This is a genomic window from Nocardioides plantarum, assembly GCF_006346395.1.
Taxonomy (GTDB): Bacteria; Actinomycetota; Actinomycetes; order Propionibacteriales; family Nocardioidaceae; genus Nocardioides; species Nocardioides plantarum.
The window spans coordinates 2,433,420-2,547,009 of sequence record NZ_VDMS01000001.1; the positions used below are offsets into that span (position 1 = coordinate 2,433,420).

Below are 113,590 nucleotides of genomic sequence, written 5' to 3' on the forward strand. Positions count from 1 at the left end.
ATCGCGACCCGACGGGCGCCGAGCCGGTCGATGACCGGGCCGCCGAGCACCTTGAAGACGACCAGGGGCAGCATCTCGGCCAGCGCGACCAGACCGGTCTGCGTGGCGCTGCCGGTCTGCTCGAGGACGAACAGCGGGATCGCCAGCATCGAGACCCGGGTGCCGGTCACGGACAGGCCGTCGGCGGCGAGCCAGCCGTAGAGCGGGCGCCTCACGGCTGCTCGCCCCCCACCCGGCCCGGCTGCACGAAGGCGTTGAGGTTGACCATGAACGTCTCGGCCGCGGGATCGTCCTCGTCGACGACCCCGTCGACGAGGGAGTCGAGCCGGTCGACGAGCCGCCGGGCCGAGGTCGGCGTGAGCCGCTTGTGCCAGTCGCTGAACGTCCCCGCGTCGCGCCACGCGTCGGGCAGCAGCGGTCGCTCCTCGACGGCCCGCTGCAGCCACTCGGCGTAGATCGTCACGACCGCCTGCAGGTAGGCGTCCATCGTCTCCCCGGCGGCCGGCTCGTCCGGCGTGCGCAGCTCGCTCTCGTCGGTGCGCGTCGACGCGTGCGCCGCCTGCCACCACCGCTCGCGACCGTTGCCGCGCTCGGTGTCGTCGACCACGAAGCCGTGCTGGGCCAGCTGGCGCAGGTGGTAGGACGTCGCGCCGCTGTTGAGGCCCAGCCGCGTCGCCAGGGAGGTGGCGGTGGCCGGCCCGTCGATCCGCAGCATCCCGAGCATCCGCAGCCGCACCGGGTGGGCGAGCGCGCGCAGCTGCTGGGTGGTGGGGGTGACCTCGGACGCCATGACCGCAGCCTAGACCGCAAAGACTTGTTTGCAAATGGTTCTTTGCGGTGCGGGCCGTGCGCTTGTTACTGACCGTTCGGACTTCTGGGCAGCGCTTTGAAGCGCAGGTCAGCAGTCCGAACGGTCAGTAACATCCCCGCCCACCGGACCCGCGTTACCGCCCCGACATCGAGGACCGGCAGGGTGGGGGACATGTCCATCAAGGTCGCGCTGGAGCACCGCACCACCTACGACTTCGCGCACCCGGTCAACGTCGCGCCCCACGTCGTCCGGCTGCGGCCCGCGCCGCACACGCGCACGCCCATCGAGGCCTACTCGCTGACGGTCGAGCCGGCCGACCACTTCGTCAACTGGCAGCAGGACCCCTTCGGCAACTGGATGGCCCGGCTGGTCTTCCCCGAGAAGGTGAAGACCCTCGACATCACGGTCGGCCTGGTCGCCGACCTGATGGTGATCAACCCCTTCGACTTCTTCGTCGAGGAGTACGCCGAGAGCTACCCGTTCGTCTACGAGAACAGCCTCCACGCCGACCTGTTCCCCTACCTGCGGTCGGTCGACGACGCCGAGGCCGCCGACACGTTCCGGCGCGACCTGCCCCAGCCGGCTCCCGGCGAGAAGACGCCGATCATCACGTTCCTCGCGGGCCTCAACGCCGCGGTCAACCGCCAGGTCGCCTACTCCGTGCGGATGGAGGCCGGCGTCCAGACGCCCGACGAGACCCTCGCCCGCGGCATCGGCTCCTGCCGCGACAGCGCCTGGCTGCTGGTCGCGCTGCTGCGCCAGCACGGCCTGGCCGCGCGCTTCGTCTCCGGCTACCTCGTCCAGCTCGCCACCGACCCCGATGCGATGGTCGGGCTCGACGGCCCGAGCGGGCCCGAGCAGGACTTCACCGACCTGCACGCCTGGGCCGAGGTCTACCTCCCCGGCGCCGGCTGGGTCGGGATGGACCCGACCTCGAGCCTGTTCGCCGGTGAGGGCCACATCCCGCTCAGCGCGACCCCGCACCCCAGCTCAGCCGCCCCGATCGAGGGAGCGACCGACCCGGTCGAGGTGACGTTCTCCTTCCACAACGAGGTACGCCGGGTGCACGAGGACCCGCGCGTCACCCGGCCCTACACCGACGAGCAGTGGGCCCGGATCGACGCCGTCGGCGAGGCGGTCGACCTGCGCCTGCGCGAGGGCGACGTCCGGCTGACCATGGGTGGGGAGCCGACGTTCGTCTCCCGTGCCGACGCGACGAGCCCGCAGTGGAGCACCGACGCCGACGGCCCCGAGAAGCGCGCGCTCGCCACCACGGTCGCCGAGCGGCTCCGCGAGACCTACGCCCAGGGCGGCGTCGTCCACCGCGGCCAGGGCAAGTGGTACCCCGGCGAGCCCCTCCCGCGCTGGAACATCGCCCTGCAGTGGCGCACCGACGGCGAGCCGCTGTGGCGCGACCCGGCTCTGCTCGCCGACCCCTGGGCCGAGGCCGACGGCACCCGCGACGCGACCGCCGACGCCGAGGCGCTGGCCCGTCGGGTCACCAAGGTGCTCGCCCTCCCCGACGACCAGCTGCAGCCCGCGTTCGAGGATCCCCTTGCTGCGCTGGCCTCCGAGGTCCGCCAGCCGGCCGGCGACAAGCCCGACGGGGCCGCCGACAAGCTCGACGCCCACGGCCTCGGCGTCCTCGACGCAGAGGTCGACGTGCCCACCGGCTGGGTGCTCCCCATCGTCGCCGGCGACGAGTGGGTCAGCCCCGCCTGGACCTTCCGGCGCGGCCGGCTCGTGCTGCTCCCCGGCACCTCCGCGGTCGGCCTGCGGCTCCCGCTCGACTCCGTGGCGTGGCGCGACCCCGCGTTCGCCGGCGAGGCGTCGTACGTCGAGGCCGGCGCGCCGCTCGAGCCGCAGGTCCCGGTCGTCACCGTCGTCGACCCCGAGGGGGCGGGCACCACGGCCCTGGCCTTCGAGGCGCGCGACGGCCACGTCCACGTGTTCCTGCCGCCGACCGACCGGCTCGACGACTACGCCGACCTGCTGCGCCTGGTCGAGGTCGCCGCGCGCAAGGTCGGCTGCCCGGTCGTGCTCGAGGGCTACGGGCCGCCGCCGGACTCCCGGCTGACCCAGCTCGTGGTCACGCCCGACCCCGGCGTCATCGAGATCAACGTGCAGCCCACCTCGAGCTGGGCCGAGCAGCGCGAGCTCACCACCACGCTCTACGACGAGGCCCGCAAGGCCGGCCTCACCACCGAGAAGTTCGACCACGACGGGCTCCACACCGGCACCGGCGGCGGCAACCACATCACCCTCGGCGGCCAGGTGCCGGCCGAGAGCCCGCTGCTGCGGCGACCCGACCTGCTGGTCAGCCTGATCACCTACTGGCAGCGGCACCCCTCGCTGTCCTACCTCTTCAGCGGTCGCTTCATCGGCCCGACCAGCCAGGCGCCGCGCTTCGACGAGGGCCGGCCCGAGGCGACGTACGAGATGGAGATCGCGTTCGCCGAGATCGACCGCCTCGTCGCCGAGCAGGAGGCGCACGACCTCGAGCCCCGACCGTGGCTGATCGACCGCGCCGTGCGGCACCTGCTGACCGACCTCACCGGCAACACCCACCGCTCCGAGTTCTGCATCGACAAGCTCTACAGCCCCGACTCCTCGCGCGGTCGGCTCGGGCTGCTCGAGCTGCGCGGCTTCGAGATGCCGCCGCACGCCCAGATGGGCCTGGTGCAGGCGCTGCTCGTGCGCAGCCTCGTCGCGATGTTCTGGGAGCAGCCGTTGCGCGCACCGCTCAAGCGCTGGGGGACCCGCCTCCACGAGGACGCCCTGCTCCCGCAGGGTGCCGCCGCCGACATCGCCGAGGTCGTCGCCGACCTCCGCGCCGCCGGCATCGGGTTCGAGGAGGCCTGGCTCGCGCCCTTCGTCGAGTTCCGCTTCCCCCGCATCGGCTTCGCCTCCGCCGGGCCCGTCGAGCTCGAGCTGCGCCAGGCGATCGAGCCGTGGCACGTCCTCGGCGAGGAGGCCACCGGCACCGGCACGGCGAGGTACGTCGACAGCTCGGTCGAGCGCGTCCAGGTCGCCGTGCGCGGCCTCGACCCGGCGCGTCACCTGGTGACCTGCCAGGGCGTCCCGGTGCCGCTCACGCCGACGGCCGACGGCGCGGGCCACTACGCCGGCGTCCGCTACCAGGCGTGGCAGCCGTGGTCGGCGCTGCACCCGAGCATCGAGGTGCAGGCGCCGTTGCGCTTCGACGTCGTCGACGTCGGGTCGGCCGTGAGCCTGGGCGGGGCGACGTACCACGTCGTCCACCCGGGCGGCCGCTCGTACGACGCCCCGCCGGTCAACGCCCACGAGGCCGAGGCCCGCCGTGCCGCGCGCTTCGAGCAGCACGGGCACACCCCCGGCGCCCTCGACGTCGAGGCGCTGCGCGAGGCCGGTCGACGGGCCGCGACCGACGAGTACCCCCACACCCTCGACCTGCGTCGGGTGCCGCCCGCCGCCTCGGACAGCCGGGGCTGAGCCCACCCTCACGACGCCGAGTCGGCGTCTCTGTGCGCCGCCTCGGCGTGGGGGCGCGTCTCACCCGACGGACGTCGGTGGAGGTCCGCCGACCCGCGAGTCGGAGCACGTGTCAGGGTTGGCGCCGTGACGGTCCTGCGCGAGTACGCCGCCGGGGTCACGCAACCCACGTTGGACGGCGCGGGCGGCGGGCCCGTCCGGTACGACGAGGTGGTCGGCCCCGACGGTGCGCTGCGCGCGCCGTGGAAGGGTCTGGCCGAGCTCGCGGTCGCGCTCACCCCGGCCGACCTGCGCCGGGTCGACGACGACATCGCGCGCTTCCTCGCCGACGACGGGGTCACCTACTCGCGCCCCGGCGAGCGCGTCGACGCCTGGCACCTCGACCCGCTCCCGGTCGTCATCGACGCCGCGCAGTGGGCGCCGCTCGAGATCGGGCTGGCCCAGCGTGCCGAGCTGCTCAACGCGATGCTGGTCGATCTCTACGGTCCCCAGAAGCTCCTGTCCGAGGGCGTCCTGCCCTCGGCGGTCGTGCACAGCCACCCGGGGTTCGTCCGCGTCGTCGCGCGCAGCTCGGCGTTCGAGCCGCGGCCCCTGGTGCTCTCGGCCACCGACCTGGGTCGCGACGACCGCGGCGAGTGGCGGGTGCTGGCCGACCGGGCCCAGGCGCCGTCCGGGCTGGGCTACGCGATGGAGAACCGCCGGGTCCTGTCGCGGGTGCTGCCCGAGCTCTACCGCGAGGCCGGGCTGCACCGGATGGAGCCCTTCTTCAGCGCCCTGCGCTCGGCGCTGCTGCAGAGCGCGCCCGGCGACCTGGCCGACCCGCGCGTCGTGGTGCTCAGCCCCGGCAGCCAGTCGGAGACGGCGTACGACCAGTCGTTCATCGCCTCGGCGCTCGGCTTCCCGCTGGTGCAGGGCAACGACCTGGTCGTGCGCGACGGCTGGGTGCAGATGCGGGTCTTCGGCCGGCTCGAGCGCGTCGACGTCATCCTGCGCCGCGTCGACGCCGCCTGGAGCGACCCCCTCGAGCTGCGCGGCGACTCGCAGCTGGGTGTGGCCGGGCTCGTCGAGGCCGTACGCCGGGGACGCGTGCGTGTCGTCAACGGCCTCGGCGCCGGCATCCTGGAGAACCCCGCGCTGCTGCCCTACCTGCCGGCGGTGTGCGAGCGGCTCCTGGGCGAGGAGCTGCGGCTGCCCTCGGTCCCCACCTGGTGGTGCGGCGAGCCCGACGGCCTCGAGCGGGTCCTCGACCACCTCGACACCCTGCAGGTTCGCCGGATCGACGGCCCGGCCGTCGACCTGAGCGGGCTGCGCCGCGACACCCTCACCGCGATGCTGCTCGCCGAGCCGCACCGCTTCGTGGGCCAGCAGCGGCTGCCGCTGTCGCAGTCGCCGACGTGGGAGCGCGGGCACGTGGTCTCGCGGCCGCTGACGCTGCGGGCCTTCACGCTGCGCTACGGGTCGGCGTACCGCCCGTTGGTGGGGGGCCTGGCCAGTGTCGTCGAGGACGGCATCAGCATCGGCAGCAAGGACGTGTGGGTCCTCAAGGCCGACGCGATGGCGGCCGACCAGGGCCTGGCCGAGGTGCTGCCGATGACCAACACCCGGGCCTCGACCGGCATCGTGCCGCGCATCCTCGAGGACATGTTCTGGTTCGGCCGCTACGCCGAGCGGGCCGAGGACCTGATCCGGCTCGTGCTCGCCGTGCACGCCCAGGCCGACGACTACCGCAGCCGTCCGCGCTCGACCGGCGCGGCGGGTCTCGACGTGATGCTGGGCGCGCTCACCCGGCTCGCCGGACCCGGCCTGCGCGCGTCCGGCGACCTCGACGCCGAGTTCCGCTCGGTGCTGCTCGACGCCCGGCGCGTCGGGTCGGTGACCCACGCCCTCGGCGGCCTGCGCGCCGCACTGTCCGGGGTGCGCGACCAGCTCTCGCTCGACGTATGGCGTGCGTTCGGGTCGACCGACCGGGCGGCGTCCGTGCTCGAGAGCAGCACCCACAGCCACCAGGTCGCCGAATCGGCCGGCCGGATGCTCACCGGCATCCTCAGCCTGCAGGGCGCCACCGCGAGCATGATCCGCGACCCCGGCTGGCACATGATCGCCGTCGGCCGCTACCTCGAGCGCGGGCTCCAGGTCGTCCACCTGCTCGCCGCGACGACCACCGTGCGCCGCGGGCTCGACGTCGACCGCGAGGTGCTCAACGCCGTCCTCGCCGCAGCCGAGAGCTCGGTGACCCACCGTCGGCGCTACCGCGGGTCGGTGCGCCCGGGCGGCGTGCTCGAGCTGCTGCTCACCGACCGCGACAACCCGCGCTCGCTCGCCTTCGCCCTCGACCAGGTCGCCCTCCACCTCGACCAGCTCCCCGCCTCCACCGGCTCCAGCCGCCCCGAGCGGCTCGTCGCCGACCTCGTCGCCGAGCTCGCCGAGACCGACATCGCCACCCTGGTCGCCATCGGCGGTGAGTCGCGGCCCAACCTCGAGGCGTTCCTGGCCCGCTACGTGGTCCAGCTGGCCCGGGTGGCCGAGGCGGTCACCGAGGTCCACCTCACGACCGGCCCGGCGCCCCGCCCGCTGGCCGCCCTGCCGCTCGTCGAGTCGCTCGAGGCGGTCGTCTCGTGAGGTACGCCGTGCGCCACACCACGACCTACACCTACGACGCCCCGGTCAGCGACAGCCTGGGCGTCGCCCACCTCGTCCCCCGCAGCCTGCCGTGGCAGCAGGTCACGGCGTACGACGTCGCGGTCACGCCCACCGCCGGCGACCAGGCGTCCGACCGCGACTACTACGGCAACCACGTCACCTACTACCAGGTCACCGAGCCCCACGAGAGCCTGGAGGTCGAGGGCTCCGGCGAGATCGACGTCGTCGCGCGCACCATCGCCCCCGCGGCGCTGGCCACGCCCTGGGAGACGCTGCGCCCGGTGGTCGCGCCGACGACGCGGGGCGCCTGGGCGGTGGCCGACCTGGCGCTGCCGTCGGCGCTGGCCGCCCACGCCCCGGGCGTGGCCGACTACGCGGCTCCCTCGCTCACCGCGCGCCGTCCGGTCGGCGAGGCCGTCGCCGACCTGATGCACCGCGTCCACGCCGACTTCGACTACGACAAGACGGCCACGACGGTGACCTCCCAGGTGGCCGACACCCTCGAGCGCCGCGCCGGGGTCTGCCAGGACTTCGCCCACCTCATGCTGGCCTGCCTGCGCTCGCACGGCCTGGCCGCCCGCTACGTCTCCGGCTACCTGGCCACCCAGCCCCCGCCGGGCAAGGAGCGGATCGTCGGCGCCGACGCCAGCCACGCGTGGGTCGAGGTGTGGCTCGGCCACCACGACGGCGCCGACCAGTGGATCGCCCTGGACCCCACCAACGACCAGGAGGTCGCCGACCGGCACGTCACGGTCGCGTGGGGCCGCGACTACGGCGACGTGCCACCGGTCAAGGGCGTCATCTTCACCGAGGCCAAGCGCTCGACGATGCGGGTCAGCGTCGACGTGGCCCCGCTGCCCCCGACCGCACCCTCGGGCCCGACCACCGGCCCGACCACCGGCCCGTCATGATGGCCCCCATGCGCCTGCCCGTCGTCGCCGTCGTCCTCGCCCTCGCGTGGGGCGCGACCGGCTGCAGCGACGAGCCGCCGCCCTACGAGGACGGCGCCCAGGGGGTGCCGCTGGCCGGTCTCGGCCCCGAGCTCGACGCCGCCGGGGTCGACGTGGTGGTCGCCGACCGGCCGCAGGACGCCACGTCCGACCAGGTCGTGGCCGCGGTCGAGGACGCCGGTGTGGCCGACGTCAGCGCGGCCGCCCCCGACGACGACCTCCCTGCGCTCGCGGTCGACGGTGGCGGTACGGCCGGTCTGCTGGCCCTCGTCGGTCCCGACCCGGGCGCGGAGAAGGTCACCACGGTCGTCCTGGTTTTCGCCAGTCCCGAGGCGGCGGCGGTCTACGCCGCCGGCGACCCCGAGGTCTTCGGCGACGCCGCGCTCGAGACCAGGCGCACCGACCTCCTCAGCGGCAACCTCGCGGCGTACGCCGTCGGCACCGGCAGCACCACCCGCGTGCGGCAGGCCCTCGAGGCCCTCGCGTCCTAGGTGTGTCGACGGTCGGTCGTGCGGACGCACGGCCACGCTGGAGGTTTCAGACCACCCCCGCGGTGGTGAAGACTGTCCCCGCTGGCGCCCGCCCACGACGGGCCCCCGATCCCCCAGGAGACACGATGAGCAACACCACCCCGCCCGGCTGGTACGACGACGGTCAGGGTGGACGTCGCTGGTGGGACGGCTCCCAGTGGGCGGCACCGGGCCAGGGTCCCTCCGACCAGCCCCAGCCGACGCAGCAGCTCCCGCAGCAGGACCCCGGCCAGTCCTACGGTCAGCCCTACGGTCAGTCCTACGGCCAGCAGCCGGGGCAGCCGCCCAGCCAGCCGCCGTACGGCGCCCCGGGCCAGCCGGCCTACGGCGCCGGTCAGCAGCCCTACGGTCAGCAGCCCCAGTACGCCCAGCCCTACGGCCAGGCCCCCTACGGCGGCACCCCGCCGAAGAAGAAGACCGGGCTCATCATCGGCATCGTCGTGGGCGTGCTCGTGCTCATCGGCGGCGGTGTGCTCGCCGCGGTCCTCCTGAGCGGTGACGGCGGCGACGGCAAGGGCGACAAGGAGGCCTCCGGCGACGACCCGGCCGAGACGGTGCAGGCCTACTTCGACGCCGCCAAGGACGGTGACTGCGACAAGGCCATCGCCACGCTGACCGAGGGCCTCAAGAAGGAGCTCGGCGCCAACTGCGACGAGGAGCTCAACCCCGACGGCAGGCTGGACGACGTCAAGTACGACGTCGGTGACGCCGACGAGAACGGCGACAAGGCCACCGTGCCCGTCACGATCTCCGGGATCGAGGGGGCGGGAGAGATCAAGAGCGACTACGAGCTGACGAAGGTGGACGGCACGTGGCTGATCTCCAGCTTCGGCAACCTCGACCTCGGCAGCAGCAGCGCCCCCTCCGCGGAGGCCCCCACCATGCCGTCCGACATCCCCACCGATCTCCCCACCGACATCCCGACGGACTTCCCGACCGACGTCCCGACCGAGCTCGACATCCCGACGGACTTCCCGACCGACCCCGACGACCTGCAGAGCTACCTCGAGGAGCTCGAGTCGGCCTTCCCGTCCGACTTCCCGTCCTGACCCGGGCTGACCCAGACCCCGGCCCCGTCCACTCACCCCGACCGGTGAGCGGGCGGGGTCGTGCCGGCCGGGATGATGGTGGCTCGTGAAGGCCTTCCGCTGTCGCGTGTGCGACAACCCGCTGCATTTCGACAACTCCGTCTGCGTCTCCTGCGGGACCGCCCTGGGCTACTCCCGCAGCGAGCGGGCGATCGTACCCGTCGACGAGCACGGTCAGTACGTCGACGCGACCGGCCTGGTCTGGCACGTGTGCCGCAACCTCGGCCTATCCGGGTGCACCTGGCTCTCGCGCGTGCCCGGCGGACAGTGCTCGGTCTGCGACCTGACCCGCACCCGCCCGGCCGACGACGACCCGATCGGGCTCGAGCAGTTCCCCCTGGCCGAGCAGGCCAAGCGGCACCTGATCGCCGAGCTCGACACCCTGGGCTACCCGGTGCGTAGCAAGGAGGACGACCCCGAGCAGGGTCTCGCCTTCGACCTGCTCTCGAGCGTCGACGAGAACGTCGTCATCGGCCACGCCGACGGCATCATCACCATCGACCTCGCCGAGAGCGACGACGCCCACCGCGAGAAGGTCCGCGCCAACCTCGCCGAGCCCTACCGCACGATGCTGGGTCACTTCCGCCACGAGTTCGGCCACTACGCCGAGTGGCAGCTGGTGCGCGGCGACGAGCTGATGAGCCGGTGCCGCGAGCTGTTCGGCGACGAGTCCAAGGACTACCAGGCCGAGATCGAGCGCCACTACGACCAGGGCCCGCCGGCCGACTGGGCCAGCTCGTTCATCTCGACCTACGCCACCATGCACCCCTTCGAGGACTTCGCCGAGACCTGGGCGCACTTCCTGCACATCGCCGACACCATCGAGACGGCCCGCGACTACGGGCTCCTCACGGTCGGTGCGATCTCCGACTTCTCGCAGTTCCGCGACGTCGTCACCGGCGTCTGGATCCCGCTGTCCATCGCGCTCAACCAGATGAACCGCAGCATGGGCAAGGACGACGTCTACCCGTTCGTCATCCCGCCCCCGGTCCTCGACAAGCTCGACTTCGTCGCCGCGCTGCTGCCGGTCGACGCCGCGTCCGCCTGACCCGACCCCGCCTGACCCGACCCGATCCGACCGCGATCCGAGCTGCCGGTGCGTGACATGATGCGCCGACCCGCGGCGACCCAGGAGCACCCATGACCCAAGGCAACATCCCTCCCGGCTGGTACGACGACGGCCAGGGCACCCAGCGCTGGTGGGACGGCAACGGCTGGACCGAGCGGACCCAGCCGGCCGGGTCGGAGACCTCGGCCCCGGAGCCCGCTCCTGCGGACCCCGCCGCCAACCCGTTCGACGAGGCGACCCGCATCGCCCGCCCGGGCTCGACCCCCGGCATCGACCTCGACAAGGGCGCCGGCACCCCGCCCCAGCCCCCCGCAGCCCCCGCCCACCCGGCGTCGGACGACACGATGATGGCGCCCGGTGCCGCCGGCGGCTATCCCCAGCCGGGCCAGCCGGCGTACGGCCAGCAGCCGGGCCAGCCGGCGTACGGCCAGCCGGCGGGCCAGCCCGGCCAGCCGCCGTACGGGCAGCAGCCGGGCCATCCCGCGCAGGGCGCGTACGCCGCCCCGGGCCAGGCCCCCTGGCAGACGCCCTACGGCGCGGGCCCCGGCGGCGGCTCGTCGAGCGGTGGCAAGGGCACGATGCTCGCCATCATCGCCGGGGTCGTGGCGCTGGTGCTGATCGTCGGCGTCGTGCTCGTCGTGGTCCTGACCTCGGGCGACGACGACAAGGACGACAACGGGGGCAGCGACGCCAGCACCAGTGACGGCGGCGCCACCCAGGGCGGCGACGGTGGCGACGGTGGCGGCGACACGAACGCAGCCGACAGCCCTTCGGGCCGGGTCGAGGCGTTCTTCGACGGGACCGTCGACGGCAACTGCGAGATCGTCAACTTCTTCAGCAACAAGTACCTCTCCACCGACGCCGCCGGCCGTGCCGCGGACGTCGAGATCGTCAAGGCCTCGTGCGAGAAGGCCGGCGAGGACGCATTCGGCACCGGCGACGTCGCCGGGTGCGACATCGACGTCAAGAACGAGCAGATCACCGGCGACGCGGCGACCGTCGACTACGCCATCACCGGCTGCACCGACGACAGCAACAACGAGGACGGCTCCATCGACCTCGTCCTGGAGGACGAGGAGTGGCGGATCGACAAGATCGGCTGAGGCTCGCCCTGCCCGTAGCCTGATCCGGTGAGCGACGACGAGAAGTCATCAGGCCAGTCCTACGTCGAGGCCGACGGCTTCGACCGCGACATGACCTACGTCCCCGACCGGATCACCCGCGAGTCCCGCCGACCCGAGCACGGGCCGGTCGAGGGCGAGCTGTGGCCGGTCGAGCCCGGCCGCTACCGGCTGGTGGCGGCGCTGGCCTGCCCGTGGGCCAACCGCGCCATCATCGTGCGCAACCTGCTCGGGCTCGAGGACGTGATCTCGCTCGGGCTGTGCGGGCCCACCCACGACGAGCGGTCGTGGACCTTCGACCTCGACCCCGGCGGGCGCGACCCGGTGCTCGGCATGGAGCGGCTGCAGGAGGCCTACTTCCGGCGCTTCCCCGACTACCCGCGCGGCATCACCGTGCCGGCCGTCGTCGAGGAGTCGACCGGGCGCCTGGTCACCAACGACTTCCCCTGGATCACCCACGACTTCTTCCACGAGTGGCGCGAGCACCACCGCGCCGACGCCCCCGACCTGTGGCCGGTCGCGCTGCGCGACGAGATGGACCGGGTGATGAAGCGGGTCTTCACCGAGGTCAACAACGGCGTCTACCGGTGCGGCTTCGCCGGCACGCAGTCGGCGTACGACGACGCCTACGCGCGGCTCTGGGTCGCCCTCGACTGGCTCGAGGAGCGGCTCTCGACCCGCCGCTACCTGATGGGCGAGGCCATCACCGAGGCCGACGTGCGGTTGTTCACGACGCTGGCGCGGTTCGACGCCGTCTACCACGGCCACTTCAAGACCAACCGGCAGAAGCTCGTCGAGCTGCCCCACCTGTGGGGCTATGCCCGCGACCTGTTCCAGACCCCGGGCTTCGGCGAGACGATCGACTTCGAGCAGATCAAGAAGCACTACTACGTCGTCCACCGCGACATCAACCCCACCGGCATCGTGCCGGCCGGCCCCGATCCCGCCGTGTGGCTCGAGCCGCACGGGCGCGGTTGACACCGACCGCCGGCCGGTCCGGCTGAGCCGGCCGAGCCGGTTCGGTCAGCGGCGTCGCCCGCGCAGCCGGGCACGCCATCCCAGTTGCTCGCTGACGACGTCGGGAGCCTCGTAGACCGGCCAATCGGCGGGCCGCTCGGGTCCGCCGGCGGTCCTGGCGAGGTCGCGCAGGAAGTCGTCGACCTCCTGCCTGTCGTAGCCCATCCGCAGCCGGGCCGTCGCGAACGCCGTCGGGTCGCAGAGCGCGCTGACGGCCTCGCCGTCCGCCCCGGCCTCCAGCGCCTCCACCAGCCGGTCGAGCGCCTGGTCGACCGGGGTCATGGCGTAGCCGCCCAGTCGCGGCATGAAGCGGACGTCACGCACGAGAGCAGGGAGGTCGTCCACACCCCATCCCTACCACCGTGCCAGGCTGGGCGCATGGGGCACGGACATGGGCACGGTCACGGGGAGTCGGGCCACGGCGCGTCCCGGGCCGCCGACCGGCGCCGGCTGCGCTGGGTGCTGGGCGTCACCGCCTCGGTGATGGTGGTCGAGGTCGTCGGCGCCGTGGTCACGGGCTCGCTGGCGCTGCTGGCCGACGCCGGTCACATGGCGACCGACGCGGGGGCGGTCGTGCTCGCCCTCGGGGCGTCGTACGTCGCCTCGCTGAAGGCCGGCCGCCGCTCCACCTTCGGCTACCACCGGGCCGAGGTGCTGGCCGCGCTGGTCAACGCCCTGGTGCTGCTCGCGGTCTGCGGCTACCTGGCCTGGGCGGGACTGTCGCGACTCGGCGACCCCGCGCGGATCGACGTCGATGCCGGACCGATGATCGCGTTCGCGGCCTTCGGCCTGGTCGCCAACGGCGTGTCGATGGCGATCCTCAACCGCAGCGACAAGGGCTCCCTCAACCTGCGCGGGGCGGCCAACGAGGTGTTCGCCGACCTGCTCGGCTCGGTGCTCGCGATCGCCGCTGGCGTGGTCATCCTGGTCACCGGGTGGGACCGCGCCGACCCGCTCGCCTCCCTCGTGATCGCCGTGATGATCCTGCCGCGGGCGGTGCTGCTGCTGCGTGACGCCGGCGTCGTGCTGCTCGAGATCGCCCCGCAGGGCCTCGAGCTCGACGACGTCGAGCACCACCTGCGCCACGTCGACGGCGTGGTCGACGTCCACGACCTGCACGCCTGGACGATCACCAGCGGCATGCCCAGCCTCTCGGCCCATGTCACCGTGACCGACGAGGCGCTCGCCGCCCGCGGGGTCGGCGCCATCCTCGACCAACTGTGCTCCTGCGTCGCCGAGCACTTCGACGTGCGTCACGCGACGTTCCAGGTCGAGCCGGAGTCGCACGAGGCCCACGAGGATCTCGGCGAGCTGCACTAGCTGGTCTGGTCGACTCCGGCCGGCCCGGGGCTCGCTGGCCGCGGTCGTCTGGTCTTGCTGCCGCTGGTGTGGGTGGCGGCCGCCGAGCCCCGGGGCCGGCCTCCGTCTCCGTGCGCTCTGTGGTCGGTCTGGGTGGGGCTGGGGGCGCCGTTGTGCTTGTGGGGTGGTCGACTCCGGCCGGCCCGGGGCTCGCTGGCCGCGGTCGTCTGGTCTTGCTGCCGCTGGTGTGGGTGGCGGCCGCCGAGCCCCGGGGCCGGCCTCCGTCTCCGTGCGCTCTGTGGTCGGCCTGGGCGGGGCTGGGGGCGCCGTTGTGCTTGTGGGGTGGTCGACTCCGGCCGGCCCGGGGTTGCGGGTGCGCCGACATGCCCACCGGAGCAGCGCGGTCACGGCCCGGTGCGGGGACGCCGTGAGCCCACGGCGACAGCCGATGCGGTTTGCCCTGCCCACGGCCGGGTAGTTCGAGATGACGCCATCCGTTCGGCCAGCCACTGAGGGACTACTAATGGACACCGACGCGCTCAAGCAAGCAGCTATCGACGCCTACATGCGCAGCGACGGGTGGAACGTCTATCCCGACAGGGATGAGATCAGGTACGGGCAGTCGAACCTCTTCGGTGTCAACGGGAACGTGAACAAGTCCGGGAAGGGCGCGGCGTACTATCCCGACTCCACCGAAGACCTGGACTTCACCGCACAGTTCGCGGAGGTGCGCGCCCGCGTGGACACCGCGTTGACGGACTGGCAAGAGTCGAGGCTGCCCGAGCCGGGTGCCCTCAACGACGGGGCCGTGAAGGCGCGGGAGCCGATCACCGCGCTCAACGTCGGCGACGCCACGTCGTTCGGCGGCACCCTCGGCGGCTACCTCAAGACGGTGTCGGACAACGCTCCGCTGTTCCGCGGGGCTGCTCTCAACGCGTTCAACAACAGCTTCGTCAACCAGCTTCCGGCGGTGATCGCCAACCACGGCTGCCTTGCCACGGTCGTCGCGGAGGCCTGGTCGGCCGAGGAGGAGATCTGGACCAGGGCCCGCTCGGATCGCGACACCCACATCGAGAAGACCACCGCGGCACTGAGCGCGTACGCCGAGACCGAGGCACCCTCCGACATCACGTTCGTGCTGGCCCTGAGCGGAGCGGTCATCGCCGGTGCCAGCGCCGTCGCCACTGGGGGAGCCACGCTCCCGTTCGCCCTCGCCACCGCGGGGATCACCGCGATCTCAGCCACCAACGACCATGTCGGAGAGCTGAGGCTCGAGCGCAACGGCGCCAACTACCAGGAGCTGATGACCGCGTTCGAGGAAGGCCTCGCCGACATCGACGACGGCATCAGCCAGCAGGAGGGCTTGATCAAGGAGGCCCTCCACAATGCCTGGACCGTCTTCGAGGGCCACCGGTCACTGTTCGACCTGACGCCTCGGGTGAGCGACGACGGTGACGGTGACTGGGGCGACGAGACCAGCGTCTTCGATGTCGCGGACGCCTCTGCCTACGAGATCGTGCTGCCCGGACAAGACGTGGTCGACTCGCTCTGCAGCGGACTGAACAACCTGGCCCACGGGGTCGAGCAGGCTGAGCCGAAGGTCGTCACCGGCGCGGACGACGGCAACCTGCTGGCGCCGTCCGCGCGCGAGGTCGGCCTGCGCTACAACGGTGCGTCGTTCTGGATGTGGAACGTCGGCGACAACAACGCATCGTCGCTTCGCAACCTGACGTGGGACATCAAGCAGGGCACCGCCATGCTCCAGGCCATCATCCAGGACTTCCGGGATCGTGACGCCGACAGCCAGGCCGCCCTCGACAACCTCCGCAACCAGGTCGGCGCCGGGAGCGGCGAGAACCCCTGGGCCTGAGCGAGGGGTCGGTCGGGACCACGCGGCGCGAGGGTGAGCTCGTGAACGCCGAGCTCCGTGCACTCGTGCGGGCCGACCAGGCCGACCGCGTGCCTCACCCTGTGGCCGGCACGCCTGAGTACCTCGCGCTGCGTGAGCGCGACGCTTCCCGTCGACGACGCCTCGGCGAGCTCCTGGACGCTGGCCGCGTCGTGGCCCCCGCCGACCTGTACGACGCCGCATGGCTGCTCAACCACGGCGACGAGGTCGGCGAGCTCGGGCTAGCCCACGAGCTGGCTGCTCGGGCCGCCGCAGCCGGGCACGGACCCGCCCGCTGGCTCGCTGCGGCCACCCTGGACCGCTGGCTGATGTACCAGGGCAGGCCCCAGCGGTTCGGCACCCAGTTCGTGCCCGACGGTCAGCGGCACCGGCTCTGGGACGTCGACCCTGCCACGACCGATGCCGATCGTGCCGCCCACGACGTACCGTCGTTGGCCGAGCAGGAGGAACGCGCCGCCCAGCTCACCCGCGAGCAGCCGATGCCGCCGATGGCGGACGCACCCTGGTGGCTGCAGGAGGCCATGGCCCGCTGGAGTGCGCCCTAGCCTCTCGACGGCGTCACTGCCGGCACCGAACTGGTGCCAGCTCGACCGAGGGTCGCCTGCTCCACCCTGACGTCGACCTCGAGGAGGGGAAGATCGCTACGCCGCGAAGCTCGGCGGGTCGAACCAGTTGCGGGCCGCGCGGGAGTCGGTGAATTCGGGTAAACCGAACAGGGTGACTCGGACAGAAAGGCGAAGGCGCAACGCACCGGGAAAGACATGCAGTAACTTCCGAGGTCTGAATCGTCCTCTACATATCGGAGCCGAGATGGCAAAGATTGGGAAGATTGCTTCCAGATTCCCCTCTGGTGTTCTGGTCATCAGTGACTCCAAGTCCCATGAGGAGATACCGGATTGGCAGTCGCCGGACCAACTGGTCACGGTCGCAGTCTCCGGGATGATGATGCGCGTGCAGCACGAGCAGGACGGCAAGGCGCGAGTCAGGATCTGGAATTCCGAAGAGGATGTTCCGAAAGACGTCGTCTTCTCAGGGGAGATCGAGGTCGCGTCGGGCACTTTGTGCTTGTTCAATGCTTACAACGACGCCTTGACGAGTTGTGAGCTCAAGCCCGGAAGGCACGCGGTTCGTATTGCAGTAGATCGGCAACTTGCGCCGTCCAAGGTGGATGTGTTCATCATCTCCTCAGCGTAGGAGACCTACCGATGATCGGGTTTCCCACTTCTGCTCAGCTGCGCGGCGGCCCGACATCACACCTGACCCCGCGTTTCACTCTGGACACACGGGGGAACATGGCGGGACCCGACCCAGAGGAGAACACCTGATGCACCTGCGTTCCTGCCGTCCGTCCCTCACCCTCGGCTCGCTCGCCGTCCTGGCGGCGGTGAGCCTGAGCGCCTGTGGCGACGACTCCGACGGGTCCGACGCCGGGGCCGAGGAGTCGAGCGAGCCGACCAGCGCGGCGGCCGAGCCCGAGACCACGCAGGCACCCGAGACCTCGGAACCGACGGAGGAGCCGAGCGAGGAGCCGTCCGAGGAGCCCGCGGCGCCGGGCTCGGGCACCAACCCCGCGTGGGCGCTGCCGCCGGTGATCAAGGGCGACCTGGTCACGACGATCAACGCCGGCGACGTGAAGGTCGACGTCTACCAGGTCGGCACCGCGAAGGCCGAGGACACCGGCAACTTCACCGACCCCGACACCAACAAGCCGCTGATCGAGGTCGGCGACACGCTCGTCTTCCTCAACTACGTGATCACCAACAACGGTGACCCGATCGACCTCGGCTCGAGCCTGGTCAACGTCACCGCGCGCTACGACGACTGGCCCTACATGCAGGGCATGGACGGGCTGACCGGCGACGACCTCTACGAGGCGCAGGGCATCCACGACAGCGACCTGGCGCCCGACGGGTTCAACGAGGCCGGCATCTACACGCTCGGCACCGGCGAGAGCTTCTCCTACGGCGACAACTTCGAGTACCAGAAGAGCTCGCCGATCGACTTCAAGGTCGAGTACGTCCCGGTCGACGACGAGGGCGAGCTCCTCTTCGACGAGCGGGTCGACAAGGAGGGGTCCGGCAAGATCGCCTGACCACCCGGCGCCGCCGGCCGTCAGGCCGGCGGCGGGTCGGCTTCAGTCGGACCCGACGACGACGGCGTACGAGCCCACACCGAGCAGCCGCTCGCCGACGACGGTGCGCTCGTCGAGGAGCAGCTCGCGCAGCGCACCCGTCTCGGGGTCGAGGTCGAGGTCGGTGACCTTGCCGAGGGCTCGGCCGCCGTCGTCGAGGACGAGCTTCTTCAGGACCGCCCCGCGCTTGCCGGACAGGGCCTCGAGGGCCTCGTCGGGCTCGACGACCACCGCGGCGTCGGCCACCGTCACCGCGTCGCTCCCGACGGCCACCAGGTCGCTCCACCGCACGATGCTGCCGGTGTCGGTCTTCTTGAGCTCCAGGGCGACGACGCAGCGGGTCTCGGGGTCCAGCACGAATCCGCTGACCTTGCCGACCCGGTCGGCGGTGGCGGTGCTGACGACCTTGCGGCCCTTGAGCTGTGACCACTGCACGTCAGATCCCGCCTTCGGGGGTAGCGGTGTGGGTGCCGGTCGGCGTGCCGCCCAGCTGGGCGCGGAAGGCGGCGACGGCAGCACCGAAGCCGGCCAGGTCGCCGGAGACGAAGCCCTCGGCGCTGGCCGGCACCATCAGGTGCTCGCCGGACACCGCGAGCGTGTCGGGCAGCGGCACCAGCAGGCGGGTGCCGTTGCTGGCGTTGGAGGCCTTGGCCGCCAGGTGCTCCGAGGCCTCGATCTCGTAGCCGACGACGTCGCACGCGCTGGCGCCGTCGTCGTACTGGACGACCACGTCGACGACCCGGCCCAGGTCGGTGCCGCCGTCGGTGAGCACCTGGTCGCCGAGCACGTTGCCGCCCGCCGAGCCGGCCGACTCGGCCGCCCGGCGTACGTCGTCGACCGGGCCCAGGGCCGACTCGTCACGGACGATCACCGCGTCGGGGCCCAGCCCGAGGACGTTGGTCCAGGTCAGCCCGGTCTTGAGCGGTCCGGCGAACAGGCCGCGGCCGGCGAGGGTGAAGCCGGCCACCGCGCCGCCGTCGCCGGAGAACTCGATGTCCTTGACCTGGGCGACGTCGTCACCGGCCAGGGTCACGATCGGCAGCCCGGTGATCTCGGAGGTGCGCATCAGCCGGGTCACGACGAGCGCCTGCCGCGACTCGCCGAGCCGCCGACGATCACGCCACCGCGTCGGCGGCGGGCCTGCAGGGCGACGACGCCCCCGACCACCACCGCCACGATCACCAGCACCAGCACCAACCACATCCACCAGTCCATGGCGGTCTCCCGTCTCGTCGGCCCGGGTCGGGCCCGCCCAGGGTATGCCGCGCGCGCCGCGCGTCGGTGCGCCCGCGGGGGTGACCTCCGACCGGCTCGGCGCCGGCCGGCTCAGGACCGTGCGGCGTCGGCCTCGGCGGCGGCCTTGAGCTTGACCAGCGTCGCCTCGACGGCCTGCTGGGTGGCGGTGCCGAACAGCGCGCTCAGGGCGAGGCGGCCGGGTGCCGGGTAGTGCGACAGGTCCCAGGTCTCGGTGACCTCGGTGCCGCCGTCGGCGGTCGGGGCGAGCTCGTAGCGCCAGCGGTGCAGGCCGACGTGGCGCCACGCGATGAGCCGATCGGCGTCGTACTCGACGACGGTGTTCTTCGTCTGGTAGCTGGCGCCCTTCTTCATGCCCATCGCGAACCGCGAGCCGAGCACGAGCCGCTCGGGGCCGTCGACGGCGTCGCGGACGTTGCCCGAGCCGTCGATCCGGGCGTGCTGGCGCGGGTCGGCGAGGATCGCGAAGACCACGGCGGCCGGGGCGGCGATCGTCGTGGTCGCAGAGCGGTTCTTGGACGTCCTGCTGCCGGACGGTGCGGTGGCCATGCGGTCAGGGTAGGGCTGGTTCGTCACGACAAGGTGGACGGCGGTAAGTTGGCCGACATCCCGATGTGTCCCGGGTCACAGCCGCGCCACCCTTGCGGAGACCCGTGGCACTCAGACCTCAGCGATGGGGCCGAGCCACCCGGTGCGGAGACCCCGCAGCCCGGGCGACGACAAGGAGCCGACGATGAACGCACCGCCCCCTGCCGGACCCACGGACGGTGCCTTCGGCCCCGACCTGGTCGACGTGTTCGGACCGAGCCAGAGCCATGGCGGTCCCGACCTCGTCCAGCTGCTCACGCCCGAGGGTGAGCGGGTGCACCACCCCGAGTTCGACCTCGACTTCTCCGCCGAGCAGCTGCGCGGCTTCTACCGCGACATGGTGCTGACCCGGCGCATCGACACCGAGGCCACCGCCCTCCAGCGTCACGGCGAGCTCGGCATCTGGGCCCAGCTCCTCGGTCAGGAGGCCGCCCAGATCGGCTGTGGACGCGCGCTGCGCAAGCAGGACTTCGTCTTCCCGACCTACCGCGAGCACGGCGTCGCCTACTGCCGCGGCGTCGACCCGCTCAAGCAGCTCGGGCTGTTCCGCGGCGTCGACCACGGCGACTGGGACCCCCACGAGTTCAACTTCGCGCTCTACACGATCGTGATCGGCGCGCAGTGCCTGCACGCGACCGGCTACGCGATGGGCGTGCAGCGCGACGGCGACGTCGGCACCGGCGACCCCGACCGCGACACCGCGGTCGTCGCCCACTTCGGCGACGGTGCGAGCAGCCAGGGCGACGTCAACGAGGCGTTCATCTTCGCCGCGTCCTACAACGCGCCGGTCGTGTTCTTCTGCCAGAACAACCAGTGGGCGATCTCCGAGCCCATCGAGCGCCAGTCCCGGATCCCGCTCTACCAGCGCGCCCTGGGCTTCGGCTTCCCCGGCATCCGCGTCGACGGCAACGACGTCCTGGCGACGTACGCCGTCACGCAGGCCGCGCTGCAGCGGGCGCGCGACGGCCAGGGCCCGACGTTCGTGGAGGCCTACACCTACCGGATGGGCGCCCACACGACGACCGACGACCCCACGCGCTACCGCCTCTCCGACGACGTCGAGAGCTGGAAGCTGCGCGACCCGATCGCCCGGGTCGAGGTCTACCTGCGCCGCAACGGCCTGGTCGACGACGCGTTCCTGGCCGACATCGCCGCCGAGGCCGCCGACCTCGGTCACACCCTGCGCGAGGGCTGCAAGGCCCTGCCCGACCCGGTGCCCGGCGCGATGTTCGAGCACGTCTACGCCGAGGAGACCGAGGAGCTGCGCGCCCAGCGCGACGGCTTCGCGGCCTACCACGCCTCCTTTGAGGGGAGCCACTGATGACGCAGAAGATCACCCTCGCCAAGGGCCTCAACATGGGGCTGCGCAAGGCGATGGAGGACGACGACAAGGTCCTGCTCATGGGCGAGGACGTCGGCAAGCTCGGCGGCGTCTTCCGGATCACCGACGGCCTGCAGAAGGACTTCGGCGAGGACCGCGTCATCGACAGCCCGCTCGCCGAGTCCGGCATCGTCGGCACCGCCGTCGGCATGGCCATGCGGGGCTACCGGCCCGTCGTGGAGATCCAGTTCGACGGCTTCGTCTACCCGGCCTACGACCAGATCGTCTGCCAGGTCGCCAAGATCCACTACCGGTCCAAGGGCCGGGTCAAGATGCCGATCGTCATCCGGATCCCGTTCGGCGGCGGCATCGGCGCGGTCGAGCACCACAGCGAGTCGCCCGAGGCGCAGTTCGCGCACACGCCCGGGCTCAAGGTCGTCGCCTGCTCCAACCCCGTCGACGGCTACTGGATGATCCAGCAGGCCATCGCCTGCGACGACCCGGTGATCTTCCTGGAGCCCAAGCGGCAGTACCACGCCGACAAGGCCGAGCTCGACGACACCGAGACGCCCGAGCCGTTGTTCGGCTCGCGCGTCGTACGCCGTGGCACCGACGCGACGCTGCTGGCCTACGGCCCGACGGTCAAGACCGCGCTCAAGGCTGCCGAGGCCGCCGCGACCGAGGGACGCTCGCTCGAGGTCATCGACCTGCGCACCCTCTCGCCGCTCGACATGGGCCCGGTGCTCGAGTCCGTACGCCGTACCGGTCGCGCGATCGTCGTCCACGAGGCCCACGTCAACCTCGGCATGGGGGCCGAGCTGTCGGCGCGGATCACCGAGGAGTGCTTCTACTCCCTCGAGGCCCCGGTGCTGCGCATCGGCGGCTACGACACGCCCTACCCGGCGTCGCGGATCGAGGAGGAGTACCTCCCCGACCTCGACCGGGTGCTCGACGCCCTCGACCGCAGCCTGGAGTTCTGAGATGCCCGACTACCTCCTGCCCGACGTGGGCGAGGGCCTCATCGAGGCCGAGATCGTGTCCTGGAAGGTCAAGGTCGGCGACACCATCGAGGTCAACGACGTCGTCGTCGAGATCGAGACCGCCAAGTCGCTGGTCGAGCTGCCGTCGCCGTACGCCGGTGAGGTCACCGCGCTGCTCGTCGCCGAGGGCGAGACCGTCGCCGTCGGCACCCCGATCATCCGGATCGGCGCCGATAGCCCCTCGGTGGTCGAGCCTGTCGAGACCCCTGCTGCTCCCGTCGAGGACATGGTCATCGACCTGTCCAACCCCGCCGCCAGCGGCGGCGGCGAGGGCGAGAGCCTCGTCGGGCGCAACAAGGCCGACCGCGGACCCACCCGCCGGGCCCGCAAGGTCGCCACCGGCGCCCTGGCCGCCCACATCCAGACCCAGGCGTCCTTCGAGACCGGCCTGGCCTCGCCGTTGGTCGAGGCCGCCGAGCCCGAGGAGGCCGTGCCCGCGCGCTCCGCCTCGGCTGTCGAGCCGATCTCGGCGGCCGCGACCCGGGCGCTCGCCAAGCCGCCGGTGCGCAAGCTGGCCAAGGACCTCGGGGTCGACCTCGCCTCGTGCGCGGCGTCGGGGCCGAACGGCACCGTCACCCGCGACGACGTCACGGCGGCTGCGACCAACGGCGGTCGAGGTGCGAGCGAAGCGAGCCTCGAGACCCCGTCGCCGGCCACGCGATCCGGCGAGCGCGAGACCCGCGAGCCGATCAAGGGCGTGCGCAAGATGATGGCCGGCGCGATGGTGGGCTCGGCGTTCACCGCGCCCCACGTGACCGAGTGGCTGACCGTCGACGCGACCGCCACGGTCGAGCTGGTCGAGCGGCTCAAGCAGCGCCGCGAGCTGCGCGACGTACGGATCAACCCCCTGCTGGTGCTGGCCAAGGCGGTGCTGCTGGCGGTCCGGCGTACCCCCGAGATCAACTCGTTCTGGGACGAGGCCGCCCAGGAGGTCGTGCTCAAGCACTACGTCAACCTCGGCATCGCCGCCGCGACCCCGCGCGGCCTCGTCGTGCCCAACGTCAAGGACGCCGACCAGCTGTCGCTCGTCGGGCTCGCCGAGGCGCTCGGCGCGCTCACCGCGACCGCGCGTGAGGGCCGCACCCAGCCGGCCGAGATGGCCGGCGGGACCTTCACGATCACCAACGTCGGCGTCTTCGGCGTCGACGCCGGCACCCCGATCATCAACCCCGGCGAGTCGGCGATCCTGTGCTTCGGCGCGATCCGCAAGCAGCCGTGGGTGGTGACCCGCGACGGCGTCGACGAGATCGCGATCCGTCACGTGACCACGCTGGCGCTGAGCTTCGACCACCGCCACATCGACGGCGAGAAGGGCTCGCGCTTCCTCGCCGACGTCGCCGGCATCCTCCAGGACCCCGCCTCGGCGCTGCTGTTCTGAGGTCCGTCGGTCGCGCCGGCTTCAGGGATTGCCTGTGAACCGGGGAACTCTGAACTTCGCAGGCGATATCTTGCCTGCGAAGTTCAGGTTTCCCCGGTGGACAGGCAATCCCTGAAACCCGAGCCAGCAGCGCCCGATGGTCATGAACCGGCCCGAATGGGGTAGATAGGCTCCGTGTCGATGAGCGGCGAGAGCGACAACCCCGGGCCCGGGGCGCAGCTGGGCCCGTTCCGGATCGGCAACCGCCTCGGCGTCGGGGGCATGGGCATCGTCTTCCAGGCCCTCGACACCCAGCTCAACCGCCAGGTCGCGCTCAAGGTCATCACGCCCCACATCGGCGACGACCCCGAGTTCAGGGCCCGGTTCACGCGCGAGGCGCAGGCGCAGGCGTCGCTCGACTCGCCCCACGTCGTCCAGGTCTACTCCTTCGGCGAGGCCGAGGGGCGCCTCTACATCGCCTCGCAGCTGATCCCCGACGGCGACCTGGGCCAGATGCTGCACCGGCACGGTCGTCCGCCCGCGCGGATCGCGGTCAACCTGATCTCGCAGGTCGCCGACGGGCTCGCCGACGCCCACGCCGCCGGGCTCATCCACCGCGACATCAAGCCGGCCAACGTGCTGCTGCGCCACCGCGACAACCAGCTCCAGGCCTACCTGGGCGACTTCGGGATCGCCCGCCAGGTCGGGGCCGAGGCCGGGCTGACCCAGGCCGGCGGGACCGTCGGCACGCCGTCCTACATGGCGCCCGAGCTCCACCTGGGCGGCAAGGCCGGCACGTCCAGCGACGTCTACTCCCTCGGCTGCCTGCTCTGGGCGACCCTGGCCGGCAGCGCGCCGTACGCCGGGGGCACCGACTACCAGGTCGTGATGGCCCACGTGGAGCACCCGGTGCCTCAGCTCGCCGCGACCGGACCGTTGGCCGCCGAGATCAACCGGGTGCTGCGCACGGCGATGGCCAAGCAGCCCGAGCACCGCTACCCGTCGGCCGCAGCCATGCGCGACGACCTCAAGGCCGTCGTCCGGCTGCCCGACGACTCCAGCCCCATCCGGCCGCAGGACGACGTCCCGGCGCCGACCCCCACCAACCCGGCCTGGCCGGCCCTCCCGCCGCGCACGCCGACCCCCACGCCGACCCCGACACCCACCCCGACGCCCGCGACGGTGTCGACGGCGCCGCCCGCCCCGCCGTTCCGTCCGCCGACCCCGACGGCGCCGCAGTTCGCGCGACCCCAGACCCTCAACCACCACGACACCGGCGACTCCGGCGGCCGCGGCAAGGCCGGGTGGATCGTCGCCGCGGTCCTGGTGGTGGTGCTGGTCGTGGGCGCCGTGGTCGCGGCCGTCGTGATCGCCGGGAAGGACGACGAGGGCGACGCTGGCGGTGACAGGCCGTCGTCCTCCTCGTCGTCCTCGGGGGCAGACCCGGGGTCGCGCGACGAGAAGGCCGTCGCGTCGCTGACAGCCGCCTTCACCGAGGACGGCACCACCGATCCCGCCGCCGCGGGCTGCTTCGCGCGCAAGTTCGTGGAGAAGATCGGCGTCGACAAGCTGGTCGCCGACGGCGTGCTCGACGAGGACCTCGAGTTCGTCGCCGACCAGTCCCAGCGTCCCGAGACCGCGAGCACCCTGCTCGACGGCATCAGCACGGCGACGCTGGAGTGCATCAAGGAGCTCGGCAGCGCGACGCCCTGAGCGTCGCTCAGATCTCGACCGGGCCGACCGCCCAGCCCTCGGGGGAGATCGGGTGCAGGATCGCGTCGGTCCCGCCGTCGACGTACAGGCAGGTGCCGACCATCAGCGAGGCCGCGTCGGACAGCAGGAACGCGATCGGGGCGGCGATCTCGTCGGGCCGGCCGTCGCGGCCGATCGCGGTGGGGTAGTCACGCTGCAGCGGACCGAACACCGGGTCGGCGTCGATCTCGGCGGTCATGGCGGTGGTGACCTTGCCGGGTGCGATCGAGTTGAGCCGGATGCCGGCTCCGATCCACTCGGGCTTGACGCCCTCGCGCCGCGCCCACCACGCCAGCGCCGCCTTGCTGGCGGGGTAGACCATCACGGCCTTGCCGCGGGCGGCGACCGCCCGGGCCTCGTCCTCGTCGTCGCGCAGGCAGGCCGCCGCCGCCTCGACGGTCCAGCCGGGCATGCCGGTGATCGAGTTGGACGCCAGGAACACCACGCCGGCCCCGCCGTCGGCCCCGGCCGCCGCGAGCTGCGGGTGCAGCCCGCGGACCAGCCCGACCGCGCCGAAGTAGTTGACCGACATCAGCAGCGCCGGGTCGGTGCCGGTCATCCCCGCGATGCCCGCGGCCGGTACGACGCCGTGCACGACGTCGGTGAGCGCCTGCACCTGCGCGACCGCGGCCCGACGCCCGGCCGGCGTACCGAGGTCGGCGGTCACGTGCTCGCCGGCGGGAGCGCTGCCGAGGTCGCTGCCGAGGTCGGCGCGGTCCACGGTGACGACGCGATGGCCCTGCGCGCGCAGGAGATCCGTCGTCGCGGCCCCGATGCCACTGGCCGCGCCGCTGACGACGTACGTCTTGGTCATGGACGCCAGGGTAGAACGAGTTCTAGTTCGGTGTCGCCGGGTGGGCGGCCGGGCTTGTTACTGACCGTTCGGACTTCTGGCCTGCGCTTCAAAGCGCATGGAAGCAGTCCGAACGGTCAGTAACAACCCAGGTTCGGCTCAGGCGACGTCCGGCGTCTGCTCCGCCTGCGACAGGAGCGGGGCGACGCCGCCGAGGAGCTTGCGGTAGCGCACGTGGGTGGCGTGCTGGGCGAGCTTGTCCCACAAGGTGGCGTGGGCGGCCCAGGGGAGGGGGTCGTCGCCGGCGTACCAGCTGTCGCCGAAGGCGATCCAGACCGGCACCCAGCGGGCCGCGTCGTCCCAGGCGCCTCGGCGGGCCTCGACCAGACGTCGCCGCAGCTGGAAGGCCTGGCGGGGGCCGTCGGCGCAGATCGGCGCGGTCGCCACGGGCCAGACCCACAGGTCGAGTGGCATCAGGTCGAGCTCGAGCTCGCGCAGCATCGCGGGCTCGACCAGCACGGTCGCCACGTTCTGGTGCGGACGCCTCACGCCCCGCACGCTACGTCGCCCCCGGGGAAGTCCGGAAGGCCCCGGAAGGTTGAGAGCGCGTGACCGACCTGAACCCGCTGCTGAGGCAGCGACGCAGCACGCGCGTCTTCGACCCCGACCACGTCGTGGCCGACGCCGACCTGGCGAGCCTCCTCGAGGCCGCGCGCTGGGCGCCGTCGGCCGGCAACTCGCAGCCGTGGGCGTTCCTCGTCGCGCCTCGCGGGACCGACGCCCACGCCGGCTTCGTCGACCTGCTCGCCTCCAGCACCCGCCGCTGGGCGCCGAGCGCCTCGGTGCTGATCTTCACGCTGCACCAGACGGCGTACGACGACGGCGAGGGCAGCGACCTCGTCTACTCCGACTACGCCGCCTACGACCTCGGTCAGGCCGTCGCGCACCTCACCGTGCAGGCGGGCCACCTCGGGCTGTCGACCCACCAGTTCGCGGCCTTCGACCACGACCGGCTCGCCGAGGAGGCCGGGGTGCCGGCGCACTGGCAGGTCACCACCGGCGTCGCGGTCGGCCGGGCGGTCGAGAGCGAGGTGGGGCTGCGCACGCGTCGGACGCTGGCGGAGATCGCCTTCGGTGCGCGTTTCGGCGTGCCCCACGAGTAGGGCGGGGCTTCGAGGCTCGCTGCGCTCGCACCTCAGCCGCCGGCGGTGGGCCGGGGCTTCGAGGCCCGCTGCGCTCGCACCTCAGCCGCCGGCGATGGTCCACGCCTCCAGCACGGATCGCTCGTGCTCGCGGGTCAGGCCCGTGCGCGGGGCGTCGGGCTCGATGCGCAGCCAGTCGAGGACGTCGCGCGCGGTGTCGGCGAGTGGCCGCACGACCAGGCCGGCGTCGAGCGACGGGCGTACGTCGCGGGCCAGCATGCCGTCGTACTCGGGCCGCGGCAGCCACAGGGGCAGCGCCTTCTCGCCCGACCAGGGCTCGACGTCGTGCTCGACGAGGAACGCCGACGGCACCCAGGTGAGGTCGGCCGAGCCGATCGAGGCGAGCAGGTCGCCCACCGGCTGGGCCGGGCCGACACCGTCGAAGGTGCCCGGCGTGCGCCGCTCGGCCAGCGTCACGATCCACGCGGCGAGGTCGCGGACGTCGATCACCTGCACGACGTCGGCGGGGTCGCCGCCGGCCAGGACCTCGCCCCCCTCGGCCAGCCGCTCGGGCCAGTAGGTGAACCGCCCGGACGGGTCGCCGGGGCCGACGATCAGGCCCGGCCGCACGAGGGTCGACGACGCCGCGCCCGCGGTGACCGCCTCCTCGCAGCCGACCTTCATCGCGCCGTACTGCTCGGGCCCCTCGTCGGTGTGCGCCGCCTCGACCAGCCGGTCGCTCACGACGTCGGTCTCGGCGTAGACGTTGATGGTCGAGACGAGCACCCAGTGCGCCTGCGGGTACGCCGCCACGCCGGCCCGCACCCACGACGGGAGTCGCGCGACGTCGACGACCGCGTCGACGTCGGCACCGATCTCGTCGACGGGGACCGGCTGCCCGGCTCCGCGGTCCCAGCGGACCAGCTCCGCGCCGTCCGGGACAGACCCGGACTCGCCGCGGCACGCGCACACCACCTCGTGCCCGCGCGCGACCGCCTCGGCCGCCACCTCCCTGGACAGGAACACCGTGCCGCCGAGCACCAGGAGCCTCATGGCTCCACCGTGGTCGAGCGGGGTGCGGCGCGGCAAGGGGTTCTGCTGTGAGCAGGGGTCTCGACAAGCTCGACCAACGAGTCGTTCGGTGATCGAGTCATTCGGTGATCGAGCTCGTCGAGATCCCCGTGAGGTCGTGCGGACCGTGAGGTCGTGAGGCGGCGTTGACACAAAGGTTCCGCTGCGACGACCAGGGCCGAAACCGCAGGCTCCTTGACTACGGGCATGACGACGACCGCCCCGGCCCCGACGGCCGAGACCCTGGCCACCGCCCGCCGCGGCACGCACTGGATCGACGACTGGCGTCCCGAGGACGAGGAGTTCTGGGAGAACGGTGGCAAGCAGGTCGCTCGGCGCAACCTGCTGTGGTCGATCTTCGCCGAGCACCTCGGCTTCTCGGTCTGGCTGATCTGGAGCGTCAGCTCGGCGTTCCTGGTCGCGCAGGGCTTCGAGTTCTCGCCGCAGCAGCTGTTCGTCCTGGTCGCGCTGCCCAACCTGGTCGGGTCGCTGCTGCGGCTGCCCTACACGTTCGCGGTGCCCCGCTTCGGCGGTCGCAACTGGACGATGGTCAGTGCGGCGCTGCTGCTGATCCCCACGCTGCTCTTCGCGTACGTCGTCCAGCAGCCCGGCACGCCGTACTGGGTCTTCTGCGTCATCGCCGCGACCGCCGGCTTCGGCGGCGGCAACTTCGCCAGCTCGATGGCCAACATCAACTTCTTCTTCCCGGCCGCCAAGAAGGGCGCCGCGCTCGGGCTCAACGCCGCCGGCGGCAACCTCGGCGTCTCGCTGATCCAGCTGCTGCTGCCCGTGATGGTCGGCGGCGCCGGGATCTTCGGCCTGGTCAAGGCCAGCGAGGGCGGCATCGACCTGCAGCACGCCGCCTACGTCTACGCCGGGCTCGCCGTCGTCGCGACCGTCGCTGCCGCGCTCTGGATGGACAACCTCACCTCGGCGGTCTCGAAGCCGCGCGAGCAGCTCCAGGTCGTCAAGAACAAGCAGACCTGGGTGATGGCCTTCCTCTACATCGGCACCTTCGGCTCGTTCATCGGCTACTCCGCCGCGATGCCGCTGCTGATCAAGCTCAACTTCTGGCGCCAGCCCGTGCCGGGCGTCGAGGGCATCGGCATCAACTTCGTCTACTACGCGTTCCTCGGCGCGCTCGTCGGGTCGGTGACCCGCCCGCTCGGCGGCTGGCTGGCCGACAAGTACGGCGGCGCGAAGGTCACGCTCGCCGCGTTCGGCGGCATGGTGGTCGGCACCCTCGGCATCCTGTTCACCCTCAGCCGGCTGCAGACGCTGCCGCCCGCGCCCACCGCCGAGAGACTGGCCGCGATCAAGGCGGACCCCGCGTCGTTCGAGTTCCCGCCCGCGGTCCGGGCGGCTGTCGAGAGCAACTCCGACGTCTTCCCGTGGTTCCTGGCGATCTTCCTGGTGGTCTTCGCCTGCACGGGCATCGGCAACGGGTCGACGTACAAGATGATCCCGGCCATCTTCCGCACCGAGGCCGAGCGGGCCACGACCCCGAACACCGCCGAGCGCACCGTCGCCGTGCACGACGCGACCAAGAGGTCGTCGGCCGCGATCGGCGTCATCGGCGCCGTGGGAGCGATCGGCGGCTTCCTCATCCCGATCGCCTTCTCCTCGCCGTGGGTCGACGACCCGCTCTCGGCCACGAAGGGGGCGTTCACCGTCTTCACGTGCTTCTACGTGGTCTGCGCGGCCGTCACCTACGGCGTCTACCTCCGGCGCACGACAAGCGCGACCAGCTACGCGACCGCAGGGATCTGAGCGACCCGGTGACCCGGACCCACTGTCCCTACTGCAGCCTGCAGTGCGGCATGAGCCTCGCCTCCGGGCGCGGCGGCCGCACGCTGGAGGTGCTGGCGTGGCCGGAGTTCCCGGTCAACGAGGGGGCGCTGTGCCGCAAGGGCTGGACCGCCACCGGCCTGCGCGGCCACCGCGAGCGGCTGACCACGCCGCTGCTGCGCGACCGCGCGACCGGTGAGCTGCGCACGGTCTCGTGGGACGACGCGCTCGACCACGTCGCGGCCCGTCTCACGACGATCCAGGAGCAGCACGGCAACGACGCCGTGGCGGTCTTCGGCGGCGGCGGGCTGACCAACGAGAAGGCCTACCTGCTCGGCAAGCTCGCCCGCGTCGCGCTCGGCACCAGCCGGATCGACTACAACGGCCGCTGGTGCATGAGCTCGGCTGCCTCGGCCGGCAACCAGGCGTTCGGCGTCGACCGCGGGCTGCCGTTCCCGTTGGCCGACGTCGAGCAGACCGACGTCCTGGTGCTCGTCGGCTCCAACCTCGCCGAGACGATGCCGCCCGCCGCGCGCCACCTCGACCGGCTGCGCGAGCGCGGTGGCAAGGTCGTCGTGATCGACCCCCGTCGTACGCCGACCGCGGACCGCGCCGACCTCTTCCTCCAGCCCGTCCCGGGCACCGATCTCCCCCTGGCCCTGGGGATCCTCCACCTCCTCGGCGCCGCCGGCGCCGTCGACGAGGACTACGTCGCGACCCGCACGACCGGCTTCGACGACGTACGCCGCTCGGTCGCCTCGTGGTGGCCGGAGCGGGTCGAGCGGGTGTCGGGGGTGGAGGCCACCGAGCTGCGCACGCTGGCCGACCTGCTGTCGAGCGCCGAGAAGGTCACCGTGCTCACCGCCCGGGGCGCCGAGCAGCACAGCGAGGGCACCGCGACGGTGCTCGCCTGGATCAACGTCGCCCTCGCGCTCGGGATGTGCGGCAAGCCGTCGGCGGGCTACGGCTGCCTGACCGGGCAGGGCAACGGGCAGGGCGGGCGCGAGCACGGCCAGAAGTCCGACCAGCTGCCCGGCTACCGGATGATCGACGACCCGGCGGCGCGCGACCACGTCGCCCGGGTGTGGGGCGTGGAGCCCGCATCCCTGCCGGGCAAGGGGTTGTCGGCGTACGAGCTGCTCGACGCGCTCGGCACCGAGGGCGGCCCGAGGGCGATGCTCGTGCACGCCAGCAACATCGTCGTCTCGGCCCCCAACGCCGTCCACGTCGCCGACCGGCTGGCCGCGCTCGACCTGCTCGTCGTGGCCGACGTGGTGATGAGCGAGACCGCTGCGATGGCCGACGTCGTGCTGCCCGTGACGCAGTGGGCCGAGGAGACCGGCACCATGACCAACCTCGAGGGCCGGGTGATCCTGCGCCAGCAGGCCGTCGCGCCGCCCGAGGGCGTGCGGTCCGACCTCGACGTGATCGCCGGGCTCGCCGCGCGGCTGGGTTCGACCGCGGCCTTCCCGACCGACCCGGAGGAGGCGTTCGCCGAGCTGGCGCTGGCCTCGGCCGGCGGGCGGGCGGACTACGCGGGCATCACCTACGACCGGATCCGCGAGGAGCACGGCGTGTTCTGGCCGTGCCCCGACGCCGAGCACCCGGGGACGCCGCGGCTGTTCGCCGACTCGTTCGCCACCGCCGACGGTCGAGCGCGGTTCGTCGCGGTCGAGTCGGTCGGGGCGGCCGAGCAGCCCGACGACGACTACCCGGTGCACCTCACGACCGGCCGGGTCCTCGCGCAGTACCAGTCCGGCGCCCAGACCCGACGGATCGCCGACCTGCCCGACGACGGCCCGTTCGTCGAGCTGCACCCGCTGCTGGCGTCGCGCATCGGCGCGCGCGACGGCGAGCCCGTCGTGGTCACCACGCGTCGCGGCGAGCTCAAGGCGCCGTGTCGGGTCGTGACCACGATCCGACCCGACACGGTCTTCGTGCCGTTCCACTGGGTCGGCGCCAACCGGCTCACCCACGACGCGCTCGACCCGTCGAGCCGGATGCCGGCGTTCAAGGTCTGCGCCGCGGCGGTGCGGTCGTGAGCCGCCCGACGAAGGTCGTCGTCGTCGGCGCCGGGATGGGCGCGGTCCGCCTCGCCGAGGGCCTGGCCGGGTCGGGCGACCCGATCGAGGTGACGCTCGTCGGCGACGAGACCCACCTGCCCTACAACCGGATCCTGCTGTCGGCGGTCCTCGAGGGCACCCACAGCGCCGACGCGCTCACCCTCCGCTCGGCCGACTGGTACGCCGACCACCGGATCGACCTGCGGCTCGGCACCCGCGTGCTCGAGATCGACCGCCCGGCGCACGAGGTGGTGCTGGTCGACGGCACCCGGCTGACCTACGACCGGCTCGTCCTCGCCACCGGCTCGATCCCGACGCTGCCGCCGATCCGGGGGCTGGTGCGCGTCGACGGCCGGCTCCACCCCGACGTCCACGCGTTCCGCAGCCTCGACGACTGCCGCCGGCTCGCAGCGGCACTCAGCCCGTCGACGGCCGACACGCGTCGCGCGGTCGTGGTCGGCGGTGGACTTCTCGGGCTCCAGGTCGCCCGGGCGCTGTCCGTGCGCGGCGTCGTCACGGAGATCGTCGAGGGCGCCGAGCACCTGCTCGCCAGTCAGGTCGGCACCCAGGCCGGCCGCATCCTCGCCCGCGACCTGCGCCGGCTCGGCACCGAGATCTACACCGGCGCCCGCGCCGTCCGGCTGACCGAGGACGGCCTCCGCCTCGACAACGGCCACACCCTCTCCACCGACCTGGTGGTCCTGACCGCCGGCGGCCGTCCGTCGACCGCGCTCGCCCGGGCCGCCGGGCTCGACGTACGTCGCGGGGTCGTCGTCGACGACCACCTCACCACCAGCGACCCCGCGATCCACGCGATCGGCGACTGCGCCCAGCACCACGACCGCACGACCGGGTTCGTGCCGCCGGCCTGGGAGCAGGCCGAGGTGCTCGCGGCTCACCTGCGCGGCGAGCCGACGTCGTACGACGGCAGCCGGACGGTCGCGCGGCTGCGCGCCACCGACCTCGACGTCGCCGTGCTGGGTGACGTGGACGCGGTCGGCGAGGTGGTGGAGGTGGCCAACCCGGTCGTCGGCTCGCACCGCCGGCTCGTGGTCGCCAACGGCCGCATCGTCGCGGCCACCCTCGTCGGCGACCTGTCGCGCATCGGCCTGATAACCCAGCTCTACGACCGGCGTACCCGCCTCGGGCCGCACGAGCCCGGCGACCTGCTCCTGGGGGCCTCGACAGGCTCGACCAGCGATGTGGGCCTCGTCGTCAACGACGCCTCCGAGGTCTGCTCCTGCGCCGGCGTCACCGCCGGCGCCATCCGCGCGTGTGCCTCGCTCGACGACGTCCGCAACACCACCCGCGCCACCACCGGCTGCGGCGGCTGCTCCGAGACCGTCCGCCACCTGCTCGCCACCCGCACCCCCCGCATCGACCTGGAAGGAGCCACCCCGTGATGGCGCCGCACCTCCGCAAGACCCTCGTCGTCGTCGGCCACGGCATGGTCGGCCACCGGTTCGTCCAGGCGGCGATCGAGCGCGGCCTGACCGAGACCCACGACGTGGTCGTCGTCGGCGAGGAGGTCCGCCCGGCCTACGACCGGGTCGCGCTCACGTCGTTCTTCGAGGTCGGCGCCGAGGCGCTGTCGCTGCTCCCCGAGGGCGAGTACGACGACCCGCGGGTCCGGCTGCTGCTCGGCACCGCGGTGACCGGGTTCGACCCCGAGACCCGCACGCTCCTGCTCGGCGACGGCGAGGTGCTCGACTACGACGAGCTGGTGCTGGCAACCGGGGCGGCGCCGTTCGTCCCGCCGGTCACGGGCCACGACCTGACGGGGTCGTTCGTCTACCGCACGATCGAGGACCTCGAGGCGATCCGCGAGGCCGCCGCGACGGCCCGCGTCGGCGCGGTGGTCGGTGGCGGCCTGCTCGGGCTCGAGGCCGCCAAGGCGCTGGCCGACCTCGGCCTCGAGACCCACGTCGTCGAGATGGCGCCGCGGCTGATGGCGGTCCAGGTCGACGACGCCGGAGGTGCCTGCCTGAGGCGGCACGTGGAGGGGCTCGGCCTGACCATCCACACCGGCGCGATGACGACCGAGGTGCTCGGTGACTCCCACGTGACCGGACTGGACATGAGGCTGAGTGGTCTCGAGACAGGCGCCAGCGCGCCTTCCTCGACCACCGTGGACTGCGATCTCGTCGTCTTCTCGGCCGGCATCCGCCCACGCGACGCCCTCGCGCGGACCGCCGGGCTCACCGTGGCCGAGCGGGGCGGCGTACTCGTGGACGAGCAGTGCCGGACCTCCGACCCGCACGTGTGGGCGATCGGGGAGTGCGCGGCGCCGGACGGCCGGATGTACGGGCTGGTCGCTCCCGGCTACGCGATGGCCGAGGTCGCGGTCGACGCGCTGCTCGGCGGCGACGGCGCCTTCACCGGCGCCGACATGTCGACCAAGCTCAAGCTGATGGGCGTCGACGTGGCGTCGTTCGGCGACGCGTTCGCGACGACCGACGGCGCCCTCGAGCTCGTCTACTCCGACGCCGTCGCCGGCATCTACAAGAAGCTCGTCGTCAGCGAGGACGGCACCCGGCTGCTCGGCGGGATCCTGGTCGGCGACGCGTCGGCGTACGGCGTCCTGCGCCCGATGGTCGCGTCGGGTCTCCCGCTTCCGGCCAACCCGGAGGAGCTGATCCTGCCGGTCACCTCGGGGGTCTCGACAAGCTCGACCACCGGGTTCCCGGACGAGGCGCAGGTGTGCTCGTGCAACGACGTCACCAAGGCCGACATCGTGGCGGCGGCCGCCGACGGCGGGACCACGCGCGCCGGCACCACCTGCGGGTCGTGCAAGACGCTGACCAAGAAGATCATCGAGGACTACTACGAGGCCCAGGGCAAGGTCGTCGACCGCAGCCTGTGCGAGCACTTCGCCCTGACCCGGCAGGAGCTGTTCGAGGTCGTCGCGATCCACGAGCACACGTCGTACGACGCCGTGCTGACCGCACACGGTCGCGGCGGCCGCGGGTGCGACATCTGCAAGCCGGCGGTCGCCTCGATCCTGGCCTCGCAGCTCAACCACCACGTGCTCGACGGGGCCAACCAGACCGTCCAGGACACCAACGACGCCTACCTGGCCAACATCCAGCGCAACGGCACCTACTCGGTCGTGCCGCGCATCCCCGGCGGCGAGGTGACGCCCGAGGGGCTGATCGTGATCGGCGAGGTGGCGCGCGACTTCGGGCTCTACACGAAGATCACCGGGGGCCAGCGGATCGACCTGTTCGGTGCGCGGATGGAGGAGCTGCCGGCGATCTGGCGGCGGCTGGTCGACGCCGGGTTCGAGTCCGGGCACGCCTACGGCAAGTCGCTGCGGACCGTGAAGTCGTGCGTCGGGTCGACGTGGTGCCGCTACGGCGTGCAGGACTCGGTGCAGCTCGCGATCGACCTCGAGCTGCGCTACCGGGGCCTGCGCTCGCCGCACAAGCTCAAGGGCGGGGTGTCCGGCTGCGCCCGCGAGTGCGCCGAGGCCCGGTCGAAGGACTTCGGCGTGATCGCCACCGAGAAGGGCTGGAACCTCTACGTCGGCGGCAACGGCGGCGCCACCCCCGTGCACGCGCGGCTGCTGGCCGGCGACCTCGACACCGAGACGCTCGTCCGCTACCTGGACCGCTACCTCATGTACTACGTCCGCACCGCCGACCGTCTCCAGCGCACCGCGCCCTGGGTCGACTCCCTCGACGGCGGTCTCGACCGGGTCCGTGCCGTGGTCGTCGACGACGTGCTGGGCCTCGGCACCGAGCTCGAGGCGGCGATGTCGCGCCACGTCGACGGCTACTTCGACGAGTGGAAGGCGACCCTCGACGACCCCGACAAGCTGCGCCGGTTCGTGTCGTTCGTCAACGCGCCCGACGTGCCCGACCCGCACATCACCTTCCGCGAGGAGCGCGGCCAGTCCGTGCCCGGCGACGCCACCGGTCCCGTCTCGCTCGGCTCGACGATCCCGGTGGGTGCGCCGTGACGACCGACCAGACGACCGACCAGACGACCGACCAGCAGGCCACGACGGACGTCACCGTCTGCCGTCTCGACGACATCACGCCGGAGAGCGCGGTGCTGGCCCTGGTCGGCGGCGACGCGGTCGCGGTGTTCCGCACCCACGACGACGGGGTCTACGCGCTGTCCGGCTACGACCCCGTCGGTGGAGCCTGCGTGCTCGCGCGTGGGATCGTGGGCACGCGCGGCGGCGTCCCGTACGTCGCCTCGCCCCTGCACAAGCAGGGCTACGACCTGCGCACCGGACGGTGCCTCGACGACCCGGAGGTGAGCGTGGCGACGTACGACGTGAGCGTGCGTGACGGGGTCGTCCTGGTCGCACCGGGAGCGCGGTCCTCGTGACGACCCTGCCCCTCACCGGCTATCGGATCGGCGTGACCGCCGCCCGCAAGGTGGAGGAGCAGATCGTCCTGCTCGAGCGCCGGGGCGCGCAGTGCGTGTGGGCGCCAGCCCTGTCGACCAACCCCAACCACGTCGACGACGAGTCGCTGCGCGCGGCGACCGCCGACGTGCTGAGCGTGCCGGTCGACCTGTTCCTGGCCACGACCGGCGTCGGGATGAAGGCGTGGTTCGCGGCGGCCGAGGCCGACGGCACCCTCGACGCGCTGCTCGAACACCTGGGCCGGGCCGAGATCCTGGCGCGCGGGCCCAAGAGCGTCGGGGCCCTGCGGCGCCGGGGGCTGCGCGAGCTGTGGTCACCGGAGTCGGAGGAGTTCGACGACGTCCTCGAGCACCTGCGCGGCCGCGACCTGTCGGGCAAGCGGATCGTGGTGCAGGAGCACGGCCAGTCGCTGTCGATGGTCGCGCACGCCCTGCGACGGCGGGGGGCCGACGTCCTGACCGTGACCGTCTATCGCGTCGAGCGCGCCGAGGACCCCGGGCCGATGTTCCACCTGGTCGACGAGATCGCCGAGCGCACGGTGCACGCCGTCACCTTCACGTCCGCGCCGGCCGTGGCCGCCCTGATGGAGGCCGCTGCCTCCACCGGGCGGCGCGAGGACGTGGTCGGGGCGTTCCAGGCCGACGTGCTGGCCTCGTGCGTCGGGCCGGTCACCGCGGCGGCCTTCGAGATGTGGGGCGTGCCGTCGGTCTACCCCGACCGGTCGCGCCTGGCCGCCATGGTCAAGCAGCTCGAGGTCGAGCTGCCCTCGCGCGCCGAGGGCCTCACCCTCGTGGTCGGTGGCCGCACGGTCCTGCTGCACGGCGAGGTGCTCCTCGTCGACGGGGTCGAGGTCAAGCTGTCGCCCGCGCCGCTGGCCGTCCTGCACGCGCTGGTCGTCAACCCGGGCCACGTCGTCGCGCGTCGCGACCTGCTCGCGGCACTGCCCTCGGGCACCGCCGGGAGCGAGCACGCGGTCGAGATGGCGGTCGCCCGTTTGCGTGCTGCGGTCGGGACGCGGATGATCCAGACCGTGGTGAAACGTGGATACCGGTTGGCCGTGACTCCGTGACCAGCCCCGAGAGCGGCCCGACGGCGCTGGTGACCGTCGCGCACGGCACCCGCAACCTCGCCGGCAACGAGATCGCGCGCCTGGTCGCGGCGGCCGCCGCCGTCCGACTCGGCTGGCCGGCCCGGGCGTCGTTCGTCGAGCTGTCCGAGCCGCTCTTCGCCGACGTGATGGTCGAGGCCGAGGGGCCCACGATCGTCGTGCCCCTGCTGCTGTCGACCGGCTTCCACATGCGCACCGACCTGCCCGAGGCGGTCGAGAAGGCCTCGGTGCCGGTCGTGCTCGGCGCCCCCCTCGGCCCCGACCCGCTGCTCGCCGAGGCCCAGGTCGCCCGGCTCCTCGAGGCCGGCGCCGTCGCCGGCCAGCGCGTCGTGCTCGTCGCCGCCGGCTCCACCGACGAGGCCGCGACCCGCGACCAGCTGGCCGCCGTCGCGCTGCTCTCCCGCGCCTGGAACGGCCCCGTCGAGCTGGCCACCCTCTCGGGCCACGGCTCGCGGCCCGCCGACGTCGTCCGCCCCGGCGACGCCGTCTCGCCCTACCTGCTCTCGCCCGGCTTCTTCCACGACCGGATCCGCCGCGAGTGCCCCGACGCCGCCGTCGTCGCCGAGGTCATCGGCGCCCACGAGCTCGTCGTCGACCTGGTCGTCGCGCGGGCCTCGGCGTTGGCCTCCTGAGCTGAGTCTCGGCCTCTCGGAGTTTCAGGGATTGCCTGTGAACCGGGGACCTCTGAACTTCCCAGGCAATGCCTTGCCTGCGAACTTCAGACTTCCCCGGCTGACAGGCGATCCCTGAATGCCGTCACGACCGGTCCAGCTCGACCGTCTCCGGCGTGTGCAGCCGCACCATGAACCGGCGCGCGTGCGCGGGTGCCGTCGTACGGCGTGACACCAGCACCATCGCCGCGAAGGCCAGCGGCACCGACCACGCGGCGGGCTGGCCGACGACGACGGCGAACCAGCCGGTGCCGTCGTCGTGGGCGAGGGTCCAGGCGACGGCGGCGACCGAGCCGGTGCCGCCGGCGAGCAGTCCCGCGACGGCACCGGCGGCGGTGAGACCGCGCCACCAGATGCCGAGCACCAGCAGGGGACAGAAGGTCGAGGCGGCGACGGCGAAGGCGAGGCCGACCGCGCGGGCGACGCCGAAGTCGGGCAGCACGAGCGTCGCGGCCAGCGGTACGGCGACCGCCACCAGCGTGGCCACGCGGAAGGCCGCGAGGTCGCCGAGGCGGGGGAGGCGGCGCGAGGTGACGTCCTGGGTCAGCACCCCCGAGACCGCGATCGCCAGGCCGGACGACGTCGACAGGAACGCCGCGAACGCCCCGGCCGTGACCATCCCGGTCAGCACGTCGCCGAGCGGTCCGGGCACGATCAGCCGCGGCAGGTCGAGCACGAGGCTGTCGGACGCGGCCGGGTCGGCGCCGTACGCGCGGCCGAGCGCGGCGTAGACCGGCGGCAGCACGTAGAACGCGCCGAGCAGCGCCAGCACCACCAGCGTCGTACGACGCGCGGCCCGGCCGTCGGGGTTGGTGTAGAACCGCACGACCACGTGGGGCAGGCCCATCGTGCCGAGGAAGGTCGCGAGCACCAGGGAGTACGTCGTGTAGAGGCCCTGCGTGCCGCCGTCGCCCAGCGGCACCGACCAGGACCCCGCCGTCGCGCTCGGGCCGGTCACGTCGTCGCCGGCCCAGACGACGAGCAGCACCGCCGCGGGGACGAGCATCGCGGTGAGCTTGAGCCAGTACTGGAAGGCCTGCACGAAGGTGATGCTGCGCATGCCGCCCGAGCCGACGTTGACCAGCACGACCGCGCCGACCACCACCGGCCCGATCCAGCGCGGGGCGTCGAGCGCCGCCGCCAGGGTGAGGCCCGCGCCCTCGAACTGCGGCAGCAGGTAGAGCCAGCCGATCGCCACCACCAGCAGGCTGCACACGTGGCGCACGCCCCGCGAGCCCAGCCGGGCCTCGGCGAAGTCGGGCAGCGTGTAGGCCCCGCTGCGCCGCAGGGGTGCCGCCACGAGCACGAGCAGGACGAGGTAGCCGGCGGTCCAGCCGATCGGGTACCACAGCATCTCGGCACCGAACGTCAGCAGCAGCCCGGCGACGCCGAGGAAGCTGGCCGCCGAGAGGTACTCGCCGCCGATGGCGCTGGCGTTGAGCCCCGGCCGGACCGTGCGGCTGGCCACGAAGAAGTCGGACGTCGTACGCGAGAAGCGCAGGCCGTAGGTGCCGATCGCCAACGTCGTCAGCGTGACCAGCACGACGGCGACGAACCCGGGAACGGTGCTCATGGTCGGCTCACCGGTCGACCTCGCCCAGCAGCTCGGCGAAGTCACGCTCGTTGCGCTCGGCCCGGCGTACGTAGGACCAGCCGAGGAGCACCAGCCACGGGTAGACCAGCACCCCGAGCACCAGCCACACCATCGGCAGCCCGAGCAGCCGTACGTCGTCCAGCCCGGGCGCCACGAAGAACAGCAGCGGGAGCGTGCCGACGGTGAGCGCGAGCAGTCCGAGCACGCGCGCCGCCAGCAGCAGCTGCTCACGCAGCAGCGAGCCGAGGTAGAGGTCGCCCAGCGGCGTCTCGTCGTCGATGTCGCCGGTGCGCGACCGCGGGCTCGGGTGGGCAGCGCGGTCGGGGCCGGTCACGCGCACGCGGCGCGGCGGCTCGGGTTGCGCGTCGCTCACGACCGCGCCCGGCGGGATAGTCCCTGACGCAAATCAAGACCTGAGGGCTCCCGGAGTTGATTTACGTCAGGGACTATCCCAACGCCGAGGCCGACGCCGACGCCCATCACGACTCGCCCCGCGCGTGCAGCAGCCGCTCGCGCAGCTCGCGGGTGTTGCGTCGCGACACCATCAGCTCGACGTCGGGGCCCACGACCACCGTGCACCGGCCCGACTCCATCCGCACCTGCGAGACGTGCGCGGTCGCGACCAGCACCGAGCGGTGGATGCGCACGAAGCCGGCGTCGGCCCACTCCTCCTCGAGCGTCGACAACGGCACCCGCACGAGGTGGGTGTCGGACGCGGTGTGCAGGCGGGCGTAGTCGCCCTGGGCCTCGACGTGCGTGACGCTCGCGCGGGACACGAATCGCGTCACACCCCCGCGCTCGACGGGGATCTGGACGTCGGTGGCCGTCGCCGCGGCCCGCTCGCCGGCCGCGCTCCCGTCGACCACGCGGCGTACGGCCTCGGCGAGGCGCTCGGCCCGGACCGGCTTGAGCACGTAGTCGACGGCGTTGAGGTCGAACGCCTCGACGGCGTGGGTCTCGTGGGCGGTGACGAACACGATCGGCGGCGGCTCCTTGAAGCGGCTCAGCACCTCGGCGAGCTCGAGCCCGGTCAGCCCGGGCATCTGGATGTCGAGGAACACGCAGTCGACGTCGCCCTCGCGCAGCACCCGCAGCCCGTCGGTCGCCGACTGGCAGGTGCGCACGGACGCCACCCGGTCGTCGCACGAGAGCAGCCATTCGAGCTCGTCGAGCGACGGCCGCTCGTCGTCGACCACCAGCACCCGCAACCCTGCCTGGTGGATCACGCCGTCACCCCCGCCGCGAACTTGGGTACCCGGACGACGACCTTGGTGCCGGCACCGGGCGCGGTCTCGACGACCAGGCCGTAGTCGTCGCCGTACGTCGAGCGCAGCCGGGCATCGACGTTGCCCAGGCCCACGGAGTCGTGGGCGCCGTCCGACAGCAGGGTTCCACCCAGGGCCCGGCGGACGCGCTCGGGGTCCTCGCCGGCACCGTCGTCCTCGACCTCGATGACGCAGTCCTGGCCGCGGTCGCGGGCGGTGATGGTGACGTGCCCGACCCGGTCGACGCCCTCGAGGCCGTGGCGCACGGCGTTCTCGACGAGCGGCTGCACGCACAGGAACGGCACCGCGACGCCGAGCACCTCGGGCGCGATGCTCAGCGTGACCTGGAGCCGCTCGCCGAAGCGCGCCTGCTCGAGCAGCAGGTAGCGCTCGATCGAGCGCAGCTCCTCGGCCAGCGTCGTGTAGTCGCCGTGGCGGCGGAAGGAGTAGCGGGTGAAGTCGGCGAACTCGAGCAGCACCTCACGCGCCCGGTCGGGGTCGGTGCGCACGAAGCTCGCGATCGCCCCGAGCGAGTTGTAGACGAAGTGGGGGCTGATCTGGGCCCGCAGCGCGCGCACCTCGGCCTCCGCGAGCCGGGTGCGCGACAGCTCGAGCTCGGCGAGGGCGAGCTGTCCGGAGACCCAGGTCGCGACCTCGTCGGTGGCCCGGGCCAGCCCGGCGGTCTGGTACGCCGCGAACGCGGCGAGGGTGCCGATGATGCGGTCCTCGACGACGAGGGGGCTGACCACCGCGGTGCGGACCGGGCAGCCCGGCGTGGCGCAGACGAGGTCGCCGCGGTCGAAGCCGCGGGTGCGACCGCGCTCGAGCGTTGCCGCGACCAGGGTCGGGACCTGGTCCGCGTGGTGGGCGCTGACCCCGTCCCACGCCAGGCAGCCGACGGCGTCGGTCACCGCCAGGGCGGGGGTGCCGAGGAGGGCCCGCAGGTGCCCGGCCGACCGCGTGGCGCTGGCCTCGGTGAGGCCCTCGCGCAGGGCGGGCGAGGCGAGCGAGGCGCGGTGCAGGGTCCGGAAGGTGGCGCGGTCGGCCTCGGTGCCGAGGTGTGTCCGTCGCCACAGCCGAGCCATGGGCCTCATCCGACCACACAACCCGGCCGGAGGGCGGCTCAGCGGAAGTCGATGAGCAGGGTGCCGGTGTCCTCGAGCCCGGCCGCGACCCGCGGGATCGTGTCGGCGGAGTCGACCATCGGGTCGTCGCCGTCGCTCGGCCCGCGACCGGCCAGGGTGATCGGCACGGTCGGCTCCGGCTCGGCGCGCGGGGCGACCGGGGGCGGGACGACGATGCGCTCGGTGACGCGGGCGCGGGTGCCGCGCGTCAGGTAGGGCAGCTGCATGCCGTCCATGCCGCGGCCGTAGTCGTCGTAGAGCGCGAGCACGTCGGCCAGCACCCGCTGGCGCTCGGCCTCGTCGCCGGCGGCGATGTGGGACCGCGAGATCGTGAGGTCCTGGATCGTGCGGCGGTCGACGACCTGCCAGTGCTTGAAGTCGGCGTGCTCGACCTCGTGGAAGTCGGTGGAGTCGGCCAGCACGTCGATCGAGCTGGTGGTGTGCTCCTGGGTGCCGATGATGCGACCGAGCTTGCGGACCCACGGGATCCGCTCGTCGCGCTGGTTCCACACCACGGCGAGGTGGCCGCCCGGGCGCAGCACGCGCGCGATCTCGGGCAGCGCGACCTCGGGGTCGAACCAGTGGAAGCACTGCGCCGCGACCACCACGTCGACGGACTGGTCGGCGACCGGGATGTTCTCGGCGTCGCTCGCCGTGGCGCGGACGTCGGGGAGTCGCCCGCGCAGGATCGCCAGCATCGCCTCGTCGGGCTCGGTGGCGTGCACGTCGTGGCCCGCGGCGACCAGCCGCTGGGTGAGCTTGCCCGTGCCGGCGCCGAGCTCGAGCACCGTCACCGGCTGCTCGCCGACCAGCCACGCCACCGCGGCGTCGGGGTAGCCCGGGCGGCCGCGGTCGTAGGCGTCGGCCACGGCCCCGAAGGATCGGGCGTGGCGCTGGAGGTCCTTGCTCATTGCCCCGGATCCTATGGGGCGCAGGGTCGGCCGGCCGACCGACGCGCGGCCGTTACGGTGCTGTGGTGAGCGCGGAGACCAACGACCCCCTGGCCTGGCTGGTGACGCTCGAGGGTGTCCCGTCGGCCTACGCCGCCGCGCGCGACGGGATCGACGGGGTGCTCCGCGACCGCGGGCTGCGTCGTACGACGCCCGAGACGACGGGCGAGTCGCTGCTGCGCGGGGCCCACGCGAGCGCGGTGCTCGAGGGATCGACCTCGACGCTGGCGCAGGTGCGCTCCGGCGACGGCGACGAGATCGCGCGCGACAGCGTGCACCTGTCGACCGAGCTCCTCTCGCTGGCGCCCACCCTGGGTCGGTCGCCGCTGCAGGCCCTGGCCCGGGTGCACGCCCTGGCCGCGCGAGGATCCGTCGACGACGAGCGGCTCGGCCGCCCCCGCGACCCCGAGTCGGCCGCCCGCCTGCGCGACGTCGCCGCGGTGCTCACCTCGACCACCGACGCCCCGGCCCTGCTCGTGGCGGGGCTCGTGCACGCCGAGCTGGTCACCGCGGCGCCCTTCGCCTCCCACAACGGGATCGTCGCCCGCGCCGTCGAGCGACTGGTGCTGGTGGCCCGCGGGGTCGACGAGAAGTCGTTGATCGTGCCCGAGGCCGGACACCTCGCGCTGCGAGCCGCCTACGAGTCCAACCTGCGGGGCTACGCCGAGGGTGGGGCCGCCGGCGTGCACGCCTGGACGCTGTACGCCGCGGAGGCCTTCGCCGCCGCGGCCGAGGCCAGTCCGTTGCGGCGGAGCGCCGACTGATCCACACGGTGGTCGAGGAGGGCGGTCACGCCCGTCTCGAGACCACTCGACCGCAGCGTCACGTCTGCTCACCACCGGTCGGGTTGGGTGCGTCGGCTGCGGTGGTCTCGACGCGCTGGCGCGGATTCGTTCCTCATCCGCGCCGCTTGCTCGACCTTCGCGCGCCACGCCGCCCGCTCCTTCGTCGCGTACGGCTGCGCGCTCGCTGCAGGAAAAGTGCAGGTGGCGCCCTGGTCCGCTAGGGACCTGAGCGCCACCGCGAACACGTGAGCCGTGGGCTACCAAGCGTGCAATCTCAGCTTGCTGTCCCGGGAGTATCCCGATGGCAGGCGCCCTCAAGAAGGGTGGTTCGCCGCGTGGGTACCCGGTTCACGTGCTGCTCTTGAGTTGTCGACCTGCCCCCATGTGTACGCCGGTGTGACCGGCGACACAAGACTTGACTTCCGGGCAACGGGAGAGACGGCGTGCCGGGCGTGCGTCAGGAGAGCAGGCGCTGGGCGATCTCGCGGCCGGTCGGCGGTTGGGTCAGGCCGAGGTCGCCGGGCGTCACCGAGTCGCCGTCGGGGGTGCTGCCGGTGAGGTAGAACGTCACCCGGTCGGCGCCGTCGCCCAGGAGCCCGCCGAGCACGCGGCGCGTGGTCCGCAGCACCTCGAGGAACGCGGCGGAGTCGACGACGTCGACGACCCCGGACACCGCGCCCGAGGAGTTGGGCTGGTGGTTGTAGTGCAGCGAGTGGGCGACGACGCCGGGGAGCACGCGGATCGCGTCACCCAGGGTCGCGTTGATCGCGACCTCGCCCGGGCGGCCGCCGAGCATCTTCGACAGCAGGCCCATGCGGTGCTCCTCGGGGTGCGCGACCTCGTGGAGGTCAGGGCCGGCGGGTCACCGGCACGTCGATCGCCGTCGCGCTCCCCGTCGGGGTGACGAGGAACGGCGCCAGCGTGGACTGGTAGTCCCGCAGGATACGACCGGACTCGCCGTCGGAGGCCATGGCCTCGCGGACCGAGTTGATGTAGGCCGTGTGGTCGTGGTTGGCCACGACGCCGAACACCCCGCCGGGGCTGGGCAGGGTGACCCCCGTGACGTGGCTGTTGGGGTTGACCCCGTGGAGGTCGACGCCCCCGAGGTCGAGGCGCGGGACGACGTCGAACCGGTGCTGGACCTGGAGGGCCTCGACGCCGGGCGCCAGCTGCATGTGATCGATCGGGGCGCCGTAGGTGAGGATGTTGGTGACGCCGTACTGCTGCACGAAGGCCGGGTCGGAGGCGAGCTGGGCGGCGATGATGCCGCCCTGGCTGTGTCCGACGAGCATCACCGGCGAGCCCGGGGGGATGCCGGCGGCGTCCATCGCCGCCCGCACCGACTGGGCGGCCGCGGTCGGGTCGCCGGCGACGAGGGCGAGGTTGGCCGACAGGTCGCGCGGCTCGGCGCCCGCGGTGGGCGACCAGTTCTCGGTGCCGGGGATCGAGACGACGTAGGCCGGCCCGTTGCCGTTGTCGACGCGGGTGATGCGGACGTCGCCGCCCTCGGCGTCGGGGTTCTTGCCGACCTGGTAGGAGTCGGTGACGCCCTGCATCAGGCTGCCCAGGTCGGTCGGGCGCGCCAGGGCGGGGGAGTAGAGACCGCCGGCCTTGTCGGCCACCACGCTCGGGGTCCCGGCGACGCCGGTGCCCTCGCCGAACCAGTGCTGGTCCTTGCCGGTGACGATGTTGGCGACGGTGCCGGCGGCCGAGCCGACGGTGAGCAGCGCGCTGGCGGCGATCTCGGAGACCGAGTGGTCCTCCCTGCCGGTCAGCACGTCGACGACCTTGCCGAGGAGGCCGACCTCGTGGCCCAGCGTGCGCTTGATGCCGTCGTACGCCGCGGAGATGCGGTCGGTGAGGAACTGCCCGACCTTGCCGAGGAACCCCTGCGGCTGAGCGGATCCGACGGCGCCGCCGCCACCGGCCGACGTGGCGCCCTCGCCGGAGGCGGTGTCCTGGGCCTGGGCCTCCTGGCGGATCAGCAGGGCCATCGAGGCCAGCTGGGTGACGGTCGTGTCGAGGGAGGGCTTGCCGGTCTGCCGCCAGGCGTCGAGGGTGCGGTCGGCGTCGGTGCCGGTCCAGTCGAAGCCGTGCAGCGCGGAGTCGAGGCGGGTCGCGAGCTCGGCGATCTTCTGCGAGCCCGCATCGAGCTCACCGCTGGCCGCGAGACCGGCCTCGGTGTCCATCCCGAGGGTCGTCATGACGCGCGCCTCTCGGCCTCGGCCACCAGGACCTCGAGGGCGGCGGTGACGTCCCAGACCAGCAGGTCGGCGACGGCGCCGTCGGGGGCGGGACTGATGTCGGTGGAGCCGTCGGCCTGGGGCGTCACCGACCAGAGCTCGTCGTCGGTGGCCAGCCAGGTGCGCACGCTGACCCGCTCGTCGACCACCGTGGCCAGGGCGACGAACGCGCGGCACTCCTCGGCGAAGCCGGGTCCGGGGTTGCGGTGGTCGGTCGCCGGGCGCCCCTCCGGGTCGGCCTTGAGCTGCTGCATCGGCGGCAGCAGCTCGCGCACGACCGGCCACAGCCGCTCGGTCGGGAACGTGGTGGTCTCGCCGTCCTCGATCGCGACCGACTCCGCGCCGGACAGGGCGATGTCGACGCGACGGGTGCGGTCGTCGTACGTCGTCACGAGGCGCAGCGCGACCGCCGGGCCGTCGTCGGTCGGGGTCGGACCAGCGGGCGTCGCCTTGTCCGCGGAGTAGCCCAGCTGGTCGAAGGTCATGGGCCGACGCTAGGAGTCCTCGCCCGGCCTGGGCAGGTGGAACGTTCCGTCCTGGGTCGGCCGAGGTGCTGCGGCTCGTGGGCGGCGACCGGGGCCACGTCGACGACCCGGCCTGGCAGCACGGCCCAGAGACCGGGGTCAGCGCTGCGGCGGGAGGTCGACGTAGGTGCCGAGCGGGACGACGGACCCGGCCTCGGGATCGGTCGGGCCGACCGTCCACAGCGGCTCGATGTCGGTCGGGTCGAGACCGGCGTCGGCCAGCACCACCTTGGCGTCGTCGATCATCAAGCCCTGCACGTCGGGCACGGCGACGTAGCCGTCCGGCGTCGGACGGACGGAGCCGGCGACGAGGTCGCGCAGCTCGTCGCCCTCGGGGGTCGTGACCGTCACCCCGATGGAGAGCTCGGGCACGCTCACGGTGGTCCAGGCGTCGTAGACGCAGTCCTCGGCGGGTCCGCAGACGTGGTCGAACCGCCGGACGTCGAGTCCGTGCTGACGACCCGCCACACCGGAAGGACGGTCGTCCACGGTCGAGGCCAGCTGGACGGCGGGCCCGGTGAAGCACGAGGCGCCCGGCGCGGCGAAGGCCAAGGCGCCGGCGATCCCGGAGCAGGGCTCGATCGCCACCCACGCGGCAGGGACGTCGACGACGACGCCGTCGAGGCCGACCGTGCGGGTGCCGTCCGAGGTGCCGTTCGAGGTGCCGTCCGAGGTGGCGGGCGGGGTGGCAGGCGGGGTCGACGCCGCGGGGGAGGTCGGAGTCGGTGGAGCGTCGCGCCCCTGCACGACCGCCACCGTGGTGCCCACGGCCACCACGGCGACCGCCGCGGCGAGCCCGGCCTGCAGGCCCCGGCGTCGGGTGCGACGGGCGCGCCCTCGTCGTACGAGGTCGGTGACGGGGGCCGGGCCGGTCGGGACCAGCGGGTCGAGGCGGCGGTCGAAGGCGTCGAGGACGTCGTCCATCAGTGCTCCTCTCCTGAGGGTTCGAGGGCGGTGGCCAGGTGCTTGAGAGCGGCCGACAGGCGGCTCTTGACCGTGCCGGGCGGGATGCGCAGCGCGTCGGCGGTCTCGCGCTCGCTGAGCTGCAGGTAGTAGCGCAGGACGACGACCTCGCGCTGGGGCACGGAGATGCCGTCGAGGGCACGGCGTACGGACGCCGTGTCGGCGAGGTCGTCGGTGCCGTCCGGCACGGCGACGTCGAGCTCGGTCAGGTCGCCCGTGGGCCGCTCGCCCCACCACCGGCGGCGCCGGCTCTCACGGAACGCGTTGACCAGCATCCGCGAGACGTAGGCGTCTCGGTGGTCGGCCCGCGCCACCTTGCGCCACGACGTGTAGCAGCGCAGCAGCGTGGTCTGGACGAGGTCCTCGGCCTCCTGCGGCGCGCAGCCGAGGAAGATCGCCGAGCGGAGCAGGGCCGGCCAGCGCGCGGCGGCGTACTCCGCGAAGTCGCTGTCGGTGCCGTCCCCGTCCGTGCCCACACTCACCAGATGCGGTGGCAGCCGGATCGGTTCACGCGTCGCGCTGCTTCTTGCGCGCGTTGGTCCACAGCACCCCGCCGACGGCGACCGCGCCGCCGACCGCGAGGGCGGCGAGCGCCGGCTTCGCCGGTGGGAGGGGGACGCGCGAGCGCAGCGCGACCGGCTTGACGAACACCAGCACCGGCCAGCCGCGGGCCGCGGCCTCCTTGCGCAGGTCCTTGTCGGGGTTGACGGCATGGGGGAAGCCGACGGCCGCGAGCATGGGGACGTCGGTCACCGAGTCGCTGTAGCCGTAGCACTGCGCGAGGTCGTAGCCCCGCTCCTCGGCCAGCTGGCGGATGGCGCGGGCCTTCTCCTCGCCGAACGCGTAGTAGTCGATCTCGCCGGTGTACTTGCCGTCGACGATCTCGAGCCGCGACGCCACGACGTGGTCGGCGCCGAGCAGCTCGCCGATCGGCTCGACGACCTCGCTGCCCGAGGCCGAGACGATGACGACGTCGCGACCCGCGAGGCTGTGCTCGGCGATCAGGCCGACGGCCTCGTCGTAGACGATCGGGTCGACGACGTGGTGGAGGGTCTCGGCGACGATCTCGCGCACCGTGGCGACGTCCCAGCCACCGACCAGGCTCGACATGAACTGCCGCAGCTTCTCCATCTGGTCGTGGTCGGCGCCGCCTGCGAGGAAGACGAACTGCGCGTACGCCGAGCGCAGCACGGCCCGGCGGGAGATGAGCCCGCCGGCCTGGAACGGCTTGGAGAACGCGAGCGTGCTCGACTTGGCGATGATCGTCTTGTCGAGGTCGAAGAACGCCGCAGCGCGGGGCATGCGGCCATCGTAGGTGGGCGGGCCTGTGGAAATAGCCGGGAGTCCTCCACAGGCGGCGGGTCGCACGGACCCTCCACAGTCCGTACGCCGACGGGGCGGCCGGGCCCGGTGTGCGGGCGACCCTCGTTCCATGACCCTCGACCAGGCTCTCGTGCCCCATGACTCTCCTGCCGCTGGCGCCACTGCGCCCCCTCTGGTCGTCACCGCCGACCCCGCGCTGCGCGACGAGCTGTTGCGCCTGGCCGCGGCGGCCGGCGTGGCGCCGACGGTGGTGCCCGACCCGGGCGGCGCGCTGCGTGCGTGGGCGCGGGCTCCGGTGGTGCTGGTGGGTGGCGACCTCGCGGCCCCGCTCGCCGACCTCGGGCCCGAGCGCCGCGACGGCGTCCACGTCGTCACCTGGGGCAGCACCGACTCCTCGCTGTTCCGTTGCGGCCTGGCCCTGGGCGCCGAGAACGTCGCCGAGCTGCCGCGCTCCGAGGGGTGGGTCGTCGAGACGCTCACCGACCTCGGTGAGGCCGCCCGGCCGCGCGGGCTCGTCGTCGGGGTCGTCGGCGGCTCTGGCGGGGCCGGCGCCAGCACGCTCGCGGCCGCCCTCGGCCAGGTCGCGGCCCGCGCCGGCGACAGCGTCGTCATCGACTGCGACCCGTTCGGGCCCGGCCTCGACCGGGTCCTGGGCCTCGACCACAGCGTCGGCTTCCGCTGGGACGCGCTGTGCCAGACCACCGGGCGGCTCAGCGCCCGGGCCCTGCGCGAGGCGCTGCCCCGCCGCGGTCGCCTCGGCGTCCTCACCTGGTACGCCGCCGCGACCGCGACCCTGCAGGCCTTCGCCGTGCGCGAGGCACTGTCGGCCGCCCGCCGCGGCCACGACACCGTCGTCGTCGACCTGCCGCGCACCCCCGACCCGCTCGTCGACGAGGTCGCCTCGCGGTGCGACGTCCTGCTGGTCGCCACGGTCGGCACCGTCGCGGGCGTCGCGTCGTCGGCCCGGGTGTGCGCGCGTCACCGCGAGCGCGCCGCCACCGGCCTCGTGCTGCGCGGCCACGGCCTGCTCGAGCCCGACGTCGCCCGCGCCACCGCCACCCCGGTCCTCGCCGTGCTGCCCCACCAGCGCTCGCTGGCCGAGTCCGTCGACCTCGGGCTGGGCCCGGTCCGCAACCCGCGCAGCCCGTTCGGCCGGGCGTGCACCGACCTGCTGACCCTGCTCGCCGACCCCGTGCGACTGGCGGCGACGGGAGTCGCGGCCCGGGTGCCCGTCGGGGTGCCCCTGCGGGCCGCGTCGTGATCGACGAGCTGCCGCTCGGTCTCGTCGACGCCGCCCGCGAGGTCCTCGCCCGCAGCCCCGGCGACCTCACCCCGCACCGGGTGGCCCAGGCGCTGCGCGACACCGGCCGCCCGGTGGGTGACGCCACGGTCCTCGCCGTCCACGAGGTGCTGCGGCGTGACGTCGTCGGCGCGGGTCCCCTCGAGCCCCTCCTGGCCCTGCCCGGGGTGACCGACGTGGTGGTCAACGGGTCCGGCGCGGTCTACGTCGACCGCGGCGAGGGCCTCGAGCGCAGCGAGGTGTCGTTCCCCGACGACGAGTCCGTACGCCGCCTGGCCCAGCGGCTGGCCTCGCTCGGTGGGCGTCGCCTCGACGACGCGTCCCCCTACGTCGACCTCCGGCTCGCCGACGGCACCCGGTTCCACGCGGTGCTCGCGCCGATCGCCCGCCCGGGCACGGCGATCTCGCTGCGGGTCCCGCGCCACGGCGGCTTCACCCTCGACGAGCTGGTGGCCGCCGGCACGCTGTCCGAGCCGGTGGCGCGGCTGCTCGACCGGGTGCTGGCCGCGCGGCTCGCGTTCCTGGTCAGCGGCGGCACCGGCACCGGCAAGACGACCCTGCTGGCCGCCCTGCTGTCCCGGTTGCCGCCGAGCGAGCGGCTGGTGGTCGTCGAGGACGCCTCCGAGCTGCGCCCCGACCATCCCCACGTCGTCGGCCTGGAGGGTTGGCCCGCCAACGCCGAGGGTGCCGGGGCCGTCGACCTGCGCACCCTCGTACGGCAGGCGTTGCGCATGCGACCCGACCGGCTCGTCGTCGGCGAGGTGCGCGGCGGCGAGGTCGTCGAGCTGCTCGCCGCGCTCAACACCGGCCACGAGGGCGGCTGCGGCACGCTCCACGCCAACTCGGCGGTCGACGTACCCGCCCGCGTCGAGGCCCTCGCCCTCGCCGCCGGTCTCGGGCGCGAGGCGGCGCACAGCCAGCTCGCTGCCGCCGTCGACGTCGTGGTCCACCTCGCCCGTGGACCCGACGGCACGCGACGGGTCGCCCAGGTCGCGGTGCCCGGACGCGACGCCACCGGCCTGGTGACCATGGACGTCGCGGTCGAGGTGACCCCGGCGCTGACGCTCCACGAGGGCCCGGCGCTCGACCGCCTGCTCGACCGGCTCGACCGGGGACGGTCGTGACGGCGCTCCCGCTGCTGACGGCCGGCGCCGCAGCCGCCGCGGTCGCGCTGCTGCTGCCGGGCCCACCCCGACTGGTGGTCCGGGGTCGGCGGCGCCCACGGCGGGGCCCGGCGGTGGTCGTGCCTGTTGCGCTCGGCGTGGCGGTCGTGCTGGTCGTCGTCGGGGGCTCGCCCCGCCTGGTCGCCCTGGCCACGGTGGGTGTCCTCGCCGCGCTCGGCGGCGTACGCCTGTGGCGGGCCCGCGCAGCGCGCCTCGCCGCCACGGCGACCTCGGCGCGGGTCCTCGAGACCTGCGAGTCCCTGGCCGTCGAGCTCGGCGCCGGCCGACCACCGGCGACCGCGCTCGACCGGGCCGCCGACGACTGGCCCGCGCTCGCGCCCGTCGCCGAGGCCCACCGGGTCGGCGCCGACGTCCCCGCCGCCTGGCGCTCCCTCGCCGGGCAGCCCGGGGCGACCGACCTGCGGGTCGTCGCCGCCGCCTGGCAGGTCGCCCACCGCACCGGCGAGGGGCTGGCCGACACCCTCGACCGGGTCGCGGTCGGGATCCGTGACGCCCAGGCCACCCGCCGGGTCGTCGAGGGCGAGCTCGCCTCGGCCCGCGCCACGGCCAAGCTCGTCGCCGCGCTCCCGCTGCTCGCCCTCTCGATGGGCAACGGTGCCGGCGGCGACCCCTGGGGCTTCCTGCTCGGCCACCCCGTCGGGCTCGGCTGTCTCGCGCTCGGCCTGGGGTTCGCGTTCGTCGGCCTGGCCTGGATCGAGGCCTTGGCCCGCGAGGTCGACCGCCCGTGACCGGCTCGACGCCTCCGGTGCTAATCGCGGTGCCGATCGCGGTGGTGGTCGCCGTGCTGGCCGCCACGCTCGCGGTCGCGCTCCTGCTGCCGCCCCGCGTCCGGCTGCCGGCCCCGGTGGTGGTCGCCGCGACCGGGGCCGACCCGGGCTGGCTGCGCCGGCACCGCGCGCTGTGGTCGCTGCTCGCCGGCGCGGCCGGGGCGACCTTCGTGGGCGGGTCGGCGGGCCTGGTGGCGGCCGTGCTCGTCGCGGTCGGCGTGTGGGTCGTCGTCGGGCGGGCCGAGGCCCCCGAGACGCGCCGCGAGCGCGCCGAGGTACGCCGAGACCTCCCGGCGGTCGTCGCGCTGCTGGGGGCTGCGCTGCGGTCGGGGGCTGCGCCCGCCGATGCGATCGTGCTCGTCGCGCGGGCCCTCCCGGGTGCCGCTGCCCGGAGGCTCTCGCCGGTCGTGGCCCGCCTCGCGCTCGGCGTACCGGCCGCGACGGTGTGGGCCGACCTGGCCACCGATCCCGACCTCGCTCCGCTCGGGCGCACGATGGCGCGCGCCCACGACACCGGGGCCGCCGTGGTGCCGGCCGTCGAGCGGCTCGCCGACGACCTCGCCCGCCGGGCGCGCGCCGAGGTCGAGGACCGGGCCCGGGCGGTCGGGGTCAAGGCCGCGGTACCGCTCGGGCTGTGCCTGCTGCCGGCGTTCGTGCTGATCGGCATCGTGCCGCTGGTCGCGGGGCTGCTCGGCTCGATCGCCTGGTGAGCGATGACCACGAGTCGTCCACAGCGCGACCGCGCGCGGGCTCGTCCACAGGGCCCGGCCGACTGGTCGCGCCCGGTCCTCCTCGCGTCGCACTCTTCTCGCCGGGGCCGCATCGGGCGGCCCACGACCCCGGGAGAACCCATGCACCTGCGCCTGATCAGCTCCGCTCGCCGCCGCGACGAGCGCGGCATCACCACCGCCGAGTACGCCGTCGGCACGGCCGCCGGGGCCGGCCTGGCCGGCCTGCTCTACAAGATGCTCACGGGCGGCTTCGGCGACCAGCTGCTCACCTCGCTGTTCGACCACGTCCTCGGGCTGCTGGGCATCTCGTGACCCGTCGTCGCGCTCTGCGTCGCCGCGACCACCGCGGCGCCGTGACCGCCGAGCTGGCGATGGCCCTGCCGCTGCTGCTCGCCTTGACGATCGGGCTCGTCTGGTTGCTCTCGGTCGGGGCCGCCCAGGTGCGCACGGTCGACGCCGCCCGCGAGACGGCCCGCGCCCTGGCGCGCGGTGACGACCCTGCCGCCGCGGTCACCGCCGGCCGACGGGTCGCGCCCGACGGGGGGCGGGTCACGGTGACCTCCGGCGGCGGCGAGGTCGTCGCCACGGCCAGCGCGGAGGTCGACGGGCCGGGCGGGCTGTTCTCGGTGCTGCCGTCGGTCACCGTCCGGGCCGAGGCCGTCGCGCTCGCCGAGGAGCCGCCGTGAGTCGCCGCGGTGCGGTCGAGCGCGACGAGCGCGGGGCGGCGTCGGTCCTGGTGCTGGCCCTCGCCGGGGTGCTCGTGCTGCTGGGTGCGGCGCTGTCGGTGGTGGGGGCGATGGTCGTCGACCACCGCACCGCCCAGTCCGCCGCCGACCTGGCGGTCCTGGCCGCGGCCCGGGTGCTGGCCGACGGGGGTGATGCCTGCGGCGCGGCCGGCCGGGTGGCCGCGGCCAACGGGGCCGACCTCACCTCGTGCGTCGTGGCCGGCCGCGAGGTGAGGGTCGGGACGCGGGTGAGTGGCCCGCGCTGGCTCGGACAGCGCGGCGACCTCGAGGCCGAGGCGCGCGCCGGGCCCGGCTGACCCTGGGCCTAGGAGCCCGGCCGCGCGTCGGGGTCAGCCTCGGGCCCGGCGTCGGTGTCGGGGTCGGCGTGCTCGAGCAGCACGTCGAGCAGGCGCAGGGCGCCGGCCTTGTCGAGCGGGTTGTTCTGGTTGCCGCACTTGGGTGACTGCACGCACGAGGGACACCCGTGCTCGCAGCGACAGGCCGCGATGGTCTCCCGGGTGGCGCGCAGCCAGCGCCGTGCGGCGCGATAGCCGCGCTCGGCGAACCCGGCCCCGCCGGGCTGACCGTCGTGGACGAACACGGTGAGCACGCCGGTGTCGGCGTGCCGGGCCGTGGACACCCCACCGATGTCCCACCGGTCGCAGGTCGCCACGAGCGGCAGCAGCCCGATGGAGCAGTGCTCGGCCGCGTGCGCCGCGCCGGGCAGGTCGATGTCGTCGGCGCTCAGCCCGGCGTCGGCGAGCACGTCGTCGGGCACGGTCCACCACACGGCCGCGGTCGCCAGCGACTGGGCGGGCAGGTCGAGGGGCTGCTCGCCGACGACCTCGCCGGAGGGCTGGCTCCGTTTGAGGTAGGACACGACCTGGTGCGACACCTCGACGTCGCCCAGGAACAGCCGGCACCGGCCCCAGACGCGGTGCTCGCGCTCGCCGCGGATGACGATGTCGGTGACCTCACGCGCGCTCGTCGTGTAGCCCGGGTCGTGCCGCACGATGCTGGCGACGTGCTCGTCGAGGTCGAGCGACTCCACGAGCCAGGTGTCGCCCTGGTGCAGGTAGACCGCTCCGGTGTGGGCGGTGCCGTGGGCCCGCCCGGCGTCGACGGTGCCGACGACCCGCCCGGTGCCGCTCTCGACCAGGGCGATCGGCGACCCGCCGGCACTACGGATGTCGGTGAGGTCGGCCGCGCGGCGCCGGTCGGTCCAGAACCACCCGCGCGAGCGTCGCCGCAGCAGTCCGGCGTGGGTCAGGGTGGCGACGACCTCGGCGGCCCGCGGCCCGAAGTGGGGCAGGTCGGCCTCGGTCAGCGGACGCTCCTGGGCCGCCGCGCACAGGTGGGGGCCCAGGACGTGGGGGTTGTCGGGGTCGAACACCTGGGCCTCGACCGGCTGGCCCAGCAGCACGTCGGGGTGGTGGACCAGGTAGGTGTCGAGCGGGTCGTCGCGGGCGATCAGCACCCCCAGGGCGTCCTGCGCGCCGCGGCCCGCCCGTCCGACCTGCTGCCACAGGGCGGCCCGGGTGCCGGGGAACCCGGCGATGATCACGGCGTCGAGGCCGCTCACGTCGATGCCGAGCTCGAGGGCGTTGGTGGCCGCCAGCCCGACCAGGTCGCCACGGCGCAGGGCGGCCTCGAGCGCTCGTCGCTCCTCGGGCAGGTAGCCGCCGCGGTAGGCGGCGACGCGGCCGGAGAGCGCGGGGTCGACCTCCTCGAGCAGCGCGGCGGCGGTGAGCGCCACCTGCTCGACCCCGCGGCGCGAGCGCACGAACGCCAGCGTGTGGACGTCCTCGGCCACCAGGTCGGCGAGCAGGTCGGCGGCCTCGGAGGTCGCGGCGCGGCGTACGGGGGCGCCGTTCTCGCCGGTGTGGGTGGTCAGCGGTGGCTCCCACAGCGCCAGGGTCACCTCGCCACGCGGGGAGCCGTCGTGCGTGACGGCCTCGACCTCGAGACCCGTGAGCCGGGCGGCGGTCGCCGCCGGCTCGGCCGTCGTCGCCGAGGCCAGGACGAAGGTGGGCGAGGCGCCGTAGTGCTCGCAGAGACGACGCAGGCGTCGCAGCACGTGGGCCACGTGGGCACCGAACACGCCGCGGTAGTGGTGGCACTCGTCGACGACGACGTAGCGCAGCGACCCGAGGAACGATGCCCACCGCTCGTGTCCCGGGAGGATCGAGCGGTGCAGCATGTCGGGGTTGGTCAGGACGTACTCGCCGAACGCGCGGGCCCAGTCGCGCTCGTCGCGGCTGCTGTCGCCGTCGCACGTCGCGATGCGGGTGTCGAGCCGCAGCTCGCGCAGCGACTCGAGCTGGTCGTGGGCCAGTGCCTTGGTGGGCGCGAGGTAGAGCGTGGTCGCGCCGCGGCGCCCGCGGTCGCCGCGGCCCGCGGCGGCCGCACTCAGGGCGGGCAGCTGGTAGGCGAGCGACTTGCCCGAGGCGGTGCCGGTCGAGACCACGACGTGGCGCCCGGACCAGGCGGCGTCGGCCGCGGCCACCTGGTGCGACCAGGGCTGCGCGATGCCCCGGGCGGCCTGCGCCGCGACGACCGCGGGGTCGGCCCAGGCCGGCCAGGAGACCAGCTCGGCACGGCGTCCCGGACGCACCTCGAGGTGCGTCAGCCGACCGTCGCGCCCCGGTACGCCGGCCAGGCGGGCCACCAGATCGGCCACCGGTCGCCCGTCCCGGCCGCCGCCGCGGGTGGCGGCGGGTGCGGCGGCAGGCATGCTCGCGATGGTGGCACAGCCCGGGGACACCGCCCGCCCTCACCGGGGGGTGCGCACGCCCACGACACGACCTGACCCGCCCTGACCCGCCCTGACACGGCATGACCACGACTGACGCATCTCTTTACCATCGTCTGTGCGTGGCTGCGGCCGTCATGGTTTGATGTTCCAGCCCTGCCTCACCCCCCTCCCGGGAGATCACGTGGACCTCAGTCTCGCGACGCGCGACGTCGACGGGCGCACCATCGTCGCCGTCGGCGGTGAGATCGACGTCTACACGGCTCCCAAGCTGCGCGACAAGATCACCGAGCTGGTCGCCGGCGGTACCTATCACCTGGTGATCGACATGGAGGCCGTCGAGTTCCTCGACTCCACCGGGCTGGGCGTCCTGGTCGGTGGCCTGAAGAAGGTCCGTGCCCACGACGGCTCGCTGAGCCTGATCTGCAACCAGGACCGGCTGCTCAAGATCTTCCGCATCACCGGTCTGGCCAAGGTCTTCGTGATCCACGAGTCGGCCGACGCCGCGCTCGCGCAGGCCTGACCCGAGCCGCACCCACCCGCCTCGCGCCCCTGATCCCGGGGTCTGTGGCCCACATCACACCCCCGGGCTCACCTGGGGGCTGTTTCTGCGTAAACTCCGCGACGTCTCGTACATGACCTGGGTCACACCGGCCCGTGTCTGGCGTACGCCCACCTACGCAGGAGGAAACACATGGCCGGGATCGTTCCCGCAGCCGTCGACAGCGTCGAGGTCACCGGGGGCAACCTCGTCCTGGTGATCGTCGTCGCCCTGATCGCTCTCGGCGCCCTCGCGATGGCGTACGTGTTCCGGTCCGAGGTGTTGTCCGCGCCCGAGGGCACCGACAACATGAAGACCATCGCCCAGGCCGTGCAGGAGGGCGCCGACGCCTATCTGCAACGACAGTTCCGCACCCTGGCGGTCTTCGCAGGCGTGGCCTTCTTCGCGCTGCTCGCGCTGCCGGCCGACGAGTTCTCGGTGCGCATCTTCCGCTCCGTGTTCTTCCTGGTGGGTGCCGGCTTCTCGGCCGCGGTCGGCTACCTCGGCATGTCGCTGGCGGTGCGGGCCAACCTCCGGGTGGCCGCCGCGGCCAACACCGTGGGTCGCGAGCCGGCCATGACCATCGGCCTGCGCACCGGCGCCATGGTCGGCATGCTCACCGTCGGCCTCGGCCTGCTCGGGGCCAGCCTCGTGGTGATCTTCTTCCAGGAGGACGCCCCCGACGTGCTCGAGGGCTTCGGCTTCGGCGCCGCGCTGCTCGCCATGTTCATGCGGGTCGGCGGCGGCATCTTCACCAAGGCCGCCGACGTCGGCGCCGACCTCGTCGGCAAGGTCGAGAACAACATCCCCGAGGACGACCCGCGCAACGCCGCCACGATCGCCGACAACGTGGGCGACAACGTGGGCGACTGCGCCGGCATGGCCGCCGACCTGTTCGAGTCCTACGCCGTGACCCTGGTCGCCGCGCTGATCCTCGGCGCGCAGGCCTTCGGAGACAAGGGCCTCGTCTACCCGCTGCTCATCCCGGCCATCGGAGCCCTCACCGCCGTCCTCGGCGCCTACATCACCAAGCCGACCGCCGGGGTCAACGGCCTCTCGACGATCAACCGTGGCTTCTACATCTCCGCCGGCATCGGCGCCGTCGCCAGTGTCGTGCTGTCGTTCCTCTACCTGCCCACCAGCTTCGCCGACTTCGGCGAGCAGGGGTCCGTGCTCGACCTGATCTCCAAGGACGCCACGCCCGACGGCAACCCCGCCCTGATCGCCTCGATCGCCGTGGTCATCGGCATCGTGCTGGCCGCCGCCATCCTGGCCCTCACCGGCTACTACACCGGCACCGAGTACAAGCCGGTCAAGGACGTCGGCAAGACCTCGCTCACCGGCGCTGCGACCGTGATCCTCTCCGGCCTCTCGGTCGGCTTCGAGTCGGCCGTCTACACCACGCTGGTGCTCGGTGCTGCGGTCTTCGGGGCGTTCCTGCTCGGCACCGGCTCGCTGGCGATCTCGCTGTTCGCCGTCGCGCTGGCCGGGTGCGGCCTGCTCACCACGGTCGGCTCGATCGTGGCGATGGACACCTTCGGTCCCGTCTCCGACAACGCCCAGGGCGTGGCCGAGATGTCCGGCGACGTCAGCCCCGAGGGCGCCCAGATCCTCACCGACCTCGACGCGGTCGGCAACACCACCAAGGCCATCACCAAGGGCATCGCGATCGCGACCGCCGTCCTGGCCGCCACCGCGCTGTTCGGCTCCTACGCCACCACGGCCCTCGAGAAGCTCGCCGACGCCAACGCCCAGGACAACGAGCTCTTCAGCCTCTTCGTCTTCGACCCGTCGGTCCTCGTCGGCGTCCTGCTCGGGTCGGCCGTGGTGTTCCTCTTCTCCGGCCTGGCCATCAACGCGGTGGCCCGCGCGGCCGGTGCGGTCGTCTACGAGGTCCGCCGCCAGTTCCGCGAGATCCCCGGCATCATGGAGGGCACCGGTCGTCCCGAGTACGGCAAGGTCGTCGACATCGTCACGCGCGACTCCCTGCGCGAGCTGGTCACCCCCGGTGTCCTGGCCGTGATGGCCCCGATCGCGGTCGGCTTCGGGCTCGGCTTCACGGCCCTGGCCGGGTTCCTGGCCGGCGCCATCGGCACCGGCACCCTGATGGCGGTCTTCCTCGCCAACGCGGGCGGCGCCTGGGACAACGCCAAGAAGCTCGTCGAGGACGGCGCCCACGGCGGCAAGGGCTCCGACGCCCACGCGGCCACGGTCATCGGCGACACCGTCGGCGACCCGTTCAAGGACACCGCCGGCCCGGCCATCAACCCGCTGATCAAGGTCATGAACCTGGTCTCGCTGCTGATCGCCAGTGCCGTCGTCTCGCTCAGCATCGGCGACGACAAGAACGACGCCGCCCGCATCGCCATCGCGCTCGTCGCGGTCGCGATCATCGCGGTGGTCATCGTCATCTCCAAGCGCCGCGAGTCCGTCATCGGCGACGAGGTTCCCTCACCCACCACCCTCGCCTGACCCACGCCGACCCGTCGCCCATGGGCGACGGGTCAGCGTGATCTCGGGGCGAGGACTGCGAGGGAGACGAGTCCCGTGGCGTACCGCTGCGCTGCTGGTTCCTTGTCCAGGCGCGCTGAGGGGGTGGCCCCTCAGCCGTGGAGAGGCGATCGCGGGACGTGGATCGTGAAGCGAGCGCCGTGCTCGGGCGCCTGGTCGACCTCGATCGTCCCGCCGAGACGGGTGACCAGCCGGTGCACGATGGCCAGGCCGAGCCCCAGCCCGCCCGGCCGCGACCCCCGGTAGCGGTGGTGGAGGACCCCGGGCTCGAAGGCGACGAGCGCGTCGTCGGGGGTCAGGCCCGGACCCGAGTCGCGCACCTCGATCCGTACGCCGACCGAGTCGGTCGCCACCGCGATCACCACGACGTCGCCCGGGACGCAGACCCGCACCGCGTTGTCGACCAGGGCGTCCACGACCTGGCGCAGCCGGCTCCCGTCGGTCTCGGCGTACGACGGCCCGTCGGCCTGGCAGACCACGGTCACCCCCACCCTGCTGGCCCGCTCGTCCCACGCGGCTCGCGCGTGACGGAGCAGCTCGGCCACGTCGACCGGTCCGACGCGCAGGGCGAAGTCGTCGGCCTCCAGGCGGGCCAGGGCGAGCAGGTCGCCGACGTAGCGCTCGAGCCGGAGCGTCTCGGCGAGCATGGTCCGGGCCACCTCGGCGGTCTCCTCGGCGGGCACGACGCCGTCCGCTATGGCCTCGGCGTAGCCGCGGACGGCGGTCAGTGGCGTGCGCAGCTCGTGGGAGACCGACAGCAGGAACTCACGCTGTCGCCCCTCGCTGGTCGTCAGCGCCGTGTCGAGCGCGGCCAGCGCGGCCGTCACCTCGGTGACCTCGGTGACCCGCGAGCGCGGTAGCTCGACGCCGCGCTCGCCGGCCGCGAGTCGTCGCGCCGCCTGGCCGGTGCGTGTCAGGGGGTTGCCGAGCCGGACGGCGAGCAGCCACGCGACCGCCACCGCGCCGACCAGGCCGAGCGCACCGGCCAGCAGGACCCGACGCCGCAGCGCGGCGGCGGCGTCCCCGACCACGTCGGCGTCGGTCCCGAGCACGACCGCGCCGCCACCACGCGAGGCCCGCGCCTCGATCAGCAGCTCGGTGCCGTCGTACGACGCGCGGGTGGACACCGCGCGGCCCTCGAGCAGCGCAGCGACCTCGTCGTCGCTCAGGACGCTCGCGACTCCGGTCGGCGTGCCGTCGGCGGCGAGCGAGCCGACCTCGAACCCGGTCCGGCCGGTCACCCTCCGGACCCGTCCCGTCGCGCGCGCGGTCGCTGGCGCCTGGGCGAAGAACTCGGTCTGCCGCGACAGCGGCTCACGGACGGCGTCCTCGGCCGCCGAGCTCACCAGCGGGGCGACGAGCACCCCCGACAGGAGCGCGGACACCAGGGCGACTCCGGCGATCGCGAGCACGAGCCGCGTCGTCAGCGACCTGGACACCGTCACGTCCCCACGCGATAGCCCACGCCGCGGACGGTCTCGATGGGGCTGGCGCCACCGAGCTTGGTGCGCAGCTGGGCGACGTGCACGTCGACGGTCCGGCTGCCGCCGTAGTCGGCGACGCCCCACACCGACGCCATCAGCTCGGCCCGCTCCACCACCCGTCCCCCGGCGCGCAAGAGCTCGGCCAGCAGGTTGAACTCGGTGGCCGTCAACGCGACCTCGACCCCGTCGACGTGGACCCGCCGCGAGTCCGGGTCCAGCCGTACGCCGCCGGCCGCGAGGGCCAGCGACCCCGCGCGTCCCTCGCTGCGGCGCAGCACGGCCTTGACCCGGGCGACGAGCTCGCGAGGGGAGAACGGCTTGGTGACGTAGTCGTCGGCGCCGATCTCGAGCCCCACGACGCGGTCGACCTCGTCGTCGCGTGCGGTCACGAACAGCACCGGGGTCCAGTCGCCGCGCTCGCGCAGCGTGCGACACACGCCGATCCCGTCCAGCTCACGCGGACCGGGCAGGCCGACGTCGAGGATCACGGCCACCGGCCGCAGGCGCCCGACCGCGTCCAGGGCGCCGGCACCGTCCCGCTCGACGTGGACCCCGAAACCCTCCTGGGTCAGGTAGCGGCGCTCGACGTCGGCGATCGCGGGCTCGTCCTCGACCACGAGCACCAGTCCGCGTCCGTCGTCCACGGCCCCACCGTAGGGCCGCCGACCACCGGCTCCCAGTGCCGCGCGGCGTCCTTGCACAGCCCGAACACGGGCCTGACACGGCCGCCACCCGGCACCCGCAGGCTCGGACCCGTCAGACTCGACACGACCCACCGGAAGAAGACCACCATGCTGCTGCAGACGATCTCCACCAAGGTGACGACCACCGTGGCCGCGCTGTCCCTCGGTGCCGCCGGTGCCGCCGTCACCGTCACGGCGCTCCCCGACGGCGGCGCCCTCACCACCGTGTCCAGCACGACCACCGCCGACCCGACCGCCGACCCGACCGCCGACCCGACCGCCGGCGCGCGTACCGACCGCCGCGACCGCCGAGCCGACCGCCGGGCCGACCGCCGCGCCGAGCGGCTTGCCGCCCTGCCCGAGGCCCTGCGTGCCGACATCGAGGCGGCCCGCGATCTCGACGACCGGGAGGCACGCCGCGACGCCCGGGAGGCGATCAAGGACAAGGCGCTCGCCGGCGGCTACGGCACCCGGGTCCAGGAGCGAGCCACCAGGATCCGGGACCGCGTCGAGAAGCGGCTCGCCGCCCTGCCCGAGGCCCTGCGTGCCGACATCGAGGCGGCCCGCGGCCTCGACGACCGGGAGGCACGCCGCGACGCCCGGGAGGCGATCAAGGACAAGGCGCTGGCCGGGGACTACGGCGACGTGGTCCAGGGTCGGGCCGAGGCGCGGCGGGACCGCGCTGCCGGTCCGTCCCGCGGGCGCGGACACGGGCGTGGGCGTGGCCTGTTCGGCTGACTCGCCCGAGGTGGGCGCCGTGGATCCGCCCGGCGCCCGGCGTACCCGATCGGACAGGATGGCCGGGTGAACCCTGCCACCGCCCCCGCACTGCGCGAGGCGCTCGTCGCCGCCGACTTCACCTACGACGGCGTCGCCGAGGTGCTGGGCCCGCGGGCCCACGACGCGCTGGCGCGCAACGAGACGGCGCCCGGGCTCGCACGCACCCGGGGCGGCGGGCCCCTGGAGACCCTCGCCCGGCTGTTCCTGCTGCAGACCACCGTGACCCTCACCGAGGCCGAGCGCGCCCTGCCCGGCCTGGTCGACCGGCTCGCGGTCGACGGGCTGCTCGAGCGCAGCGTCGGCGAGGTGGCCGCACGCCTGGACTGCCGTCCCTACACGATCGCCGACGGTGACGTCGACGACGACCTGTGGGTCGTCAGCGACCTCACGCCCGGCCTCGACGGCGGGCCCCAGCGGGTCGGCGCCGACCACGTCCTCGGCATCAGTCCGGCCTCCACCTCCCTGGCCCAGCTGACCATCCGGGAGCCCGTCGGATCTGCGCTCGACCTCGGCACCGGGTGCGGGGTGCAGGCGCTCCACCTCGCCCGTCACGCCGGCCGCGTCGTCGCGACCGACGTCAACGCCCGCGCGCTGGACCTCACCCGCTTCAACGCCGCGCTCAACGAGGTGGACGTCGACGTCCGCGACGGGTCGTTCTTCGAGCCGGTGCGCGGCGAGCGGTTCGACCTGATCGCGACCAACCCGCCCTTCGTCATCTCCCCGGCGACGGGGCAGCGCCTCGTCTACCGCGACTCGGGGCTGCCTGGCGACCGGGTCGTGGAGGACATCGTGCGGACGGCGTCCCGCCACCTCAACCCCGGCGGCTGGTGCCAGGTGCTCGCCAACTGGGTCATCGAGCGCGACCGTCCCTGGGACGAGCGGCTGGCCGGCTGGCTGCCCGAGCGGCACGACGCGCTCGTGGTCCAGCGCGAGGTGCTCGACCCCGCGGCGTACGTCGAGATGTGGCTCAAGGACGCCGGTCAGCACGGCGCCCCCGACTACCTCACCCGCTACGACACCTGGCTGTCGTGGTTCGACGAGCAGGGTGTCGAGGCGATCGGCTTCGGCTGGATCAACCTGCACGCCGTCGACGTCGACGACCCGCGCACCGACCTGCTGTCCTGGCCGTACGACGTCGAGCAGCCGATCGCGGCGGCCATCCACGCGTGGGGCGACGCGGCCCGCGTGGCGGCAGCCGGGGTCGGACCCGACGCCTATCTGCAGGCGCGCGCCGACGTCGTGCAGGAGACCCGCGGCCCGGTCGGCGTCGAGGACCCCGAGACGATCGTGCTGCGTCAGCAGGTCGGCTTCCGCCGGGCCCGCCCGGCCGACACCGTCGAGGCCGCCCTGGTCGGCGCCTGCGACGGCGACCTGTCCGTGGGGGCGATCCTCGACGCCGTCGCCGAGCTGCTCGGCGCCGACACCGCGGCGACGCGCGCGACGTACCTCCCGGTCGTGGCCGACCTGGTCGCCGAGGGGTTCCTGACCCCGGTGACGCCTCGCTGAGGGCGGTGAGCGCGGCGATCCCGTCCGAGGTGGTCAGTCGGGTCCCGCGACGTGCGAGCCTGGGCGCATGACCGACGATCACTCGCCCTTCCCGCTGTGGGCGCTCCAGCGTCGCCTCCTGGCCGACCACGTCTTCACCGACCTGACGCACGCCTTCCACCCCGGACAGCCGCACTTCCCGCAGTTCCCCGACGAGGAGCGCGACCAGGTCTTCGACATGGCCGACGGGGCCGGCTTCAACGTGCACCGCTACACGCTCGTGGGTCAGTGGGGCACCCACGTCGACCCGCCGTCGCACTTCGTCCAGGGCGCCCGGACCCTCGACGAGGTCCCGGTCGAGCAGATGGTCCTGCCGCTGGTGGTGCTCGACATCTCCGAGCGCGTCGCCGCCGACGCCGACGCCGTGCCGACCCTGGCCGACGTCACCGCGTGGGAGGAGCGCCACGGCCCGATGCCGAGCGGTTGCTTCGTGGCGTTGCGCACCGACTGGTGGAAGCGCTGGCCGGACGCCGCCGCCATGGAGAACCGCGACGCCGACGGCACCAGCCACGCCCCCGGCTGGTCGCGCGAGGTGCTCGAGGACCTGATCACCCGCGTCGGGGCCGTCGCGGTCGGGCACGAGCAGACCGACACCGACGCCGGGGCGTCGACCTCGGCGGGGGACTACGGGCTCGAGCTCCTCGTGCTCGAGCACGACCTGTGGCAGCTGGAGCTGATGGCGCGTCTCGACGAGGTGCCCGAGGCCGGCGCCCTCGTCGTCGCGTCGTGGCCCAAGCCGCTGGGCGGGTCCGGGTTCCCGGCCCGGGCGTTCGCGATCCATGCCCGGTGACGGTCTGACCCTGCTGGCGCTTCTGGCCTCGTGGCACGGGGCCGAAGTTCTTGGCCGCTTCGCGCACTGATGGCACGCACCTCGCGGCAGCGGCGATCCTCGGAAGACGACCAGGTATGCCGTCGGACCGCCGCCACCGCGAAGGCACGCACCCTGAGCACGCCAAGCCATCAAGAACTTCGGACCCGCACCACTAGGGTTTCCGCGTGGCGACTCCAGGGTGGTACCCCGACCCGGCCGGGCGCCCCGGCGCCTTCCGCTACTGGGACGGCCAGGACTGGGGCGCCGAGGCGACCGAGCACCCGTACGCCGCCCCGCCGACGGCCCCGCCCCACCGGGGCACCCCGACGTACCAGTCCTACGCGACCGAGCCGGCCGCGTCGTACCCCCCGCTCGGCTCCCAGGGCTACGCGCCGCAGGGCTACCCGCCGCAGGGCTGGTCCCCGGATCCCCCGCGGAGCTCGGGTCGGGCGGTCTGGCTGGTCCTGCTCGCCGTCCTGCTCACCCTCGTGCTCGGGGTCGCCACGTTCCTCGTCGTCCGGCCCCTGGTCGACGACGACGACGGGTCCGCGGCGCGCGACACCTCCACCACGGGTCCGGTGAGCCAGGACCCCGCCGACCGGCCGAGCGACCAGCCGAGCGAGCAGCCGAGCGAGCAGCCCACCGACCAGCCGAGCGATCAGCCCACCTCGGACCTGTTCACCGACGACCGCACCCCGAGCGCGCGCCAGTGCGCCGGCGGGTCGCCGCGCCAGGGTGCGGTCAGGATCACCGGTGGCAAGCAGAAGGGCGGTGGCCTGACGATGCCGGCGCCCGCGGGGTTCTCCGACGCCGACCCGCTGGACCAGGCCCGCGCCTTCACCTTCGCCACCGGCGTCTCGGCACCCTCCAAGATCGTCGCGGACGGCTGGGTCGCCGTGACCGCGCTCGGTGCCCTGCCCCGCGTGAACGGCTTCGGCTCGACCGGTCAGGCGGCCGCCGAGGTGCTCGAGTGCATGACCCAGTCGTCCGAGTTCTACGAGAACTTCAGCAGCGCCCGGGTCACCGGCGCCCGGGCCATCGAGGTCGACGGGCACCCGGCCTGGGTCGTCGACGCCGAGATCCGCGTCGACGACCCGGAGATCGACGTCGAGGGCGACGTGGCCCGGGTCGTCGTGGTCGACACCGGCGACCTGGAGAGGTACGGCGTGCTCGTCAGCCTCGTGGCGATCGGGCAGGACGAGCTGCTCGCCCAGCAGCGGGCGCTGGTCGACGACCTCACCGTCGACTGATCCTCAGGCGAGCGCCGGCGTGACGTCGGTGTGGGTGAAGTCGTCGCCCTTGAACAGCAGCGGGTCGCCGGTCGTCATCGCCAGGGCATAGGCCATGCAGTCGCCGAAGTTGAGCCGGGCCGGGTGTCCCGAGCCCTTGCCGAAGCGCGCGTAGGCGTCTCTCGCCACCAACGCCTGCTCACGGTCGAAAGCGACGACCTCGACGTCAGCGAGGACGATGTCGAGCTCGCGGGCTCGCTCGGGGCCGGCGACGAGGCTCGCCTCGAGGAGGGTCGGCGCGGCGATCCGCGCCCGCTCGCTCGACCCGAGGGCGTCGCGGTGCGCCCCGTAGCCGGGTTCGCGACGCAGGATGGCGATTACGGACGAGGCATCGACGATCACCGGGGCAGCCCGTGGTCGTCGTAGAGGTCGTCCTCGGTGAGCCAGGGGGCGTCGACGGCGGACGCGACCTGCGCGGCCGCCTCGATGCGGGCGATGCGGGCCTGCCCGTCCGTCGTACGCCGGGCCAGCGCCTCGACCAGCGCCCCACGCACCGCCGCCGTCATCGAGGTCCCGCGCTGGTCGGCCAGCGCGGCGGCGAGGCGGTAGACCTCGGGGTCCTTGATGTTCAGGGTCGGCACCTCCGCGATTCTACCTGTCACGGTAGAACGGTCTCCGGGATCATCGCCCGGGCCTGGTCGCGCAGCGTGACCAGTCGGCGCCGGGTGGAGGCGAGCAGCAGGTCGGGCCGACCGCGCAGCTCGACGTCGAACGATCCCGGCCACGGCCACGGCCACGGTCGCGGCGCGTGGCCGGCGTAGACCTCGAGGCTGCGCCTGACGGTCTGGCCCGGTGACGAGATGCCACTGGACCCGAGCCCGAGATGGCGCGAGAGGTCGCCCTGGGTGACCCGGCCGTGCGGCCCCAGCAGCCCGTTGGCGCGCCCGACGGCCCAGCAGACGCCGCCCGCGACCCGCGCCGCCGACTTCAGGCGCACGTGGGGGTCGGCCTCCCAGAACGCCGCCAGGGCACGGCGCAGCGCGACCGCGGTCTCGGGGTCGAAGTAGGTGGCGGCGGCGCGGTCGAGCAGGGCGGCGGCCTCGGCGAGGTGGTCGCGGGCGGTCGCGTCGTCGGCCACCGGCAGCGCGACGATGCCGGTGAGCGGCTCGGCGTCGAGCGCGTCGAGGGCGGTCCGGCCGCCGCACACGGCGGCCAGCCAGGTGAGGACCTGCTCGTGGTGCGGGGGCTCCGGGGGAGGGGCCGGACGGCGCTCGCGGTCGAACCGCTCGGCGTGGTGGGACCACCGGGTGTCCTCGACGGGCTCGTGCCACAGGTCGACGAGCCGGCCGTCGACGAGCACCAGGTGGGTCAGGCGCTCGGGCAGCGAGGAGGAGTGCGGGTCGTCGTACGTCGAGGACCGACGGTCGTCGTCGTAGCCGGGCAGGGAGTAGAAACGGGGGTGCATGGCGGTGGGTCCTTCCGAGAGGGGCCGAGCGTGGGGATCCGAGGCTGGCACAGCAGACCGACGGTCCCGGGAGTTCTCCACAGGCGTCCCCGGCTCGGTCCCCGGGAGCCCGGATGGGTCGGGTGCTGGACAGCACGCGCTACCGTGATCGGCCGTGAGCCCCGGACGGGGCCCGCGGATCAAGGCCGGCAAGGAGCATCTGAGTCCAGTGGCACACAAGTTGGTGATCGTCGAGTCCCCGGCGAAGGCCCGCACCATCGGTGGTTACCTCGGCGACGACTACGTCGTGGAGTCGTCGATCGGGCACATCCGCGACCTCCCCAACAACGCCGCCGACACGCCAGCCAGCATCAAGGACAAGCCCTGGGGCCGCCTCGCGGTCGACGTGGACAACGAGTTCACTCCTTACTACGTGGTGCCCCGCGACAAGAAGTCGCACATCAGCAAGCTCAAGGGCCTGCTCAAGGACGCCGACGAGCTCTTCCTGGCCACCGATGAGGACCGCGAGGGTGAGGCCATCGCCTGGCACCTCCTCGACGAGCTCAAGCCCAAGAAGGGCGTCGAGGTCAAGCGGATGGTGTTCCACGAGATCACCAAGCAGGCGATCCTCGACGCCGCCGCCAACCCGCGCGAGATCGCGATGGACCTCGTCGAGGCCCAGGAGACCCGCCGCATCCTCGACCGTCTCTACGGCTACGAGGTCAGCCCCGTGCTGTGGAAGAAGGTCATGTCCGGCCTGTCGGCCGGCCGTGTGCAGTCGGTCGCGACGCGTCTGGTCGTCGACCGCGAGCGGCTACGCATCGCCTTCCGCGCCGCGTCCTACTGGGACCTCGAGGGCACCTTCGACGCCGGCAGCAAGCACGAGCAGCGGATGTTCCCGGCCAAGCTGCACTCCCTCGACGGCACCCGCGTCGCGACCGGGGCGAGCTTCGGGCCCGACGGCCAGCTCAAGGCCGGCTCGTCGGTCGTCCACCTCGACCGGGCCCGGGCCCAGTCGCTGGTCAGCGCGCTGGCCGACACGACGTACGACGTCCGCTCGGTCGAGGCCAAGCCCTACCGCCGCTCGCCCTACGCGCCGTTCCGTACGACGACCCTGCAGCAGGAGGCCGGCCGCAAGCTCGGCATGAGCGCCTCGGTGACGATGTCGGTCGCCCAGCGGCTCTACGAGAACGGCTACATCACCTACATGCGCACCGACTCGACGACCCTGTCGGGCGGGGCGATCAACGCCGCCCGCAGCCAGGCTCGTGAGCTCTACGGCGCCGAGTACGTCCCCGACGCGCCGCGCAGCTACACCTCCAAGGTCAAGAACGCGCAGGAGGCCCACGAGGCGATCCGCCCCGCGGGCGAGTCGTTCCGCACCCCGGCGCAGACCGGGCTGACCGGCGACCAGTTCCGCCTCTACGAGCTCATCTGGATGCGCACCGTCGCCTCGCAGATGAAGGACGCCACCGGCCAGTCGGTCTCGATCCGCGTCGGCGGCGCGGCCAGCACGGGCGAGGACGTCGTGTTCGGCGCCTCGGGCCGGGTGATCACCTTCCACGGCTTCCTCAAGGCCTACGTCGAGGGCACCGACGACGACGGCGCCAAGGACGACCAGGAGACCCGGCTGCCCAACCTCGCCGAGGGCGACCCGGTCAGCGCTGCGTCGCTCAACGCCCACGGTCACGAGACCAAGCCGCCGTCGCGCTACACCGAGGCCACGCTGATCAAGGAGCTCGAGGACCGCCAGATCGGCCGCCCCTCGACGTACGCCTCGATCATCAGCACGATCCTCAACCGCGGCTACGTCTACAAGAAGGGCACGGCCCTGGTGCCGGCCTGGCTGGCGTTCTCGGTGATCCGGCTGCTCGAGGAGCACTTCCCGCGGCACGTGTCCTACGAGTTCACCGCCGACATGGAGGACGTGCTCGACGAGATCGCCGGTGGTCGCAAGGACCGCGTCTCCGAGCTCACCGAGTTCTACTACGGCTCCGACAACGTGCCCGGACTGCACGCGCTGGTCAACGGCCTGGGCGACATCGACGCCCGTGAGCTGGCGACGTTCCCCGTCGGCGACCCCGAGCTCGGCATCAACCTGCGGGTCGGGCGCTACGGGCCCTACCTCGAGGGACCCGACGACGAGGGCAACCCCGCCGGCAAGCGCGCCAACGTGCCCGACGACCTGCCGCCCGACGAGCTCACCCTCGAGAAGGCCGCCGAGCTGTTCGCCAACCCGGCCGGCGAGGAGATCGAGCTCGGCAAGCACCCCGAGACCGGGCTGCGGGTCGTGGCTAAGAACGGGCGCTACGGCCCCTACGTCACCGAGGACCTCCCCGAGGACGCGAAGAAGAACGACAAGCCCCGCACGGGCTCGCTGTTCAAGTCGATGTCCCTCGACACCGTCACCCTCGACGACGCGGTCAGGCTGCTGTCGCTGCCGCGCGTCGTCGGCGTCGCGCCGCCCGCCGAGGGCGCCGAGGGCGAGGCTGCGAAGGGCGAGGAGATCACCGCCCAGAACGGCCGCTACGGCCCCTACCTCAAGAAGGGCACCGACTCCCGCTCGCTGACCACCGAGGAGCAGCTCTTCACCGTCACCCTCGACGAGGCGCTGAAGATCTACGCCCAGCCCAAGCAGCGCGGTCGCGCCGCCGCCGCGCCGCCGCTCAAGGAGCTCGGCAACGACCCGGTCTCCGGCCAGCCGATCGTGGTCAAGTCGGGCCGCTTCGGCGAGTACGTCACCGACGGCGAGTTCAACGCCACGCTGCGCAAGGACGACTCGGTCGAGTCGATCACCACCGAGCGGGCCGCCGAGCTGCTGGCCGACCGGCGCGAGCGCGGACCCGCCAAGAAGGCGGCCAAGAAGGGCGCCAAGAAGGCCCCGGCCAAGAAGGCTCCCGCCAAGAAGGCCGCTGCGAAGAAGACGACGGCCGCCAAGACCGCCGCCAAGAAGGCTCCCGCCAAGAAGACCGCCGCGAAGAAGACGACGAAGGCCGCGGCCAAGAAGTCCTGAGCTCAGGTCGTCGCGCGCCGGCCGATCAGGACCGCCAGCCGGTCCTGCTCGTCGTCGGACACCCTGCTCGACTCGTCGGCCCCGAGGTAGCCGAACACCCGCGGGCCGGTGCGGTCGGCGGGTTGGTCGGCCATCCGCGGCACCAGGTGCACGTGCAGGTGCTCGAACCCCTCCGCCTCGCTGAACTGCATGACGTAGGTCTTGGTGCACCCGAGCACCTGGCGCAGCGCCGCGCTCAGTCGCCCCAGCAGGGAGCCGAGCTCGTCGTGGGCGGCCGTCGGGAGCTCGTCGAGCGCCAGGACGTGGCGCCGTGGGACCAGCACGAGCCAGCCCGGCAGCGCGCTGTCGAAGGCGTGCCCGACGCGCCAGTGCTCGGTGCGCAGCAGGGCCTCGCGCGGCGGGAGGTCCAGGGGCTCGCGCACGCAGTTGTAGCACTCGGTCACGGGCCGATCCAACCATCGCCTCGACCAGCGGGCCGCGCTGTCGGTGCCACGTCGTAGGTTCTTCCCGTGCCCCTGCCCCTCTCGCCCCCGACGTACGCCGACCGTGGCGTGTTCGTGTGCTTCGAGGGGGGCGAGGGCTCGGGCAAGTCCACGCAGAGCAAGCGCCTGACGACCTGGCTCGCGTCGTCGTCCTACGACGTGGTCCCGACCTTCGAGCCCGGCGACACCGAGGTCGGCCGCGAGGTGCGGCGCATCGTGCTGAGCCCCGAGACCGGCGAGCTCGACGACCGCACCGAGGCGCTGCTCTATGCCGCAGACAAGGCCGAGCACGTCGCGACGCTGGTGCGCCCGGCGCTCGAGCGGGGCGCGGTGGTGATCACCGACCGCTACGTCGACTCCACGCTGGCCTACCAGGGCGCCGGCCGCGCGCTCGACGTCGCCGAGGTCGAGGCGGTCGCCCGCTGGGCCACCGGCGGCCTGCGGCCCCACCTGACCGTCGTGCTCGACCTGGCCCCCGAGGCCGGGCTGGGTCGCTTCGCCGGCCGTGACCGCATCGAGGGCGAGTCGCTGGAGTTCCACCAGCGGGTGCGTGCGGCGTTCGTCGCCATGGCGGCCGCCGACCCCGACCACTACCTCGTCCTCGACGCCCGCGCCGACGTCGACGCGATCGAGGCCGCCGTACGCCGCGCGGTCGAGCCGCTCCTGCACCAGGCGGTGCGCCGATGAGCGTCTGGGACGACCTGGTCGGCCAGGAGCACGCCGTGACCGCGCTGCGCCGCGCGGTCGGCGGCGACGGCATGACCCACGCGTGGCTCTTCACCGGGCCTCCGGGCTCGGGCCGCTCCAACGCGGCGATCGCGTTCGCCGCGGCGCTGCAGTGCCCCCGGGGCGGCTGCGGCGAGTGCCACGACTGCCGCACCGCGCTGGCCGGCAGCCACGCCGACGTCAAGATCCACCGCACCCAGAGCGTGCAGCTGCGCATCCACGAGGCCAAGGAGCTCACCCGCCAGGCCGCGCTCAGCCCGGTCGGCACGCGCCAGGTGTTCGTCATCGAGGACGCCGACCGCTTCAACGACTCCTCGGGCAACGCGATGCTCAAGGCGATCGAGGAGCCCCACCCACGCACGGTCTGGCTGCTGTGCGCACCGACCCTCGAGGACGTCCTGCCGACGATCCGGTCGCGCTGCCGGCAGGTCAACCTCGCCACGCCCCGGCCGAGGGACGTGGCCGCCTTCCTGGTCCGCACCGAGGGCGTGCCCGAGGCGCTCGCCGCGCACGCCGCACGCGCCAGCCAGGGCCACATCGGTCGCGCCCGGGCGCTGGCGCTCGACGAGGACACCCGCAACCGGCGCCGCGAGGTCGTCTCGTTGCCCGTGCGGCTGACCTCGCTCGGCGCCTGCATGACCGCCGCCAGCAACCTCGCCGAGGTGGCCAAGCAGGAGTCCGAGGCCATCACCGGTGAGCTCGACGCCCGCGAGAAGACCGCCCTCGACACGGCGTACGGCGTCGAGGAGCGCGGCCGCCGCCCCCGCGAGTACGGCCCCGCCCTCAAGGAGATGCTCGACGACCAGAAGCGCCGCTCGCGTCGGCGGCTCATCGACGTCGTCGACCGCGGCCTGATGGACCTCGTCTCGGTCTACCGCGACGCCATCGCCGTCGCGCTCGGCGCCCCCGGCGAGCTGGTCAACGCCGAGATGCGCACCGACATCGCCGACCTGGTCCGCGACTCCACCCCCGAGCTCAACCTGCGTCGCATCGACTGGATCTTCGAGGCGCGCGAGCAGATGGTCGAGTTCAACGTGCCGGTCCAGCTCGCCCTCGAGTCGATGATGGTCGCGCTCAAGGTGCCGGGTCGCGGCGAGTAGGCGCGGGTAGGGCCGTTCGGGCGGTGCGTGAGCCACGGAATCCGGTTCCGAGATCAACCCGATTCGGTGGCACACGCCCCGCTGCAGGCCAGGATCCGTCCACACCGGTCGAGTGGAGTCGGTTGTCCACACGCGGTAGGACGCGTGCTGGCGACGAGGCGCCCCGGTGCCGACGCTGGCGGGATGAAGGAGATCCCCGACGAGCTACGAGGCCGGCCGTTCTCTCGGTCCGAGGCGCTCGATGCCGGCGTCACCTCACGGATGCTGGAGGGCCGGCGCTTCGTCCGCGTCCACGACGGCGTCTGGCGGACTCGCGACCACGAGATGACCGAGGCCAGCTGGCTCGCGGCAGCCCGACTCGCGTTGCCCGAGCGGGCCCACCTCACCGGCATCACCCGGCTCCAGCAGCTCGGGCTCGACCATGGACCGCGACTCCCCGTTCGATTCGTGGTCGAGGGCGACCTGCACCGCGAGCTTCGCCACGTCTTCCTGCACCGCACCAAGAAGCTCGCGCCGTGGGACTCGGATGGAGTCTGCGTCGCAGGTGCGTTCATCGCCTACTGCGCCCTGGCGCGCGTCATCGACGCGATCAAGGTGGGTGACTGGCTGCTGCACCACGGCCACCTACGGATCGAGGAGCTCCACGCGCTGGCGTGGGGCGATCGGTGGCGCGACGGTGCCCTGGAGGCGCTGTGGATCAGTGACCACCTGGATCATCGGGCACGCTCACTGAAGGAGTCCGAGACCCGCAGCGTGCTCGGGTTCGCCGGGCTGCCTCAGCCCGAGGTCAACCACACCGTCCCGCTGCCGGAGGCGGTGACCGTCATCGCCGACCTCTACTACGTCCTGTTCCTTGCGGCCGTGGAGTACGAAGGGCAGCAGCACCTCGACGACCCCCTCCAGATCGCCTCCGACATCACCCGGTACGCCGTGCTCCGCCGGTGTCACATCCCCTACGTCCAAGTGACCAACGCCAAGCTTGCCCAACCGCGGCTCCTCGTCCGCGAGGTCCACCAGATGCTCGTCGCTCAGGGCTACGACGGCCCCGCCCCCGAGTTCGGGGACCGCTGGACGTCGTTGTTCGGGACGATCTCCCACGCGATGGAGGGGTCGCGGCGCGAGTTCCTCCTGCGCTGTGCCCGGGGCGAGGTCGTCTGAGGGGACGGAACGAGCGGTGAGTCAGCCACCGTTCCGGCAGCATGGCTGGCCCGATTGGGTGGCTGAGGCACCGCTGTTCCGGGTCGGCCGCATGGGCGGTGAGTCAGCCACCGTTCCAGCGGCCTGGCTGGCCCGATTGGGTGGCTGAGGCACCGCTGTTCCGGGTCGGCCGCATGGGCGGTGGGTCAGCCACCGTTTCAACCGCATGTCTGACCCGATTGAGTGGCTCACGCACCGCCGCCCCGCACCGCCGCCCCCCACACCGGCCCCACACCGGCCCGGTTGCCCAACCCCGCCATGATGGTCCCGTGAACAAGAACCTCATGGTCGCGGTCGCCGTCGTGCTGATGCTGGTGCTGGGCATCGGCGGCGGCGTGGTGGCGGCCCTGGTGGTGGCGGGCGCGGACGACGACTCGTCGAGCTCCGCGGGCTCGCGCGACAGCAGCGACCGCGCCCCGGTCACTCCGGCCGGGCCGGTGCCCGAGGGGCTCGACCGGTTCTACGACCAGCAGCTCGCCTGGGACGACTGTGGCGCCAACGAGTGCGCGGCGCTCGAGGTGCCGGTCGACTACCAGAAGCCCGACGGCGAGGTCATCAAGCTCAAGGTCGAGCGCACCCTGGCCCGCGACGGGGCCAACCGGGTCGGATCGGTCGTGGTCAACCCCGGCGGTCCGGGCGCACCGGGCACCACCATGGCCGAGAACGCCTCGGGCTACTTCCGCTCCGAACTGCTCGACCGGGTCGACATCGTGGCCTTCGACCCGCGCGGCACGGGCGACTCCGACCCGGTCGACTGCCTGTCCGACGCCGACCTCGACGCGTTCGTCGCCCAGGACCCGTCGCCGGACGACCAGGCCGAGGGCGAGGAGGTCGTCGCCAACCAGGACAAGTTCTTCGCCGGGTGCGTGGCCAACTCCGACGCCCTCGTCGGGCACGTGTCGACCGTGGAGGCGGCGCGTGACATGGACGTGCTGCGCTCGGTCCTCGGCGAGGAGAAGCTGAGCTACCTCGGGTTCTCCTACGGCACCACGCTCGGCTCGACGTACGCCTCGCTGTTCCCCGCCAACGTCGGGCGCTTCGTGCTCGACGGTGCCACCGACCCGACGCTCGACTTCCGCGACAACGCGCTCAGCCAGGCGGCCGGGTTCCAGACCGCCCTCGACGCGTACGTCGACAACTGCGTCGACGAGGGCGACTGCTTCCTCGGCGCGGACCGGGCGGCCGGGCTGGCCCGCATCGACCAGCTGCTCGACGACATCGACAAGTCCCCGCTGCCCACCGACGGCGACCGCAAGCTCACCGTCGGCAACGCCTTCTACGGCCTGGTCACCCCGCTCTACAGCCGCGACAGCTGGTCCTACCTCGACCAGGGCCTCCAGGAGGCCATCGGCGGCAAGGGCACCACGCTGCTCCAGCTCTCCGACCTCTACGGCTCCCGCAACGCCTCCGGCGGCTACGACGACAACAGCCTCGAGGCGATCCTCGCGATCAACTGCCTCGACGACCCCGAGTCGATTGAGGCGGCCGACGTGCCGGCCGAGTACCCCGCGTTCGAGAAGGCCTCGCCCACCTTCGGCCGGCTGTTCGCCTGGGGCCTGACGGGCTGCCACGGCATCAAGGTCAAGGCCGAGGAGAAGCCCCCGGTCATCAAGGCCGAGGGCGCGGCGCCGATCGTCGTCGTCGGCACGACGCGCGACCCGGCGACGCCCTACAAGGAGGCCGTGGCCCTGGCCGAGCAGCTCGACAGCGGCGTGCTGCTGACCCGCGACGGTGACGGCCACACCGGCTACAACAAGGGCAACAGCTGCATCGACCAGGCCGTGGAGGGCTACCTCATCGACGGCGACGTGCCCGCCGACGGCACGAAGTGCTGAGCCCGCGAGACCTCAGGGCAGCCGGGAGAACCACCGCAGGCTGAACCCCGCGGCCAGCAGACCCAGCAGCAGCGCCCCCGCGACGACCCACGGCGTGACGTCGCGCGGCTCGGTCCGGTAGCCGATCGACGACTGGATGTCGTCGTAGACCTCGTCGAGCTGCTCGCCGGTCTCGGCGGAGTAGCCCTGGCCACCGGTGGCCTCGGCCAGCGCGTCGAGGGAGGGCTGGTCGACCGGCACCGGCACGGTCTGGCCGTCGACCTCGACGGTGCCGCTGGGGGTGCCGTAGGCGATCGTCGAGACGGGTACGCCGGCCTCGGTGGCGGCCGACTCGGCCTGCTCGATGCTGCTGCCGACGGTGTTGGTGCCGTCGGAGAGCAGCACGATCTGGGCCGGCACGGGCTCGGCCTCGGAGCCGTCCTCGTTGGTCGTCTGGGTGCCGAGCGCCTTGATCTGCGCCAGCGAGGTGAGCACCCCGTCACCGATCGCGGTGCCCTCGGCGAGCTCGAGCCGGTCGAGGGCCGAGATCGCCTTGTCGTGGTCGGTGCTCGGCTCGGACAGCACGGCGGCCGACCCGGCGAACTCGACGACCCCGACGTTGAACCCGTCGGGCAGGCCCTCGATGAACCGCTTGGCCGCGGCGCGCGCCGCGGTCAGTCGGTCGGGGTCGACGTCGGTCGCCTGCATCGACAGCGACACGTCGACGGTGACGATCACCGTGGCCCGCTCGCGGGGTACCTGCTGGTCGACCTGGGGTCGTGCGGCGGCGAAGGCCATCACGACGAACGCCAGCAGCAGCAGGGCCGCAGGCACGTGCCGGCGCCACGCGGGGCGCTTGGGCACCAAGCGCTCGAGCATCGGCAGGGTCGCGAACCGGACGGCGTACGTCGTGCGGCGGCGCTGCGCGAGGAGGTAGAGGACGACCAGCACGGCGACGGGCGCCAGGAGCCAGAGCCAGCCGGGCGACGCGAGGGCCAGGAGCGGGATCATGCCGGGACCAACCGTCGCATCGGGGCGCCGTGGACGTGCCGGGCGAGGTCGCGAACCCAGTCGCGGTCGGTGCGCAGCACGACGTGGCCGGCGCGGGCGGAGCGGACGGCCTCGGCGGTGGCGGCGCGGTGGGCGGCCGAGACGGCGGCGTACCGCTGGCGCAGCCTGCGGTCGGAGGTGAAGACCTCCTGGCGGCGGCCGGTCTCGGGGTCCTCGAGGGTGACCGTCCCGACGTCGGGCAGCTCGAGCTCGCGGGGGTCGACGACCTCGACGAGCAGGGTCTCGTGGGTCGCGGCGAGGCGGCGCAGCGGCTGCTCCCAGGCGAAGGGGCGCTCGCTGCGGCCGTCGGGCTCGACGAGGTCGGTAACGACGACGCGGACGCCCGGGCGGGCCCGGCGTGCGGCGAACTGGCGCAGGGCCGTGGCCAGGTCGGGGCCACCCTGGGTCGAGGGGATGGCGTGGCGGCGCAGGGCGCGGTGGGCGGCGGCGCGCGACGGCACCGGCGCCGACCAGGTGAGTCCGTCGCCGTCGAGGTGGGCGGTGCCGAGCCGGTTGCCCGGGCCGGCGGTCAGCAGGGAGATCGCGGCGACGACGCCGGCGGCGATGTCGCGCTTCTCCAGCGCCACGGTCCCGAACGCCATGCTGGGGGAGTCGTCGACCAGCACCCACGACTCGAGCTCGTGCTCGGCGAGCGGCCGCCAGACGTGCGCCTCGCCGGCGCGGGCGGTGACGTTCCAGTCGATCCGGCGTACGTCGTCCTCACCGGGTCGGTAGCGCACGACCTCCTCGGGCTCGGAGCCCGACCCGAGCCGCAGGCCGCGCTTGTCGCCGTGCAGCCGACCCGGCAGACGTCGGCGTACGGCGAGCTCGAGCGCGCCGAAGACGGCCTCGGGCGAGGTGGTCCCGCCCAGCGGGGGCAGGGAGTCGGGGTGCGGGGTCATCGATCAGGGACCGACGTGGTCGCCGCGGTAGTCGGCGGTCGGCAGCTGCTGGGTGTGCTGGTAGCCGTTGTCGTGTCCGCCCTGCTGGTGGGCCTTCTGGCCGTCGGGGTCCTCGCGCGTCGCCACGCTCGGCTGGGGTACGGCGGCGACCACCTCGCGCACGATGGCGCGCGGGTCGGCACCGTCGGCGACCGCGTCGAACGACAGCAGCAGCCGGTGGCTCATCACGTCGGAGGCCACCTCGGCGATGTCGGAGGGCAGCACGTAGGAGCGCCCGCGCAGCAGCGCGAGGGCGCGACCGGCAGCGAGCATGCCGAGGGAGGCGCGGGGGCTGACGCCGAGCTCGATCTGACCGAGCAGGTGGGGCAGGCCGTAGCGCTCGGGCGAGCGCGTCGCGATGGTGAGGTTGACCAGGTAGGAGGCGACCGAGTGGTGCACGAAGAGCCCGTCGGCGACCTTCTGCAGGCGGATGACGTCGGCGGGGGTGAGCACGGCCTCGGCGCGCGGCGGGTTCACCGACATGCGGTGCAGGATCGTGAACTCCTCCTGTCCCGTCGGGTAGGGCACGTCGATCTTGAGCAGGAACCGGTCGCGCTGGGCCTCGGGCAGCCGGTAGACGCCCTCGGACTCGACGGGGTTCTGCGTCGCGAGCACCAGGAACGGGTCGGGCAGCGGGTGGCTCCGGCCGGCGATCGAGACCTGCTTCTCGGCCATCGCCTCGAGCAGGGCGCTCTGCACCTTGGCGGGGGCGCGGTTGATCTCGTCGGCCAGCACCAGGTTGGCGAAGATCGGCCCGAGCTCGACGTCGAAGGTCTCGTTGCTCGCGCGCCAGACGCGGGTGCCGGTGATGTCGCCGGGCATCAGGTCGGGGGTGAACTGCAGACGCGAGAAGGTGCCGCCGACGACGTCGGCGAGGGTGCGCACCGCGAGGGTCTTGGCGACGCCCGGCACCCCCTCGAGCAGGATGTGGCCGCGGGCCAGCAGCCCCATCATCATCCGCTCGACCATCACGTCCTGGCCGACGACGACCTTCTTGACCTCCATGAGCGCGCGCTCGAGGGTGGCGGAGGCCTCGGCGACCTCGTGCTCCTGTGCTGCCGACATGCGCCTAGGTTCTCATCCACGTGGTTGAGAGGACGCTGAGCGCCATCCACCGGCCTCTCACCACGCCCTCCAGCCCGCCCTACGAGACCCCCAGCGGCTCGGCGACCGTCCGGATCCGCGTGGTGGCCAGCTCGATCATCAGCTGGGCCGCGGGGGACAGCACGGCGCCGGTGCGGTGCACGATCCCGAACGTGTCCCACTGCTTGGGGCGCAGCGAGACCCACCCGGCGCCGGGTGCGAGCCGCGGGATCAGCTGCTCGGCAGCACCGCGCGGAATGACGGAGTCGGCCAGGCCCATCCCGACGAGCTCGACTGCGGTCTCGACGTCCTCGACCTCGATCCGGGTCTGCGGGTTGCGCCCGGTCTCGTGGAGCATTTGGCGCAGCAGGATGCGCGTCGAGTCGTCGTGGCGCCACGTCGTCTCGGGCATCACCAGGCTGGCCTCGGCGAGGCGCCGGGCGGTCACCGGCGTGGTGAGGCGCGCTGGGTCGGCACTGATGTAGACGAGCTCCTCGCGGGCCACCGGGGTGATCGTGATGCCCTCGCTCTGCACTCCCGACACCGCCAGCATCGCGGCCTCCAGCCGCCCACGGCGCAGGTCGTCGGCGACCTCGGTGGAGTTCTGCCCGACCAGCTCGACCCGGACGCCGGGGTAGCGCGCCAGCACGTCGGCGATCAGCCCCGCGCTCGCGTAGAGCCGCGCCACCCCGAACATCCCGAACCGGATCGTCCCGGTCTCGAACGTCTTGGCGCTCTGCACGGCCTGCCGCGCCTCCTCGACGCTCGCCAGCACCTTCTCGGCGTGCGGACGCAGGGTGTCGGCGATCGTCGTCGGTACGACGCCCCGCCCGACCCTCCGGAACAGCTGGACGCCCAGCGTCTTCTCCAGCGCGCGGACCTGCTCGGAGACCGACGGCTGGGCGTAGCCGAGCTCGTCGGCCGCCCCGGTGAGAGACCCGTGCTCGTAGGTCGCCAGGAAGCAGCGCAGCTGGTGCAACGAAAGCATAGGTTTCTCCTTGGGCTGCCTCTGGAAAGCAAGGCTACCCCTGGATCCGATCTCGCCGGAGAATAGAGGCATGTTCCTCCACCACTGCACCTCCTGCGACCAGAGGCAGCTGATCTTCCCCAGCCAGATCACCGGCCTGACCAACACCGACTCCGGCATCCTCGTCGGCTTCACCTGCTGGTGCGGCGTCGAGCAGACCGCGGTCACCGGCAACCGCGCCGAGCGTCGTACGGCGCAGACCGTCGCGGCCTGAGCAAGACCGGCAATCCCGTTTGGGAGCCGCCCGTGGGCGACCCCTATACTTCTGCGGGTTGTCCGGCTGACGCCGGGCGGCACGCCGCCTTAGCTCAGTTGGTAGAGCGAGTCACTCGTAATGACTAGGTCGTCAGTTCGATTCTGACAGGCGGCTCGCCTGAAAGCCCCTGACCTGCCGGACCGCAGATCGGGGGCCTTTGGTATTTGCGCGGATCAGGCTCAAGTCCAGGGAAACTCACGGGAAAACGGTTCTCGCACGTCGGCGACGCCTGCCGGGCATGAGCCCCAATTCGCAGCCCGCAGCCACCCCGTGGAGGTACCTCGCTCGACGCTGACCGCGACAACTGGGACGACATCGACACCGGAGCCGTCCCAGCAACTTGGGCGACTTTCCTCGGGGTCACTGTCGGCGCCACACATTTGACGCCCTCGGGGGCCGCACTCGTCCCACGTGTCGCGGCTGACCTCACCCAATGGTTCGGATGGGACTGGCTGCCGACAGCGATCGGCGCTGGCGCAGAGGGCCGGATCCCCTCGCTGCGTCGGTTCTCGCCCGCGATGTCGCTGAACGGCGACATCGGTGCAGCGGCTTCCTTCATCGAGGTTGTCGGCTGGTGGGCGGCCCTGATGACGCAGACCGATGCGCGCGGTATCGGTCAAGTACGTAAGGACCTGCGTCGAGACGTTTCGATTGCACGGCTACTCCACACCCTCACTCAGACCCGCCTCGCAGCGATGGCAACCGCCGCGGGTATGCAGGTGACTTTCGAGCCTCGCCCTGGCGACCTGTTGTTGCGGTCTGACGGCACCGAAGTGACCGTCGAAGTCTTTGCGATGCGACCAGCAGTCGACTTGACAGACAGACGGAACTGTCGAATCACATGTTTGCAGTTGTCGACGAGTCATCGAGACGGCACCGAGTTCACTTCTCCGGTCAGCTCCCCATCATCGAGACCGACTTGGACAAGTGGGGCGTCTGGGTCGAGCAACAGGCGGCCGACGTAGGTCGGCTCGGCATCGCGTTAGCGCTCCGCTGGGATGAGTCCGAGGTGCTCGTGGCTCCAGGGGACGCCCCTACCGGTGTTGAACTGGTCGGCCCGAGTATCGAAGTAGATGTCGGGTCACGCATCCGTGAACGTGTCAGCCACAAAGCGCGCCAGGTCGAGAGCGCCCCAGCCGCGTGGCTATGGGTTGAGAACCACGGGGCCGTGGACCTCCTCAGCCCTGTGGCCTCCGCGTCACTGCCCGACCAGCTTGACGCCTACCGAGCTTTGCTCTTCGACGCCGCTGCGGCGACCGCTTCAGTACAAGGGCTGACTTTCTCGAGTGCGGGTCGGCGGCGATGGCCGCCTGTGACGCCGGAACACGTCGTGACTGGCGTGAACCGAGCGGCCGTGCACCCGGTGCCTCTGGACCGGGCGCGGACGACCTACCACCTGCCGGGTGTCGACGGCCCGGTAAGCAGTGTGATGTGGCGCCTCGTCGAGCAGGACTCGACGTGGCTGGATGTCGCGCTGATGAAGCTTGGTAGCCCGTCGGTCGCGAAGCTGGTCAAGACAGCTTGAACCTGATGCAGGCTCGCTGCGAGATCGCCGTGCAGTCGTTGTTGGTTTGGCGGCGAGCCTGTCAGGGCTCGTTCCGGTGGGTTCGACGGACCGGGCGCCGTGGCAGATGACCACGTTGGCTGCGTCGCCGGCGTCGGTCCACAGCCCGATGGTCTTCAAACCCCCTAGAGGACGGCGGCGTACGGCTGCTCTGTTGCCTTGACATGGCCGACAGGGAAGCTCGGCCGGCTGGATGCGCACGCACGATGTCGAGGTCTGGCAGTTACCTGGGGTGCAGAATGACGGGGACGGCGGTGCAGACGTCGGCGCGGGTGTCGCAGGCTGGGCTCTCATCTCCTACGGCGAGGACTGGCGCTCATCGGACGGTCGGATGTACGGGGTCGATGTCGGTCCGGCGAAGCTGGACCGGCTGCTCGGGTGAGGCATTCGAACCTGTCGCACGTCCAGTTAGCGCCTCCGCTGTGGACGGCTCCGGTGCGGCGTGCAGCGAACCGAAACCCGCTTTCGGCAACTCCTGGGCCCTGCGCGCTGTCCGCTTGCAGTTTGGGAACACCGTAAACGCAACCGAAGCAGGCAACTGTCGACGGCGTTGTCCTTTCGGTAAGGGAGGTACCTGCCGCGCAACACCGAATCTAGTACGCGTTCGGGGCGTAGGGGCTCGTCAGTTCGCCGCGGATCGGGATCAGGGTGCCGAGAGTCTTGGCTGTCTGGTGCCGGTCGGGCTGCCCGGTGCTGCGGTGGCTACTGCGGGCCCCAGCCTCGTGAGGTGGCATCGGAAGCCCTGCCCGGTGCTACTATCACTTTGGGATAGCCCTAAAGGGAAACAGGCGGGGGAGTTGCTGCGAATCATGACCTTTCAACCCGGCACGGAGCTGCTGGCCGACCTCCGGGTGGCTCGGGACGCCGTCGCTGAGTGCCTCACCAAGTTGAGGTCCGGGATCCTGCCCGACGACGCCGAACGCGAACGCGTCGACATCAAAGAGGAAGCAGGTCGTAGAGGGTCTGGAGGCGTTCTACTCCCAGCAGCGCCCCAGAACACCAGGGCCGCCGACCAACTCGCCGACGAAGTTGCATGCATGGCCAACACGCCAGGCGGGGGTGCCCTGATCGTCGGCATCGAAGACAAGACCGGCGACCTCATTGGTACCGACCTCGACATCGAATGGCTCCGCAACCAGATCCACCGACGCGTCGATGTCGCCCCCAACATCGAAGCCACCATTGAACAAGGCATACGACTCCTGGTCCTCTACGTCCCCGAAGCGCGAGAGCCGGTCGAGGACACCTCCGACCGCATCCGGTGGCGGGTCGGGAAGGCGTGCGAGCCCATCGACCGCGGCACCTGGTGGGTTCACAGACAAGGACGAGCCGGCTGGGACGCAATGGCACGACCCAGCACGATGACGGTCGCCGACATCACCCCTGGTTCCATGACCGTCGCACGCGACTACATCGCGCGACGATCGGACAGCAATGGCGACCTCGCCGAAGCGGCGACCCCGGAGCTGCTGCGTCGCATCGGGGTCCTCACCCCGGAACAGTTGCTCACCCAAGCGGGAGCCCTGCTGTTCTGCGGGGGCCCACGGCCGTGGCTTTCGTGGACGCGTCTCGACGTCACAGGCGGAGAAGTCCTGGCCCATGAGGAAGACTTCGCTGGCACATCCCTCCTTGAACAGATCCAGCGCATCGAAGACCTCATGGATGCAGCAAACGACAGGGTCACCCTGCCCGGTGATTTCGCAGAACACTCCGTTCGACTCCTACCGCCACGAGCGGCTCGGGAGGCGGTCCTCAACGGCGTCGTGCACCGCGACTGGCATCAACAAGAACCCACGGCCGTAACGTGGATCGAGGCCGACGCATCCCTGACCGTCATCTCGCCGGGAGGATTCACCGGCGGTGTCGAAGTCACCAACATCCTCACCCAGCGCTACTCCCGGTCACCAGCGCTTGCCGACGCGGTCCGAGCCCTCGGCCTCGTCGACAAACAGGGCTTTGGCGTAGACCGTATGTACCGCGAGATGGTCTCCCTGGGACACCGCCCCCCTCTTCTTGATGAGGAACCTGGGCCACGGGTGAGGGCGAAGCTGGTCGGCGGTCAGCCTGTTGTCCCTGTCATGCGGTTGATGAACAGCATCCAGCCGGTGATCAGGCGGCGTGACGTCCAAGTCGCGCTCATCCTCCATACGCTGTTGCACCGCCCGTGCGCGACCACGAGGGACATCGCCCAGGTACTGCAAGTGGCGCCGGACGATGCGCGTCAAGCTCTTGAAACCGCCAGTCGCTGTGTCATCGACACCGAGCCCATCATTACCCCCTACAAGGACGTGTGGACTCTGTCGAAGCGAGCACGCCGAGTCGTGAAGAGAGGAACAGACGAGATCGCCTCTCTGCGTCGCTCGGGCGTCCTGTGGTTCCTTCCGCCCAACACCGACAATGCCGGCGATGTCATCACCACCTGGCTCGACCAGCACGACCGCATCACCTCCGGTGACTACGCGGCCCTTACCGGACTGACCACGGCAGGGGCGCGTGGAGTGCTCGATCGGTTCGGAGACGTCCTCGAACGCGGCCAAGACATGGGCCGCAACGCGCATTACCGACGACGTGCGGAGGGTGGAGCCTGAGCAGACCAGATCGGGACATCGGGGATCCCCCGGTGTCACGTTGAAGGGAACCTCACGGGTACGAGCGCGTCAACCGTTTCACTTTAGAGTCTTCCCAAAGAGAAAACGTGCGATGCTCTGTCTTCCGCCCCAGCCAGTGAGTGATGTTTCCGGAAACCAAGGTGAGGTTGTTCGAACCGAAGGCCGTCCGGTGGAGCCGGAGGGACAGTGCCAGGCGAGCCGGCCGTGCCACATCCCCCACGGCGACGTGCTCAACAGGTCGTCGCGCGTGCCGGGTTCGGACGGCTTGTGAGTGACCAGAGCGTGATCAGCCAAGGCTCATCGGTCGGCTTCCGGCCCGGAGTCTTCGTCTTCGACGACGACGTCCACTGGGCTCGGATGTTGAAAGCTGTGCTGGGCCACCTCACGAGCTCAGGACGAACCGGTCCACCAGCGCACGTCCGCATCAAGAGCGGCGACATCCTGAGGGACTCCGGTTTCGCGTCCGCGCTGTCCTACGGCCCGTTCGTCGAGAACGAAGGACGCACCCTTCTGTCTTGGCAGGACCGGCGCCGAGCTGCACTCGACCGCGATCACGAAGTGCGACTTCGAGAGATCCTCGACGTCCATAACCCGTCACCCAAACAGCCGCTCGTGGGGAGTCCCGCGCTTGTCTTCTCCCACATCGACGACGACGACCTCACCGCGACCCGTGGGCTCGGCGAGGTCGGCTCGAACCTCATCGCACACGGCCGGTTCGACCCCCGTGACCCGGTTGTCGCCAGCCTCCTATGGGGTCAGATGCTTCCCACCGTGGTGGTGAGCCACGGGCGAGTACTCGAACGGCTCGAGGACGAGCCCGAGCTCGAAGAAAGCGGCGGCACGCTGCTACTGACGAACCCCACGCGGTCGTTCGTCGGCGAAGCCATCTTCTACGAAGCCTTCGACGAGACCGTCTACACCGACGAAAGGGCGCTCGGCTGGGACATGCCCGACCCACTTCCCATTCCTGCGCCTCCACCACAGCACGACACGCCCGTGGGCCAGGTCCTGAGGCGCATCGAGGACCGGACTGGGCCACGGATCAGCAGTCAAGACCGACGCGAAGATGGCGCTGATGTGTCACGCACGCTGGCCTTCCATCAGTACCCCAACCCCAACGAGGTCGAACGCAAGGTCCGCACCTACCTGCTGGACCCGGGTCACGAGAAGCAACGTTGGGTGGAGTTCGCTGATCATGGACTGCTCGATCGCGGTACTACTGCACTGCTCGTCGCATCGTCCCTCAGCAGCGTCCTCCTTTCACCGTTCCCCGCCGCTGACATCCGGCCGACTGCCGACGCCGCTCTCCAGTTCACTGTGCCCGTCGCGCTTCCCACCCGACGGGGACACCTACTGCTGACAACGTCATGGACCTTTCGAGATAGGACGAACCCGCTGGCGACCGCCGACCTCGGTGACGGCGATCCACGGGACCCGGGTCCCGCGAGCGGACTTTGGCTGGCGACGGCGCACCCCAACCCACGCGAGGACGAATACGGTTCCCCGTTCGCTACGGCGTTCCATTAGGAGTCGACGGACTGGAGTCGACGGACTGGTCGGGCTTAGCCGAATTCGTCGAAACCATCGCCGTCAACACCGCACGCACCATGCTCGGCAACGCCGTGTCATCCTCCGGGGCTCTCTGGATACCCCGGGGGACCGGCCGACAGGAAGCCTTCTTCAAGTGGGCCCGCCGACACCGCCACCCCTACACCTTCACGCGTAAGGGCCTCGGTGGCCCGGTCCTCGTCTACGACCCGCTACGGATGGGGCGCACCGGCGAGTCTGAGCGGTCCGCGGCGCTTCGAACAGCACAGATACTTCTCGGCCTGGCTGGGATCCGTTCCTACGTGCAGCTGCACTTCGATTGAGGTGTCGCGTGCCGGGTCTGATGGAGGCTCTACTGAACCCGGCACGCGGCAGTCGTCAGTTCGATTCTGACAGGCGGCTCACCTGAAGGCCTTCGGTCCGCGGAGACGCGATCGGGGGCCGTTGTCGTCGTCGGCCGCACGTGGGTGGTCCCATCTCACGCGGCGGACGCACCTCGTGCGGGCCGCTATGGCCGGACAGTCCTCGGGAGCCGCACCGTGAAGGTGGTCCCTTCGCCGACCTCGGACGCGACGGTGACGTCGCCGCGGTGTCCGGCCACGATGATGGACACCAGGTGGAGGCCCAGGCCCGTGCCAGGGATGGCGCGTTGATGGGCGGACGCTCCCCGGAAGAACCGGTTGAACAGCTGCGACCGCTCGTCCGGCGGGATCCCGATACCGGTGTCGGTGACGTCGAGGAGGACGTCCGACTCGGTGGTCCTCACCCGGCAGACGACGGATCCGCCGTCCTCGCTGAACTTGATGGCGTTGCCCATCAGGTTCAGCACGACGCGCTCCAGCTGCCCGGGGTTCCCCGACACGAAGGCAGACCGCTCGGTCACGTCGAACGAGATGTCCAGTCGGCTGGCGGTGCCTCCGGCCAGCACCATCTCGCGGGCCCGGACGACCACGGCCCGCAGGTCCACCGCGACCGGCACGTGCTCCTCGGCGTCGGCCGAGAGCCCGAGCAGCAGGACGAGGTCGTCGGCCAGGGACGTGAGGCGGGCGGCGTTGCGGGCGATGGCGTCGACGAACCCGGCCTCGTGGGGGCTGAGGGTCGTCGCGTCCTGCAGCAGCTCGGCGTACCCGGTGATGTTGCTCAGGGGAGTGCGCAGCTCGTGGCTGACCGTCTCCACGAACTCGTTCTTGGCCCGATCCAGCTCGCGCAGCCGTCGTGTGCTCTCGCTCTCCTGCTCCAGCGCCGTGACCAGGGCGGCGTGCGTCAGCTGCTCGGTGCGGCTGCGCTGCACGCCGCGCAGCAGCGCATCGCCCAGCCGCGGCCCGTCGTGCTCGCCCTTGACCAGGTAGTCCTGGGCCCCCTCGGCCAGCGCCCACAGCGCCAGGGTGCCGTCGACCCGACCGGTCAGGACCATCAGAGCCGTCTGCGGTGAGGCATCGCGGACGGCGCGGACGACGGCGCCACCGTCCGCGTCCGGCAGGGTGAGGTCGGCCAGGACCAGGTCGAAGTGGGAGTCGGTCAGCATCACCAGCGCCTGCTCGAGGTCCGCGGCCGCCTCGATCTCGCCGTGGGCGAACTCGTCCTCGAGCAGGGCCCGGACGAGCTCGCGGTCGGAGGTCGAGTCCTCGATCAGCAGGAACCGCAGGGGCGAGCTCCGATCGAGGGTCGAGGCCGCCGCGAGTTCGCTCACTTCGGCAGCCTGACCAGCCCGAGCCAGAAGTCCTCGATCGAGCGCACCACGTGGGTGAACTCGTCGATGTCGGCGGGCTTGGTGAGGAAGCAGTTGCCTCCGAGGTCGTAGGTCCGCATCACGTCGGACTCGGCCGCGGAGGTGGTGAGCACCGCGACCGGGATGCGGTGGAGCAGCTCGTCGGCCTGCATCGCGGCGAGCACCTCGTGGCCCGAGAGCCGAGGCAGGTTCAGGTCCAGGATCATCAGGTCCGGGGGGTTCTCGCGGTGCGCCCGGAGGTGGTCGAGGGCGGACGCGCCGTCCCGGATGACCGTCACCTCGTGGGAGACCCGGGCGTCGCTGAGCGCGTCGAGCGTCAGCTCCACGTCGGCCAAGCTGTCCTCGACGAGCAGGATCTGGACCAGCGCGCCGGCGCTGCTCATGCCGCCGGCTCCTGGTCGGGTGCCGCGGGAAGGGTGATGCAGAACCGGCTGCCCCCGAGCGGGGAGGGCTCGACCCAGGCCGCGCCGTCGGACCTCTCGGCAACCTGTTGGACGATCGCCAGCCCGATGCCGGTGCCCGAGAAGGCCTCGCGGACGTGGAGCCGGGCGAACATGCGGAAGATGCGCTCCCGGTACTCCGGCTCGATCCCGATGCCGTTGTCGTCGACGCAGATGAGCGCTCGACCGTCCTGGAGCCGGCCGGTCACCTCGACGACAGGGACGACGCCGGGCTCCTGGAACTTGGCTGCGTTGCTGATCAGGTTGCGCAGCACGGCGAGCACCGACGGCTCGTCGTACCAGACGTCGGGCAGGTCGCCGACGGTCACGCCGGCCAGGTCCAGCGACACCACCGCACCCCGGGCGGCTGCGGTGGTGTCCACCCGGCGGCCCGGTGGGTCGACCAGCAGGTACTGGGAGTACTCGAGGAGGTCGTCGATGAGGGCTCGCATCCGGGCCGCCCCGTCCACGACGTGGGCGATGTAGCCGAGGCCGCGTTCGTCGAGCACCGGGGCGTAGCGCCGCTCGATCAGCTGGACGAACCCGGTCATGGCGCGCAACGGCTCGGAGAGGTCGTGGGAGGCGACGAACGCGAACTGCTCGAGGTCCCGGTTGGAGCGTGCCAGTGCCGCGCTCAGGCGGACCCGGTCGGTGACGTCCTGGACGCTCGTCGCCAGGCCGGCGACCACCCCGTCACCGTCACGCAGCGGGGACACGGTCAGCGAGACGGCGATCCGCCGGCCGTCGGGGCGCAGGTGCCAGCTGTCGAACCGGTCGACGCGCTGTCCGGCCAGGGCCTGCTCGTGCACCGAGCGCAGCTCGAGGGCCGCCCCCGGGGCAAGTAGGTCGGCCGTGGACCGGCCCACCATCTCGCGGGCGCTGCGTCCGTAGATGCGCTCGGCCGCGGCGTTCCAGGTCGTGATCGTGCCGTCGAGGTCCTCGCTGAAGATCGCGTCGGCCGAGACCTCGACGATCTGGGCCAGCAGCAGATCACGCGTCAACGGGAGGGCGGGGGTGGGAGCGCTCATGCGACCGCAATCTGAGGTTGTCCGCCGAGGGCGGCGTCAGTCGGCAGATGGCTGGGGGGTGGGCCTGGCCGGCCCGCCGTCCTGTTCCGCTGACGCAGTGACCACCGTAAAACGATTTCAGCCCTCGGGGGTGAAAACTTCTCGATGTCGTGCCGATCCCAGGCTGCCCGACTCCGGGTGGGTCTGCGGCCTCGACCGCGCAGGTCTCGTAGCATCGGCGCCATGTCGACGGTGAAGCTCGGGCGGACCGGGAGCACGGTGGTCGTCGACCTCGAGGTCTGCGTGAAGACCGGCCTGCCGACCAGAGAGACGGTCACCATCAACGGGAGCACGACTCCGCCGTGGGTGAGCTTCCTGCTGTTGATCACCGTGCTCGGCTACCTGTTCGCGAGTGCCATGGCCTCCCAGAAATTTCGGGTCACGCTGCCTTTTACTCACGCCGTCTACGACCGCTGGAAGCAGGGCAGGCGACGTGCGTGGCTTCTGGGGATCGTTGGCCTGATGGGGCTAGTGCTTGCCCTGGTGGCGAGTGACGGCGACGCGGGAGCAGGGGTCGGGGCGTCCGTTGTCGTGATCGTGGTCGCCCTCGTCGTTGGCATGAGCAACGGACGACGCCACGGGGTCGGCATCGTCGCGACACGACACGACGACCTGGTCGTCACCCGGGTGCACCCCTCCTTCGCCGCCGCCGTACGTGAATCCGTGGCCGAGCCACTCGTGGGGTAGGTCCCGCAGGGCTCGGCAGCACACGAGGAACCCATCACCTCTGGGCACACCGTCTGCGGCACGAGCGTGCGGTGCTGTCGTACCGTTGACATTCGGGCTGCTCAACGCCCAGCGCTGGTACTGGGCGTCACTGAACACAAGGGTGACGGCACCGTTCGAGTCGGGCCAGCCTCCAGGGGTGGCCGTCAACAACGGGCGGCCACTCCGAAAATGGTCCTGGTGAAGCTCGACTGACGACCGCAGGCCGCTCCGTGCGACGACCCCGGTACGCCGGCACCGACCTCAGCGCACGCGCAACGACGGACTGTCCTTCACGACCACCCGGTAGCCCAGCTTGCTCGTGCGCGTCCGGACGCGCACCGAGCGACCGCGGTCGGCGGCGCGCAACCGATAGGTCGTGGCGGTGGCGCCGGGGACGGCGACGCCACCGACGTACCACTGCACCCTGACCCTGGTGCCCGGGTCGTGGGCGCCGACGTAGGCGCGCAGGGTGCGGCCGGCGACCGGGTTGCCGGCGATGCTCGGGCGGGGCTGGCGGGTCTGGTCAGCCGGCTTGGCCAGCACCGGGCGGCTGCGGCGGATCTCCCACGAGTAGCCCGGCCGCTCGCCGGTGACCGCGAAGACGATGGACTTGCCGACGTCCTGGGGGCGTACGACGTAGGTCGTCGAGGACGGGCCGGGGACCCCGACGCCGCCGACGACCCAGTTGAACGTGAACATGACCTCGGGCGCCCAGGTGCCGCGGACGCCGGTGAGGGTCTGCCCGGTGGTGGCCGTGCCCTGGACGGTGGGGATCGGGGCGGGGTCGAGGATCCCGGGATCGACGCCGACGGGCTCGCTCGTGCGGGTCACCGTCTCGTAGCCGGCGACGTCACGGGTGCCGGTGACCCGCACGGTCAGGCCGAAGCCACGGTCCTCGGGACGCGGGGTGTAGGTCGGACCGGTCCCGACGGCGTACCCGGCGACGAACCACTGGTAGGTCAGCTCGGCGTCGTCGGTCCACTCGCCCGGCACGACCGAGACCGGCACCGCGACGCGCGGGGCGGCCGACAGGGTCGGCACGGGGGAGAACGGGGCGTCGATCGGGATGACGGTGACGGGCTCGCTGCTCTCGGTGGCGGTCGTGTAGCCGGGGAGGGTGCCGGTGACCGAGGCGGTCAGCTGGTGGCCGGCCTGCGCGGGGATCGGCCGGTACGTCGCCGCGGTGGCGCCCGGGATCGGCTCGCCGTCGAGCGACCACTGGTAGGTGAGCGTGGCGTCGCGGTCCCAGGACTCGTGGACCGCGGTGAGGGTCGTGCCCACCCGCGGCTCACCGGTGACGGTCGGGGCCGAGGTGGAGTGCTGCACGCCGGGCTCGACCGTGACGGGCCCGCCGGTGCGCGTGACCGTCTCGTAGCCCTCGCCCGAGCCGGTCACGCGCACCGTGATGGCGGCTCCCAGGTCGGCGGCGGTCGCCTCGTAGCTGGAGTAGATGGCGTAGGGGATGCGCACCCCGTCGCGGAGCCACTCCCAGTCGTAGCTGGGCTCCTGGTCCCAGTCCTGGACGCTGACCAGGAGGCGGTCGCCGACGCGGGAACGGCCCTCGATGACCGGGTCGGGGTTGTCGATGGCGGCGATCGGCAGCCGCAACGTGGTGACGCAGCCGGTGCCGCAGTCGGCCCCGGGCGTGGTGCCCCGGGCGCGGACGGTGAACGCGCCGCCCCGGCCACGGACGAGGGCGGCGGTGAAGGTGACCGACGCGGTCTCGCCGACCGGGATCGCCGGGACGTCCCAGGTGATGGTCTCCCAGGCGCGGGTCAGGCCCGACGGCAGCGGGTCGAGGTAGCCGCGGGCGCGCAGCTCGGTCGCGTCGACCTCGACGGTCGAGGCGGTGGTGGGGACCTTGCCGGTGTTGTGCGCGGTCAGCGTGTAGGCGACCGTCGAGCCGGGCGCGACGTCGCTGCCGTTCACCGGGTCCGAGGTGAGCGTGAGGTCGTAGGCGACGGGCCACGCAGCCGGCTTGCGGGTGCCGTAGACCCAGGTCTGGAAGAACGCGTCCAGGTCCTGGCCCGAGACCTGCTCGGCCACCGCGATGAACTGCGCGGTCGTCGCGCTGCGTCCGCCGTACGTCCGCAGCCAGGTGGTCATCACGTCCTCGAACACGTCGTCGCCCAGGGCCGAGCGCAGGGCCTCCAGCGCGACGGCGCCGCGGGTGTATACCTGCTCGCCGAACAGCTCGGACGGGTCGTCGAACCCGGCCGCCGGCACCGACCACAGCGACGCGGTCGACGAGGAGCGCCAGGTGTCGTAGTAGGTGTCCTGGGTGCCCTTACCGCCGTCGAGCTCGGCGCCCACCTCGGTCTCGACGAACGTGGCCGGGCCCTCGTTGAGCCAGACGTCACCCCAGTCGGCGGGGGAGACGGAGTCGCCGAACCACTGGTGGGCCAGCTCGTGGACCAGTGTCGGCTCGTCGATCTGCGAGGGGAAGAACGGGCGGTCCTGGGTCTCGAGCGCATAGCTGACGCCGCTCGGCACCCGGTCGACGACCACGCCCGTCGAGCTGCCCGGGTAGGTGCCGTAGTGACCCTCGATCGCCGTGAGGATCTCGCCGAGCCGGCCTCGGGCGGCCGTGAAGCCGGACGTGGCGGCGGACAGCGCGCTGTCGCGGTAGCTGTACTCGTGCGTGGTCCCGTCGGTGAGCGGGACGTCGGACTCGGCGGCGACGTACGGCCCGATGCCGACGAAGGAGAGGTACGTCGCCTGCTGTCGGGGCTGATCCCACGTGAAGGACTGGGTGGTCGACGACCGGCTCGTCTCGCTGAGCACCCCGTTGCCGACGACGGTGCGGTTCTGCGAGCCCGCGGCCGCCGAGTAGGGCACGGTCACCGTGGTCGAGAAGGTCGCCTTGTCGCGCGGGGTGTTGTTGTTGGGGAACCACGTCATCGCGCCGACCGGCTCGTTGAGGGCCACGACGCCCGAGGTCGCGCCGCTGCCGGTGTCGACCCAGCCCTCCTGGGAGCCGTCGGGGTCGGTGTGGGCGGCGGGCGTGCCCGAGTAGGTGACCGTGGTCGTGAACCGGCCGCTCACGGGACGGGCCGGTGTGACGACGAGCTTGTGCCGGTCCCCGGACGCCACCCGGGAGAACCGCGCCGGGTCGCCGTCGACCGAGACCGCGGTGACCGTGAGTCCCTCGAGGTCGAACGAGTACGTCGTCAACGGCTGCTGGGTCGTCGTCGCGGTGATGGTCGCCGTCGCGCTGATGGCCCGGGACGTCGACCACCTGATCCGCAGCTGGTAGTGCTCGACGTCGTACCCGCCGTTGCCCTGGTGGGGGAACAGGGTGTCGCCGGCCGTCTGGGCGCCGACGACCCCGGAGCCGACCCGGGTCGGGGCCGCGTCGGCCGGACCGCTCGAGCCGATGACGGGTGCGAGCAGTGCGGCGATGGCGACCCAGACGGGCAGGCGAGGCATGGGACCAGTCTCACCCACGCGCGACCCTCTCGGAGACCGAATGCCCGGTACTGCCAGGAGGCTGGTGGATCAGGCGGCGGGGTTCGGCGAGGCGCACGAGCGGGCCGCGTGGGCGTCGCTGCTCACGGGCGCTGTCCGAGCAGGGTCGTGGCGGACTCGAAGGCGCCGTCGAGCCTGTGCCGGAGCAGCTCCAGCGACGGGTCGCCGTCGTCGCGCCAGCGTTCGAAGGCGACTCGCAGGGCGCTCAGCGCCCAGGCGGCGAGCAGCTCGGCATCGCGCCGGGACCTCGGCTCCGGGAGACGCTCGAGCACCACGTCGGCCATCTCGATCTCCCAGTCGAAGATCCGGTCGCGCACCCGCTTCATCAGGGCAGGCGACGAGTCAGCCATGTCGGCACTGATCCGCATCTGCTCGGCGAAGCGGCTCGCAGGCTCGTGGACGGAGTCGAAGGCGTGCCGCAGGGCGACCCAGATCGGCTCGTCGGCCGGGCGCTGCTGCAGCGCCGAGCGGAACGTCGGCCCCGGGTCGTCGAGCCAGGCCATCGCGAGGCCTTCCTTGGACTCGAAGTGGCGGTAGAAGGTGCGGCTGGACACCCCCGCTGCGAGCGCGATCATGTCGACGCTGGTGCCCTCGATCCCGTGCTGGTCGAAGAGCTCGCGTGCGGCGTCGGACAGCCTGGACCGCACGGCCTCACGCGCGATGGCCCGCCCGCCCACGGGGCGCTCGGGGGTGTCCGGCATCGGGAGGGGCTCCTGTCGGACGGCGGGAAGTAGGGCGACGCCTCAGTGGCGGGTGAGCAGCTGGCGCAAGGAGACCGACTCGTCCGTCAGCCGATCGATCAGTGCCGGGATCGGCCGCCCGAGCCACGGCTTCGTCTGGGTGAACTCAGCAGGTCGATCGACCGCCTCGACCCGCACGATCCGATCCTCGACGATACCAAAGACGAGGAACGACCCGTCCGAGACGGAGCCCCGGGTCACCCACCGCGAGGGTCGTGTGTCGGGGTCGCCCGCCATCTGGATCTTGACGTCGAACTGGTGCGACCAGAACCACGGTGCTCCGTCGGTCGGCGCGGGCCGCCCGAGAATGGCGGCCGCGGCCCGGCGGGCACTCGCGGCGGCGTGCGGGGCGGACTCCAGGCGCCGGGTCGACCCGCCGGCGCGGACCACCCGTGCGCAGTCACCGATCGCGAACACCTCGGGAGCCGAGGCGCGATAGTCGACGTCGACGAGGACGCCGTCGTTCGTGGCCAGCCCAGCCCGCGACGCCAGCTCGGTCTCCGGCACCATCCCGATCCCGACGACCACCTCGTCGACCTCGACGTCGCCCTGGTCGGTGACCAGGCGGCTGATCCGTCCGTCCTGGTCCGCCTCGAGGCGCAGGCCGGTCGCCGCGGTGCGGACCTCCACGCCCCGGCGACGGTGCACGGACGCGACGTGGGTGGCAACCACCTCGCTGCAGACCCGGCCCAGCAAGCGGGGGCCGAGCTCGAGCACCGAGACCGCGGCGCCGTGGTCTCGTGCGCTCGCGGCCACCTCGAGCCCAACGAAGCCGCCGCCGACGACGCCGAGCCGGGTACCGGGCCTCAGCCGCTCCCTCAGTCGCTCCACGTCGGCGCAGGTCTTGACGTGATGCAGGTTGGTAGCGCCCGCGGCGACCGGGTCGGACAGGGCCCGGACCCGGCCTCCCAGGGCGAGCACCAGGACGTCGTACTCGTGTGACCGGGCGCCGACCCGCACCGTCCTGGCGTGGGTGTCGATGCTGTCGGCCCGTCGGTCCAGCGCCAGGTCGACGTGCTGCTGGTCGTAGAAGGACCGCGGTCGGATGGGCAGGTCGGCGGCGGTGGCTGTCCCCTGGAGGAACGCCTTCGACAGCGGTGGGCGTTGATAGGGCACGGCGGTCTCGTCGCCGACGAGCACGAGGTCGCCGGTGAAGCCACCGGCACGCAACGCCGCGACCACCTCCGCTCCGGCGTGCCCGGCACCGAGGACGACGATCCGCCGGCTCACCATTGACTGGCCGGCACCCGGACCCTGACGCCGTCGATCGAGGGGTCCACCGTGATCTGGCACGACAGTCGGCTCCCGGGCTCTCGCTCCTCGGCCGTCGCGTCGAGCATCTCGTCCTCGAAGCCCGTCGGCGGCCCGACGGCGGCGGTCCAGTCGTCGGCGACAACGACGTGGCACGTCGCGCAGGAGAGCTCGCCGCCGCAGTCGGCCACGATGCCCGGGACCAGGTGGGCCAGGGCGCTGCGCATCACCGACTCGCCGTCGGTGGCGTCCACCGCGGTGACGGTCCCGTCGGGCTGCTCGAACTCGACGCGGCTCACGGGGCGCTCCGGTCGGGTCCGGCCGCCTCGATGGCTGCGGTCATCCGGTCCAGGGCTGACGTGAGGTAGGGGCGGAATCCCTCGGGGTCGTCCGACGGCGTGAAGTGCGACAGGCCCGGCATCACGATGAACTCGGCGCCGGGGATGTTCGCCGCGAGCGCCGACCCGTTGTCGTCGGGGGTCAGCATGCTGATGTCGTGCTCGCCGGTGAGGATCGTCAACGGCGTCCTGGCGGTGTCGATCAGGTGCCCGTCGACGCGCAGGTCGTGACCGAACATGAAGTAGTCGTTGTCGGCCGGGTAGGCGTCACGGTGGTTGGAGGTGTAGATCCACTCCACCTCGCGGCGGAAGTCCTCGGGCGCGTCGGCGCCGGTGACGTCGAACATCGTCGACCCGACCGCGCCAGCGGCAACCCGTGGATCGCGGAAGCGGTCGTTGTCGAACCCGGCCCACGAATCCATGTGATAGAGCCCGTTGACGCCGACCGCGCCCCGGATGGAATCGGGGTGGTGGGCGCACAGGTCGGAGGCGAGCTGGCCTCCCACCGAGCAGCCGACGAAGATCGGCCTGTCCAGGCCGGTCGCGGTGATGAAGCCGGTGACCCACCGCATCAGCAGGGTCTTGTCGAACGTCAGGTCCTGCTCCCACCAGCGCGACCCGACCGGGGGCAGGGACTTGCCGTGGTAGGGCAGGTCGATGGCGACGAGGGTGTAGCGCTCCTGGAGCTCGGGGTCCGCGAGGACGTGGCGATACTGCCGGCCGTCGGCTCCGGCGGTGTGCATGAACAGCACGGGCACCGGACCGCGTCCGGCCTGCTCGTAGTAGACGCGGTACTCGAGGTCGTCGACCGAGTAGCGGACGTAGCGCCCCACCGGGTCGTCGGAGTCGGCGAACGGGTCCGCCTCGACGGTCCGCTCGGTGCGACCGACGGCGGTCTCGACCCCCAGACGCACGATCCGGTTCCACGCGCCGAGGTAGGGGGCGACCACCGTGGGCCAGTCGGCCTCGATCGTCGCGCCGAACACCTGGGCCGACGTGAGGCACTCGAACCCGACCTGGGGGTGGGGGACGGCCATCAGGTCCCACAGCTCGGCGGGGATGGTCAGGCCGACGGCGGGGTCGACCGCGGACGGGTCCACGTCGGTGGGAGTGACGGCGCCGTCGTCGATCACGAGGTCGAAGACGGTCTCGCCCAGGGTGACCCGCACCGTTCCATGGAAGGCCCTGAGCCGTACGGCGAGCTCGCGGTCGCCGGCCAACCTCGTGCGCAGCTGGGCTCCTTCGAGCGTCATGGGCATTCCTCCTCGGGCGTGGTGACAGCGATTCCGTCACACCTTGACCAAATGGCAGACTATGACAGATAGTCAGAGTGTGCAATGGCTCACACCGCAGGCTGCGGCCCCCTGGCGACGAGGACGACGATGACGACACCACGGCCCCGGGCCGACCTCCTGGACTTGGCCCAGCGCGCCCAGCAGGAGGCGATCGACTGGATCGAGCAGCAGCTCGACGACGGTCGCCCGCGTGACCACGCCCAGAAGAACACCTGGTGGCGCGTCCCGTGGGCGCTCTCGGTCGCCGGGGCCGACGGCGCCGCCGGGGCCGTCCTGGACTGGGCGGTGCGCGAGGCCCTGGACGGCCAGGCCGACCTGCGCCCCGGGCCGGCCGAGTTCATGGCCGGCGCGAGCCCGGTCTACGAGCTCAGCGCGATCGCCATCGCCGCGTGGCGCCTGGGTCGTCCCGATCTGGCCCACGCCCTCCTGGACCGCTGCGCTCTCTTCCAGAGCCGGCACACCGGGGGTGTCTACGACCAGCGGGACCGGGACGAGAGCGGCGCCCACGTCCAGGACCTGCTGAAGACCTGCCAGCTCGGCATCGCCGCGGTCGTCGTCGGGCGTCGGGACATCGCGGATCCGATCGCGACCTGGGTGCGCGAGCTGTGGGCTCGGCAGCCCGAGCTGCCCCACGTCCTCTACGCCGGGCGGTACGACGACGGCACGCTGTTCGTGCCGACCGAGGACGACTTCTTCGGCCGCTTCCTGCTCCGCGTCGACTTCCGCGAACCGCTGCAGGCCTACTACAACCCCGGGATCGCCGCCGCCTTCCTGCACGACTACCGCGCCCTGGCCGGGTCCGACGACCTCGACCTCGCCCGTGCCTTCCTCCGGCTCAACGCCGACGGGACCGACGCACAGTTCACCGATCCGCACTCGGTGCAGATCTGCAAGTACGCCTGGGGTGTCGCGTGCGACCTCAGGCTCGACCCGCACTCGCCGTTCACCGCCGACGCCGAGCGGATGACCGAGTGGTTCCTCGACCGGCAGAACGCCGACGGCTCCTGGTCGCCCTCGACCTTCGGGTCCGCGGAGGTGCCGCCACCGGTCGACCGGCTGTGGAAGACGGCCGAGCACCTCATGGAGCTGACGTTCCTGATCGAGGCGCTGAACGCGGCCGACCCGACCATCCCCGACTCCTGACCCGACGAACGACGAGGAACCACCACATGACCGACGACGCCGTCGCAGCCGCGCCCCACCTGTGCCCCGTGATGTCGGACGAGGGGCGGGTCGAGATCGACTTCGACCACCTCGACCCCGACTACTCCGACCACTGGAGCCCACGACTCAACCAGCTCGCACGTTGCCCCGTGGCCCACTCGTCACACCATGACGGCTTCTGGATGGTCACCGGCCACGAGGAGCTCAAGGCGGCGGCGACCGACTGGGAGCACTTCTCCTCGCTGCACGACGGCATCGACGGCGACGCCTTCGCCGAACGCGACAAGGTCGCCTATCCGGAGCCACGCACCCCGCGCGGCGGCTCGACCATCCCGGACGCATCGCTGGCCAGGATGGTGCCGAGCGAGGCCGACGGGCCCATGCACACCGACATCCGCCGTCTCGAGGTCCCGTTCTTCACCCCGAAGGCCGTGCGGTCGCAAGAGGCGCAGGTCCGCGCCTACGTCGACGCCGCGCTCGACGACGTGATCGAGAGCGGGCGTCTCGACTTCGCCACCGACTTCGGTCGCGTCATCCCCACCAAGGTCACGATCTCGGTGATCGGCTTCGACCCCGAGGAGTGGGCCGACTTCGCCGCCGTCGTCCACGCCATGAACCTGCACGGCATCTACTCGCCGGAGTTCCCGTTCGACGCCCTCTTCGCGACCCAGGCCAAGGTGCTCGAGCTCGTCAAGCAACGGCGCGAGGACCCGCGCGACGACGTCGCCTCCGCCCTGACCCGGGGCTCCGTGCTCGGCTCTCCCGTCACTGACGAAGAGGCGGCGACGATCCTCAACGGGCTCACGTTCGCCGCCACCGACACGACGACCTCGGCGCTCCTGCACTCCCTGCGCTGGCTCTCGGCCCACCCCGAGGAGCGGGCGCTCCTGCAGCGCGAGCCCGACCGGATCCCTACGGCGATCGAGGAGTTCCTGCGCTACTACAGCCCGTTCTTCGGTGTCGCCCGCACCGTGGCCGCCGACACCGAGCTCGGCGGACAGTCGTTGGCCGAGGGTGACCGCGTGATGCTGACGTACGCCGCCGCCAACCGCGACGAGCGCGTCTTCGAGGACCCCGACCGGGTCGACCTCGCGCGCGCCAACGCATCCGAGCACGTGGCGTTCGGCGCAGGGCCCCACCGGTGCCTCGGTGCGCCCCTGGCCCGCCTCGAGCTGCGCATCATGATCGAGCGGGTCCTCGAGCGACTCCCCGACTTCCACGTGCTGGAGGACCAGGTCGTCGAGTACCCCATCAAGTCGTCCATCAACGGCATCGACCAGCTGCCCGCGACGTTCACGCCGGGGACCCGCGTCGGCACCTCCCGATGAGCGACGAGCCCGACCGACCCTCACCGTCCGCCATGATCACCATCACCATCCCAGCCACCCCAGGAGCGCCATGACCACGGACCTCACCGGACGCGTCGTCGTCATCACCGGAGGGGCCCGCGGTATCGGGCTCACCACCGCCCGGCAGCTGGCGGACGCCGGCGCCAGGGTCGTGCTCGGTGACCTCGACCTCGCCCAGGTCACCGAGGCCGCCGACTCCGTGGGCGGTGGCGCGGTCGGGGCGCGGCTCGACGTCACGAGCCGCGACTCGTGGGCCGACTTCCTGGCCGCGACCGCCGAGGCCGGCCCGATCGACGTCCTGGTCAACAACGCGGGCATCATGCCGCTGGGCCGTTTCCTCGACGAGGACGACGCCATCTCCCGCGCCGTCTTCGACGTGAACGTCCTGGGCTACGGCCTCGGCATGAAGATGGTCGTGCCGGCCATGATCGCGCGCGGCGGCGGGCAGGTCGTCAACGTCGCCTCCGCCGTCGGCCGGCTCCCGCTCGCCGAGGGTGCGAGCTACTCGGCCTCGAAGGCCGCGGTGATCGCGATGAGCGACGCCGTGAGGGACGAGCTGGCCCGCGACGGCATCGCCGTCAGCGTCATCCTGCCGACGGCGGTCGAGACGGCGCTGGCCGCCGGGGTGGCCCACGCCAAGGGCGTCAAGCACCTCGCCCCGGAGGACGTCGCGAAGGCCATCGTCGGGGTGATCCGGCGTCCGCGCGACGAGACGTGGGTGCCCCGGTCGGGCGGACGCATGGTGGCAGCCTCGTCGCTGCTGCCCCGCGGCGTACGCCTCGGGATCCAGCGGCTCATCAGTGCGGACACGGTGCTGAGCGGTGCCGACAGTGCCGCCCGCACGTCGTACGAGCGTGAGCTGCGCGAGCGGGCGCGCCAAGGCTGATCGGCCGTCGACTGCTGATCGAGAGCGGTGCTCTGCCACGAGTCGTGGTGGCTGGGCGCCGTCGCCTCCGGCGGGCGGTGCTAGATTTCTGGACGATCGACCTGATAAGAGGCTACGGTGCGTCCCGACGTCGATCAGCGACCCCACGAGGAGCCGTCATGGCGAGGCCGGAGACGCAGGACCGGACGGCTGGGCCCGTGGGCGGCCCTGTCGGCGGCTCGGTCGACGTGGTGGTGGTGGGAGCCGGCCTGGCCGGTCTGACCGCGGCGCGCGAGCTGTCGACCGCCGGCCTCCGGGTGCAGGTGCTCGAGGCGCGCGACCGGGTCGGTGGCCGCACGCTCAACCACGACCTGGGCCACGGCGAGGTCGTCGAGACGGGCGGCCAGTTCGTCGGCCCCACCCAGCACCACGTACGACGGCTGGCCGCCGACCTCGGCGTCCCCCTCTTCCCCGCCCACGACGACGGCGACAGCGTCTACGTGCGCGGTCACCGGGCCCGGCGCTTCGCCGGTGACGTCCCCCCGGACCACCTCGCGCTGCCCGACGTCGCGATGACCATGCTGCGGATGAACGCCGCGTCGCGGGCGGTCCCGGTCGAGGCGCCGTGGGAGGCGCCCCGGGCGGCCGAGCTCGACGCGATCACCCTCGAGACCTGGATCCGGCGTACGACGATCGGCTCGGGCGGCCTCGAGCTCGTCAACGTCCTGCTCGGCTCGGCGTTCGGCGCGACCGCCGCGGAGGTCTCGGCCCTCTTCGCCCTCTGGTACGTCGCGGGGGCGGGCGACGCGGAGCAGCCGGGCACCCTCGAGCGGATGATCGGCGTGGCCGGTGGCGCGCAGGAGTCACGCCTCGTGGGTGGGTCGCAGCGGCTCTCGCTGCTCCTCGCCGACGAGCTCGGCGACCGGGTCGCCCTGGGCCGGCCGGTGCGCTCGATCCGTCAGGACCGCGACGGGGTCAGCGTCGTCACCGACGCCGGCACCTGGCGTGCGGCCCGCGTCGTCGTGGCCGTCCCGCCGCCCCTGGCCGCCCGGATCGCCTTCGACCCCGTGCTGCCGGCGCAGCAGCACGCGCTGTTCGAGCGGATGTCGTTCGGCAGCCTGATGAAGTGCGAGGCGGTCTACGAGACCCCGTTCTGGCGCGAGCAGGGCCTGTCGGGCCAGGGCGTCTTCCGCGGCGACGCGGCCCCGGTGTGCTCGATGTTCGACAACAGCCCCCCGAGCGGGACACCCGGTGTGCTGATGGGCTTCGTCGGTGGCGCCGAGTGGCGCCGCTGGTCGGTCCGGCCCGGGCGGGAGCGCCGCGGTGCGGTCCTGCGGAGCTTCGCGCGGGTCGTCGGCCCGCAGGCCCTGCGCCCGCTGGACTACCTCGAGCAGGACTGGACCGACGAGGAGTGGACCCGGGGCGGACCGACCTCCGTGCTCACGCCCGGCGTGCTCACCGGCATCGGGCGCTGGCGCGACGTCGCGTTCGACCGGGTGCACTGGGCCGGGGCCGAGCACGCCCACTACTGGAACGGCTTCATGGACGGGGCGATCAGCTCCGCCACGACCACGGCAGCCGCCGTGCTGGAGGAGATCTGACATGACCCGCACCGTCATCGTGAGCGTCACGCGCGAGCTGGCCGCGGGGGTGGAGGCGATCTGCGCGGTCACCGACGACACCTCCCGCTACGGAGACTGGGTGGACGGCGTCCTGGAGGTGACCGATCACCACGGTCGGGCCACGGTCGGCAGGACCTACGCCGAGCGCAACCGCGCCGTCGGTCCGCTGGTCACCCGCTCGCAGTGGACCGTGCTCGAGGACGTGCCCCACGAGCGCCGCGTCGACGCCGGCACCGGGTTCGCGCCGCTGCGCGATCTCGTCAACACCTTCCGCTTCGAGCCCCTGGGTCCCGATCGCACGGCGATGACCTACGAGGTGCGCTTCCGGATCGGGCTCGGCCCCCTCACACCGCTGGTGGTGGCCGTCCTGCGCCGGTCCCTGCGTGCCGAGTTCACCCGGTCGCTGCAGAACCTGGAGGAGCTGGTCGTCTCCGAGGCGCCCCTCGGCCGAGCCTGACCGGCGGCACCGCCCCGGTCACCGGACGGGGGCGTCGCGCGGCAGGGTCAGGGTCGCGACGACCGCCGGCAGTGCGACGACCGCCACGGCACCGAGCGCCGCGGCAGGTGACGACAGGAACGCCTGGACCGTCAGCACCAGCACGACCCCGCCCGCGTTGCCCGCGAGCAGGAGCAGCGTCGTGCCTCGCGCGGCCCGGTCCGCTCCCAGCCGTACCTCGGCCCACTCCAGGGCGATCGGCAGGCACGGCAGGAGCGCCAGGCCGACGACGACCAGCACCACGCCGAGGACGACGACGTCCTCGGCCAGTGCGGCGACGACGAAGCAGGTCACCGTGACCACGGCCGCCCCGACCAGCACCTGGCGTCGGCGTCCGGTCCGGCTGGCCCAGCCAGGCAGCACCAGCGAGCCGAGGATGCCGGCCACGGTCATCGCCGCGATCAGGCCACCGGCCGCGTCGGGCTCGCCCAGGTCGTCGAGCACCGAGTCGAGCCAGGTGGCGACGGCGTTGAACACGCCGACCCCGACGAAGAGCGTGACCGCCAGCCCGACCAGGAACGGGTCGAGGCGCCGGCCGGCCCCGGACTCCGCGTCGCGCCGTACGTCGTCGTGCCCGTCGCGGGCGCCGTCGTGGAGCGGGGCGACGCCCAGCACGGACACGGCGACGGCGAGGGCGACCGCGACCGCGAGGACGGCCTGCGCGCGCACGAGCCCGTCGAGACCGACGGCGTCGTAGAGAGGGCCGGTGCTGAGCGCGGCCACCAGGATCCCGACGAACTGCGCGGCGCTGACCAGGGCGATCACCGTCGCCCGCGAGCGGGCGGGGGCGAAGCGGACCGCGACGGCGGTCGTGGCCCCCACGACGAGCGGCTGGCCCAGCGAGACCACGATCTGCCCGCAGAGCAGGGTGGTGAAGGAGTCCGGGCCGAGCGCCCGGACCGTCGCCCCCAGAGCGGTCAGGGCGGCGCCGCAGGCGAGCGTGGGCGCGAGCCGGCGGTCGAGCCACCGTCCGGCGGGCAGGGCGAGCACCACGAAGACCAGCGGGTTGAGCGCGGTGAGGTCGCCGATCCGGCCGGAGCCGACGCCGAGGTCGCCGGCGACCTCGTCGGTGACGGGGGAGAAGGTCAGCCACAGCACCTGGGTCACGACGACGAGCGCGGCGAAGGTCGCCAGGACGACGGTCCGGCCCGCCGTGCGGAACCCGTGGTCGGGGGTGCGGGGCTGGGCCGTCTGGGCCATGTCGATCTCCTGCTCGCCGGGGGCTCGGGGACGACGACGGTCGAGCTCGTCCCGAGGGATCGTGGGGCACCACCGGGCATGTGGTCAAGTGACCAATTAATTTGGGTGGGAGGTCGGGCGCCCGCACTCGATCGCGATGGGCGTGTGAGAATCACGCCCATGGTCGACGGCGCCGCTCCCCCCGCCCCGTCCGTCCCCGCGGCCCCGCGCCGCGGACGACCACCGCGGACCAGCCAGGCCGAGCTGGTCACCGCGGCGATGACGGTCATCGGCCGCGACGGGGTCGGCGCGGCCACGACCCGCAAGATCGCCGACGAGGCGGGGGTGCCGCTCGGGACCGTGCACTACTGGTTCAAGGACAAGGCCGGGTTGCTCGACGCCGTGGTGCGCGAGCTGCTGCGCCGCATCGAGACGGTGACCGAGGCCCTCGCCCTGTCCGACGAGACCGACTACCGCGAGGCGCTGCTGGCGACCTTCCGCTCGATCGCCGAGGACGACCTCGGCACCCAGCTCGGGACCTACGAGCTGACGGTCCTGGCCGTGCGGACCCCCGGGATGCGCGAGCTGGCCGCCCGGCAGTACCAGCTCTACCGGGCCACGGCCCGCCACGTCGTCGAGCTCGCCCTGGCCGACTCCGACCTGGACCCCGCGACGGTCGCGACCCTCGGTGAGCTCGTCGCGGTGACCTTCGACGGCATGGTCCTGGCCTGGCTGGCCGATCCCGACGGCGCCGACCCGGAGGGCGTGCTGGCGATGCTGGCCCACCTGCTCCAGCTCGCCCGCACCTCGGGTGGCCCGGCCGCCTGAGGTGCGGACGTCCCTCAGCTGAGGGAGGAGCCCTCGAGGTCGATCCGGGGCAGCAGTCGGTCCAGGAGCCGTGGCAGGGCCCAGGCCCGCGCGCCGAGGAGCTGGTGGATCGCCGGGATCACCGTCATCCGGATCACGAAGGCGTCCACGGCGATGCCGACCGCGAGCGCGAACGCGATCTGCTTGATGACGATCGACGGGTCGAGGACGAAGGCGACGAAGACCGCGATCATGATGATCGCCGCGGCGGTGACCACACGGGCGCTCGAGGCGAAGCCCGAGACCGTCGCCTCGTGCGGGTCCGCGCCGTGGTCGTGGAGCTCCTTCATCCGGCTGACCAGGAAGACCTCGTAGTCCATCGCGAGCCCGAAGAGGACTGCGACGGTGAGGACCGGCACGAAGCTGACCACCTGGCCGTCACCCTGGGCGCCGAGCAGCGACAACCCGTGCCCGTCCTGGAACACGAACCGGGTGACGCCGAGCGCGGTGAACAGGCTCGCCGCGAACCCGAGGACCGCGACCAGGGGGACCAGGAGTGATCGGAACACCAGGATGAGGAGCAGCAGCGCCAGGACGAGGATGAGGCCGACGAAGAGCGGCATCGCCCCGGCGACCGTGGACGCGGTGTCGAGGTCGACCGCGGTCTGACCCGTGACGTAGGTGTCGACGTCGCGCCGGTCCCCGAGGTCGGCGGCCGTCGTCCGGATCCGGTGCGCCAGGTCGGCGGTCGCGGGGGAGGAGGGGCCGCTGCGCGGGGTGACCACGACGATCGCGAGGTCGCCGGCCTGGTTGACCAGCGGCCCGGCCACGTCGAGCACGTCGCGGTCGCCGCGCAGCAGGCCGAGGGCGTCGGTCCCGGCCCTCGATGCGTCGATCGCGGTCCCCCGGGTGTCGATCACCAGCTGCAGCGGACCGTTGGCCCCCTCGCCGAAGCCCTCGGCGAGCAGGTCGTAGGCGCGGCGCTGGGTGGTGTCGGTCGGGGCGCTGCTGTCGGACGGCAGCCCCTGGCGGGTACCCGGGACGTTGACCACGCCGAGGACGACGACGACCAGGGCGAGCCCCAGGGCGATCCACGGGCGACGCGTCACGGCCCCGACGTACCGGCGTCCGAGCGCCGGCTCGCGCGGCGTACGCCGCTGGCGGGCCCACCGGTCGCCGGTGACGGCCATCAGGGCGGGCAGGAACGTCACGGCCACGACGACGGCCACGGCCACGGACCCCGCGGCTGCCAGGCCCATGGTGCGCAGGAAGGGGATGCCGACCACGGACAGGGCGAGCAGCGCGAGGATCACGGTGACCCCGGCGAAGACGACCGAGCCGCCGGCGGCGGCCGTGCCCTGGATGATCGCGGCGTCCACCTCGGCGCCCTCGCGGCGCGCCTGTCTGGCCCGGGAGATGATGAAGCTCGCGTAGTCGATGCCGACGGCCAGCCCGAGCATCAGCGAGAGCGTCGGCGCCGACGAGCTGATCGTGAGCCCGCCCGACAGGGCGGTGATGGTCAGCGAGGCCACCCCGATCCCGAGCAGGGCGCTGAGCAGGGGGAGTCCGGCGACCAGCAGGGCGCCGAACGTCACCAGCAGGACGAGGTAGGCGACACCGATCCCGATCAGGTCCGCCTCGCCGCCGGGCTCGCTGGTGCTGATCACCCCGCCGGAGTACTCGACGTCGAGACCGGCCGCGCGGGCCGGTCCGGCGACCTCCTCCAGCGCCTGCTTGGTGCCGGTGTCGATCTCGGACACCGGGACGTCGAGCTGGAGGTCGGCGAAGGCCACCCGCCGGTCGGGCGAGACCTGCAGGCTGGAGCGGAACTCGCGGGCGGCCCCGGGGATCGTCTGCGGCACGTCGCGGGCCTGCGCGACCGTGGCCGCGACCAGGCGTGCGTAGCGCTGCTCGCCCAGGTCGTGGCCCTCGGGCGCCGCGAAGACGATGCGCGCGGTGGTGCCGCCAGTACCCGGGAAGCGGTGGTCGAGCAGCTGGAGCGCCTGCTCGGACTCGGTTCCCGGCACGCTGAAGGAGTCGTCGGTCCGCCCGCCGAAGGCCACCGCCGAGCCGCCAGCCGCCCCCAGGACCAGCAGCCAGGCGACGAGCACCAGCCAGCGCCGTCGTACGCACAGGGTGGCCAGGCGCTGCAGGGCCGTCACCACGGGTGGGCTCCGGCCCGGCCTGGCCGGACGGGGGTGGTCGGAGTGGCTTCGCTATTACTGGTCATGTGACCAAATTAGCGGAGGCGGGGCATTCGGGCGATGTCGCGCGCCTCACGTGGTGGCCCGGGAGTCGGCTCAGACGGTCGCGGTGAGTCCGCCGTCGACGACCAGCGAGCCGCCGGTCATGTACGACGAGGCGGGACTGGCCAGGAACAGCAGCGCGCCGTCGAGCTCGGCCTGCTCGCCGAACCGGCCGAGGATGCTGTGCTGCGCCACCATCTCGCGCAGGGCCTCGGACCCCTCGCCGTTGGTGATCTCGGAGTCGAAGTAGCCGGGACACAGGGCGTTGACCCTGATGCCCCGGCGCTGCGACCACTGCTGGGCCAGGTCGCGGGTCAGGCCGAGGACCCCGGCCTTGCTTGCGCAGTAGCCGGCCTGTGGGTAGCGCGAGGCCGCCAGGCCCAGGGCGCTGGCGACGTTGACGACGGCCGACCCCCGCGGCATGTGGGGCGCGCAGGCCCGAGCCATCCAGTAGACGCCGTTGAGGTTGATGTCGATCGTGCTCCGGAACCGGTCCGGGTCCTCGCGCAGCGCGCTCCCGGCGTGACCGACGCCGGCGTTGTTGACCAGGACGTCGATCCGTCCGAGCTGCGCCACCGCAGCCGCCGCGGCGGCCTCGCAGTCGTCGAGCACGGAGACATCGGTGCGCACGGTGAGGACGGTGGTGCCCTGGGCGCGCAGGTCCGCGGCGACGGCCTCCAGCTGGTCCTCGCGCCGGGCGGCGAGGACGAGGGTCGCGCCGGCCGCGGCCAGGGCGTGGGCGAAGCCCACGCCCAGCCCGGAGCTGGCGCCGGTGACCAGGACGACCTTGTCGTCCAGCCGGAAGCGGTCCAGGGGGTTCACGGGTCGCCCTCTCAGCCGACGTACGGCGGGGTGTGCTTGAGCTCCATGCGCGCGACCGTGCGCCGGTGGACGGCGTCGGGCCCGTCGACGATGCGCAGCACGCGCGCCCAGGCGTAGAAGTAGGCGAGCGGGGTGTCGTCGGAGACGCCCATCCCGCCGAAGACCTCGATGGCGCGGTCGATGACGGCGGTGGCCATGGCGGGCGCCGAGACCTTGATCGCCGAGATCTCGCTGCGTGCGCCCTTGGCTCCGTGCCGGTCGATCAGCCAGGCGGCGTGGTAGACGTGCAGCCGGGCCTGGTCGATCTCGATGCGCGACTGGGCGATCAGGTCCAGGACGTTGGACTGCTCGGCGAGGGGCTTGCCGAAGGCGACCCGGGTCCTGGCCCGCTCGACCATCAGGGCCAGGGCCCGCTCGGCCATGCCGATCGCCCGCATGGCGTGGTGGATCCGGCCGGGTCCCAGGCGGGCCTGGGAGATGAGGAAGCCGTCGCCCTCCTCCGCGAGGAGGTTGGTGGCCGGCACCCGGACGTCGGTGAAGGTGATCTCGCAGTGCCCGTGCTGGTCCTGGTAGCCGAAGATCGGCAGGCTGCGCTCGATGGTGACGCCCGGGGTGTCCCGCGGGACCAGGATCATCGACTGCTGGCGGTGCGTGGGGGCCTCCAGGTCGGTCTTGCCCATCACGATGAAGACCCGGCAGCGCTCGTCGGCGACGCCGGTGATCCACCACTTGCGACCGTTGATCACGTAGTCGGTGCCGTCGCGCTCGATGCGGGTGGTGATGTTGGTGGCGTCGGAGGACGCGACGTCAGGCTCGGTCATCGCGAACGCGGAGCGGATCTCGCCGGCGAGCAGCGGCTCGAGCCACTGCTCGCGCTGCGCCGGGGTGGCGAACAGCTCGAGGGTCTCCATGTTGCCGGTGTCGGGCGCCTGGCAGTTGATCGCCTCGGGGGCGATCACGGGGGACCAGCCGGAGATCTCGGCAACGGCGGCGTAGTCGACGTTGGAGAGGCCGGAGCTCTGCGGGAGGAAGAGGTTCCACAGGCCACGTCGGCGCGCCTCGGCCTTGAGCTCCTCCATCACCGGAGGGTGCGAGTGCGGGCCGTTCTCGGCGAGCTGGGCCGTCCAGACCGGCTCGGCCGGGAAGACGTGCGAGCGCATGAAGTCCCACATGTCGTCACTGGCCGCGCGGGCCTGGGGGGAGAGCGTGAAGTCCATCGTCTGCTTCCTGTCGGGTCAGACCAGCTCGAGGCCGGCACGGCCCAGCTGGCGGATCTCGTGGTCGAGGTCGCCGAAGTCCTGTCCGGCCATGGCTCCGGCGGCCGAGCGGGCGGAGACGCCCTGGGCGATGACGGCGAACTTGAAGTGCGCGAACGCCCGGTAGTAGGCCAGGTCCGAGAGGTCGACGGGCGACGAGGCGGCGTACCGCGCCACCATCGCGTCGCGGTCGGGGAAGCCCGGCAGGTGGGTGACGCCGGGGATCAGGCTCAGGGTCGGGTCCTGGGGGCCGGCCCAGAAGAGCATCAGCAGGCCCACGTCGGCGAGCGGGTCGCCGAGGGTCGAGAGCTCCCAGTCGAGGACGGCCCGGATCGTGCGCGGGTCCTCGCCGTCGTAGACGACGTTGTCGAGACGGAAGTCGCCGTGGACGACGGTCGAGCGCTGCTGGGTCGGCACCGCGGCGGCCAGCCGTCGGCCCAGCTCGTCGATCTCGGGTACGTCGTGGGTCCGGCTGGCCTGCCACTGACCGGTCCAGCGCCGGACCTGCCGGGCCATGAAGCCGTCGGGGCGGCCGTAGTCACCCAGGCCGACGGCGGCGGGGTCGACCGCGTGCAGGGTGGCCAGGGTGTCGGCGAAGGCGAACGAGAGGTGCTCGCGGGCCGCCGGTCCCTCGAACGGCGCGGGCAGGCTGCCTCGGATGACGTGGCCCTCGACCTTCTCCATCACGTAGCACCGCACGCCGAGGAGGTCGCCGTCGTCGGCCAGCACGATCCGCGCGACCGGGACGTCGGTGCCGGCCAGGGCGCGCTGCACCCGCGCCTCGCGGGTCATGTCGTGCGCGCTGGGCAGCAGCGTGCCGGTGGGCGGACGCCGCAGGACGAGCTCCCCGGCCCCGCTGCGTACGACGAAGGTCAGGTTGGACTTGCCGCCGGCGATCAGCTCGAGCTCGAGGTCGGACCACGCGGGGTCGCCCGTGGCCTGCACCAGGGCGGGACCGAGCCGGTCGAGCGGGACGAGGTCGGACACGGGACTCCTTCGCTGAACGGACCAAACGATCGTACGGTAGGTGTTCAGTCGCCGTCCAGCGCGGTAGTCTGTTCAGTATGGCTGAACTCAAGGACGTTGGTGGGGCGATCCGCGCGCGGCGGCAGGAGGTCGGGCTCTCGCTGCGGGCGCTCGCCGGACGGCTCGGCGTCAGCCCGGCGACCCTGAGCGCCGTCGAGAACGGCCGCACCCCGCTGACCGTGACCCGGCTGCACCGGATCGCCGAGCTGCTCGACACCACGGCCCCCGACCTCCTGAGCGGGCCTGCCGGGTCCTCCGGGTCCGCGGCGATCCCGCAGGTCCCGGCGTCCCGGGGCGCGACCCCCGAGGGGCGTCGCGGCGCCTGGCGGGACTTCTCCACCATCTCGATCGATCCGGTGCTGGAGGCCGCGGCGCGGGTGTTCGTGCGCCAGGGCTTCCACGCGACGAGCATGCGCGAGGTCGCCACCGAGGCCCACCTGAGCGTCGCCGGGGTCTACCACCACCACCCCAGCAAGGAGCGGCTCCTGGTCTCCCTGCTCGACCTCACCCTGGCCGAGATCGGCTGGCGGGTGGAGGCGGCGCGGGTCGAGGGGCGCGACCCGGTCGACTCCTTCGCCCGCATGGTCGAGTCGCTCGCCCTCTTCCACGCGGTCCGCGCCGACCTCGCCTTCATCGGGGCCAGCGAGATGCGGGCCCTCGGTCCGCAGGAGCGGACCCGGATCACCGGGCTGCGCGACGGCGTCCAGCACGCGCTCGACACCCAGGCCGCCGCGTGCCTGGACGTCGGCGCCTTCGAGGTCGACGACGCCCGGACGACGCTGCGCGCCATCGCCACGATGTGCACCTCGTTGCCGTCGTGGTTCCGGCCCGAGGGTCCTCTCGACGCCGCGTCGGTGGCGCGGGCCTACGCGCAGTACGCCCTGACCCTGATGGGCCACCGGGAGGCCCCGACGCCGTCGCCGCCCGTTCCCGCGCCCGATTCGTCCCTCGAAGCCGATTCCGAATAACGGTATGGTCCGGCCATGGAGACGGATCTCGACCCGAAGAACATCGTCGGGTCCATCATCAAGGGCGCGCGGCTGCTCGACCTCTACACGACCGAGCGGCGCGAGCTGTCCCTGAGCGAGTTCGCGGCCGAGACCGGCTTCAACAAGACCACGACCTACCGATTGCTGCAGACGTTGGTCGCCGTGGGCTGGCTGGTGCGGTCGGCCAACGGCGGCTACCGGCTCGGCACGCGCCTGCTGGTCCTGGGGGCCATCGCGCGGGCCGACCTCGACCTGCGCCGCGAGGCGCTGCCGCTCATGCAGCGGCTCGCCGACGAGCTGGGCGACACGGCGTTCCTGATGGTCCCCGGACCGCAGGGGGCGGTGATCATCGAGACCATCGTGGGGGCCAACCCGGTGCAGGTCGCCGGCCTGACGCCCGGCTCGGTGCTGCCCTACCACGTGGCCGCCGGCCCGGTCGCGCTCGCGGCCTTCTGCCCTGAGGTGGAGGCGTCGGTGCTGGAGATGACGCACCAGCAGTTCACCGCCCACACCGCCACGAGCCGGGCGGAGCTGAGCCGCAAGCTCCAGGACACCCGCGACCAGGGCTACGCCCTGTCGCTCGAGGACTACGTCGAGGGGGTCGCCGCCGTCGGCGCTCCCGTGCTCGGAGCGGACGGGATCGCGGTCGCCACCCTCAGTGTCGGCGGCCCGGTGGCCAACTTCAGCGACGCGCGGCGCGACCACACGATCGCGCTGGTGATCGAGGCCGCCTCGGTGCTGTCGGGCTGCCTGAACGCCTGATCCCGGGGTGGTCCGGATTCCGGAACCCCGTTTCGAAATTGTTTCGCTTCGCGATTCGAAGAGGTTGACGTACGTCACATCGCGGGTCTAGCGTCACCGTATTCCGAACTCTAGTTCGTAATACGGAACAGACCACCACCGGCGAGTAGGAGACCCCCGTGCGGATCGACAGCACCCCCGTCAGGCCCGGTCCGCGAAGGAACCGCCGCCTCGTGGCCGTCGCGCTGACCGTCCTGGCCATGACCGCCAGCGGTTGCGCCAAGGACGGCGGAGCCGGAGCCGACGGGGACACCGTCCGCATCGGGATGATCGTCGCGGAGACCGGGCCGATCGCCGGCGCCGGCAAGACCTTCGCCAACGGCGCCCGGATCGCGGCCGCCCAGGTCAACGCGGACGACCTGATGGACAACGGCAAGAAGATCGAGCTGGTCGCCAAGGAGGGCTCCGAGGACCCCGCCAAGTCGGCCAGCGTCGCCGCGCAGCTCGCGGCCGACAAGAGCATCGTCGGCATCACCTGCTGCATCCTCTCCACGGTGGCCGGAGCGGCCAAGCCGATCGCCGAGAAGCAGAAGGTCCCGCTCATGCTGTGGGGGGCCACCGACGTCGACCTGGCCGACCCGCCGTACGTCTTCCGCACGGTGACCATGCCGCAGCCGGCCAACGAGAAGGTGTCGCAGACCGTCGCCGAGCAGACCGGCATCAAGTCCGTCGCCTACGGCGTGATGACCGACAACTCCGGCATCGTGTCCCAGGCCGAGGCGTTCGTCAGCGGCATGAACGACGCCGGCGTGCAGGACCTCGGGACCGTGGAGACGCTCTCCACGACCACCAACTTCACCAGCGCGGCCACCGACCTGATCCAGAAGGACTCCGACGCGATCGTCGTGGCCGGGACGCAGTCCAACGCGGTCGGGCTGATCGCCGCACTGCACGACAAGGGCTACGACGGGCAGGTCATCACCGGCGAGACCATCAGCGGCTCGGGCGTGTTCAAGTCCCAGCCCGACGCGCTCGCCAGCGTGCCGTTCCCGGTCTACTTCCTGTCCGACCAGCCCGCCAACGACGCGGCGAAGGCCTTCGTCGAGGCCTACACCAAGGAGTACGGCGAGGCGCCGGACGGCTACGCCGCCCAGGGCTACAACGCCATCTACACCCTGGCGATGGGGCTCAAGGCGGCCGGCGACGACACCACCCGCGCCGGGCTGTCCAAGGCCCTGGACGGCATGACGGAGCTCAAGGACACGATCTACGGCGACGTGACGTTCGACGGCGGCCAGCTCAACGCCACGTCCGCGGTCCAGATCGTCAACTACACCGCCCCGGACGGCGACATCGCCGCCTGGAAGCCCGCCAACTAACCGCTCACCCACGCGGATCCGCCCGGCCGGTCCCTCGGACCGGCCGGGCGGACCCGTGGTCGCGCGTTCCCACGACCGAGAGGAACCAGCGTGCTTCTCCTCGAGCAGCTGATCAACGGCATCTGCACGGGCGCGATCTACGCACTGTTCGCCGTCGGGTTCGGCATCGTCTTCTCGACGATGCAGATCCTCAACCTGGCCCAGGGCGTCTACGCCACGTACGGCGCGATGATCACCTACTTCGTCCTCGACGAGAGCGGCCTGCCCTTCTGGCTGGCCGCGATCCTCGGCGTCATCGGCGCCGGGCTGGTCGCCGTCCTGGTCGACCAGGTCGCCTTCGAGCCGCTGCGTCGTCGCGGGGTCCAGCTGTTGGGGGCGGTCATCGCCAGCATCGGCATGTGGATCGCGCTGCGCGAGGTGCTCAGCATCGCCACGGAGGCGACCCCGGTCGGCTTCCCTCCCGGCACCGCACCCCGCGGCCAGATCAGCATCGGCCCGATCGACGTGCTGCAGACCCAGGTCCTGGCCGTGGTCTGCGCCGTCGTCGTCATCTCTGCCGTCTACTTCCTGCTGCACCGCACCA

104 protein-coding genes and 1 tRNA gene (2 of these 105 only partly in view) are annotated in these 113,590 nt (G+C 72.5%); 60 read left to right on the forward strand and 45 right to left on the reverse strand.

The genetic code is table 11. The features are described 5' to 3' along the window. A protein-coding gene (locus FJQ56_RS11380) for an MFS transporter (protein WP_211350844.1) crosses the window boundary here: on the reverse strand, nt 1-215 show its start. The gene continues 1,036 nt to the left of window position 1, outside the view; only the first 215 of its 1,251 coding nucleotides appear in the window; its start codon is at nt 213-215; its stop codon lies beyond the left edge, outside the window. Further along, nucleotides 212-790 (reverse strand): ArsR/SmtB family transcription factor, encoded by a 579-nt coding sequence (locus FJQ56_RS11385; RefSeq protein WP_140009506.1) that lies wholly within the window; start codon nt 788-790, stop codon nt 212-214. Before FJQ56_RS11385 ends, FJQ56_RS11380 begins: the two co-directional genes overlap by 4 nt. A 192-nt stretch (nt 791-982) precedes the next feature. On the opposite strand from FJQ56_RS11385, the gene FJQ56_RS11390 reads away from it, so the two are divergent. The 8 genes from FJQ56_RS11390 (at nt 983) to FJQ56_RS11425 (ending at nt 12,658) form a co-directional block, all read left to right on the forward strand. Then, nucleotides 983-4,282, forward strand: coding sequence for a transglutaminase family protein (locus FJQ56_RS11390; RefSeq protein WP_140009507.1), 3,300 nt, complete (start codon nt 983-985; stop codon nt 4,280-4,282). Nucleotides 4,283-4,408: 126 nt separating this feature from the next. Next, a complete protein-coding gene (locus tag FJQ56_RS11395; protein WP_140009508.1) occupies nt 4,409-6,901 on the forward strand; it encodes a circularly permuted type 2 ATP-grasp protein in 2,493 nt (830 codons plus the stop codon). After that, nucleotides 6,898-7,833 (forward strand): transglutaminase family protein, encoded by a 936-nt coding sequence (locus FJQ56_RS11400; protein ID WP_140009509.1) that lies wholly within the window; start codon nt 6,898-6,900, stop codon nt 7,831-7,833. The genes FJQ56_RS11395 and FJQ56_RS11400 overlap by 4 nt, the downstream gene beginning before the upstream one ends. 8 nt (nt 7,834-7,841) lie before the next feature. Beyond that, nucleotides 7,842-8,363, forward strand: a complete 522-nt coding sequence (locus tag FJQ56_RS11405) for a hypothetical protein (protein ID WP_140009510.1) — start codon at nt 7,842-7,844, stop codon at nt 8,361-8,363. Nucleotides 8,364-8,488: 125 nt separating this feature from the next. Then, the gene (locus FJQ56_RS22925; RefSeq protein WP_140009511.1) at nt 8,489-9,451 is read left to right on the forward strand and encodes a DUF4878 domain-containing protein; all 963 of its coding nucleotides are present in this window, start codon (nt 8,489-8,491) and stop codon (nt 9,449-9,451) included. An 85-nt stretch (nt 9,452-9,536) separates the two neighbouring features. Beyond that, on the forward strand, nt 9,537-10,538 hold the full coding sequence (locus FJQ56_RS11415; RefSeq protein ID WP_140009512.1) for a zinc-binding metallopeptidase family protein: 1,002 nt from the start codon (nt 9,537-9,539) through the stop codon (nt 10,536-10,538). A 92-nt stretch (nt 10,539-10,630) separates the two neighbouring features. Continuing rightward, entirely contained in the window at nt 10,631-11,662 is a 1,032-nt protein-coding gene (locus FJQ56_RS11420; protein WP_140009513.1) for a DUF2510 domain-containing protein, read from the forward strand. A 90-nt stretch (nt 11,663-11,752) separates the two neighbouring features. After that, nucleotides 11,753-12,658: a glutathione S-transferase family protein gene (locus tag FJQ56_RS11425; protein WP_140009829.1), complete on the forward strand. Its 906-nt coding sequence runs from the start codon at nt 11,753-11,755 to the stop codon at nt 12,656-12,658. A gap of 45 nt (nt 12,659-12,703) precedes the next feature. Here FJQ56_RS11425 and FJQ56_RS11430 read toward each other — a convergent pair whose 3' ends face one another. Continuing rightward, nucleotides 12,704-13,042, reverse strand: coding sequence for a DivIVA domain-containing protein (locus tag FJQ56_RS11430; RefSeq protein WP_140009514.1), 339 nt, complete (start codon nt 13,040-13,042; stop codon nt 12,704-12,706). A 33-nt stretch (nt 13,043-13,075) separates the two neighbouring features. Between FJQ56_RS11430 and FJQ56_RS11435 the strand changes: the two genes are divergently transcribed. From FJQ56_RS11435 to FJQ56_RS11460, 5 genes are all read left to right on the forward strand, one after another. After that, complete coding sequence (locus tag FJQ56_RS11435) at nt 13,076-14,017, forward strand: cation diffusion facilitator family transporter (RefSeq protein ID WP_140009515.1); 942 nt, start codon at nt 13,076-13,078, stop codon at nt 14,015-14,017. 502 nt (nt 14,018-14,519) lie between these two features. Beyond that, nucleotides 14,520-15,866, forward strand: a complete 1,347-nt coding sequence (locus FJQ56_RS11440; protein ID WP_140009516.1) for a hypothetical protein — start codon at nt 14,520-14,522, stop codon at nt 15,864-15,866. A 41-nt stretch (nt 15,867-15,907) separates the two neighbouring features. Continuing rightward, nucleotides 15,908-16,450: a hypothetical protein gene (locus FJQ56_RS11445; RefSeq protein WP_140009517.1), complete on the forward strand. Its 543-nt coding sequence runs from the start codon at nt 15,908-15,910 to the stop codon at nt 16,448-16,450. Nucleotides 16,451-16,715: 265 nt separating this feature from the next. Continuing rightward, on the forward strand, nt 16,716-17,099 hold the full coding sequence (locus FJQ56_RS11450; RefSeq protein ID WP_140009518.1) for a hypothetical protein: 384 nt from the start codon (nt 16,716-16,718) through the stop codon (nt 17,097-17,099). Nucleotides 17,100-17,229: 130 nt separating this feature from the next. Further along, nucleotides 17,230-17,997 (forward strand): hypothetical protein, encoded by a 768-nt coding sequence (locus tag FJQ56_RS11460; protein ID WP_170215349.1) that lies wholly within the window; start codon nt 17,230-17,232, stop codon nt 17,995-17,997. Between the two features lie 42 nt (nt 17,998-18,039). Here FJQ56_RS11460 and FJQ56_RS11465 read toward each other — a convergent pair whose 3' ends face one another. The 4 genes from FJQ56_RS11465 to FJQ56_RS11475 form a co-directional block, all read right to left on the reverse strand. Further along, a complete protein-coding gene (locus FJQ56_RS11465) occupies nt 18,040-18,471 on the reverse strand; it encodes a PRC-barrel domain-containing protein (protein WP_170215350.1) in 432 nt (143 codons plus the stop codon). A 1-nt stretch (nt 18,472) separates the two neighbouring features. After that, a complete protein-coding gene (locus FJQ56_RS11470; RefSeq protein WP_140009521.1) occupies nt 18,473-19,114 on the reverse strand; it encodes a PRC-barrel domain-containing protein in 642 nt (213 codons plus the stop codon). Further along, a complete protein-coding gene (locus FJQ56_RS22150; protein WP_170215351.1) occupies nt 19,111-19,251 on the reverse strand; it encodes a hypothetical protein in 141 nt (46 codons plus the stop codon). Before FJQ56_RS22150 ends, FJQ56_RS11470 begins: the two co-directional genes overlap by 4 nt. Nucleotides 19,252-19,362: 111 nt before the next feature. Beyond that, complete coding sequence (locus FJQ56_RS11475; RefSeq protein ID WP_140009522.1) at nt 19,363-19,839, reverse strand: SRPBCC family protein; 477 nt, start codon at nt 19,837-19,839, stop codon at nt 19,363-19,365. A 184-nt stretch (nt 19,840-20,023) separates the two neighbouring features. On the opposite strand from FJQ56_RS11475, the gene pdhA reads away from it, so the two are divergent. The 4 genes from pdhA (at nt 20,024) to FJQ56_RS11495 (ending at nt 25,309) form a co-directional block, all read left to right on the forward strand. Continuing rightward, on the forward strand, nt 20,024-21,199 hold the full coding sequence (gene pdhA / locus FJQ56_RS11480) for a pyruvate dehydrogenase (acetyl-transferring) E1 component subunit alpha (RefSeq protein ID WP_140009523.1): 1,176 nt from the start codon (nt 20,024-20,026) through the stop codon (nt 21,197-21,199). Beyond that, nucleotides 21,199-22,179 carry an alpha-ketoacid dehydrogenase subunit beta gene (locus FJQ56_RS11485; RefSeq protein WP_140009524.1) on the forward strand — a complete coding sequence of 327 codons (981 nt, stop codon included), beginning with the start codon at nt 21,199-21,201 and terminating at the stop codon, nt 22,177-22,179. The genes pdhA and FJQ56_RS11485 overlap by 1 nt, the downstream gene beginning before the upstream one ends. 1 nt (nt 22,180) lies before the next feature. Next, complete coding sequence (locus FJQ56_RS11490) at nt 22,181-23,617, forward strand: dihydrolipoamide acetyltransferase family protein (protein ID WP_140009525.1); 1,437 nt, start codon at nt 22,181-22,183, stop codon at nt 23,615-23,617. Nucleotides 23,618-23,797: 180 nt separating this feature from the next. Next, a complete protein-coding gene (locus FJQ56_RS11495; RefSeq protein WP_140009526.1) occupies nt 23,798-25,309 on the forward strand; it encodes a serine/threonine-protein kinase in 1,512 nt (503 codons plus the stop codon). A gap of 7 nt (nt 25,310-25,316) precedes the next feature. Here the strand turns inward: FJQ56_RS11495 and FJQ56_RS11500 are convergent, their stop codons facing one another. Beyond that, the gene (locus tag FJQ56_RS11500; protein ID WP_140009527.1) at nt 25,317-26,162 is read right to left on the reverse strand and encodes an SDR family oxidoreductase; all 846 of its coding nucleotides are present in this window, start codon (nt 26,160-26,162) and stop codon (nt 25,317-25,319) included. 138 nt (nt 26,163-26,300) lie between these two features. Further along, nucleotides 26,301-26,690 carry a hypothetical protein gene (locus FJQ56_RS11505; protein ID WP_140009528.1) on the reverse strand — a complete coding sequence of 130 codons (390 nt, stop codon included), beginning with the start codon at nt 26,688-26,690 and terminating at the stop codon, nt 26,301-26,303. A 59-nt stretch (nt 26,691-26,749) separates the two neighbouring features. Between FJQ56_RS11505 and FJQ56_RS11510 the strand changes: the two genes are divergently transcribed. Beyond that, complete coding sequence (locus tag FJQ56_RS11510) at nt 26,750-27,304, forward strand: nitroreductase family protein (protein WP_140009529.1); 555 nt, start codon at nt 26,750-26,752, stop codon at nt 27,302-27,304. Nucleotides 27,305-27,385: 81 nt separating this feature from the next. On the opposite strand, the gene FJQ56_RS11515 is transcribed toward FJQ56_RS11510, so the two are convergent. Further along, a complete protein-coding gene (locus tag FJQ56_RS11515) occupies nt 27,386-28,336 on the reverse strand; it encodes an NAD-dependent epimerase/dehydratase family protein (RefSeq protein ID WP_140009530.1) in 951 nt (316 codons plus the stop codon). Nucleotides 28,337-28,561: 225 nt separating this feature from the next. Between FJQ56_RS11515 and FJQ56_RS11520 the strand changes: the two genes are divergently transcribed. The 7 genes from FJQ56_RS11520 to FJQ56_RS22155 are packed head-to-tail and all read left to right on the forward strand — an operon-like array spanning nt 28,562 to nt 38,323. Continuing rightward, nucleotides 28,562-30,124 carry an MFS transporter gene (locus FJQ56_RS11520; protein WP_140009531.1) on the forward strand — a complete coding sequence of 521 codons (1,563 nt, stop codon included), beginning with the start codon at nt 28,562-28,564 and terminating at the stop codon, nt 30,122-30,124. 8 nt (nt 30,125-30,132) lie between these two features. Beyond that, a complete protein-coding gene (locus FJQ56_RS11525) occupies nt 30,133-32,184 on the forward strand; it encodes a molybdopterin oxidoreductase family protein (RefSeq protein ID WP_140009532.1) in 2,052 nt (683 codons plus the stop codon). Beyond that, nucleotides 32,181-33,608 (forward strand): FAD-dependent oxidoreductase, encoded by a 1,428-nt coding sequence (locus tag FJQ56_RS11530; protein ID WP_246084087.1) that lies wholly within the window; start codon nt 32,181-32,183, stop codon nt 33,606-33,608. The genes FJQ56_RS11525 and FJQ56_RS11530 overlap by 4 nt, the downstream gene beginning before the upstream one ends. Beyond that, nucleotides 33,608-36,166: a nitrite reductase large subunit NirB gene (gene nirB / locus FJQ56_RS11535; protein ID WP_140009830.1), complete on the forward strand. Its 2,559-nt coding sequence runs from the start codon at nt 33,608-33,610 to the stop codon at nt 36,164-36,166. Before FJQ56_RS11530 ends, nirB begins: the two co-directional genes overlap by 1 nt. Next, nucleotides 36,163-36,543 (forward strand): nitrite reductase small subunit NirD, encoded by a 381-nt coding sequence (gene nirD / locus FJQ56_RS11540; protein WP_140009533.1) that lies wholly within the window; start codon nt 36,163-36,165, stop codon nt 36,541-36,543. The genes nirB and nirD overlap by 4 nt, the downstream gene beginning before the upstream one ends. Next, a complete protein-coding gene (locus FJQ56_RS11545; protein ID WP_140009534.1) occupies nt 36,540-37,652 on the forward strand; it encodes a uroporphyrinogen-III synthase in 1,113 nt (370 codons plus the stop codon). The genes nirD and FJQ56_RS11545 overlap by 4 nt, the downstream gene beginning before the upstream one ends. Beyond that, a complete protein-coding gene (locus tag FJQ56_RS22155; RefSeq protein ID WP_170215353.1) occupies nt 37,649-38,323 on the forward strand; it encodes a sirohydrochlorin chelatase in 675 nt (224 codons plus the stop codon). Before FJQ56_RS11545 ends, FJQ56_RS22155 begins: the two co-directional genes overlap by 4 nt. A 124-nt stretch (nt 38,324-38,447) precedes the next feature. Here the strand turns inward: FJQ56_RS22155 and FJQ56_RS11555 are convergent, their stop codons facing one another. The 5 genes from FJQ56_RS11555 to FJQ56_RS11575 all read right to left on the reverse strand — a co-directional run bounded on the left by FJQ56_RS11555 (nt 38,448) and on the right by FJQ56_RS11575 (nt 43,256). Continuing rightward, on the reverse strand, nt 38,448-39,935 hold the full coding sequence (locus FJQ56_RS11555; RefSeq protein ID WP_140009536.1) for a sodium/solute symporter: 1,488 nt from the start codon (nt 39,933-39,935) through the stop codon (nt 38,448-38,450). Nucleotides 39,936-39,942: 7 nt separating this feature from the next. Then, nucleotides 39,943-40,329: a hypothetical protein gene (locus tag FJQ56_RS11560; protein WP_140009537.1), complete on the reverse strand. Its 387-nt coding sequence runs from the start codon at nt 40,327-40,329 to the stop codon at nt 39,943-39,945. 106 nt (nt 40,330-40,435) lie between these two features. Next, nucleotides 40,436-41,182 carry a LytR/AlgR family response regulator transcription factor gene (locus tag FJQ56_RS11565; protein ID WP_342776437.1) on the reverse strand — a complete coding sequence of 249 codons (747 nt, stop codon included), beginning with the start codon at nt 41,180-41,182 and terminating at the stop codon, nt 40,436-40,438. Then, a complete protein-coding gene (locus FJQ56_RS11570; RefSeq protein WP_140009538.1) occupies nt 41,179-42,315 on the reverse strand; it encodes a sensor histidine kinase in 1,137 nt (378 codons plus the stop codon). The genes FJQ56_RS11565 and FJQ56_RS11570 overlap by 4 nt, the downstream gene beginning before the upstream one ends. Nucleotides 42,316-42,344: 29 nt before the next feature. Next, nucleotides 42,345-43,256: a class I SAM-dependent methyltransferase gene (locus FJQ56_RS11575; protein WP_140009539.1), complete on the reverse strand. Its 912-nt coding sequence runs from the start codon at nt 43,254-43,256 to the stop codon at nt 42,345-42,347. A 65-nt stretch (nt 43,257-43,321) separates the two neighbouring features. Between FJQ56_RS11575 and FJQ56_RS11580 the strand changes: the two genes are divergently transcribed. Beyond that, on the forward strand, nt 43,322-44,059 hold the full coding sequence (locus tag FJQ56_RS11580) for a Fic family protein (protein ID WP_140009540.1): 738 nt from the start codon (nt 43,322-43,324) through the stop codon (nt 44,057-44,059). Nucleotides 44,060-44,537: 478 nt separating this feature from the next. Here FJQ56_RS11580 and FJQ56_RS11585 read toward each other — a convergent pair whose 3' ends face one another. The 6 genes from FJQ56_RS11585 to FJQ56_RS11610 all read right to left on the reverse strand — a co-directional run bounded on the left by FJQ56_RS11585 (nt 44,538) and on the right by FJQ56_RS11610 (nt 49,112). Further along, nucleotides 44,538-44,894, reverse strand: coding sequence for a hypothetical protein (locus FJQ56_RS11585; RefSeq protein WP_140009541.1), 357 nt, complete (start codon nt 44,892-44,894; stop codon nt 44,538-44,540). Nucleotides 44,895-44,928: 34 nt separating this feature from the next. Beyond that, nucleotides 44,929-46,284 (reverse strand): PGAP1-like alpha/beta domain-containing protein, encoded by a 1,356-nt coding sequence (locus tag FJQ56_RS11590; protein WP_140009542.1) that lies wholly within the window; start codon nt 46,282-46,284, stop codon nt 44,929-44,931. Then, a complete protein-coding gene (locus tag FJQ56_RS11595; protein WP_140009543.1) occupies nt 46,281-46,808 on the reverse strand; it encodes a hypothetical protein in 528 nt (175 codons plus the stop codon). The genes FJQ56_RS11590 and FJQ56_RS11595 overlap by 4 nt, the downstream gene beginning before the upstream one ends. Nucleotides 46,809-46,946: 138 nt before the next feature. Continuing rightward, nucleotides 46,947-47,771 (reverse strand): PASTA domain-containing protein, encoded by an 825-nt coding sequence (locus tag FJQ56_RS11600; RefSeq protein WP_140009544.1) that lies wholly within the window; start codon nt 47,769-47,771, stop codon nt 46,947-46,949. Then, on the reverse strand, nt 47,771-48,286 hold the full coding sequence (locus tag FJQ56_RS11605) for a SigE family RNA polymerase sigma factor (RefSeq protein ID WP_140009545.1): 516 nt from the start codon (nt 48,284-48,286) through the stop codon (nt 47,771-47,773). The genes FJQ56_RS11600 and FJQ56_RS11605 overlap by 1 nt, the downstream gene beginning before the upstream one ends. Nucleotides 48,287-48,317: 31 nt before the next feature. Then, on the reverse strand, nt 48,318-49,112 hold the full coding sequence (locus tag FJQ56_RS11610; protein ID WP_140009546.1) for an HAD family hydrolase: 795 nt from the start codon (nt 49,110-49,112) through the stop codon (nt 48,318-48,320). Nucleotides 49,113-49,242: 130 nt separating this feature from the next. On the opposite strand from FJQ56_RS11610, the gene ssd reads away from it, so the two are divergent. The 7 genes from ssd (at nt 49,243) to FJQ56_RS11645 (ending at nt 54,157) form a co-directional block, all read left to right on the forward strand. Beyond that, on the forward strand, nt 49,243-50,394 hold the full coding sequence (gene ssd / locus FJQ56_RS11615) for a septum site-determining protein Ssd (protein ID WP_140009547.1): 1,152 nt from the start codon (nt 49,243-49,245) through the stop codon (nt 50,392-50,394). After that, nucleotides 50,391-51,557, forward strand: a complete 1,167-nt coding sequence (locus FJQ56_RS11620) for a TadA family conjugal transfer-associated ATPase (protein WP_425464895.1) — start codon at nt 50,391-50,393, stop codon at nt 51,555-51,557. Before ssd ends, FJQ56_RS11620 begins: the two co-directional genes overlap by 4 nt. Next, entirely contained in the window at nt 51,554-52,345 is a 792-nt protein-coding gene (locus tag FJQ56_RS11625) for a type II secretion system F family protein (protein ID WP_140009548.1), read from the forward strand. Before FJQ56_RS11620 ends, FJQ56_RS11625 begins: the two co-directional genes overlap by 4 nt. Beyond that, nucleotides 52,342-53,094 carry a type II secretion system F family protein gene (locus FJQ56_RS11630; RefSeq protein ID WP_246084088.1) on the forward strand — a complete coding sequence of 251 codons (753 nt, stop codon included), beginning with the start codon at nt 52,342-52,344 and terminating at the stop codon, nt 53,092-53,094. The genes FJQ56_RS11625 and FJQ56_RS11630 overlap by 4 nt, the downstream gene beginning before the upstream one ends. Nucleotides 53,095-53,235: 141 nt before the next feature. Next, nucleotides 53,236-53,427, forward strand: coding sequence for a DUF4244 domain-containing protein (locus FJQ56_RS11635; RefSeq protein WP_140009549.1), 192 nt, complete (start codon nt 53,236-53,238; stop codon nt 53,425-53,427). Between the two features lie 41 nt (nt 53,428-53,468). Then, complete coding sequence (locus FJQ56_RS11640) at nt 53,469-53,801, forward strand: TadE family type IV pilus minor pilin (protein WP_246084089.1); 333 nt, start codon at nt 53,469-53,471, stop codon at nt 53,799-53,801. Beyond that, complete coding sequence (locus FJQ56_RS11645; protein ID WP_140009551.1) at nt 53,798-54,157, forward strand: Rv3654c family TadE-like protein; 360 nt, start codon at nt 53,798-53,800, stop codon at nt 54,155-54,157. Before FJQ56_RS11640 ends, FJQ56_RS11645 begins: the two co-directional genes overlap by 4 nt. Nucleotides 54,158-54,165: 8 nt before the next feature. Here the strand turns inward: FJQ56_RS11645 and FJQ56_RS11650 are convergent, their stop codons facing one another. Beyond that, nucleotides 54,166-56,574: a DEAD/DEAH box helicase gene (locus FJQ56_RS11650; RefSeq protein ID WP_140009552.1), complete on the reverse strand. Its 2,409-nt coding sequence runs from the start codon at nt 56,572-56,574 to the stop codon at nt 54,166-54,168. A 202-nt stretch (nt 56,575-56,776) separates the two neighbouring features. On the opposite strand from FJQ56_RS11650, the gene FJQ56_RS11655 reads away from it, so the two are divergent. Continuing rightward, nucleotides 56,777-57,115, forward strand: a complete 339-nt coding sequence (locus tag FJQ56_RS11655; RefSeq protein WP_140009553.1) for an anti-sigma factor antagonist — start codon at nt 56,777-56,779, stop codon at nt 57,113-57,115. A 171-nt stretch (nt 57,116-57,286) separates the two neighbouring features. Further along, complete coding sequence (locus tag FJQ56_RS11660) at nt 57,287-59,605, forward strand: sodium-translocating pyrophosphatase (protein ID WP_140009554.1); 2,319 nt, start codon at nt 57,287-57,289, stop codon at nt 59,603-59,605. A 131-nt stretch (nt 59,606-59,736) separates the two neighbouring features. Here the strand turns inward: FJQ56_RS11660 and FJQ56_RS11665 are convergent, their stop codons facing one another. Together FJQ56_RS11665 and FJQ56_RS11670 are read right to left on the reverse strand one after the other, a co-directional pair. Further along, nucleotides 59,737-61,089 (reverse strand): sensor histidine kinase, encoded by a 1,353-nt coding sequence (locus tag FJQ56_RS11665; protein WP_170215354.1) that lies wholly within the window; start codon nt 61,087-61,089, stop codon nt 59,737-59,739. Then, nucleotides 61,086-61,772: a response regulator gene (locus tag FJQ56_RS11670; protein ID WP_140009556.1), complete on the reverse strand. Its 687-nt coding sequence runs from the start codon at nt 61,770-61,772 to the stop codon at nt 61,086-61,088. Before FJQ56_RS11670 ends, FJQ56_RS11665 begins: the two co-directional genes overlap by 4 nt. Before the next feature lie 147 nt (nt 61,773-61,919). Here FJQ56_RS11670 and FJQ56_RS11675 point away from each other — a divergent pair, with 147 nt between their 5' ends. From FJQ56_RS11675 to FJQ56_RS11690, 4 genes are all read left to right on the forward strand, one after another. Further along, the gene (locus FJQ56_RS11675; RefSeq protein ID WP_140009557.1) at nt 61,920-62,549 is read left to right on the forward strand and encodes a hypothetical protein; all 630 of its coding nucleotides are present in this window, start codon (nt 61,920-61,922) and stop codon (nt 62,547-62,549) included. Nucleotides 62,550-62,615: 66 nt separating this feature from the next. Then, complete coding sequence (locus FJQ56_RS11680) at nt 62,616-64,097, forward strand: DUF7059 domain-containing protein (RefSeq protein WP_140009558.1); 1,482 nt, start codon at nt 62,616-62,618, stop codon at nt 64,095-64,097. Nucleotides 64,098-64,164: 67 nt separating this feature from the next. After that, nucleotides 64,165-64,926: a cyclase family protein gene (locus tag FJQ56_RS11685; protein WP_140009559.1), complete on the forward strand. Its 762-nt coding sequence runs from the start codon at nt 64,165-64,167 to the stop codon at nt 64,924-64,926. 206 nt (nt 64,927-65,132) lie between these two features. Then, entirely contained in the window at nt 65,133-66,197 is a 1,065-nt protein-coding gene (locus FJQ56_RS11690) for a DUF2510 domain-containing protein (RefSeq protein ID WP_140009560.1), read from the forward strand. Nucleotides 66,198-66,200: 3 nt separating this feature from the next. Here FJQ56_RS11690 and FJQ56_RS11695 read toward each other — a convergent pair whose 3' ends face one another. From FJQ56_RS11695 to FJQ56_RS22165, 3 genes are read right to left on the reverse strand one after another with little or no spacing between them, the layout of a single operon-like run. Continuing rightward, nucleotides 66,201-66,578 carry a type II toxin-antitoxin system VapC family toxin gene (locus tag FJQ56_RS11695; protein ID WP_140009561.1) on the reverse strand — a complete coding sequence of 126 codons (378 nt, stop codon included), beginning with the start codon at nt 66,576-66,578 and terminating at the stop codon, nt 66,201-66,203. Then, entirely contained in the window at nt 66,575-66,817 is a 243-nt protein-coding gene (locus FJQ56_RS22160; protein ID WP_170215355.1) for a type II toxin-antitoxin system VapB family antitoxin, read from the reverse strand. Before FJQ56_RS22160 ends, FJQ56_RS11695 begins: the two co-directional genes overlap by 4 nt. 17 nt (nt 66,818-66,834) lie before the next feature. After that, entirely contained in the window at nt 66,835-67,641 is an 807-nt protein-coding gene (locus FJQ56_RS22165) for a hypothetical protein (protein ID WP_170215356.1), read from the reverse strand. Nucleotides 67,642-67,849: 208 nt separating this feature from the next. Between FJQ56_RS22165 and topA the strand changes: the two genes are divergently transcribed. Further along, entirely contained in the window at nt 67,850-70,633 is a 2,784-nt protein-coding gene (gene topA, locus FJQ56_RS11705) for a type I DNA topoisomerase (protein WP_140009562.1), read from the forward strand. Between the two features lie 2 nt (nt 70,634-70,635). On the opposite strand, the gene FJQ56_RS11710 is transcribed toward topA, so the two are convergent. After that, nucleotides 70,636-71,076, reverse strand: coding sequence for an HIT family protein (locus FJQ56_RS11710; protein ID WP_211350845.1), 441 nt, complete (start codon nt 71,074-71,076; stop codon nt 70,636-70,638). 66 nt (nt 71,077-71,142) lie between these two features. On the opposite strand from FJQ56_RS11710, the gene tmk reads away from it, so the two are divergent. The 4 genes from tmk to FJQ56_RS11730 all read left to right on the forward strand — a co-directional run bounded on the left by tmk (nt 71,143) and on the right by FJQ56_RS11730 (nt 75,973). Beyond that, on the forward strand, nt 71,143-71,802 hold the full coding sequence (gene tmk / locus FJQ56_RS11715; RefSeq protein ID WP_246084090.1) for a dTMP kinase: 660 nt from the start codon (nt 71,143-71,145) through the stop codon (nt 71,800-71,802). Continuing rightward, nucleotides 71,799-72,941: a DNA polymerase III subunit delta' gene (locus FJQ56_RS11720; protein ID WP_140009564.1), complete on the forward strand. Its 1,143-nt coding sequence runs from the start codon at nt 71,799-71,801 to the stop codon at nt 72,939-72,941. Before tmk ends, FJQ56_RS11720 begins: the two co-directional genes overlap by 4 nt. Nucleotides 72,942-73,124: 183 nt before the next feature. After that, the gene (locus FJQ56_RS11725) at nt 73,125-74,099 is read left to right on the forward strand and encodes a hypothetical protein (protein WP_140009565.1); all 975 of its coding nucleotides are present in this window, start codon (nt 73,125-73,127) and stop codon (nt 74,097-74,099) included. Between the two features lie 308 nt (nt 74,100-74,407). Beyond that, nucleotides 74,408-75,973, forward strand: coding sequence for an alpha/beta hydrolase (locus FJQ56_RS11730; RefSeq protein ID WP_246084091.1), 1,566 nt, complete (start codon nt 74,408-74,410; stop codon nt 75,971-75,973). 12 nt (nt 75,974-75,985) lie between these two features. Here FJQ56_RS11730 and FJQ56_RS11735 read toward each other — a convergent pair whose 3' ends face one another. The 4 genes from FJQ56_RS11735 to FJQ56_RS11750 form a co-directional block, all read right to left on the reverse strand. After that, complete coding sequence (locus FJQ56_RS11735) at nt 75,986-76,963, reverse strand: VWA domain-containing protein (RefSeq protein ID WP_211350846.1); 978 nt, start codon at nt 76,961-76,963, stop codon at nt 75,986-75,988. Next, complete coding sequence (locus FJQ56_RS11740) at nt 76,960-77,904, reverse strand: DUF58 domain-containing protein (protein WP_140009566.1); 945 nt, start codon at nt 77,902-77,904, stop codon at nt 76,960-76,962. Before FJQ56_RS11740 ends, FJQ56_RS11735 begins: the two co-directional genes overlap by 4 nt. 3 nt (nt 77,905-77,907) lie before the next feature. Further along, on the reverse strand, nt 77,908-79,008 hold the full coding sequence (locus FJQ56_RS11745) for an AAA family ATPase (RefSeq protein WP_140009567.1): 1,101 nt from the start codon (nt 79,006-79,008) through the stop codon (nt 77,908-77,910). Between the two features lie 79 nt (nt 79,009-79,087). Further along, nucleotides 79,088-80,014 (reverse strand): LysR family transcriptional regulator, encoded by a 927-nt coding sequence (locus FJQ56_RS11750; protein ID WP_140009568.1) that lies wholly within the window; start codon nt 80,012-80,014, stop codon nt 79,088-79,090. 70 nt (nt 80,015-80,084) lie between these two features. Between FJQ56_RS11750 and FJQ56_RS11755 the strand changes: the two genes are divergently transcribed. From FJQ56_RS11755 to FJQ56_RS11775, 5 genes are all read left to right on the forward strand, one after another. Further along, nucleotides 80,085-80,267: a hypothetical protein gene (locus FJQ56_RS11755; protein WP_140009569.1), complete on the forward strand. Its 183-nt coding sequence runs from the start codon at nt 80,085-80,087 to the stop codon at nt 80,265-80,267. Between the two features lie 83 nt (nt 80,268-80,350). Then, nucleotides 80,351-80,423 (forward strand) — tRNA-Thr (locus FJQ56_RS11760). Nucleotides 80,424-81,150: 727 nt separating this feature from the next. Further along, entirely contained in the window at nt 81,151-81,834 is a 684-nt protein-coding gene (locus tag FJQ56_RS11765) for a hypothetical protein (RefSeq protein ID WP_140009570.1), read from the forward strand. A gap of 848 nt (nt 81,835-82,682) precedes the next feature. Next, on the forward strand, nt 82,683-84,461 hold the full coding sequence (locus FJQ56_RS11770; protein WP_140009571.1) for a DUF5635 domain-containing protein: 1,779 nt from the start codon (nt 82,683-82,685) through the stop codon (nt 84,459-84,461). A 288-nt stretch (nt 84,462-84,749) separates the two neighbouring features. Beyond that, the gene (locus FJQ56_RS11775; protein WP_140009572.1) at nt 84,750-86,009 is read left to right on the forward strand and encodes a hypothetical protein; all 1,260 of its coding nucleotides are present in this window, start codon (nt 84,750-84,752) and stop codon (nt 86,007-86,009) included. 529 nt (nt 86,010-86,538) lie between these two features. On the opposite strand, the gene FJQ56_RS22170 is transcribed toward FJQ56_RS11775, so the two are convergent. Genes FJQ56_RS22170 through FJQ56_RS11795 form a run of 3 tightly spaced genes read right to left on the reverse strand, consistent with a single transcriptional unit; the run spans nt 86,539 to nt 89,227 of the window. Further along, the gene (locus FJQ56_RS22170; protein ID WP_170215357.1) at nt 86,539-87,720 is read right to left on the reverse strand and encodes a sensor histidine kinase; all 1,182 of its coding nucleotides are present in this window, start codon (nt 87,718-87,720) and stop codon (nt 86,539-86,541) included. Then, nucleotides 87,717-88,142: a response regulator gene (locus tag FJQ56_RS11790; protein ID WP_140009573.1), complete on the reverse strand. Its 426-nt coding sequence runs from the start codon at nt 88,140-88,142 to the stop codon at nt 87,717-87,719. Before FJQ56_RS11790 ends, FJQ56_RS22170 begins: the two co-directional genes overlap by 4 nt. Next, the gene (locus FJQ56_RS11795) at nt 88,139-89,227 is read right to left on the reverse strand and encodes a sensor histidine kinase (RefSeq protein ID WP_140009574.1); all 1,089 of its coding nucleotides are present in this window, start codon (nt 89,225-89,227) and stop codon (nt 88,139-88,141) included. The genes FJQ56_RS11790 and FJQ56_RS11795 overlap by 4 nt, the downstream gene beginning before the upstream one ends. A 222-nt stretch (nt 89,228-89,449) precedes the next feature. Between FJQ56_RS11795 and FJQ56_RS11800 the strand changes: the two genes are divergently transcribed. After that, nucleotides 89,450-89,953, forward strand: coding sequence for a hypothetical protein (locus tag FJQ56_RS11800; protein WP_140009575.1), 504 nt, complete (start codon nt 89,450-89,452; stop codon nt 89,951-89,953). A 282-nt stretch (nt 89,954-90,235) separates the two neighbouring features. Here the strand turns inward: FJQ56_RS11800 and FJQ56_RS11805 are convergent, their stop codons facing one another. From FJQ56_RS11805 to FJQ56_RS11825, 5 genes are all read right to left on the reverse strand, one after another. Then, nucleotides 90,236-93,403, reverse strand: a complete 3,168-nt coding sequence (locus FJQ56_RS11805) for a M1 family aminopeptidase (RefSeq protein ID WP_140009576.1) — start codon at nt 93,401-93,403, stop codon at nt 90,236-90,238. 122 nt (nt 93,404-93,525) lie between these two features. Then, nucleotides 93,526-94,143 carry a TetR/AcrR family transcriptional regulator gene (locus FJQ56_RS11810; RefSeq protein ID WP_140009577.1) on the reverse strand — a complete coding sequence of 206 codons (618 nt, stop codon included), beginning with the start codon at nt 94,141-94,143 and terminating at the stop codon, nt 93,526-93,528. Nucleotides 94,144-94,185: 42 nt separating this feature from the next. Continuing rightward, nucleotides 94,186-95,412 carry an NAD(P)/FAD-dependent oxidoreductase gene (locus FJQ56_RS11815; RefSeq protein ID WP_170215358.1) on the reverse strand — a complete coding sequence of 409 codons (1,227 nt, stop codon included), beginning with the start codon at nt 95,410-95,412 and terminating at the stop codon, nt 94,186-94,188. Continuing rightward, nucleotides 95,409-95,732, reverse strand: a complete 324-nt coding sequence (locus FJQ56_RS11820) for a 2Fe-2S iron-sulfur cluster-binding protein (protein WP_140009579.1) — start codon at nt 95,730-95,732, stop codon at nt 95,409-95,411. Before FJQ56_RS11820 ends, FJQ56_RS11815 begins: the two co-directional genes overlap by 4 nt. Beyond that, on the reverse strand, nt 95,729-97,024 hold the full coding sequence (locus FJQ56_RS11825; RefSeq protein ID WP_170215359.1) for an alpha/beta fold hydrolase: 1,296 nt from the start codon (nt 97,022-97,024) through the stop codon (nt 95,729-95,731). The genes FJQ56_RS11820 and FJQ56_RS11825 overlap by 4 nt, the downstream gene beginning before the upstream one ends. Nucleotides 97,025-97,153: 129 nt before the next feature. Between FJQ56_RS11825 and FJQ56_RS11830 the strand changes: the two genes are divergently transcribed. The 5 genes from FJQ56_RS11830 (at nt 97,154) to FJQ56_RS11850 (ending at nt 102,523) form a co-directional block, all read left to right on the forward strand. After that, nucleotides 97,154-98,209, forward strand: a complete 1,056-nt coding sequence (locus FJQ56_RS11830; protein ID WP_140009581.1) for a hypothetical protein — start codon at nt 97,154-97,156, stop codon at nt 98,207-98,209. A gap of 26 nt (nt 98,210-98,235) precedes the next feature. After that, the gene (locus tag FJQ56_RS11835) at nt 98,236-99,558 is read left to right on the forward strand and encodes a cytochrome P450 (RefSeq protein ID WP_140009582.1); all 1,323 of its coding nucleotides are present in this window, start codon (nt 98,236-98,238) and stop codon (nt 99,556-99,558) included. A gap of 70 nt (nt 99,559-99,628) precedes the next feature. Beyond that, entirely contained in the window at nt 99,629-100,465 is an 837-nt protein-coding gene (locus FJQ56_RS11840; protein ID WP_140009583.1) for an SDR family oxidoreductase, read from the forward strand. Nucleotides 100,466-100,662: 197 nt separating this feature from the next. Continuing rightward, the gene (locus FJQ56_RS11845; protein ID WP_211350848.1) at nt 100,663-102,045 is read left to right on the forward strand and encodes a flavin monoamine oxidase family protein; all 1,383 of its coding nucleotides are present in this window, start codon (nt 100,663-100,665) and stop codon (nt 102,043-102,045) included. 1 nt (nt 102,046) lies between these two features. Continuing rightward, the gene (locus FJQ56_RS11850) at nt 102,047-102,523 is read left to right on the forward strand and encodes an SRPBCC family protein (protein ID WP_140009585.1); all 477 of its coding nucleotides are present in this window, start codon (nt 102,047-102,049) and stop codon (nt 102,521-102,523) included. Between the two features lie 18 nt (nt 102,524-102,541). Here the strand turns inward: FJQ56_RS11850 and FJQ56_RS11855 are convergent, their stop codons facing one another. Then, the gene (locus tag FJQ56_RS11855; RefSeq protein ID WP_140009586.1) at nt 102,542-103,762 is read right to left on the reverse strand and encodes an MFS transporter; all 1,221 of its coding nucleotides are present in this window, start codon (nt 103,760-103,762) and stop codon (nt 102,542-102,544) included. 159 nt (nt 103,763-103,921) lie between these two features. Between FJQ56_RS11855 and FJQ56_RS11860 the strand changes: the two genes are divergently transcribed. After that, nucleotides 103,922-104,569, forward strand: a complete 648-nt coding sequence (locus FJQ56_RS11860; protein ID WP_170215360.1) for a TetR/AcrR family transcriptional regulator — start codon at nt 103,922-103,924, stop codon at nt 104,567-104,569. Between the two features lie 14 nt (nt 104,570-104,583). Here FJQ56_RS11860 and FJQ56_RS11865 read toward each other — a convergent pair whose 3' ends face one another. The 4 genes from FJQ56_RS11865 to FJQ56_RS11880 form a co-directional block, all read right to left on the reverse strand. Continuing rightward, entirely contained in the window at nt 104,584-106,713 is a 2,130-nt protein-coding gene (locus FJQ56_RS11865; protein WP_140009588.1) for an MMPL family transporter, read from the reverse strand. A 135-nt stretch (nt 106,714-106,848) separates the two neighbouring features. Then, nucleotides 106,849-107,616, reverse strand: coding sequence for an SDR family NAD(P)-dependent oxidoreductase (locus FJQ56_RS11870; protein ID WP_140009589.1), 768 nt, complete (start codon nt 107,614-107,616; stop codon nt 106,849-106,851). An 11-nt stretch (nt 107,617-107,627) separates the two neighbouring features. After that, complete coding sequence (locus FJQ56_RS11875; protein WP_140009590.1) at nt 107,628-108,833, reverse strand: acyl-CoA dehydrogenase family protein; 1,206 nt, start codon at nt 108,831-108,833, stop codon at nt 107,628-107,630. Nucleotides 108,834-108,851: 18 nt separating this feature from the next. Next, nucleotides 108,852-109,859, reverse strand: a complete 1,008-nt coding sequence (locus FJQ56_RS11880; protein WP_140009591.1) for a phosphotransferase family protein — start codon at nt 109,857-109,859, stop codon at nt 108,852-108,854. Nucleotides 109,860-109,936: 77 nt separating this feature from the next. On the opposite strand from FJQ56_RS11880, the gene FJQ56_RS11885 reads away from it, so the two are divergent. From FJQ56_RS11885 to FJQ56_RS11900, 4 genes are all read left to right on the forward strand, one after another. After that, the gene (locus tag FJQ56_RS11885; protein WP_140009592.1) at nt 109,937-110,866 is read left to right on the forward strand and encodes a TetR-type transcription factor C-terminal domain-containing protein; all 930 of its coding nucleotides are present in this window, start codon (nt 109,937-109,939) and stop codon (nt 110,864-110,866) included. 15 nt (nt 110,867-110,881) lie between these two features. Further along, nucleotides 110,882-111,649, forward strand: coding sequence for an IclR family transcriptional regulator (locus FJQ56_RS11890; RefSeq protein WP_140009593.1), 768 nt, complete (start codon nt 110,882-110,884; stop codon nt 111,647-111,649). Between the two features lie 158 nt (nt 111,650-111,807). Beyond that, nucleotides 111,808-113,007, forward strand: coding sequence for an ABC transporter substrate-binding protein (locus FJQ56_RS11895; protein WP_140009594.1), 1,200 nt, complete (start codon nt 111,808-111,810; stop codon nt 113,005-113,007). A 90-nt stretch (nt 113,008-113,097) separates the two neighbouring features. Then, nucleotides 113,098-113,590, forward strand: the 5' portion of a protein-coding gene (locus FJQ56_RS11900; protein WP_140009595.1) for a branched-chain amino acid ABC transporter permease. The gene runs 389 nt beyond the window's last position; only the first 493 of its 882 coding nucleotides appear in the window; the start codon lies at nt 113,098-113,100; its stop codon lies off the right edge, out of view.

Excerpts from the sequence above, each read along its gene's own strand:
- FJQ56_RS11385 (WP_140009506.1), bottom strand. The coding sequence starts at position 790 with ATGGCGTCCGAGGTCACCCCCACCACCCAGCAGCTGCGCGCGCTCGCC.
- FJQ56_RS11390 (WP_140009507.1), top strand. The coding sequence starts at position 983 with ATGTCCATCAAGGTCGCGCTGGAGCACCGCACCACCTACGACTTCGCG.
- FJQ56_RS11405 (WP_140009510.1), top strand. The coding sequence starts at position 7,842 with ATGCGCCTGCCCGTCGTCGCCGTCGTCCTCGCCCTCGCGTGGGGCGCG.
- FJQ56_RS22925 (WP_140009511.1), top strand. The coding sequence starts at position 8,489 with ATGAGCAACACCACCCCGCCCGGCTGGTACGACGACGGTCAGGGTGGA.
- FJQ56_RS11420 (WP_140009513.1), top strand. The coding sequence starts at position 10,631 with ATGACCCAAGGCAACATCCCTCCCGGCTGGTACGACGACGGCCAGGGC.
- FJQ56_RS11425 (WP_140009829.1), top strand. The coding sequence starts at position 11,753 with ATGACCTACGTCCCCGACCGGATCACCCGCGAGTCCCGCCGACCCGAG.
- FJQ56_RS11435 (WP_140009515.1), top strand. The coding sequence starts at position 13,076 with ATGGGGCACGGACATGGGCACGGTCACGGGGAGTCGGGCCACGGCGCG.
- FJQ56_RS11440 (WP_140009516.1), top strand. The coding sequence starts at position 14,520 with ATGGACACCGACGCGCTCAAGCAAGCAGCTATCGACGCCTACATGCGC.
- FJQ56_RS11450 (WP_140009518.1), top strand. The coding sequence starts at position 16,716 with ATGGCAAAGATTGGGAAGATTGCTTCCAGATTCCCCTCTGGTGTTCTG.
- FJQ56_RS11460 (WP_170215349.1), top strand. The coding sequence starts at position 17,230 with ATGCACCTGCGTTCCTGCCGTCCGTCCCTCACCCTCGGCTCGCTCGCC.
- FJQ56_RS22150 (WP_170215351.1), bottom strand. The coding sequence starts at position 19,251 with ATGGACTGGTGGATGTGGTTGGTGCTGGTGCTGGTGATCGTGGCGGTG.
- FJQ56_RS11475 (WP_140009522.1), bottom strand. The coding sequence starts at position 19,839 with ATGGCCACCGCACCGTCCGGCAGCAGGACGTCCAAGAACCGCTCTGCG.
- pdhA (WP_140009523.1), top strand. The coding sequence starts at position 20,024 with ATGAACGCACCGCCCCCTGCCGGACCCACGGACGGTGCCTTCGGCCCC.
- FJQ56_RS11485 (WP_140009524.1), top strand. The coding sequence starts at position 21,199 with ATGACGCAGAAGATCACCCTCGCCAAGGGCCTCAACATGGGGCTGCGC.
- FJQ56_RS11490 (WP_140009525.1), top strand. The coding sequence starts at position 22,181 with ATGCCCGACTACCTCCTGCCCGACGTGGGCGAGGGCCTCATCGAGGCC.
- FJQ56_RS11495 (WP_140009526.1), top strand. The coding sequence starts at position 23,798 with ATGAGCGGCGAGAGCGACAACCCCGGGCCCGGGGCGCAGCTGGGCCCG.
- FJQ56_RS11500 (WP_140009527.1), bottom strand. The coding sequence starts at position 26,162 with ATGACCAAGACGTACGTCGTCAGCGGCGCGGCCAGTGGCATCGGGGCC.
- FJQ56_RS11515 (WP_140009530.1), bottom strand. The coding sequence starts at position 28,336 with ATGAGGCTCCTGGTGCTCGGCGGCACGGTGTTCCTGTCCAGGGAGGTG.
- FJQ56_RS11520 (WP_140009531.1), top strand. The coding sequence starts at position 28,562 with ATGACGACGACCGCCCCGGCCCCGACGGCCGAGACCCTGGCCACCGCC.
- nirB (WP_140009830.1), top strand. The coding sequence starts at position 33,608 with ATGGCGCCGCACCTCCGCAAGACCCTCGTCGTCGTCGGCCACGGCATG.
- FJQ56_RS11555 (WP_140009536.1), bottom strand. The coding sequence starts at position 39,935 with ATGAGCACCGTTCCCGGGTTCGTCGCCGTCGTGCTGGTCACGCTGACG.
- FJQ56_RS11570 (WP_140009538.1), bottom strand. The coding sequence starts at position 42,315 with ATGAGGCCCATGGCTCGGCTGTGGCGACGGACACACCTCGGCACCGAG.
- FJQ56_RS11575 (WP_140009539.1), bottom strand. The coding sequence starts at position 43,256 with ATGAGCAAGGACCTCCAGCGCCACGCCCGATCCTTCGGGGCCGTGGCC.
- FJQ56_RS11585 (WP_140009541.1), bottom strand. The coding sequence starts at position 44,894 with ATGGGCCTGCTGTCGAAGATGCTCGGCGGCCGCCCGGGCGAGGTCGCG.
- FJQ56_RS11590 (WP_140009542.1), bottom strand. The coding sequence starts at position 46,284 with ATGACGACCCTCGGGATGGACACCGAGGCCGGTCTCGCGGCCAGCGGT.
- FJQ56_RS11595 (WP_140009543.1), bottom strand. The coding sequence starts at position 46,808 with ATGACCTTCGACCAGCTGGGCTACTCCGCGGACAAGGCGACGCCCGCT.
- FJQ56_RS11600 (WP_140009544.1), bottom strand. The coding sequence starts at position 47,771 with ATGGACGACGTCCTCGACGCCTTCGACCGCCGCCTCGACCCGCTGGTC.
- FJQ56_RS11610 (WP_140009546.1), bottom strand. The coding sequence starts at position 49,112 with ATGCCCCGCGCTGCGGCGTTCTTCGACCTCGACAAGACGATCATCGCC.
- ssd (WP_140009547.1), top strand. The coding sequence starts at position 49,243 with ATGACCCTCGACCAGGCTCTCGTGCCCCATGACTCTCCTGCCGCTGGC.
- FJQ56_RS11635 (WP_140009549.1), top strand. The coding sequence starts at position 53,236 with ATGCACCTGCGCCTGATCAGCTCCGCTCGCCGCCGCGACGAGCGCGGC.
- FJQ56_RS11650 (WP_140009552.1), bottom strand. The coding sequence starts at position 56,574 with ATGCCTGCCGCCGCACCCGCCGCCACCCGCGGCGGCGGCCGGGACGGG.
- FJQ56_RS11660 (WP_140009554.1), top strand. The coding sequence starts at position 57,287 with ATGGCCGGGATCGTTCCCGCAGCCGTCGACAGCGTCGAGGTCACCGGG.
- FJQ56_RS11675 (WP_140009557.1), top strand. The coding sequence starts at position 61,920 with ATGCTGCTGCAGACGATCTCCACCAAGGTGACGACCACCGTGGCCGCG.
- FJQ56_RS11685 (WP_140009559.1), top strand. The coding sequence starts at position 64,165 with ATGACCGACGATCACTCGCCCTTCCCGCTGTGGGCGCTCCAGCGTCGC.
- FJQ56_RS22165 (WP_170215356.1), bottom strand. The coding sequence starts at position 67,641 with ATGCACCCCCGTTTCTACTCCCTGCCCGGCTACGACGACGACCGTCGG.
- FJQ56_RS11720 (WP_140009564.1), top strand. The coding sequence starts at position 71,799 with ATGAGCGTCTGGGACGACCTGGTCGGCCAGGAGCACGCCGTGACCGCG.
- FJQ56_RS11725 (WP_140009565.1), top strand. The coding sequence starts at position 73,125 with ATGAAGGAGATCCCCGACGAGCTACGAGGCCGGCCGTTCTCTCGGTCC.
- FJQ56_RS11735 (WP_211350846.1), bottom strand. The coding sequence starts at position 76,963 with ATGATCCCGCTCCTGGCCCTCGCGTCGCCCGGCTGGCTCTGGCTCCTG.
- FJQ56_RS11740 (WP_140009566.1), bottom strand. The coding sequence starts at position 77,904 with ATGACCCCGCACCCCGACTCCCTGCCCCCGCTGGGCGGGACCACCTCG.
- FJQ56_RS11745 (WP_140009567.1), bottom strand. The coding sequence starts at position 79,008 with ATGTCGGCAGCACAGGAGCACGAGGTCGCCGAGGCCTCCGCCACCCTC.
- FJQ56_RS11750 (WP_140009568.1), bottom strand. The coding sequence starts at position 80,014 with ATGCTTTCGTTGCACCAGCTGCGCTGCTTCCTGGCGACCTACGAGCAC.
- FJQ56_RS11755 (WP_140009569.1), top strand. The coding sequence starts at position 80,085 with ATGTTCCTCCACCACTGCACCTCCTGCGACCAGAGGCAGCTGATCTTC.
- FJQ56_RS11765 (WP_140009570.1), top strand. The coding sequence starts at position 81,151 with ATGTTTGCAGTTGTCGACGAGTCATCGAGACGGCACCGAGTTCACTTC.
- FJQ56_RS11770 (WP_140009571.1), top strand. The coding sequence starts at position 82,683 with ATGACCTTTCAACCCGGCACGGAGCTGCTGGCCGACCTCCGGGTGGCT.
- FJQ56_RS11790 (WP_140009573.1), bottom strand. The coding sequence starts at position 88,142 with ATGAGCAGCGCCGGCGCGCTGGTCCAGATCCTGCTCGTCGAGGACAGC.
- FJQ56_RS11795 (WP_140009574.1), bottom strand. The coding sequence starts at position 89,227 with ATGAGCGCTCCCACCCCCGCCCTCCCGTTGACGCGTGATCTGCTGCTG.
- FJQ56_RS11800 (WP_140009575.1), top strand. The coding sequence starts at position 89,450 with ATGTCGACGGTGAAGCTCGGGCGGACCGGGAGCACGGTGGTCGTCGAC.
- FJQ56_RS11805 (WP_140009576.1), bottom strand. The coding sequence starts at position 93,403 with ATGCCTCGCCTGCCCGTCTGGGTCGCCATCGCCGCACTGCTCGCACCC.
- FJQ56_RS11810 (WP_140009577.1), bottom strand. The coding sequence starts at position 94,143 with ATGCCGGACACCCCCGAGCGCCCCGTGGGCGGGCGGGCCATCGCGCGT.
- FJQ56_RS11825 (WP_170215359.1), bottom strand. The coding sequence starts at position 97,024 with ATGACGCTCGAAGGAGCCCAGCTGCGCACGAGGTTGGCCGGCGACCGC.
- FJQ56_RS11830 (WP_140009581.1), top strand. The coding sequence starts at position 97,154 with ATGACGACACCACGGCCCCGGGCCGACCTCCTGGACTTGGCCCAGCGC.
- FJQ56_RS11835 (WP_140009582.1), top strand. The coding sequence starts at position 98,236 with ATGACCGACGACGCCGTCGCAGCCGCGCCCCACCTGTGCCCCGTGATG.
- FJQ56_RS11840 (WP_140009583.1), top strand. The coding sequence starts at position 99,629 with ATGACCACGGACCTCACCGGACGCGTCGTCGTCATCACCGGAGGGGCC.
- FJQ56_RS11850 (WP_140009585.1), top strand. The coding sequence starts at position 102,047 with ATGACCCGCACCGTCATCGTGAGCGTCACGCGCGAGCTGGCCGCGGGG.
- FJQ56_RS11855 (WP_140009586.1), bottom strand. The coding sequence starts at position 103,762 with ATGGCCCAGACGGCCCAGCCCCGCACCCCCGACCACGGGTTCCGCACG.
- FJQ56_RS11860 (WP_170215360.1), top strand. The coding sequence starts at position 103,922 with ATGGTCGACGGCGCCGCTCCCCCCGCCCCGTCCGTCCCCGCGGCCCCG.
- FJQ56_RS11875 (WP_140009590.1), bottom strand. The coding sequence starts at position 108,833 with ATGGACTTCACGCTCTCCCCCCAGGCCCGCGCGGCCAGTGACGACATG.
- FJQ56_RS11885 (WP_140009592.1), top strand. The coding sequence starts at position 109,937 with ATGGCTGAACTCAAGGACGTTGGTGGGGCGATCCGCGCGCGGCGGCAG.
- FJQ56_RS11890 (WP_140009593.1), top strand. The coding sequence starts at position 110,882 with ATGGAGACGGATCTCGACCCGAAGAACATCGTCGGGTCCATCATCAAG.